The following is a 115343-nucleotide window of genomic DNA, read 5'->3' on the forward strand; positions in this document are numbered from 1 at the left end:
ATACCAAATTCTTCCTATATCGAGTAATGAAACTATATGCTTAAGAATTTATTCCCCCCAAGAATTCCACTTGATCCGAAACAAGACCTGTGGACTAAGCAAATAATTTTGTCAATCTAAACAAGAAAAAGTTAATATCTCCTACACCTCTAAATTGGGATCATGTGCAAAAGTTGTGGAGGACCTAAAAAAATTAATCAAATCGAAATTTTCAATAAGTACAAAACCAACAAACATTCTAGCAGAATTAAAAAAACCTACATCCTACAATACATAGTCTCTTCCGTTACTATTCAGTAATTTATAGCTGTTCCTAAATTAACATAGGCTGGAAAGCTATGTTGTACAAAAACCAAGGCAACAGATTAAGGATAAATTGGAATTTAAACCAAGCAGATTGGTTAATTCATCATTAATGTTTTACAAAAAATATTAATAAAATAATTAATTAACACTCAATAGGTTAAGTAAAATTAATTATAAAAACACAATATAATAATCCTTGGTTAATTAAATATTATATACTTTCGTAAGAATAGTTAAAATTAAAATATACAACACTTTTTTATGAAAAAAAATTATTTGAAACCTGTATCAGTACTGGCCGCCTCTGCTATTTTATTTACAAGTTGTGCGAGTACAACCTTAATTAACACGACCCCAGTTGGAGCGAAAGTTTATCTTGACGGTGAAATAGTAGGTACCACGCCATACACACACAAAGACACTAAAATAATCGGAACAACAACTACTATAAAATTAGAGAAGGAAGGTTACGAACCCTTTACCACCAATTTTACGCGAAGTGAAAAAGCAGATGTAGGAGCAATCATAGGTGGTGCTTTTTTTTCTATTTCCCTTTTTATGGACTATGAAATATAAACCATCACGTACTTATGAATTAATTCCACTTAAAACTGTTGAAGCTAACGAAACAAACTAACTCCGTTTAAAAATTTTAAAGGACAACTTATGAAAGTTGTCCTTTTTTATTTAAATGATAATGACCTTAAATTGTTTTCTAATTTACAGAAGTGATTCCTCTTACCTAAGCGATTAACGTACCTAATTGATTAAGCCAAAATATAAGCTGAACTTTACATTTAATATGTACAGTATGAAGGATTCCCAAGCATCCAAATTAAGTTCTTCAGAATTGTAATAATTTAAATAGAATAGAAAATATTTTTTAAATAATCCTTTTAGCAAAGGTAAAAATTGCTAATTTTATCTTTTAACCTATTTTCAAACATGAATTTAAATTATTTAAAGTTCGGAACTATTGGCTTATTCTGGATAGTTGGAACTATGGGGCTATACGCTCAACAGCTAACAGATAAATCGGAGCTTCAACTTAACGATCTCTCTGCTTTTAACAATCCTGGAAAATCTTGGAGTATTGCTGAGAAAGTCTTATCAGATCCTAAAAAAGTAAATCAACTCATTCTTAGTAAAGGGACTGGAGTCTTAGTAAATAGCACATCGAGTAAAGAAAAAGGTGCTGATCTCATTACAAAAGAACAGCATGGCAACATGATTTTAGAGTTGGATTACTTGATGGCCAATCATTCCAACTCAGGAATATATTTGCAAGGAAATTATGAAGTACAGTTACTCGATTCTTGGGGCGTACTTAATCCGACTTCAGGGGACAATGGTGGAATTTACGAACGTTGGGATGATTCAAAACCCGATGGCGTTGGCTATGCTCCTCGTCAAAACGCCAGCAAAGCACCTGGTTTATGGCAACATATGAAAATTGCTTTTCAAGCCCCACAGTTTGATGCTGCTGGAAATAAAACTGTAAATGCTCGAATATTATCCGTCGAACTAAATGGCGTACTGGTTCAAGAAAATGTAGAATTATTCGGCGCAACTGCTGGGTCAATGGATAAGGAAAAAGCATTGGGTCCTTTAAGACTTCAGGGTGATCATGGATCGGTCGCTTTTAAAAACATTAAAATTAGCAAACTTCCCAATGAGTTACTTAATGGTAGAAACAGGAATAATGCCGGCGAAGACCCAATTTATGTAGATGCGCAATCAAATACAAGCATACGTAGCTTTATCTATTATGGGCAAAATAAGATTGCAGTTCACGCCATTTCTGTTGGTAGCCCATTAAAAACACATTATGCCTATGATATGGATAATGGCATCATTCTCCATGCATGGCACGGCGATTTCTTAGATGCAACACCCATGTGGCATGGCCGAGGAAATGCAACCTCACGTGCCCGAGGAGTGGTTACCTCCTTTGTGAAGTCGGCAGTTCCTGCGATCGCTCAATTATCAAACACGGCACTTCCATGGCCTTCGGATACGAGCAACTCATCGTTCAAATCAAAAGGTTATATCCTAGATAAGGAAGATAAACCTCAATTCAAATATCAGACCTATGGCAGTGGAGTTACGGATATTATCCAAGTATCCAATGATGGAAAAAGTTTGAACAGATCACTCACTTTGGAAAAACCAGGAAATAATTTATATCATTTATTAGCAAATGCTAATACGATCGAGGAAATTTCTAAAGGTTTTTACCGGGTTGACGAATCCTATTACCTAGAACTTGAAAAAGGCGCTCCAAAACCAATTATTAGAGACGCAAAAGAGGGTAAAGAATTAATTATTCTTTTAGACAAACCAATAAATTATACCATTTCATTCTAATTGAGAATTATAGTTATTTTATGAAAAATACAATTAGCATGCTAGCAATGCTGGCATTATGCTTCAGCAATACCGTTTCAATCGCACAAGAATCTCCAAAAGAGGAAGATTTTTTCAAAATACATAAAGTGAGAATGCCCGAGGGTCCAGTTTTAGAAGTTGGAGGCTTGGTCACCTTACCGAATGGAAATTTAGGAATATCAACTCGTCGAGGAGATGTATTTATAGTAGAAAATCCGACAAGCAATAATCCGTATTTTAAAAAGTTTGCTTCTGGACTGCATGAGGTATTAGGAATTGCCTATAAAGACGGAGCAATATATGTAGCACAACGTGGAGAGTTGACAAAGCTTATCGATAAAAATAAAGATGGTAAAGCGGATGTATATGAAACCATTTATGCATGGCCTGTCAGTGGAAATTACCACGAATATAGCTATGGACCAAAAATAGCGGCCGATGGTTCATTTTTCATATCTGCGAATGTGGGGTTTGGTGGAGAAGAATGGTGGCGCGGAATTAGTCCAGTACCTATGCGCGGATGGTTTATGAATATAACGGAAGATGGAAAACTACAACCTTGGGCAGCCGGTGTTCGTTCACCAGCCGGGATTAATGTAATCGATGGTCAATTGTATTACACCGAAAACCAAGGTGATTGGATGGGTTCTGGAGGATTGTGGAAAGTAAATAAAGGCGATTTTTTGGGGCACCCTGCGGCATTAGATTGGACTAAAAGAAGTGATTCACCCGTAAAACTTCAACCTGAAACATTCAATTCCAAAATAGACCAACGTCGGGATAGAACACCTGAGGGTCGTTATATTAAGCCTGAAAATAGAGTCGATGAGCAATTCAAGACACTCTATGATGTGAAAAAAGAATTTCCTGAATTACGTTTGCCATCTGTTTGGTTACCTCATGGAATTTTAGGTATATCGAATTCTGAACCCATTAAAATTCCAAAAGGAACCTTTGGCCCATTTGAAGGTCAGCTTTTAGTAGGTGATCAAGGGATGAGTATAATTTCTCGTATATTCTTAGAAACAGTAAATGGAGAGGAACAAGGAGCTGCTTTTATGTTTAGAAGTGGATTTCGCTCTGGAGTCTTAAGAATGGCTTGGGCACAAGATGGGTCGTTATTTGTGGGTGAGACCAACCGTGGATGGGGATCTGCAGGTGATGCAAATGAGGGATTGGAACGATTAGTCTATAATAACAAAGTTCCATTTGAAATGAAAGCAGTACGAGCGATGCCTGACGGTTTTGAAATTGAATTTACACAAGCAGTAGATATAAATTCTGCACAGGATTTAGCCGCATATAGTATTGAAAGCTTTATTTATAAATATCATCCAGTTTATGGTTCCCCTCCTGTAAATAAGGAAACCTTAACCATAAAAGGTGTAAAAGTATCAAATGACGGTCTTAAGGCTAGATTAGTTGTTGATGGATTACGTAAATATTATATACATACAATTTCCATTGATGGTATTCGCGAAAAACAAAATCAACATGAACTATTGCATCCTGTAGCCTACTACACATTAAATTCCATTCCAACAGGTGAAAAGTTAGCTTTGAATACGTTAAGTACTAGAAATTCGAAACTTGAAGCCGCGGAAGCCGAAATAGCGAAAGAAAAAGCATTGGCAAAACTTGAGGAATCAAAATCGACTAAAGAAAAAAAGACCAGTGCTGCAAAAGCAAATGAAGTAAAAGCGACTCCAGCGAAAACGGTAGCTAAAGCGCCTACTTATGCGGAAGTAAAAGGAATTTTAACGAGCAATACTTGTTTAGCATGTCATAATGTTACTAAAAAACAAATAGGTCCATCATTTACAGAAATTGCAAAAAGAAAGTATTCAAATGAGAAGATTTTGCAGTTAATATACAATCCAAAACCAGAAAATTGGCCGGATTATGCGACGGAGATGCCACCTATGCCTCAGGTTTCAAAAGCTGATGGATTGAAAATTGCTGCGTATATCAACTCTTTAAAATAGATGAATTGTATTTTAAATCAGTCGATAAGTAATGGAATATGTTTAGGTTGATAACAAACCTAATGTCTTTCTAAATAAGTCTGCCCAATAGTTAAATGATCAACTTTAGGGCAGACTTATTTTTTTACCCCATAAGCTGCATTGTAAGCTTAAAAAGGCGATAAGTCAAAAGCGTAAAATAGTAAAAGTAGATTAAACCTGTTAAATAATCAGCCTAATGAATTGATTGATTGATTGATTGATTGATTGATGACTAAGCAAACAAATCAACGGTTAAAAGTTTAATTCGCTAACCATTTAATTTGAACTTTTTCGTCATGCTTCAATCGAAAAACACTCGGTCTAATACCAAATATTTTTAAAAAATCCCTTGAAAAATTGGATTGTACAGAATAACCAACCATATACGAAACCTGTGCAATACTAAACTTATTTTGTATTAATAAGTTAGCTGCTTTCTTAATCTTAAATTGTTTAATTAATGCATTTAAACTAAGGGATGTATGATCCTGAATTTTTCTATATAAGGTTGATCGACTCATATTCATTTTTTCAGCTAAGGTGTTAACGGTTATATTTTCATCAAATATTAAATCGTCTATTAAAGCATATAATTTATCCATGAATTGGATATGTTCAAACGACTGCTGTTTAAAAGCAGGAATATGATGTCTTTTTAATACGTAATCAATGACCTTAGTTCGATTATTCAGTAAACTATGCACCTGCATGTTCAGAAAATCTTTTTGCATAGGCAAATCAAAGAGAATATCTACCCCACAAGATAAACTACAAACTTTCAATGCTAGTTCATTTGATTCTACAAAACATACAATTGGGAGGTGACTAAAATCAGGATGAGATTTAACAAATTTGGAAATGATGTTTGATTCCGAATTGTTAAATTTAATATCGATCATGATTAAATGAATATCTAACTGAAATAAATAGTCTAATGCCTGAATAATGTCTTGAGTAAATAAGAGATCAAATTCTTTATCCAATTCATTTTCTAATACAGGTATCCAATCATAATCTATTCCAAACAAGAGAATAGAAGCTTTTACCCTAGTTTTAGCCCCTGTGTCCATCCATGATTTTGTATAGTTCAACAGATCGACACAGGAAATAAAATCCTTTTTTATAGATGAAACAATCATAAGTAAATAAGTTTTTGTTTAGTTGTTAGTTTATAAGGTTAATCCAATTTATGATTATTATTTAACAATAAAAAATATTAAATCAATTAAACTGTTTTCTTTTAAAAGGTCATAAGTTAATTTTTGAAACAGAATGATATAAAATTGAGACTATATGATTCATTAAAAAAATCATATTTAAAGATTTTTATATACCATTTTAAACATAAACTAAACAACATGAACCATTTGAACCCAATTGCTTTAAAGCCAATGGCTTACACTGTAAACCTGCAGTTGATTAAATTTTCTAAATTGCTAGAATTTTATCCTTTAGAATAGTTTCTAAAGCAGTCGTCTCTAAACAGCCTTAGGCTAAATCATCACTTATTTCACATCATTAATCCTTATAAAAATTAATTACATGAAAAGAATATTGATTTTTAAATATTTTCTAGTGCCTGTATTTACCCTTTTTACTATGCTTCTTTTTGCACAAGAAAGGACAGTCACTGGTACTGTTACCGATGATTCTGGGAGTCCATTAAGTGGCGCTACCGTTAAAATCAAAGGCACAAGTATTGCCAGTTTAACCGATATCAATGGCAAATTTTCAATTCAAGTAGGACCAAACTCAACCGTATTGGAGATAACCTACATAGGCTACCAAACGAAGGATGCACCTATAGATGGCACCAACTTAAACATCCAACTAAGTCCATCATCAGACCAAGGACTAGATGAAGTTGTTGTCATCGGTTACGGAACAGCCAGGAAAAAAGACCTCACTGGATCTTTAGTAACTATAGCTGCGAGAAACTTTAACAAAGGCATAGTTACCAGCCCTGATCAACTAATTCAAGGAAAAACACCTGGGGTTATGGTCATCAATAACACCGGACAACCTGGTGGATCGGCCACTGTACGTATTCGAGGTAATTCTTCCATTCGCGCGAGTAATAATCCTCTATTTGTACTAGATGGTGTTCCGATGTCTGGAAATTCACCTTTACCTGAAGGACGTGGAGGTTTTTCATCCGACCGAGGAAATCCATTAAGTTATTTAAACCCTAGTGATATTGCAAGTATGGATATTTTAAAGGATGCATCTGCTACAGCAATATATGGTTCTCGAGGTGCAAATGGGGTTATCATCATCAGTACAAAAAAAGGATCAACTGGAGCACCAATAGTTCAGGTAGGCGCTTCAGCAGGAATTTCAGGGATGCGAGCATATCCTCAAATATTAGATGCCAACCAATTTCGTGAAGCTTTAAACTATTACACTCCAAATGAAGCTTCAGATTCAGATTTTGGAAGTGATGTCAATGCTTTTAAAGAAATAACTCGCCAAGCAGTTACCCAAAATTATTATGCCGATGTTTCTGGTGGTGCTGATTATGGCAAGTATCGTCTTTCAGGTGGTTACTTAAATCAACATGGTATAATCACTGGATCACAACTTAAAAAATATACAGGAAATTTTACTGGAAACTTCAATTTTTTAGAAAATAAGCGCTTGGGCTTAGATTTCTCTCTATTTTTTACGCAATTGAATAATCAGTATGCGCCAATCAATGCGATGGTGGGTTCGGAGGGAAATGTCATTTCTCAAGCATTGTTATGGAATCCTACTAGGCCAATTCGGGATGATCAAGGAAACCCGACTTTTGTTAGTACGACCACTCGAAATCCACTGACCAGTATTGAAGCTTTTAAAGATCGAGCAACCACCAATACGATGGTCTTTAATATTTCACCTTACTATAAAATTACAGATGACTTAGAGTATCGATTCATTTACAGCGCCATGAGGCAATTAGGTAATCGGGAAGGAATGTATCGTTCAGGATTGATTGACCCATCTGCAATCAATAATGAGCAGGCTTTTATATCGAACAATGGGGAGACCAACCTGCAAATGACCCATACCCTATCTTACAATAAACAAGTAAATGAAGATTGGAGTGTGAACGCCTTAGCTGGATACGAATATTTGGATTATAATTATCAAAACAACATTACATTTGGTGGCGGTTTTAGGTATTTAGGTTTGGACTATTTCGACTATTTACAATATTCAACAGTTTCTACGCGTGATATTTCCTCCTATAAAAGCCCAACAAATCAATTACAATCCGTGTTTTTGAGGGCTGGATTCAACTATCAGAATAAATATTTATTGACTACAACCTTGAGAAGAGATGGTTCTACCAAATTTGGGTCGAATAATAAATATGCTACTTTTCCTTCTTTAGCATTAGCCTGGAATATACATGAAGAATCTTTTCTACATGGGAATGAGTTATTTGATCAATTAAAATTAAGATTAGGATGGGGTAAAACTGGAAATCAAGAATTTCCATCAGGAGCATCTTTAAATCGACTAGTATTTGGCTCTCAGAGTATAAGTCAAGCTAATTATGGAAATGATGATTTAAAATGGGAAACCTCTTCAACAATAAATCTAGGGTTAGATTTTGCCTTTTTACAAAACCGGATTTTTGGTTCAATTGATTACTTCAATAAGAAAACAACGGACGCCCTATTTGAACAAACCCTTGCACAACCCGCTCCTGCCGGACGAATCTGGGTTAATTTGGATGGAGAAATAGTGAATAAAGGCGTAGAAGTTTCATTAACGGGAGTTCTTGTCAACCAAAAAGACTGGAACTGGGATTTAACTGGAAATGTAACCCTCTTAAAAAATAGTGTAAGTGGTTTAGTTGGTTATTATGAAACCGGAGCCTTACGTGGACAGGGCTTTTCAGGAGTCTTAGGTCAGCGAATGGTTAATGGACAACCATTGAATGTTTGGTACTTAGCGCAATATGAAGGAATAGACCCACAAACTGGGATGAGCATGTATAAAGGATTGGATGGAAGTATCAGTAGTTCCAACGACCCTGCAATCAATAAATTTTACACCAATAGTCCCAACCCTACAACCCTATTAGGACTAAGCACTAATTTAAAATATAAAAATTACAGTTTAGGCGCAAATTTTAACGGTGCAATGGGGCATTATTTGTTCAATAATACTGCAGCAACAGTATTAGGTATTAGTAATTTGTCCTCAAGAAATATAGGCACACAATTTTTTGACAGCTCCGTTAAGGAATCAACTTCAAATTCGGCAGCGCCTTCCACACGGTATTTGGAAAAAGGTGATTATTTAAAACTAGCGAATTTAACATTAAGCTATTCATTGGGCAATATAGGACAAACATTGAAAAACTTCAATATCTCCTTAACTGGTCAAAACCTATTTATTTTCACAAAATATTCTGGATTTGACCCTGAAGTAAATACGGATGGTGCAACGAATGGGATACCTTCATTAGGTATTGAATATCTACCCTATCCTCCTTCTAGAAATATTTTATTAGGAATCAATTTTTCACTTTAGAATTCCAAAACAATGAATGCAAAACAGAATGATAATTTTTAATTGATAATCAGATGAAATTAAAATATATAATATATGCCTGCTGTATTAATAGTATTCTTTTAGTAGGTTCTTGTACTAAGTTGGAAGAAAATTTCAAAGGAGAATTGCAAGAAGGTACTTCGAATGTAGATCCTGCGGGATTATTAATTACAGCTTATAATTCCTTAAACACACCTTATCAGCAAGATCAGCGGTGGGTGATGCAAGAAATATCGACAGATGCTGCAATTGCCCCTACCAGAGGTGGAGATTGGGACGATAATGGTATGCATCGCGCCATACATTTACATTCTTGGAATGCAGATAACGGATATATGAATAATACCTTTGTTAGTTTAGGTACAGTGATATACAATGCCACTATAGTCTTAAATTACAATCCAAATGCACAACAAGCCGCAGAGGCACGATTTGTTCGTTCTTTAGCCATGTTTGATATGCTCGATTTATATGGAGTAGTTCCTCTTCGACAAGGGGAGTCATTGGCGGATTTTAGAATAGCCCCTGAAGTATTGAAGGCTCAAGAAGCTATAGACTATATTGTCAAGGAATTGAATGAAATAATAAATAGTCTACCAGACAATGGACCTGCTGAAGCCTATGTAGCTAATAAAAATGCGGCAAAAACTTTACTGATGAAAGTCTATTTAAATAAAGGAGCGTTCTTAAATAGACAAACGCCAACTTTTGCTGCCGAAGATATGAATCAGGTTATTCGATTGTCGAAGGAAATCAGCAGTTCCGGAAAATACAGTATATCTTCCCCAGGTAAATATTTCGACAACTTCGCTCCGGACAATGATACCAAATCCACTGAAAATATATATACCTTGTTTAATAAAAATGGGGAACGAGGTGGAAACGTAGATCGTACTTGGAATACCATAGCCCATTATAACTTAAATCCAGGTGGATGGAATGGATGGTGTACACTTTCTGATTATTACGACAAATTTAGTGCAAATGATGAACGAAAAGGGATATACTACAATTACGCTGCAGATACGACCTCGAATAAAAGTAAAAATTTCCGCAGGCAAAATGTAGGTTTTTTTGCTGGTCAACAATATAATTGGTCTACCAATAAACCTTTAATGGCAAGAAATCCGGCTACTGCTCCGCTATCTTTTTCTAGAGAAGTAACCATTCGAACTTCTGGAGCGACTTTAGAAACAGCAGGAATCAGACCGATGAAATATGCTTTTGATTATGCTGTAACAGGGCAAAGAAATAACGATTGGGTGGTATTTCGTTATGCAGATGTGTTATTAATGGAAGCAGAGGCAATTTTACGAGGTGGTACTGGAAGCCCTGCGGAAGCAACCGCATTGGTCAATTCCATCAGAACTAATCGTGGTGTTAGTCTATTTACCTCATTAACCTTAGACGAACTGCTCGATGAACGTGCTCGGGAATTATATTGGGAAGGTTGGAGAAGACAAGATTTAATTCGATTTGGGAAGTTTCTACTGGCTTGGCAAGAAAAACAAGCCGATCCAGATCCAAAGACCTTAGTTTATCCTATCCCTAGTCAACAGATAGCTGTAAATCCAAATCTCATCCAGCATAATGGATACTAACACTTAGTTTTAATACCGCAATATTCATGTATCCCCAAATAATTTGGGGATACATTTTACAAAATCTTCCATTGATTTTTTGAACAGCCAGATTGCGATTGGATTCCAAAGAGCTAAACAAGTTTATAATCCACATTTCAAACGTTTAGATCCTCATTTCTTAAAAATACTTTAGAAGGTTATATTCCATCCTGCTTTTCGTGCCATATGACCAACAACCCTCTTCGTATCGCTCCCTTAGATCTATGATAAGTAAATAATAATATAAATTTAATAATCGCAAATTATTTCCTAACAATTAAATAACAATAAAATATTTACTTTTACATTAAAATAAATTCAAAATATCTAATAACCCATGCAAGAACTTTCCCATTTTTATTGTCGAAATAGAATTTTCTTTATTTTCATATTATGTTGGGTTATTCTCACTAGCCCTATGCTCCTTTTCTTCCCTAAAGAGGTATCATTTAGCTTAACAAACAGTCATCACCACCCGATATTGGATTATTTTTTTACAATTATTACCTATTTTGGTGATGGTCTTTTTATTATTGCCTGTGGATTATACCTGTTTTTCTTTAAATCGAAAAAACTAGGAGCCGCAATTATTTTGACCTATATTGGTTCTGGAATATTATGTTCAGTATTAAAAAATCTCATTTGCAATCCAAGACCTGCATTTTCACTTATTGATAAACCCGATTTTCATACCGTCCCCTGGTTATCTACCGCATATTATAAAGCTTTTCCTTCTGGACATACCACTTCCGCTTTTGCATTTGCAACTTGTCTCTCCCTCTTTTGCGAAAATAAAAAAATAGGCTATTACTGCACATTAATAGCCTGTCTAACTGCATATTCACGAATTTATCTCGGTCAACACTATTGGGAGGATGTTTGGTTTGGATCTCTTCTTGGTGTATTGTTTTCAAGTATTTTTTACTTTGTAATAGTCCATTGTTATTCCAAAATATGGGATAAAAAAATTCCAACTTTCATTAGCAAATTAATTAATCCATAATTTGTTCAAACAACTAAAATATTAATTACTTTTACTAGCATATAAGTATGCTACCTTACAAGTCATTTCTTTGTTATCCGATTTATCATTTTTGCAAGAATTCGAATAGTACAGCATAAGGAAGAAGCTTTCTCATGTTTGGCTTTCCTAAAATTAAAGATCGTATGGCATTTCTAATTTTTAACATGAAAAGGACGCACAAAACTTTATCAATTAAGTCTTTTAGGCAGTTTTTGAAAAAACACAACGATTTACTGCATTGTAAAAGTCACTTTTATCTTACAATGCCATTAATTTGAAAAACATATAAGCAACAACACTCCAAAACACTAAATTTGCAGTTAATCACCTAAAAGATTTATATAATAAATTATTAAAGTAAAGTTGTTTAATAGATGCTAACAACATTTTACAAGCTAGATATACCATGAATGTTTTTTTTAAAATAGCATATATCCTAAAAAAATACTACTTAAAAATTAGAAATTTAGGCATTACGCAGGATGTAACATTCTTGGAGAAAAAAGAAATACAATTAACCAATAGCATTACGCTTGCCTGTATATTGAGTATTGGTATTTACGGTATATTCAATCGACTGAATTATCCCCAAATAGCCTTAATAAACTTCATAAGCTTAGGCTTATTTTTAATAGTTTTTTGGTTTAATTCTAAAATGAAACATCATGCTGCAAAATATACGCTTCTCTTAGCCTTATTCTTAATATTAGCTATCGTAAATTTTGGATCTCCAAATTCTACGGAGTATTATTTATTTTGCTTATTAACAATAAGTTTAATGATGTTTTCTGAAAGATGGATAGTCATCTTAATATCTATTTCCGTTTCATTAGCGATACTTATTCCCAAATTTTTCAGTATTAAAATCAGCTTTTTTGAATCTTTGAATCCGGAAAGGTTATTAATTAATTCCACATTGGGGATTTTAGGGCTGATAGGCTTAATCTTATACTTACAAAGTATTCAGCGGCAATATCAACGAGAAATTGAAAAACAAAATAATAGATTCAAATATTTAAATAATGATTTGAAACATCTTTTTGCAGTAATTGCGCATGATATTCATTCTCCATTAAAATCCTCCAGTTCCATGATGAATATGGTAATTAATGAGGAGATTTCTGATCAAGATAAAGATGCTTCCTTAAAATTAGTCAATAAACAACTCAATAGTCTTAAAGACAATTTAGATAATCTTTTAAATTGGAGTAGGCAGAATATGGAAGGATTGCTCGCTCAACCGGAATCTACCAGTATGAAAAAATTGGTCGATGAGGTATTGATTTCTATGGAAGATCGGTATGCTGAAAAAAAAATAAAAATTGACTATTCTATTCCTGACCACTTAATCTTGTACGTGGATCCTATTCAAATAACCATTATCATTAGAAATTTATTAGATAATGCGTTAAAATTTAGCAAACCCGATGGAATTGTTAAAATACAAGCGGAACAAGACCATAATCAAGCTATTCTTAACATTTCAGATAATGGAATAGGAATGCCCAATGAATTATTAAAGCGTATATTTAAAAGAATTCAGGTTCCATCTTTCGGTACATTAGGCGAACGTGGTACTGGATTAGGTTTGGTTTTGGTACAGAAATTAGTTAAAGCCAACCAAGGTAGTATAACAGTTTATAGTTTACAAAATTCAGGAAGTAAATTTGTTTTGAAATTTCCCATTGATAAAAGCGCAAAATTTAATCCTGTTTTATTCTCGAAATAAGGAATTCAGAAGCAGATTTTTATAATAACTTGTTCCTATCGTACTGTAATGCACAGCATCATACATATAGTGATGAGACATCCCATTGGCTGTTAAATGATTTAAGCTCTTTAATCGGATATATTTATTGGATCCCAACTCTTTTAATAAAAATTGATCAACTTTATCCTTATTAAACAAATTAAAATCATGATAATTTAATTGATATTCATTTACCATTGAAACTAAAACAGGGAACTCAATTTTATATTTTTCAGTCTGGCCTATATAAACATAAGGTAAATTATACTTTTTGAAATACGACTCATTACGGGTAATGAACTTCTTCAATTCACTTTTTGTATACCCAGAATAATTAGCAACCAAAATAACTTTATCTATTTGATGATGAAATTTGGGTAGGTATTCATCAAAAATAAAATCCATCAAACTTTTAGATCCCGGATATAGGGTTTGGACGTTTCCTGTTGGAAATACTTCGTCAGCAGTCGCTTGAATTAGATTCACCTGATGTTCATCTGCCAATTGCTTTAGTGTATAATAGAACATACCCGCATGGCAATCACCAATTAACAGATAATTTGCTTGGTCTTCACTAAAGTCTTTTAACGAATGAATATCAAAACTGGAAAAATGATTTTTCGACAACAGGTGATTTTTTCCGAATTGTTTTATAAAAGGCATTTCATAACGTGGATATGCATAAAAAAAATGAAAAATGGTCCCTCTCTCTTTACCAATAATCCATTTAACAAACCTTTCCCTAGAGCTTAAACCGCAGCATATTAAGGTAGACAGGAATAATGCTACTAAACTTTTCTTTTTCTTTAGAAAAGGATGAAATTCAACAAAAGTATAAGAAAGATAGGCTATTCCTATAGTCAACAGTAAGATGGCAAACTGGTACAAATAACTTGGATTTGGCACAAAATAAGTGGAGAGTACCAGGATAAACCAATGCCATAAATACCAAGAATAAGAAATATTAGCAAGTGTAAGGATTGGCTTATAGGCGTAAAAACTAAACTCCTGATGAACGAGTATACATATGGAAGAAAGACCTAGAACGATGATAATTAGCCATGGTGACCATTCCGTTTGAAGCATAAAATTGGATATAGGAAAAACAAGTACTAACCCTATTATGGAACATACAGCAATTGTAGAAAGGTTCTTTGTAGGAAATCTACGCGTGATAAAATCTCTTTGCTGATATATGAACGCCCCTAATAAAAATTCCCAAAATCTACAAAATGGCATATAAAAGGAATACGATTGGTTAAATTTGGAATAGTGCAGAAACAAGAGTAGCATGCTAATAATTAACAGGATTAAAACAATAGCATTGGCTATAGATTTTTTGGGAAGTAATCGTTCTTGAAGGTATAAAAGAATCGGAAATAGCATATAAAATTGCCATTCGATAGCTAAGGACCAGGTATGGGTTAAGAAATTTAGGTCAGATGAAGGACTGAAATATTCGATGGATTTATAATAATAGAAATTAGAAAGAAAGGCTTGACTAAGCAATGCGTTTTTACTAAAATCATACAATTTAACTCCTAACAATAGCCAAACAATACACCAAGAAATCAAAATGAAAACACTGAAAGCAGGAATTATTCGTCTGAACCTTTTCCAATAAAACAAAACTATGTGTTGAACATCGAATGGTTTTTGCTTGGATAACGTATCGGTCATCAGAAAACCGGAAAGTAGAAAAAATAGATCTACTCCTACATATCCATGCTTAAATCCTGCTACATCAAAATGAAATAAAACAACCGTAATAATTGCGATAGCCCTTAAAAAGGATAAGTCATTTCTAAATATTTTTGGTGTTCCACTACTCATAGGTAGAATCGCTTATATTAATTATGATAATTTTATGAGCCCCTATCATTTAGATATTTGCAATCCCCTTATCAGCAGTATCGCAAGTCAAAGCAGCTGCTCTTGCATCAACTAACCAAACTAAACTTTCCCTTAATTTTACGCTAGCAATCAACTAGCGTTGCATTGGGCTTTCAAATAAGCCAGATCTAAATGCTGCAAGAACAGGAACTAAACCATTGAGAAGTAATTACTCAAAATCGGAACAAGAGATAGGAAAAGTTTGAAGGGTTAATCCATGAAAATTGATTTTTCAATTCCATTTCATCGATGAACTTTTGAAATCACATGCATAATCGGAAATGAAATGGTTTCCAACGGGGCGATAGGAAGGTATTTTAAAAAACTTGAAAATAAACGTTCTACTCGATTAACACGTCCTTGGTAAACTTTTATATCCGGGTATTTAGGATTGTAGAATGAGAAATTCCCTCCTTTGAGGATGTCTTCCTTCATCCATTCCGTATTGCGACTTTTCACAATCTTAAAAGGTAATTTAGATTCCTCTAAACCTAACATTTCCACAAGAACTTGATGAATCAACTCTATCCATTTTAGTGCAGCAATTTTTTTATAAAAGTATTTTAAATAATCAGCATCCAATTCGGAATTTAAACAGTGATACAACCTAGCTGCATCACAGAATTGTTTAATGCCAACTCCATAGCCCACTTGATGACTGAGAATATGAACATTGATCATCAAAGAATTTATTATTGGAGCAGGAATGGTTACACTTTTTCCATTTATCAATATTTGAATATAACTTGGTGATACATCCTGGACAATTCTTTTAAATAATGGATAGATTAGAGGATTTCTTAATTGAATAAGTTTTTGATGATGTTCAACTTTAAAATTCTCGAATTCATAGTTACTGCTATACCCTGCTGTTAATTTAAAGCCCGGAACGGTATTTTCAATGATTCGGTTTGCAATATGATAATTCAACTTCGTTTCAAAACAAAAATCTATATCACCTACCGATCGCAATAAGGGTTGTTCATAATAATAAGCAATACCTTGGCCCTTTTGCAATATAGGTTCAATCTCAAAGGATCTAAATTTTGCGACTAAATGATTCAGGGTATTGTTCATATGATGATTTGTGTCGACATTTTGCTGAACTCGAACAATCCATGGATACAATATTTCCTTGGGAGGCAATAATGCTGCAGGCAAGCCTTGTATTACATTTCCAACGATGGCCTCAACTGTTTGATGAAAAGCTAATTGATAGATTTCAAACCACTCATTTTTCGTTAATCCATCATACAATGGATGATTGGGCTCTTTATTCCATAATCCAGCTACTAAAGCATCTAAAAATACTTTTGTTGTCTTCTTATTCCACATTAACTCCATCACATCAATTTTGCAATAAACCTTCTTTTCTAAATTGGTTTAATAGATGTTTTACATCTTCATGGACTAATTCATTGGATATTACATAATTATCCTGAAGAAATAATACAACGTCTGCTTCATTAAAATCAACCGCTGAAAATTCTTCCCATATCATAGCCGCAGACTCACTTAAGGTACAAACTTTAGTCATATTGACCATTTGCTGATCTGATGCTATTAGCATAAATTCATTGCCAATATATCTAATACTTAAATTCTCTTTTAATCTCATAATTGATTTTTTTAATAACATAAGCGATAGAATGATACTACCGCCTATGCTAAACTTAATATACTATGGATAGCTTAATTTCTTACACAGCGAACATTCCGGAATGGAGTTTCAACAACGTCGACACCTATAACTGACACATTTAACAATGTAGCATTCATAATATCTGTATGAACTGAACCCACTGAAGTACCCTTATAGTTATAGGCTCCAAATCCTATTAATCCTAAAATATTAGCTCCACTTGTAGAGGTCCATAAATCAACAGAACTACCATAAGTACTACCAAAATCCAATGACACCAATCCTCCTACCACTCCAAGATTAATACCGAATCCATTTTTATTAAATCGTAAATTTTTACTTGGATATGGACTTGCAGTTCCTGTAGTCTCTTGATACTCAAAATATCCTAAACCACTTTGGGTACCGGCCGTTAAAGATTTGGCATTTAAATAAAAAGGTGCAACACCAGTTAAGGTAATAAAATCAGCATAACTTGCTTGCCTCCAAATTCCATTTGGATAAACTGATGCACAGGGATCTCCATTAACTCCATAGGTTTGAGGAACTGTACCTTTAAAAGAAAAATAAGAATTAACATTATTACTATGGGCATAGGTATGATGGAATCTATAAGGTACATGGGTACCTCCATAGTAATACACATTCTGTCTAGCCCATCTAACACCTTCTAATGTTAAAGGCGATTCAATTAAATTAGCCAATGCCCGATGGGTATTCCCAATTTGTGGTGTAATATTATAAGTAAATACAGATGGAGTCGCTGTTAAAAGGGTATTAAACGATCGCGGATTGCCATCATCCAATGTCAAATCTAAGCCTCTTAAAGTAACTGTAAAGTTTCCTGTAGCAGTGGTACCTGCTGTATATACATAGGCAATTTTAGCATCTTGATATAATGGATCTACATCTACAAAATCCGAATAAGCAATAGTCGGCGTAACATTCGTTAGGGTTGTTCCCCAATTACCAGTCTCTAAATTTAACGATCCAGTTTTTAAGACTAAACCTGCAACTTCTACTGTAGCAGACGTCATATTGGCAAACATACCCATCGTATTGATTTCAATACCTATTCTTGCAACTTTATGATTAAATACGATACTCACTGGGACAGATACCTCCCCTGCACTTGTAGGCACTTCAAAAACATCAGTCGCATATAAAATATCTTTATTTCCAGGTAATGCAAGTTCTTTGACCGTAGGATTTCCTTGGTCTACATCGACAATATCGGTGGATTGATCATTATAGGATACAGCATACCAAGTATAGCTTTCTCCTTTTTCAACTTCAATGGCCGAAGCACCACCTACCGAAAAATTATACGTGTCTACATAAGTTCCATCCTCTTTATATAAGTAGAGATTATAGGTATTTCCAGGTGTCATGGCTGCTGCACGTAAAGCGTTGGAACCACTATTAGATCCTGCTTTACTTTTTACCATTATTTTTCTAGAATGGACCTTTAAATCATGATCCGTAATTACCTGTGCATCAAATCCATTGTAAGATATGACTTCAGCCTTATTCCCTCCATCAGAATGGCCAAAATTAGCAGCTGCTTTCTTTTCTTTAGCTCCTTCACTGATACTTTCATCAATTCCTGTTACGTTAAATGTAACTTTCGTTTTTTCAACTTTTTTAACCTCCATAGCTTCTTTTTTAGCACAGCTATTCAGTCCAAATACAGCGATTAAAATAATTACCCATGTATTTTTAGAGGTATGCGTATGAGTCTGTTTCATTTTCATCATTTTATTAGTATGAATTAGCAATTCTATAAATCATTATCATCGCTAGCACCCGTACCACCGTTCCAATCATTAACAGATGGGGAACCTACAGCCTCCGCTGAACCAGCTGCAATACCTTGTTCTAATTCAATATGCACTACCTCCATAGTTGGCTGTACATAACTCTTTTTTTGATTCTTTTTCATTTTTATATCCTATTTAGTTAATTGTTTTATAGTAATTATTTTATTGTTGTTTAAATTAAACGAATGCAAACAACAGAAACACCGATATCTATGCCTCAAAAGCTTTATTGATGCGTTATCTTATGCTTTTTCAAAACACCTTTAACAGCTTTTAAGACCACATTCTTGGAATTGATTTTCACTTCTTGATCCCCATAGCCATAACCGTAGCCATAGCCATAGCCGTATCCTAGATTAAAATCCACATCATTCAGTAACACAGCCATATTATGGAGCTTATTCTTTTCAAACATTTCCTTTGGTACAGTTAGCAATCGCTTGTCTAAGAAATTTGTACGTACAACATACACGGTGATATCCGCATATTTACTAATCAACTGAGTATCAACCACCAATCCTACAGGGGCTGTATCGACAATAATATAATCGTAATGCTCCTTGCCATACGCAATAATATCTTCAAAATGTCCATTAATTAATAACTCAGATGGGTTGGGCGCTACTTTACCAGAATATATTAAGTCAAAATTAAAATGCCCAGGATTTTTGATAATAATCTCACGCACACTCAAGTGTTTGTCTACCAAATATTCAGTTATTCCTGGATGAATATGTCTAAAATGGGAAACACCCAAATAACTTAAGATTTTTGGTGAACGAATATCAGCCCCTATCAACAAAACCTTTTTCCCAGACATAGCATAAACCTTTGCTAGATTAGTAGAAACAAATGATTTCCCTTCACCCGCTATGGTTGAAGTAACAAAAATGACTTCAGCGCCATGGTTTTTTCTTCCGACCATATAACTAATGTTCGTTCTTAATATCCGGATAGATTCTGCTAAAGAAGATCGATCATTCGCCTCATGAATGACATGGCTTGATCTTGGAACTTCTCCAAGAATCGGCACAGAAAACATTCGCTCAATATCATCACGATTTTTAACCTTGATATCGAAATAAAATTTGCCATATAAACATACAAATGGCACTAAAAATCCAATAAGCAATGAAAATCCATAAACATACATTCTTCTTGGAGCTATGGGGCGCCAAGTGGCATACGCCTCATCAATAATTTTTATATTAGCAGGTGTGGCCGATAAATTAATCTCATTTTCTTCTAATTTTTCTAAAAGAAACATATAAATCGATTCCACAATTTTTTGCTCCCTATGAATATTATTGAATTGCCTTTCATTATAGGGAAGGGAATTAAACTTATTTTTGAAACGAGAAACCTGATTTCTATAAACCATCGAACTTGCCAATACCCCTTCTTTCTGATTTTTAATAGATTTATGCAGATTGCTCTTTAATTCGGCCAATGTAACGTCAATCCCTTTAACTACGCCGCTTTCTTCCTGCGCTGATTTCAATAAATCTAACCGTTCCAAATACAAATTATTATAGGTTTCAATTTGCTTTTGAACACCCAAATCAGATAAGCCCAAGTTCGTTGGCAACAAACCTCCCCCTACATTCAACTCACTTTCCATCATATCCAATAATTGCAATTGCAGTTCATGTTCAATCGCTTTCTTTTCATTGATGGATACCGCTACATTATATTCATTAGCTTCCAATTTTACATCTAAGACTCCCTGCTGTTGCTTAAACTTTTCCATTTTGGAATCGGCAGTCTGCAAATTTTGCGCAATGATATCCAATCGGCTATCTATGAATTTATTAGTCGCCTTAAACACACTTATCTTATCCTCTATAGCATCTAAATTATACTGTTCAATCAGAGAATTTAACAGGAGTTTACCTTTCTCCTTGTTCGGATGTCTCATCGCAAAATCAACCACAAAAGATTGAACTTCCTGATTTGGTTGAATACTTATATAACTTCTTAATATGTCGACCGTAACCTCTCTAGGGATATATTGTATGATAAGATCGTTTGTTAATAATTGATTACTTTGCGGTAAAATCATAATTTCTCCCAATGGAGAATTAAATTTCTCCCCTAAACGAAAGGAGATGTGTTTACTTATTTTATCCGTATAACTATAACCAGATGGCCCATGAGAAATAATCATCTGATTACTTATTGAATCTAATTTGCTGCTATTTGGGTTTAATAAAATAAGTTTTAATGGACTATCTTTTTCTAACAGTTCTTTCATTCGTATTAACCCTTTGGAATGATAGGTGATAGTGAATTTATTCGCTTCGACCACTTTGCGCATAATTCTTCTTGATTGCAAAACTTGCATTTGATCATTCACATAGGCTGCAGAGGATGAAGATCTGCCCGCTAAATTTGCTAACTCTGCCAATCCTGCCATTTCACCATTTGCTCTTTTTTCATCTTGCAGTAATATTTTTGCATAAATAGCATATATCTGCTGAGCGTACCTTAAATAAACAAAGCCAACCAATAGCGCAATAGTTATAGACATCAAAAACCACTTCCAATAATGGAAATACTTTTCCAAATGTTGGATCAGCAACATATTTGATTCCTTTTTGGCGAATATGGTCATATCATTTATCATAACTTCTTGGCTAAAAATCAAGACATTAGCTAGCAAACGACCACACTAATGCCTTTTAAACCATTTACAATACACGTATTAACTCAAAAAAAACTTGTGGAACAGCAAAATATTAGTCAACAATGTTTTTCATATACTATTGCTTTTTAAGCAACTGCGGATTCGATTGATAATAATTTTAAATCTTATTCTGGTTAACGACCAACCATTGAGAAGCTTTAAAATTTAAGTAGATGTTTAACTAATTATAGTTTATTTAGTTTATAAAAATTGTTTTGGTTAACCTTCAAATAAAATTTGTACTTATTAAAATTAACATAAGCAACCAATAATCATTAAACAAATATATAAATAATTATTAATTCAATATACTAAAAGTTATATTTTATCTCATTAGGTATTTTAATAAATTATTTACAACATAATAAATACAAATTCTTTGCCAAAAAATAGATTTTATTTTATTAATTTAATAATTTAATATACATGGGTGTATTTTACCAATATTTCAGACACATTTATTTACTAAGAACAATTCAAGCTACAGGTTATAGAATTTAATTAACAATAAAATAACATAGCTTAACTTAAAAAGTTATTATTATTCATGAAACTTAATTTTGCAAGAGACTGCAATGCCATAATTGGCTTTAAGAATCCTGTGGCATTGCACCATTAAAACATCTTGATAATTTATTCGTTAATGATTTTGGAATCATCTATTCTTCTTACTACTCCATTAAAGCCAACAATAGAATCTGGCAATTGAGATATGGAAATCATTTCATGACTTATCGGCTTAAAACCTTGTATATCGGCATCGCGAACTTTTGTGCCAGCAGGAATATGAATCAACGCATACGCTTTTTGAGGCTCCAAGGTACTTCCAATAAATTTACGTGCTCCAGAACCCAAACAACCACTGTTCATCAAAACTACGTTTTCTTTATATGCAGGAAAATATGCATGCTGATGTCCGGAAACATACATATCTACCTTAAACTCATTAAAAATTTTAAGCATCCCATCAGCGCCATCTACCACTTCCCCTGGTTTGTTCTTTGCTTCAACTATGGCAAATAAAGGTAAATGCCCAAAAACTATTCTTCCCTTAGCTTTTCTTGCAACTTTAGACTTCAATTGCTTGCTCATCCAAGCCTTCACCTCCTCTGGTACTTTCGAGGAAGATGCGTCCCAGCTGATAAAAAATATTTTATTTTGAATAAAAGAAAAATAAAATGGATAATGAGCGGAGTCCACATAGGATATATTCAATTGATCTTTTTGGTGCATCCAAAATTCTTTAGATGCTTGCCTATCCAACAAAAAACTGGGGGAAGCATCATGATTTCCCATAGTAAAGGCAAATGGAATTTGCAATTTTTGTATAGGACTCAACACCGTCTCGTTAAAACTACTCCACATTTGTTGTAGATGATCCAAACTTAAAGATGCTTTTTGACCGGCCACCATATCCCCAGCACATAGAACTATGTCTGGTTGAATGTCTTTTATTTTAGACAGCACATCTTTCACATCCTCGTTGTATCCTATCGTACCGTAACTATCATTTAAATCAGAAATCAATAAAATTGATAAGCCTGATTTTATGGTCTTAACCTCCTGTTGTTGTCCAAATGCAGGAATAGAAAAAAGTACAAAAACGTACACACAAAACACCTTAAATACGTTTCCCAGAAAGCTCAACATGGAATAAATCATAGGTAAATTTACAAAAGAACAGAAGCTTTTTCAAATAACTTTCGAAACGCTTAGCTCCTTAAGCCTATCCTATATAAAACAAAGTGGTTGCATTTAAATGCAACCTCTTCTTACTTAATGAATAAACCGTTTAATTATTTTAAATTATACCTTAAAGTAATCCCATAGGTTCTAGGGTCGCCAATTACACCAGCATACTGCCCATAACTTCCAGGAGCAGCCAATAGTTGTTCATAATAATTTTTATCTGTTAAATTTCTACTCCAAACTAAAATCGACAGCCCATTATCCGCTTTGAATCCTACCCGAGCATTCAATAAAGCATACCCATCTATATTGAGGTATTGAGATGGCGAAGGACTCGATGAAAATTCAGACCGATAGAAAACATCGGTACCTAAGAAGTATTCACCTAATAACCCTAACAATTTACCCTGAGTATATAAATCTAACCCTAAACTTCCTGACCATTTACTTATACCTGGTAAGCGTCCACCTGAAATATCTTTAAATGCCTGAGGCCCTCCAACTTCTTCCAATGGAACAGGGGCATTTTCAAATTTCACATATCGCCCATCTGTATACGCTAACGCAGCATTCAATCTTAAAAATTGTTGGTGTCGATAACTTGCGTCCAATTCAACACCTTTAACACGAACTTGCTCCGCATTGGCAAGGTAGCCACGATTTACCCCTGGCTCTGGGGTTTGAACCAGTGTTTGATAATCTTTAATGTCCGTTTGATAAACTGTTAAATTTAAAATACTGTTTTTAATAGGACTTGATTTTACACCAATTTCCTTATGATTGACAGATTCTGGTTTAACTCTCGCCAATTCCAACAACACTTTACCATCGGCAGTCGGTAAACCACCAACATTTATCCCTACCGGCTTATAGCTTAATGCATAGGTAGCAAATGCATTAAAATTCCGATTTACTTTATACTGTAGCGATAGTTGTCCAGAAAAATTTCCAGCTGATGCATCTGTATCAAATGCTTGATCCGTGTAAACTGAATTTTTTAAAGCTATTAATGCAGGATCATTGGTTTCTAAACCACCATACCTTGTTCTTGCATAATTGGCTTCCTTCTTATCGTAATTATAGCGCAATCCAGGTAGTACATGAAGTTTATCGGTGATAGACCAGTCAAATTGAGTATAGGCCGCGAGGCTGGTTGTTTTAATACCGTATTTTGTTTTTATGCCATAATTATCAAATAACCCTGGAGTAGTCCATAAATTACTTGTAGAATTTTGAGCAAACCTCCACAAAGAAGACCCTGCTTCCTCTGTATGTACAGGATCTGTCCTCAAATCCTGATACAAACCTATGATTCCTGCCACAGCAGTAATCCGTTCCCCAATTTGACCCGTATACCTGAATTCTTGAGAATATTGATCATGCACGGAATTTCCTGCAGATATCGTAAATACAGGCAATCCAATATAATCTCGATCATTCAATGGCACCCATTTCCAATACCGCCAAGCAGTAGTAGACGTTAAGGTTCCATTTCCAATTTTGATGTCAGCATTTAAAGATATACCACCCAATTCATTATCCGCTTTAGACTGTGTATTTAAATCAACTTTACGCTCAAATGCATTGGCGTATGGAATCTCATAACCTAAATCTTTAATAATATTGTCAAATTGTCGATATTCTGCACGTTGAGTTTTTACCACACCGGCAATCCCCCATCCGTAACCATCCGGTCGTTGAATGCTCTTATCACCTGCCAAAATGATTTTAACTCGATCATTTGCGGTATACAATAACTGCCCTCGAAAACCTAAATTATTGGTATTATTAATCGATCTATTGCTAAATACATTGGTTAAGTTACCATTACGTTGTGTCCCTGAAAATGAAACCCTAGCCGCAAATTTATCGCTAATTGGACCTGCAATGGAAGCTTTTCCTTGTACAAAACCTAAATTACCATATGACACTTCAAAATTAGCTTCAGGTCTAAATGTTGGCACTTTAGAAGTTATGTTAAATGCCCCAGATGTGGTATTCATCCCAAATAAGGTTCCTTGAGGACCTCTCAACACTTCAACCTGCTCGATATCAATAAAATCCAACCAAGTAGCGGCAGGCCTAGCAATGTAAACACCGTCTAAGTAAAAACCGACCCCAGGATCAATACCATCATTTGTGAGGCCATAAGTTGATCCTAATCCCCGGATATTTAAAGTTGTATTACGTGCATTTGAGGAATACAATTGCACAGTAGGCAACATTTCTTTTATTTTATTTACAGTAAATGCTCCAGCATCTTCCATAGTTGTCGCATTGATACTTGTAATTGGTATAGGAACATCCTGCAATTGTTCTTTTCGTCGACGTGAAGTCACTAAAATTTGATCGATAAGTTCTGATTTTGGGGAAAGCAGGATCTTTGCTGGGGAACTTCCGATGGTTATTTGCTTTGTTTTATAACCAAGTCGACTAACAACCAGATTAAATGGTAGTTTTTGACCAGTCACAAAATGAAAAGCTCCTGCCTTATCCGTTTTTACTTGATGCGTCACCCCTTCCAGTTGTAAGGTTACTCCATCCAAAGGTTCTTGAGTGATGGAGTCTAGTACTACTCCACTTAATGTTGCATTGATTATAGCCTTAGGTTCTTCCTGTGCTTGAACTTGGGAAACAAGCAGAAAAGTTAAGGCAATAGTTATTCCGTATAACTGAATTAATCCGTTAATTTTCATGTAATTTAAATTAAATTGATTGCTATATTTTTTTATTTCGCCTTATCGGCTATATAAGGATTAATGGGAATCCATAGATCCCCATAATCCTATCTTGGGGGGATGAAAGATCTTGAGTCACATTCGCTCATCCAATTGCATACATTCGAATTGGATTTTGATTTTGTAATAAAGATTGAAAAATTGATTTTTCATGAACTAATTTTTAATATTTTACATTGAACATCACAAATGTAAAAACTTTTATTAATTAAATCTACTAAATCAATAGACTTTGTATTAATTACTATATATACCATTGATTATCAGTCAAATAAATTTAATTTCAGTAGTTGCTACCCCTGAAATAGCCTAGAACAACCTAGCACTTATGACTTCATCGTACATAACATCCATGCATAAAACAAAAATATGTGATCACTCCTACCCTAAATGGCCTGTTTTACACATTCCGCATGACAAGCAACGTTTCGTTCTAACAGTGGCAAATAAGTTATAATGATAGGATTTAAGCCATAGGCAATTTAAAATCATTAATGAAGAGAAAAAATATTTGCTAAATCGATTTTAACATTATTGATACAAATAATCCATTGAATCCCACTAAATCCCTATTTTCTAGTATTATGTATAAATTCATTACGTCAACTAAGCCAATAAATGCTTGCTATTGCCATCCTAAATGTATAAAAATTACAAATTTATACTGTATATTAGAACCAACCTAATTTTATATAAACAAAATCACAATTCAACAATTTAAACTTAGTTAAATAATCATGAAGAAATCTATTGCCATCGCTTGCTTAATAGCAGCCTCTTTTTCAGCTGGAAATGCCCAGACCTGGAAACCTGCCGGTGACAAAATTCTTACCCCTTGGGCAGAGCAAGTAACACCACAAAATGCACATCGTGAATATCCAAGACCAATTCTAGAAAGAAAAAATAATTGGCAAAATCTAAATGGGCTTTGGAAATACAAAATCACCACCAAAGACCAAAAAGATTTACCTACTTCCTGGGATGGCGATATCCTGGTTCCATTTGCAGTAGAATCTGCATTATCTGGAGTTGGAAAAAGCCTAACAAAAGATGATGCTCTTTGGTACAATACTCAAATTGTACTCGATAAAAAAATCAGTAAAGGAAAAATTTTGCTTCATTTTGGCGCAGTAGATTGGCAATGTGACGTTTATGTCAATGGTCAATTGGTAGGCTCACATGAAGGAGGCTTTGATTCCTTCAGTTTTGACATCAGTAAAGCACTTAAAAAAGGTAATAAACAAGAAATTGCATTACGTGTTTGGGATCCTACCAGTGATGGTCCTCAACCCCGTGGTAAACAAATCAATAATCCTCACGGCATTTGGTATACCCCTGTATCAGGTATTTGGCAAACCGTTTGGTTAGAAAGTGTTCCTGAAACATATATTGTAACCACCAAGCAAACTCCAAATGTTGATAATTCCACGTTAAACTTCAGCGCTCAAGTAGAAGGTGCTCAAGCAGGCGATGAAATACTTATTGAAGCGTATGACAAAGGAAATAAAGTTGCTGAAACAAAAACAGCCGTTGGTTCTGATGTTAATTTAGCCATTCAAAATGCAAAATTATGGAGTCCAAACAGCCCTAATCTATATGATTTACAAGTCAAAGTCCTACGCAAAGGAAAGGTAATTGACCAAGCAAAAAGTTATTTTGCTATGCGTAAAATCAGCATGAAAAAAGATGGTCAGGGCATTTATAGAATGTACCTAAACGATGAATTTGTATTCCATTACGGTCCATTGGATCAAGGTTGGTGGCCAGATGGTTTACATACCGCTCCTTCAGATGAAGCATTAAAATTTGATGTGGTAAAAACCAAAGAAATGGGTTTCAACATGATTAGAAAGCATATCAAAGTAGAACCTGCACGTTGGTACAGACACTGTGATAGCTTAGGTGTGTTGGTATGGCAAGATATGCCAAGTGGTGATTTAGGTGGTAACAGATGGGATATGCAACCAGGTAAAATTGGTCCAGGTAAATTAGATAAAGATCGTACTCCAGAATCAGAGGCCATTTTTAGAAAAGAATGGAAAGCCATCATGGCTCAATTGCATAACTACCCTAGTATAGTTATTTGGGTACCTTTCAATGAAGCTTGGGGACAATTCAAAAGTAAAGAAATTGTAGATTGGACAATCAAAAATGACCCTTCTCGTTTAGTAAATGGTGCTAGTGGTGGTAATTTTATGGCTCCAGGTCATATGTTAGATATTCACAACTATCCCGATGCGAATATGCCTAGTCCTGATATTTTTGGAGACAAATACGTATTGGCACTGGGTGAGTTTGGTGGTTTAGGTTTACCAGTTGCAGGTCATACATGGCAACAAAAAGACAACTGGGGTTACCAATCCTTTAAAAATGTAGAAGAATTAAAGAAAAGATATTCCGAAGTTGTAAACGACTTAAGCCGTTTAATTCCTCTTGGTCTATCTGCAGGCGTTTACACCCAAACAACGGATGTCGAAGTTGAAACTAATGGTTTAATGACATACGATAGAAAGGTGATTAAAATTCCAGCAAATGAATTAAATGATCTTCATAAAAAATTATATGATAAAAGTTTGGTGAAATAACCTACTCACCTATCCACAAAAAAGGGATGCACATGTGCATCCCTTTTTTGTTTCCGGATCTGTAGCAATTATTTCCAAATGCTATTCAATTCATAAAAAGACAATGAGTTTAAAACGGCTTGTCCAGCAACATGAATTTTGTACTGGGTATTAGTTGGCTCAAAATTATAATTATAAGGTATAAAAACCTCTCCCTGATTGGAAAACAATTCAATCCCAGTCCGATCTACATATATGATAAAATCTTGTTTATTATCCTTCACGGGTAAATGAATTCGCATATTTTCCAACACAATTTCCTGTTCCTTTACATGGTATTGAATAGACAATCCACGAATATTTAAGTATAAGATTTCGGTGTTTTTTGTATCCAGTTGAAATCGGATTTCCGCTGTTTCTGACTGCAAGGCTGCCAATGGATTTTGACTGGATTTGGATAAGGCAATAGATTTCAAATGCTGACCATTAGATCGAAGACCTTCCAGTTCAGTAACTGGAATACGCACTAAGCGAGCCCCCCTTGGCGTATTACGCAACTTCAATTCCATTGGTATACTCATCGATTGGTTAAACTTACTTCCCCCACCTCCAGTATGCGTTCTCCACCAACCAATTTCAATTCTTCTACCCTTTGGATCATGGTTAAAAGTTTGTGCGGCATAATAATCTCTTCCCATTTGACTGAAAATTCGTTCCTCATCAGCAATAAAGGTTTTACCATCAAAGCTTCCTATAGCATATTGACTGTTTCCTCCCGTTAAAACCCATTTTTTCTCATTGGCATTATCATCTACCGCTAACTCGAAAAATTCGGGGCATTCATACATATACCGATCGTTTTTTTTCCCACCCAAGAATTTACTCGTAAATTCCCATTGTTTTAAATCCTTAGAACGGTAAAAAAACATGCTATGTTGTTCCCCTTCTTCTTCTACATACAGCACCATTACCCAATGTTTACTTGCTTCATGCCATATAACTTTCGGATCTCGGTTTCCATTAGTCACTTTTTTAAGGATAGGGTCCTTTAATTTTTCAAATTGGCGTCCATCTAGGGAATAAGCCAAACCCTGAGTCCAGGTATTTTCTGCTGCTGTATAAAACAATAGCATAGCTGGATTTTTAGGGGTTCCAAACCCACTTTTCCCTAAATGATCTGTAATGGCAGATCCTGAAAACATTGTCCCTAATGAATCGGGATATAGGGCTTCTGGCAAATCTTTCCAATGAATTAAATCTTTAGAAACCGCATGCCCCCAATGCATATTACCCCATTGCACACCATAGGGATTATGCTGGTAAAACATATGGTATTCCCCATTGTAATAAATTAATCCGTTAGGATCATTATTCCAACCTCGTTTAGGAGAGAAATGAAATTTCCCGCGTTGAGTTTCTGTATATTGTTGGGCGTTGGTATCTTCATCCACCTGTTTTATTTTAGAAGTCAAATCTAATTGACGCTCGGTATCCATCAACTTAAATACTAAACGCTTTCCAATCCATTTCTTAACATCCAAATAGGCAAACCAATCCGTCTGGTTATCAGCAATCTCTACCGAGAAATAATGTAAAACATGTCCATTTTCTATAACATGGACCCGCTGCATCTGCCCTCCGTTTTTAACTGGTATTTGTAAATAGGGTTTTTGGATTAATAATTCAATGGAGGAGCTATTTTGCCCATAAATTGAAATATGAAACATCAACAGAAAAGATACTATTAATAGGTTTTTCATAATTGTCAACTGAAATAATTTTTTTGGTTAGTAAGTATTAGATCAAACAATTTAGCCATAATTATTCAATAAAACTTGGAAATCCTATAAATCAGCGGTTTCGCACTAAAATAACCTAGCAATAAACCAAAAAAGCCGCAAAATGCGGCTTTTCAGATTTTTTCATGATGATGCTATTATATCATATCGACACTGCGCTTAACAAATGCAGTCAATTCAGCACCCGTTAATAATCCACGAGATAATAATGCCAAATCAAATGCTTGCTTAGCAATGATATTTGCTTCAGCTTCATCCGCATCAATTAATTTTTTAACCAAAGGGTGATTGCCATTTACGGTAACTTTATAATTATCTGGCAAAGTACCATAGAATCCCATACCACCACCATTCTTAGCCATATCCTTCATTCTTCGCATAAATTCGTCCAACGTTACAGATACAGGTAGATCGTCCGAATGTAGGGCATCAACTTCCACTTTCATATCAGCTCTAGCAATTGCTTTTTCGAATACTTCCGAAACTTTTTTGCTTTCGTCTGCCGTTAATTGTAATTCAATTTGCTCGTCTTTTTGAATTAATTTATCAATAACATCTGAATCTATACGCTTTAACTGAACTTTCTCTCCGCCTTTTTGTTCTAAATAGCCAGTAAAGTGTGAATCTAATGGCCCATCTAGTTCCAATACATCGTATTCTTTTTGTTTAGCTCTGGCAATAAAACCATCTTGAAGAGCTTTATCAGACGTGTATAAGTAGATAATTTGTCCATTTTTATCAACTTGCAAATCTTTTACTTTCTCATAATACTCTTTAATAGTAAAATGATTTCCATCTACATTTCTTAGAAGGCAAAATTCATTTGCTTTTTCAGCAAACTTCTCATCGCTTAGCATACCGTACTTAATGAACAATCCGATATCTGTCCATTTCTCCTCAAATCCTTTACGATCAGATTTATAGATTTCTTGCAATTTATCCGCTACTTTTTTAGTAATGTAATTGTTGATTTTTTTCACATTACTATCTGCTTGCAAAAACGAGCGAGAAACATTCAATGGAATATCTGGAGAGTCAATAACTCCATGCAATAACATTAGAAATTCTGGAACAATATCCTTTACCTCATCGGTAATAAAAACCTGACGGGAATATAATTTAATTTTATTCCGTTGTAATTCTAATTCATTTTTAATCTTAGGAAAATAAAGTATACCCGTCAAATTAAATGGATAGTCAACATTTAAATGAATCCAAAACAGCGGTTCGTCCGTAGAATACGGATATAATTCATGATAGAAATCCAAATAATCCTGATCACTAAGCTCAGATGGCGATTTAGTCCAAGCAGGGTTGGTATTGTTGATAATATTATCTATTTCTACCGATTTATATTTTGGTTTACCTTCCTCGTCCTCTCCATCAGGTTCAGAGTTTGTCTTGGTTCCAAAACGAATAGCCACAGGTAAAAATTTCGCATATTTATTTAAGATGTCTTGAATCTTAGATTGACTAAGGAATTCGGAAGAATCTTCATTTATATGAAGAATGACATCCGTACCTCTTGTGCTGCGTACCCCAGATCCAATTTCGTAGGAGGTGCTACCATCACAGGTCCAATGCGCAGGCTCTGCGCCTTCTTGATAAGACAATGTGTCAATTTCCACCTGATCAGCAACCATGAATGCAGAATAAAATCCCAATCCAAATCGACCAATGATTTCATTGGCATCATTTGCTTCTTTGAATTTTTCCATAAATTCAGTAGCACCTGAAAAAGCGATTTGATTGATATATTTCTTTATTTCTTCCGCAGTCATACCAATACCATTATCGGAAATCGTAATGGTTTTTGCAGCCTCATCTAATTTTACATCTATTGTTAGATCTCCAACTTCGCCAGAATATTGGCCTAATGACGATAATCTTTTTAGTTTTTGCGATGCATCCACTGCATTCGAAACAAGCTCACGTAAAAAGATTTCATTATCAGAGTATAGAAATTTTTTAATAACCGGAAAGATATTCTCGGTATGAATTGAAATAGTACCTTTCTCTTCTTGCATATGTATATTTATTTTTAGCAGTTTTAAATTCACAAATTAAATAACAAGATACATTCCATAGTTGTTTTTAAGTCAAAATGACAGCCTTTTACTGAAGTTTTTACATAAAACCCTATTTTTGCGTCTAAAATAGGCAGTAAACATGAAAATTAGTAAACCCAATTTTTTTAAATCCCCATTAGAACATTATAAGGATGCCATTTCCAAACTAATGCAGCTAGAACCAGAAATATTAAGGGAAAAATCGGTAAAACCAAAATTACCCTTCGTTTATAATTTAGTGTATAAAGATGCTCAGAAACCTCATATTACGGCATTTACCTTTGGACTTTCCAGCCTAGACTTGCAGTCTACAGAAAAGAAGAAAGAAATTTGTATACAGATGAACTCTAGCAATTTGCAATGGGCTTTAGTTGCTGCCTATTTAGTCAATCAGCTCCGCGGGGACTGTAAATTCAATGAGGGCGAGATTATAAAATTTGGTCAGCAAATTGAAGCGGAATCAAATTTAAATGCTTTTGTGGTTATAAATTGTTTAATTCCCAATGCGCAACAATATCTTTTGGAGGGTAGAAAGACTTCAAATATTCAAATTATGCAATTAGTACCCATTTATGAGCAAGAAATCACAAGCATAGCACAGCTTGGATTGAATGCGTTTATTCAAAAACTTCAAGCAGAATTGCATAATCCCAAAAGAGATTTATTAAAATTTTAATACCCTTGTAGCATTCCTGTAAACATGCTCGTATTATTCACATCTTGGATCCAATAATTCAATACGAATACTGAAATAAAAAAAACAATCAAGATGAAAAACACGAACATATTAGTCCTATTTTTTGCAGGAATATTATCCTTAACAAGCTGTCTTAAAGACGATACAGACCCAACACCTGTTTCTGTTGTATCCATTGGAAATGCCTTGCCTATTGAAGGAGGGGTCTATTACCAAGAAGGTGGAAACAACATTGCCAGTTCCAATGGCGCTTATAAAGGGCTGACTGTTTTTTATACCATCGCGGGAAATAAAAATTTTAAAGTTTTAGAGCGAACCTCTAGCAAAACTTTAATCGATACCAATCTAAATTTTGTTGACACCATCAATTATGTTTCTTTTGTTTACGGTACTCCTACCAAACCACGCTTAATTCGCGGTATCAATGTCGGATTACAAAACCTGGGCACAAAAACAGGACTTCGTTTTTTTCATTTAGCGAACGGGGTTGAAAAAGCCAACTTATATATCGCTGAACAGAATATCAATGAATTTCTAAATAAGCAAGTAGAAAACAATGAAACCATGAAGGTTTCTCAAAACTTTACTGCTGCGACTGCTGGTACGTTCACCATTATCGCTAAGGATGAGAATGGAGCTACAGTGGCAACAAAAGAAAATGTTAATCTTAGAGAAGGTACTTACCAAGATATCTTATTAATTGGAGAAAAAGGAAATGCTAAATTCCCTTTAGAAATCGTCTCTAGTACCTATAATTAATCGGCAGCTTTACAATACAATCATAATTTAGGATGGCCCATGTTCGCATGGGCTTTTTTTTTATAAGATAAGTGCCAACCAACAGTAGATTAGGCACAAATTAATCCTCAGCATGCGTTTGGTACTACTGAACAGCTTAAAAATTGCAATTGAAGAGCCTATAGCTGTTTAAATAGCCTCAACTATCAATTCGTAAAACTGTTTATACCATTCCTTTGCTGTAGATCCGCTTATCTATTGCTACACACAAACTCCTATCCTATTGCTAAATTAGCTATAAGCAAGGCCAAATAAAACAAGGACTATTAATATTTCAATCGTTATTAAAATTCCTTATTTTCGCAGTCATTTCATTTTTTAAATTATATATATCGATGCAGTTAACGAAATTGGAAATTAAGGGTTTCAAGAGTTTTGGAGATAAAGTGTCTATTAATTTCAATGAAGGGGTTACCGCTATCGTAGGTCCAAATGGTTGTGGAAAATCGAATGTTGTGGATGCGATTCGATGGGTATTGGGAGAACAAAGCACCCGAACCCTACGTTCAGAAAAAATGGAAAATATCATCTTCAATGGTACAAAAAATCGAAAACCTTCCAACTTAGCCGAGGTTTCATTGACTTTTGATAACACGAAAAACATCTTACCTACAGAATTTACGACCGTTACGGTTACACGCAAATTATTTAGAACTGGAGAAAGCGAATACCGCCTTAATGATGTAAAATGTAGACTCAAAGACATTACCGATTTGTTTCTAGATACCGGAGTAGGCGCTGATTCTTATTCGATTATAGAATTAAAAATGATCGATGAAATTATTGCAAATAAAGATAATTCCAGAAGAAATCTTTTTGAAGAAGCATCAGGAATATCTAAATATAAGGTCAGAAAGAAACAAACTCTTTCTAAATTAAAGGAAACAGAAGCGGATTTATCCCGTGTAGATGATTTATTGTATGAAATCAATAAAAACTTAAAATCTTTAGAGAATCAAGCCAAGAAAGCAGAAAAGTATTTTATTCTTAAAGAAAAATATAAAGTAAGCAGCATCGGATTGGCCTATTATAAATTGGAAGGGTTTCACCAAGATTTGGAAAACATAACGGAACAAGAAACCAAACAACACGACGAGCAAGTAAAAAATCAAACCAAAATTTCTCAAAAGGAGTCAGATTTACAAGCTTTAAAAAAGGATATTCTTTCAAAAGAAAAAAATCTTGCGACCCAACAAAAAGTAACCAACGAGCATACCCATAAAATCAGAACCTACGAATCTGAGAAAAAAATCAAAAATGCTCAAATGAAACATCTCGAGGAGAAAGACATTCGATTAAACAATGATATCAACAGTGATAAACAACAGCTTAATCATGTTTTATATACGATTAAAAGACTAAACGAGGAATTGTTTGAGGCTCAAAACAAATTAGACAATATGCAAATCGACCTCAACAGGAATACGGTAGAAGTCGAAGAATTACGTGGGCAGCAACAATCGTCTAAAGGGAAACTTGACCAATTTATTAAAGCAAATACTGACCTTCAAAATGAAATTTACAAACTTGAAAAAGAAATTGCCGTTTTAGGAATTCAAAGAGATGCCCTTGAGCAAGAATCTTTACGGACTAGCAATGACACCCAGTCTAAAGAACTTGAATTGTCTCAATTTATTTCGGTAGTCGCTGAACTCGAAGAGCGTGTTCATATTCAACAAAGTCAATTTGATCACTCGGTCCAAACCGAAGAATCATTGCAGGATCAAATTAAATTAACTGGAGATCAGATTCAACACAGCACGATCGAACTGAATAAAGAAATTCGTATTGCTGATGCTAAACAAAATGAATATAATCTAACCAAATCTTTGGTCGATAACTTAGAGGGCTTTCCGGAATCCATCCGATTTTTAAGAAAAAATGCCGGTTGGAAAAAGCAATATCCCCTATTTTCAGATATTCTATTTTGTAAAGAAGATTACCGAATTGCCATAGAAAATTTCTTAGAGCCTATCATGAATCATTATGTAGTAGAAACAAAAGAAGAGGCAATTCAAGCCATTAAATTATTAAGTGAAGCTTCACGTGGTCGCGCCAATTTCTTTGTTTTAGAGGCTATTAATGATTTAACATCTCCGCTTGACCAAGTACAGGTGCAAGACGATCGATTATTGGGAGCTATGGAAATCATAGCTGTAGAAGATAAATATAAATCCCTTTGTCGGCTATTGCTCAAAGATGTTTACTTATTAAAATCTGAACAAGAAATTAACTTAGAGTCGCCGCTACCCACAGATAACTATACCATCTTACAAAAAGAAGGGAAATATAGTAAGAACAAATTAGGCTTAACGGGTGGCTCAGTCGGATTATTTGAAGGTAAACGTATAGGTAGAGCTAAAAATTTGGAAAATCTTGCCAAAGAAATCAAAACGCTAAATCAGCGTATTCTTGATTTTCAGCAACAAATAAAAATTGCGCAAGATCAATTACTAACGCTAAAAGGAAATTCTCAAAAAGAATTTATTGATGAGCAACGGATACAATTAAATAGATTAGCTAATGAATTAATTTCCGTAAAAACGAAACAAGAGCAATATCAAACGTTTATTTCCAATAGTCAAAATCGTAAACTAGATATTGAAAATAAGGTAAGTTTTATTGTTGCAGAATTGGAAAAATCTGAGCCTGCCCTGTTTTCGTTAAAGATTAAGGCCGAAAATAATCAAGAAGAACTTTTACGATTACAAGACTCATTTCAAGAAATATCTGAAATTTTAACCGATAAATCGACTTTATTTAATCAAGCAAACATCCAGTTCCATCAACAACAAAGCAAAGTTTCCACCATTCATAAGGATTTAGAATTCAGAGATCATCAAAAGGAAGATTTTGAGCAACGCATCCTTAAAAATTCTACAGAGCATGATAAGGTCAAGGAAGAGATGAAAGAAGCGCTGAAGTATGTAGACCATAACGATGTTGATTTATTGGCGATGTATGAACAAAAGGAAGCTTTTGAAAAAGGTTTACAAGAAATTGAAGAAGATTTTTATAGCGCTAGAAAGCGGATAAATGATGTGGATGAGGAAATTTCTCAGCATCGTAAAAGCAAAGATATCGCTGATACCTTATTGGCAGAACTAAAAGACAAAAAAACAAGTTTACAAATTGAACTTAATGCCCTAAAGGAACGATTAGCTGTCGAATTCAATATTGATTTACAAGATTTATTAGAACAGGAAATTCCAGAGGATCGATTAACTTTTAAGGAACTTGAACTTCAATGTTCCAAACTTAAAAAGGAATTGGATGAATATGGCAGTATCAATTCTATGGCTAAAGAAGCTTATGATGAAATGAGCCAAAGACATACCTTCATTATCAAGGAAAAAACGGATCTGCTAGACGCTAAGGCCTCCCTGATGGCAACTATTGAAGAAATTGATCAAACGGCAAATAATAAATTTATGTTTGCATTTAATACTGTTAGAGCCAATTTTATTCAGGTGTTTCGCTCCTTATTTAATGAAGAAGATTCCTGCGACATTATTCTAAGTGATCCAAATCATCCTTTAGAATCCGAAATAGACATCATTGCACGACCTAAAGGTAAAAGGCCACTATCCATCAATCAACTTTCAGGTGGTGAGAAAACATTGACCTCTACGGCCCTGTTATTTTCGCTGTACTTACTTAAACCAGCACCATTCTGTATTTTTGATGAGGTCGATGCGCCTTTAGATGATACCAACATTGATAAATTTAATAATATTATTCGCGAGTTCTCTAATCAGTCGCAGTTTATTGTGGTTTCGCATAACAAACGAACCATTGCCAGTACCGATATTATCTATGGAGTGACCATGGTGGAACAAGGCGTTTCTAGAGTAGTTGCTGTCGACTTAAGGGATGTTGCTTAAATTAAGTGGAGTCTTTGGGCTTAAGCTTCCCAGAACAGGAGATTTATGAATGCTTGAGTAAGTAAATTAGCGTAGCCCACTAATTTAGCGACGATTTCACTGTTTTAAAGGCTCATCTGCATTCAAAACTTAGGAAAGCTCATATATTATCAGCTATAAAAAAAAGCGTTGAGAACTCCTCTCAACGCTTTTTTTGTTATTCAATTACCCGTATTACAATTTTTTCACACGGATATTGCGTAGAAACACTTCGGTACCATGACCTAAGAATCCGATATGACCAGATTTATTAAATAAGCCAGGATGATCTTTTTTATCTACCGAACCAGATTTAGTGGCTGCAGCAAGATCCCCGTCTACAATAACTTTTCCATTCACGGTAATTTTGATTTTATTTCCTTGAACACGAATTTCTTCAGTATTCCATTCTCCAACAGGATTTAATGAACCACGTTTAGCAGCAATAATCCCATATACTGAACCATGGTACTGGTATGGTTGCAAGTCTTTATAAACATCTGCTCCATCGTCCAATATTTGTATCTCCATGCCGTTATAAGCTGCATCTACACCCATTGGCGTACGAATTCCTACACCATTATTAGCTCCAGGAGTTAATTTGAATTCAAACCTATACACGAAATCTGTATATTGTTCTTTGGTATAAAGATTAGTGCCATGCTCTGTATCCGGATTAGAACGGATTGAACCATCATTCGTGATATCATAAGCGGCTGTCTCTGTCCATTTGTCTAAGTTTGTACCGTCAAACAACATTTCAAAACCTTCTTTTTTCTCTTGTTCACTAAGGGTAAAGATTTCTTTCTTAGGTATTTCTTTTATTAAGATATCTCTATACCAAACACGTGAACCGTGCGCTTGCAATTCAATTTGTTCTTTCGGGAAAATAGACTGATTACGATCCCAATAGTTTTCTAAAGGAACATTATCCACCACCAATTCTCCATTTAACCAAACCCATACATTATCACCAATCATACGGATTTTAAAGTTATTCCATTCTCCTAATGCATTGTCAGCAACCTTAATAGGATCTTTCGCATGTTTAGTGTTATTATACAAACCACCAGATCCTACTTGAGCACCCACATTTGTACGAGAGATATCCCATATTTGAATTTGAGGAGTACCACGTAAATAAATTCCGGCATCAGGCTCATGTCCTTTAGGATCTAATTTCCAATCCACTAACATTTCAAAATCGCCATATTGTTTTACCGAAGCAATGTTATCTCCATGTCCACTGAATACCATATCGCCATCAATAGCAGACCAATTATCACGCATTTTTTTATCGGCCTCCACTTGTTTTTTAGCTAACTCCTCTTTCGACATTTTAGCTCTAGCAATTGGATTTTCTACTAAACCTTTCCAACCAGACAGGTCCTTACCATTGAACATATATACAAAACCGGCTTCTTTAGGCATTTCTGCTAAATGACGGATTACTGCTTCTTTTAAATACGAACTTTCACTTCCGCTCAATCGTTCAGCAGCAGCATTTAATACGCGTTCTACATCTGCTCCTACATAAGCTTTATTATCCATCGCAATATTCATTGCTACATTGGTTGCCGTACCACCTAATTGCGCATCATCTAAAAATTTACTAGCAAATGCGAAAGCATGATAAGTACCAGTGCTTTGTAAATTGCTTAATACTGATTTTTTCTGATCCACAGTTTGTGCAATACTAAAAGCATCTTTTAACAAAAGTGTTTTTTGCTCAGGTTTAAACCCACCAGCATTTAATTGCTTGATTAAGCCCGTGAATATATTATTGAATAAGGCCGGGTCTTTCTCTGTTCTGGATAATTTGATTAAAGCAGGCAATGATTCGGCATTTGCCCAATTGGCTAATGCTTGAATGGCTTGACCTTTTAAACCAGCATTAGCAACGTAGTTCTCCACCGCTTTTAGTGCATCAGCACCGCCAACACCAGCAAAAATAGGGAAATATTTCCCTGCCGAAGGTGCAGCAGATCTGGAAATATTAGCTGCCAATTTTTGTATTTTAGCTTCTTTATCTGCACTAGCGTTCAATGAAATGATGGCTGCACGTTGTACTGATGCTAATTCATCGGCACTAGCAGAACCTAATAGTTCTGATACGGCATCAAAATCTTTCCCATCTACAACATTGGCTAAAGCTTTATAAGCCGCTAAACGAACGCCAGCATCAGTTGATTTACTTAATCCTAATACACTTGCTGAAGAATTTGCATTGGTTCTATTGCTTAATACATCTAACAATGCCAATTGAGTTTTCGAATCAGCACTTGTTAAGGCATTGTTCACGACATCAATTGTTCCTTTATCCTTTGCCGACAGTAACAAATTTTTGATGGTTTTCAGTTCATTATCTGAAGCGGAAGGTATTTGTTGAATTAAGAATGCGGCATTTGATCCTTTCGTTAATACCGAAAGCGAATTCAGTGCTGCAATTTTTGCTTCTTCATCTTTTAAAGAAGCATAACTCTTCTCAATGCTACTGATAGATGCCGTAGCATCTTTGCTTGCTAAGAAATTAAAAACACTCTCTTGTGCATCTGGACTTAGTTTCTTCACTGAGGAAGCTAATTTAGCTAAATCAGAGGCAGAAGCTTTATCAGCTAATAACCCTAAAGCTACATTACGTAATACCGCGTCATCACTAGACACTAATTTCAGTAATTGCTTCTTTTGTTTAGCAGGTTCTATCGATGTTAAGACGGTTAAGGCTGCTGCCTGTATGCCCGAAGCTTTTGCCTTACCCGCATTTTTGAATAAGGTACTGGCAAATTTATGAGCTGCTGCAGAAGCATTCTTTTTCACTAAGTTTTCCGCATAATCTACCGCTAAACTAGAAACATTGCTGCGATCAAACTGGTAATTTTTCTCCTGAGCTTTCTTTAAAAATAAAGCACTGGATTGTGCACCAGCAATTTTACTTAAAGCAGTTAATGCATTATGTTGAAAATTATCAGTTGGATACTTATCCAATAATTCAATGATTTTTGTTTCCGCTTCCGGAGATTCCAAATCGCCTAATGCAGCAATAATTAAAGTTGCTGTTTTTTCAGAGTTGGCAGATGCTAAAGCTGTGTTTAATGCTGCTGCTGCTTCAGGGGTACGGATTGCATTTAATACTAATGCCGCCTTATCCGCTAATTCTTCATCTGCAAGGTAAGGGACAACTTTGCTGATCGCATCATTTTTAGCACATTTTTTCAGGATTTCTAAGATAAAACCCTTATTATTTTTATCATTTACTTTATCCAATGCATCTAAAAGTCCGGCAACATAGGTTGCACGCTGACTTTCAAATCCTGGCTGAAGCACGTAGTAACTGTAGGAATTGGCAGCATATTCTAAAGCCGCATTTTTTCCACCCTGAGGTTTCAAACCGGCTAATAATGCAGAAATGTCGGCTGTACTGAAACCTTCTAACTCTTTCATTGCGGAAAGGTATTTGGTTTGCTCTTCCGCCGGTTGCTGAGCAAGAACATCAGCGATTTTTGTCGCTGTGGTACGACCTGCAGGTTGCTGAGCAAAAGCGGCAACTTGAAGGAATAATAATGCAGATATGGTATTAAATACTTTTTTCATGTTTTGTTTAGGATTAGAATGTCCAAGGACCTCTCATTGGTTGATTAATTAAACGATTTGCAGCTTCATCATTTACAAATTCTTGTTTCGCAGAATCGTATGTTAAAGTTCTATTTAATCGTAATGCTGCCAGACCTAAATTCACTAATGTACAAGAGTAATATCCATTCTGTTCATTCAATGCAAATTTTTGCCTTGTTCTAACTGCTTCCACGAAATCGGTGATTTGTGGTGCCGGATCAGGGTACTGTGCAAGTTTACGATCCAAATCTGGAATATCAGATACAAATCCTTTATATAATTTACCTGATGGCCCTTCTATATAGGCCTTACCTACTTCTGTGCCATCCCCATCGAGAATAATCTGACAGCCATCGGCATAGGTATAGGTAATTTTACGCCAAGTTCCTACAGCATCCGAGTGTTGCTGAGGGGCATCAACTTCAATCTTAACCGGGCTTTCATTGTCTTTACCTAGGAAATATTGTACTGGATCCAAATAATGTTGACCCATATCTCCTAAACCACCACCATCGTAATCCCAATATCCTCTAAAAGTAGTATGTGTACGGTGTTCACTATATGGCTTATGTGGCGCAGGTCCTAACCATAGATCGTAATCTAATTCTTTTGGAACTTGTTGCACTGGCAAATCTTCTTTTCCAATCCAAAAGAATTTCCAATCAAATCCAGTATGTTTACTTATTGTTACTTTCAAAGGCCATCCCAACATCCCTGTGTCGACCAATTTCTTAACTCTTTTTACAGGCGTATTCAGTCCATAAAAATTATCATCAAAACGGAACCAAGTGTTCAATCTAAAAATATTTCCATGCTGTTCTACAGCCTCTTTAACCTTCTTACCTTCACCTATAGTTCTAGTCATTGGTTTCTCACACCAAATATCTTTCCCCGCACGGGCCGCTTCTACAGCCATCAAACCATGCCAATGTGGTGGGGTTGCAATATGAACAATATCCACTTCCGGATTTTGTATCAAATCTCTAAAATCATGATGTTCTTTGATCCCTCCACCTAAGGCATTTTGCGCTAAGGCTAAATGTCTACTATCTACATCACAAATAGCTACTGTCTTTGTACCTGCATAGGCAAAATGCCCTCGGCCCATAGATCCAGTACCTATCACACCTTTAGTTAAATGATCACTAGGTGCTAAATATCCTTTCCCCAAAACAAATCGAGGAACAATGGTAAATGCCGCAGCACCAATTAACGATTTTTTAATAAAATCGCGCCTAGAAGAATTTTTTATTTCGTTCATAATATTTTTGGTTCCGAAGGTTATAACAATAGCAATGAACTATTAAAATTTAGGCTTTCAGATGAGCTTGCTAAATTCATAGGTCTATGTAGTTATATCATCGATAAAATTTACTATAGATTTAGATTTACAATTGTAAAAAAACTTTTTAGTTATGTATTATCTATTTAAGCCATTTCCATATTATTTTTAGCCAATAAAAAGGCTATAACCATTTAGCATTATTAAACAACCGATTGCGTAAATTAATTGTTACAATATTCTAAACGAAAGCCTGTTTTTGATGACAAAATCACATTTTTTGACCTCAAAATATCCCAAATCCACAACAATACTCCCTAAGGATTAAACCTATTATCAAATCTTGCACTAAATAAAGTTATCCTCCCTCCTCTTATCAAGCTAATTTTTCTTACAATACAATCCAATTTAACAAAAAATCAGGTTCATTCCATAAAAATTTGCGAACAGATTTTTTTGCCTTCCCCTTAAATTTCATTCGGATCTCCTTCGGACATTAATCGGATATTAGACGAAAAAATCCGAACAAGATCCGCAGTAGATCCACGGTAGATCCATTCCAATTGCTTAGCTCCTAAACCATCAGTTTACCACAACCGATTATGTTATAATTTTTATTGGGATAATATCAGAGCAAAATTTAATTATATATTATATTTATATTAGGTAAATGACAGATAAGTAAATTATTCTTACATTTAGATAAATCAAGACTATACAATCCGTGTTATCAAGAGAAGACCAACTTAAACAATTAAAGGAAGATACCATTTGGGACATAACCATTATTGGTGGTGGAGCGACTGGTTTAGGGGCTGCAGTTGATGCTGCTAGCCGTGGGTATAAGGTCCTTTTATTAGAGAAATATGATTTCGCAAAAGGCACCTCCAGTAAAAGCACCAAACTCGTTCATGGTGGCGTAAGGTATCTTGCAAATGGCGACATCAAGTTAGTGATTGCTGCATTACGTGAGCGCGGATTGTTGTTTAAGAACGCGCCTCATGTTTCATCTGTTCAATCCTTCATCATCCCTGTGTATTCCCTTTTTAGTAAAGTAAAGTATTTAGCAGGCTTGAAAATTTACGATTGGCTGGCTGGAAGTTTGCGTATAGGAGCATCAAAATTGCTATCCAAAGCCGATGTTTTAGCTAGACTGCCTCATATTAAATCGGAAGGATTGCAAGGGGGCATTATTTATTATGACGGTCAATTTGACGATGCCAGATTAGCAATCAACTTAGCGCAAACGGCCATTGAACAACAAGCAACTGTCTTAAATTATGTGGAAGCGGTACAAATTACCAAAGACAGTCTGGGTAAAATAACCGGATTAATAAGTAGAGATACGGTAACTGGAACCACCTATACGATTCAATCTAAATCAGTTATCAATGCCACGGGTATTTTTGTCGATGATATTTTAAAACTGGATCAGGAGAATCATAAGAACCTTGTTAGACCTAGCCAAGGATCACATATTGTAATCGATCAAAAATTTCTAGCTGGAAATGATGCCTTAATGATCCCGGAAACCAGTGATGGCCGGGTTCTTTTTGGAGTTCCATGGCATGGTAAAGTGTTGTTAGGCACAACGGATATCCCCATAGATCAACATAGCATCGAGCCTAAACCTATGGCCGAGGAAATTCAATTCATATTAGATACCGCGGCAGCGTATTTAAATCCTGCGCCACAGCGAAAAGACATTTTGAGCATCTATGCAGGATTGAGACCCCTAGCTGCTCCTACAGGTCCAAATTCGAGCAGCACAAAAGAAATCTCGCGCGATCATAAACTTATAAAAAGCGAATCAAATTTAATCACGATCACTGGCGGCAAATGGACAACTTATCGAAAGATGGCCGAAGAATGTATTGATTTAGCGATTAAAGTCGCTAATTTAAGCGTAAAAGCCTGTGTCACTAAAGATCTTCCTATACATGGCTACTCAAAAAATCCAAATTTAGTCGCCTGGAATTCCTATGGAAAAGATTATGAATCGATCATTCAACTCCAACAAGCACATCCAGAATGGAAGCAACCATTAATCGAAGGTTATCCTTATACCCTTGCTGAGGTTGTATGGGCCTGTCGGAATGAATATATCGTTAAGGTGGAAGATTTCCTAGCAAGAAGAACCAGGCTATTATTACTTGATGCGAAGGCCTCTAGAATTGCCTCCTTACAAGTCGCAGAAATTATGGCGCAAGAGCTAGGCAAATCAGCCGAATGGATCAATCAAGAAGTTAAAGAATACAAAGAGCTGACAGATAATTATATACTATAAACTAACTACTTATAAATTATATAAATGAAAGAATACATCATTTCCTTAGACCAGGGTACTACGAGTTCGAGAGCTATACTATTCAATAAAAAAGGAGAAATTGTCAATATTTCACAGAAAGAATTTCAACAAATTTATCCTAAATCTGGTTGGGTAGAACATGACCCGCAAGAGATTTGGTCCAGCCAACTGGCGGTTTTAACCGAAGTTTTAGCAAAATCCAAAGCTAAGCTGGAATCGATAAAGGGCATTGGCATAACCAATCAAAGAGAAACCACGATTGTATGGAATAAACGCACAGGTTCGGCTATTTATAATGCCATAGTTTGGCAAGATCGTCGTACTGCAGACTATTGTAGTCAATTGGTTAAGGATGGTCATTTGGAAACGGTGCAAGAGAAAACAGGTTTATTAATTGATTCTTATTTTTCAGCAACAAAGATAAAATGGATTTTAGATCATGTAAAAGGTGCTCGAAAATTGGCTGAGAAGAATGAATTAGCATTTGGCACTGTAGATAGTTGGTTAATTTGGAATTTGACCAATGGAGCCTCCCATGTAACGGATGTTTCCAATGCCTCAAGAACCATGTTATACAACATCAATGACCTTTGTTGGGATAAAGAGCTACTCGCTTTATTTGACATCCCAGAATCCATGTTACCAGAGGTCAAAAGTTCTTCGGAAATATATGGGCATACCTCAACTGAATTAGGGAGCAAGTCTATTCCTATTGCCGGCATCGCTGGAGATCAACAAGCCGCATTATTTGGTCAAATGTGTTTAAAAAAGGGAATGGCCAAAAACACCTATGGAACCGGCTGTTTTTTACTGATGAACGTTGGTAATAAACCGGTGAAATCGGAAAATAAACTCGTTACGACCATCGCTTGGAAAATTGGAAAAGAAGTGGTCTATGCGTTAGAAGGAAGTATATTTATTGGAGGTGCCGTAGTGCAGTGGTTAAGGGATGAATTAAAAATCATTAAGAAATCCAGTGATGTGGAAGCCCTGGCCGGCAGTGTTTCCGATACCGATGGCGTCTATGTAGTGCCAGCCTTTGCAGGATTAGGCGCACCACATTGGGATTCTAATGCCAGAGGAACGATATTCGGTATATCTCGAGGGACTTCGGATGCCCATATTGCACGTGCTGCTATAGAAAGCATTGCTTATCAAACCCATGATATTTTACGGGCCATGGAAGCAGATTCTAAAACAAAAATCAAAGAATTGCGGGTAGATGGCGGTGCCACACAAAATGAATTTTTACTGAAATTTCAAGCAGATATATTAAATACCACCGTAGTACGACCTGAAATTACCGAAACAACCGCTATGGGGGCTGCATTTCTCGCCGGATTAGCAGTAGGGTTTTGGAATAGCGTAGCAGAAATTGAAAATATATGGCAAGAAAATAAAAGGATTAAAGGCAAGAAAACCAAAAAATTAGAAGAAAATTTAGTTTCTTGGGATCGTGCCGTTAATGCCGTTAAATACTGGTCTACAAATACATAATATAACCTATACATTTACCTTATAACAAATAAATTATGACTCCATTTATTGCTGAATTAATAGGCACTGCTATCTTAATCCTTTTAGGAGGTGGGGTGGTTGCAAATGTCGTTTTAAATAAAACAATTGGAAATAATAGTGGTTGGATAGTGATTACTACAGCCTGGGCATTGGCGGTATTTGTAGGGGTTAATATTGCTAGTCCATACAGCGGTGCACATCTCAATTGTGCCGTTACTATTGCCAATTTTGCCATGGGAAAATTGGATTTAATGACTACATTAAGTTACCTATTGGCGCAATTTTTAGGTGCTATGATTGGCTCGGGAACCGTATGGCTAATGTATAAAAGCCATTTCGATGCAACTGATGATCCAGCAAGCAAACAAGCGGTATTTTGTACTGCACCTGCCATTAAAAATTACCCTTTAAATTTACTTTCTGAAACCGTAGGTACTTTCGTACTCATATTTACCATATTGCATTTTCAAGATGCTAAAATAGCGGAAGACGAAGTCATTGGTTTGGGTTCTATCGGAGCAATACCCGTTGCATTTTTGGTCTGGGCCATTGGCCTCTCTTTAGGAGGTACTACCGGATATGCCATTAATCCTGCACGTGATTTGGGCCCTCGAATAATGCACGCGATTTTACCTATCAAAAATAAAGCACCATTTAACGCATCCTATGCTTGGGTGCCTGTCGTTGGTCCAATTATTGGAGCGCTACTGGCTGTAGGGCTTAATTATTGCATACATTAAATTGAAAATATGAAAAAGGGATTTTTTAAACTATTGAATAAGGTAAATCAATCGATATTGCCCAAGTATAGTCAATTAGATCCTTCTAAACTAAGTAAGCTACAACAGGCTGTTGTAGCTTACCGCTATTATGTCTTAATTCAATCCTTAGATTGATGAATGCGTCTATTAAAATCCTTAGTTGTTAAGGATTTTAATTGCATTTGTAGGGAAATTAATCGCTTTATTATCCAATTCATCTTTAATCCTTTCTGCTAATTCATTTTTAGTGGCCCAATAAACTTCTCGATTGGTCCAAGCGCGAATCGTGATGGTAATACCAGATTCTTTTAAATCACCAACAAATAATTCTGCTTTTGGCTTTTGCAAAACACGTTGATCCTCATTCAGCACGGCTAATATCGTTTCTCTAGCCAATTTAATATTGGTATCGTAAGCAATTAGGAATGAAAACTGCATTCTACGAGCGGATATTTTCGTAAAGTTTTTAATCACAGAATTGGCTAAAGTACCATTTGGACTAAATACCCGGATTCCATCATCGTCAATTAATGTTGTGTATAATAAATCAATTTTTTCGACTGTTCCAGAAGATCCATTCGCACTTGAAATATAATCACCTACATCAAATGGTCTGAAAATTAGGATCAATACCCCTCCTGCAAAATTGGACAAACTGCCTTGCAATGCCATACCTACCGCTAAACCAAAGGCAGACAAGGCCGCAATAAAGGAAGTCGTCTGAAACCCCATCGTTGTTGCCGCAGTCAATAACAAAAAGGCATATAAGGTAAATTTGATTAAACTTTTGACAAAGGATCGGATAGAGATATCAAAATTTCGCTTTTCAAATCGTTTATCAATAATTTTAAGTAAAAATCCGATAACATATCGACCAATTACCATAATGGCTAATCCAATTAAAACACTTGGAATTTGATCAATGATATTGTTAAGCAATCTTTCTAAAGTAGCTTCGACATTAATGAATTTCATTTTAGTATGATTTTAGTGCGCAAAATTAAAAAATTCAAGTAGATAAGCCTACTATTCCTTAGAATTTAAATAACTTTAACAAATGGGATTTATATATCTTGATAATAATGCAACGACACGCGTGGATAACCAAGTGTTAGAAAGCATGCTCCCTTATTTGCAGGATCAATACGGAAATGCATCCAGTGTGCAACATCGCTTAGGAAGACAAGCAAATCAAGCGATAGAAGTAGCAAGAAACCAAGTAGCAAGCTACTTGAACGTGCATCCAAAAGAAATATTCTTCAATAGCGGTGCTAGCGAGGCAATTCATACGGTTATAAAAGGTGTATTTAAAGCGTATGCCCGAAAAGGAAATCATATTATTACCTGTAAAACAGAACATAAAGCGGTATTATCGACCTGTGAAGCTATAGAAAGAGAAGGTGCACAAGTAACTTACCTAGCTGTGGACCAAGCGGGTCAAATCGATTTAAATGATTTAAAAAACAGCATTCGGGAAGATACCATTTTAGTTTCACTCATGGCGGCAAACAATGAAACAGGGGTCATATTCCCTATTCAGGAAATTGCGAATATCTGTGTAGCGCATAATGTCTTATTTTTCTGTGATTCGACCCAATGGATTGGTAAATTACCCTTAAATCTAAAGGAAGTCCCTATTGATATATTGTGTTTCAGTGCCCATAAATTTCATGGACCAAAGGGAATTGGGGGATTATTTATTCGACGTAAAACTAAACCTATACAAATTCCAGCTTTAATCAGTGGTGGCAACCAAGAGCAAGGTTTTCGTGCAGGTACTTATGCAACCCATGAGATCGTTGGATTGGGGAAAGCGATAAGTTTAGCGTTAAACAACGAAAAAATTGAAGCCTTAAGAAACTACTTTGAAATGCAGGCGAAGCTTCATTGGGAAGAAATATCGATTCATAGCGAGTCTTCCCTCCGCATCCCTAACACGAGCAATATCCACATTAAGTATGTTCGAGCGAATGAGTTAATGACCCAAGTATCCAACATGGCATTGGCTTCAGGTTCCGCATGCGTAACTGGGAGTCGAGATCCATCGCATGTCCTAAAAGCAATGAAGCTTTCGGATGAAGAAGCCTTTTGTTCCATCAGATTCAGTTTTAGCAAATATAATACCTTGTCGGAAATCGATGAGGTCATCCTTCAAATTAAAGAAGCCATCACTTCCATACGGCAAAAATCGCCCATTTGGGAACTGTATAAAGAGGGCTTAATTTGACAATAGTCAGATGATTTTTAACGATAATCCCTTTATTTATTAGTAATTTTGTAAGCATATTTTATTTAGAATACACGATGGTTACCATAACAGATAAAGCAAAAGAGCGTATTTTAGCAATCATGACTGCCGAAAATTACAATGAGCATTTTTTTGTTCGTGTAGCAGTAGAAAGTGGAGGTTGCTCTGGTCTTTCGTACAAATTAGACTTCGACAATGAAGAAAAAAAAGGAGATCAGTTTTTTGAAGATAAAGGCATAAAGATCTGCTTGGACATTAAATCTTATTTGTATTTAGCGGGTACAGAACTCGATTATTCTGACGGAATAAACGGTAAAGGTTTTGAATTCCATAATCCAAATGCTTCGAGAACCTGTGCCTGTGGCGAAAGTTTCTCGGTTTAAAATGATCAATTGACTGATTGATTATTGTTTTTCACTTCATAAGCAATAATCAATCGGCTTACCATTCCATACCTTGCCATCCCTTCTGCCTGATTATTATGTTTAAGGTATTGATCGTAAAACAAAGAAGATAAGCTGGTTAACCAACCGGTATAATTTTTCCAATACTTTTGCTCTTCCTTCAAATCGGAAAGCACTTGCTCCGAAAGCAAAGACTTCATTTTTTCAAATTCATGCTGATCTACTAAATATAACGATCTCAACAGGTAATTTACACTTTCATAATACGCTGCATAGGCTAACTTAGGATTTTCTTGCTGATGGAGTTTGACATAAGCAATGAAATTACATTCGTCCTCAAAACCAATACCCATTTGATGTGCCAACTCATGTGCCACCATAAAAGGATAGGAAGCTTTTGGCATTTGGGTATTCGCATGAGCTTCGTGCGTAAACGGATTAAAATAACCCGATACGCCAAAATACGATGCTAAAGTATTATTGATCGGAGATTTAATTTGTATTTGCGTTTTTGACAACATGGGAAAAACTAGATCTTCCTGCATAATTCGCATCACTTCTTCATTAATTGCAGAAAGCGGATATTTTTCGAAACTCAGTTTTTCCCTTAAAATATTTACTTGTTCGATGTGCTTAGTTAAAATCTGAATGTGATCGTTTAATAATACGGTATCTAAATCTAATTTCATTTCTTTAGCAATGGCTGTTCGGTTATAATTAATACCCCAAGATATATTGAAATATAAATAAATACTTAATACAGCTGCGACGAAAGCCAATAATCGTTGGAATGCGAGCTTAACATTTCTCTTAACTAACTCGCGGATTACTTGGAATAAGTAACACAATAAAAAAATAAAAAGGCAAGCATAGACTATATCACCTACACTCCAAGGAAACCAACCCACTAGAAACTTTGGTATTTCACTAAATATCGGATAGAATAGACGGCTGTAATACTGCTCTACAGCAGCTTGATCTTGTATACTCCAATTCAATAGAAATAAGAGTACGACAAGTATTGCTAACCTAAAGTAAAGTGCATATTGCCGAAGTTTATGCATGGGTTCTAGTCTTCTTTATCAAAATAAAGTTTATAATAATTCATTCCTTTTTCTTCATCATACCCTCGCTCCAAATATTCCTTTTTTCCATGAATGTAAACATGAAAGTTTTTATCCAATTTTAAAATAGATTTGTAAGTACTGGCCATCTTTTTCACAGCAGGAGCGGCAATATCAAAATTGGACTGAAAAGGAGTTTCAAATTCATCTTCAAAAGATTGTTTGTAATCTTTAAATAACGAAATGGCCTCTGGATTACCAATAACATCTTCATTAAACTCCTCTTCAATAAAGGTTTCTTTGGTTTTAAAATAATTCATAGATCGATTGAGCAAATCAATTTTATCAGCTTTATCCATCTCAAAAACATCCTCTATCTTTTCATTAATAAAGTTCTTGTAAACTTTCATTAAATTTCCCGTTTGTTGGAAATTATCATTTCTAGTTTTAAGCTTTAGAAAATCGTCTTTCCAATACACTGCTTCAGACCCATTCGTTTGATCGATACATAACACTTTATAGCCTTCCTCCGCCTCTGAATTTACGATGACCACACCTTTATCCAATTTATTGATATTAATGGCTTGTTCTTCATAATCTACGCCTAAACCGGCCGATTGTGTGAATACTTTGAGGTAAGCTTCTTTATTTTCCGATTTAAATATCCCAATGGCTTGGTGCTCCTCTCCTTCTAATTGAATCTGATCTAAAGCAACGACATAAATTTCTCCAGATTTAATCTTAGGATGCTCAGTCACTTCAAATAAAAAACGCGCAATAGCTTTCGAATAATCCTTAAAATTCATCTTCTCTTCAAAATACTGTTTTGAAAAGTGATATACTTCATTGAGATCTAATTTATCATTGGGATGAAAGAAACGAAATACTTCATTGGCCTTGGCAAAAGGCTTCATAAAATACTGCATTAATAAGCTGCTTAATAATTCATCAGCTTGTACATCTATTTCTTCTTCTGATAAAGTAAAGTATTCATCCTGGCTTTTATTGCCTACATGATGTATTATTAAATGCTTAAAACTTGCGTCTTGGTGAAAAAACATATTATTTTATTTTATAAATCAAATATATCGATTGCTGCTGAATACGTATTGACATGGGCATTGACAATAGTTTTAATATCCTTAGAATAGCCCCCACCCATACTAACTTGTACGGGTATATTGTTAGACTTACAAAGTTGAAATACGAGCCTATCCCGTTGCATACATCCAGCTAAACTTAGGTTAAATTTTCCCAATTGATCTGTAGCCAACACATCTACACCTGCTTGGTAAAATACAAAATCAGGTTGATAGCTGTTGATACAGGAGCTTAAAGCCTGTTCCAGAACGCTTAAATATTCTTCATCTTCAATTCCGTCACTTAAAGCGATATCAATAGTTGATTGTTCTTTTTTAAAGGGAAAGTTTCTAGCTGCATGAATCGAAAAAGTAACTATAGCTTCATGTCCTTCAAAAATATGAGCTGTACCATTGCCCTGATGTACATCTAAATCAACAATTAATACTTTTTTTACTAATTGCTGTTGAATAAGGTAAGCGGCGGCTATTGCTTGATCATTTAACAAACAGAAACCTTCGCCAAAATTTTTACCGGCATGATGTGTACCTCCTGCCGTATTAAAGGAAACTTGATGCTTCATTGCATATAAAGCGGATTGAATAGTACCATCTATTAAATACAATTCACGATCAACAAGCGCTTGACTCATTGGAAAACCAATTCGACGAATCATTGCAGGGTCAAGTGTTAAGGATAACAATTGATCCACATAAGACCAATCATGTGCTAATGCAATAATGTCAGGGCTTGATTTTTCAGGACTAAAAAAATGCTCCTTACCTACTAATCCCATGTGCAATAACTGCGCTGGTATTAGTTCGTATTTCAACATCGGAAAACGATGCCCAGCTGGAATGGGATGTATATAAGCCGTATGATGAGCAATTTTTAGCAAAATGAACAATTTGTAGCGAAGATATCGAATACATCCTGTTTTTATCCTATTTAAATAAGAAAAATGAAACTTAGAATATCATAATTATTTAGTATATTTAGCTAATTCACTGGCAACCAACAACCAGCAAGAACAGATAACCAAGGTGTAAACAATAAGTAAGGAGGAGATAAGATGTTTCATAAAAAAAAATCTAATAACTCAGCGGATCAAGTACATTCGCAGCATGCCCATCCGTTTATTAAAAACAAATTTTTTCAATCGGCAAAGCCTTATAAATACCTGAGTTTGCAACAAATTTTAGATGACCTGAGTCAGAAAAACTATAAATTCAGTAATAATTAAAATTTCAAAAACGATTTTATCTTTTTGTTGTTACATGGGTATAAACATTTATTTGATTTGGTTATGGCTATTGATATTTCATCCATTTTAGGTGCAGAAATCATTAAAACGGAAGAGGATTCTAAAACGCAGAGTCTCCTGGTAACGCTTTTGATTGACCAAGATCCAAATCAATTAGCAACGGAGAAAAAAATCAGGTTTGATCATGTCACTCACTATTCGAGATCGGATATACCCCATGAAGGCTATCCTGTTATTTTAGACATTACGGAAGTAGTGCCGGATATTGATAAATCTTTTGACGTCGATCAAAACAGAAAACGTTTTAAAATAGATACCAGTACGGGAATCCTGATTTTAGAATTTGGTGCCTACGAAATGTTGGATTAAATCTTACCTTTAGTTTTAATTTACTAAAACGTGTTTATAGATATTCATAGTCATAGCTTTGGCAGTACTCCTGCCAATGAATTACGTGTATCGAATGTTATCGTCTCCAAAGATTATTTGAATTCTTCTCCTGTTAGCGCAGGTATTCACCCATGGTATATGGATGAAGATCAAAAAAGGCAATTGGAGGTACTCGAACAATACCTTAAAAAAGAGGAGGTCATTGCAGTTGGTGAATGTGGGCTCGATAAACTATTTAATAGTCCATGGGATACTCAAATCCAGGTATTCGAACAGCAAATAAAATTAGCAAACAACTACCAAAAGCCATTAATTATTCATTGTGTTCGAGCCTACAGTGAAGTTTGCACCTCACTGATGAGAATGAAAGTTCAAGTTCCAGTCATATTTCATGGTTTTCATAAAAATTGGGCGCTTGCGGAAACATTAATTAACCAAGGCTATTATATTTCTTTAGGTCATGCGAGTTTACAAGGCAATATGAATGAGCTGATTCAACACATTCCACTAGATCGAATATTCTTTGAAACAGATGATAAGTCTATAAAAATCTCCAATATTTATGCTTATTTTTGTCGCGTTCGAAAAAACATGCCTCTAGAGGTATTGCAACAACAACTAAGACAAAATTTTATTCAAGTTTTTAATTATTCGTTATAAATGATGGATTTATCATGGCTTTCTAGAACGGAAGCTTTAGTGGGCAGAACTGCGTTAGAAAAATTAGCAGAATCCCATGTTATGATTTTAGGATTAGGAGGCGTAGGCTCCTTTGCTGCTGAGTTTATTTGCCGTTCAGGTGTGGGAAAAATGACAATCATCGATGGTGATACGGTTGACCCCAGTAATAGAAACCGCCAATTGCCTGCTTTAGCAACGAATCATGGTGTAGCTAAAGCGGAGATTATGAAAGAAAGGTTATTAGCGATTAATCCTGAGTTGGAGTTAAATGTTGTTCAAAAATTTATTCTTCCGGAAAGTATCCCAGATTTATTGGCATTGAAACCTGATTACTGCGTTGAGGCTATAGACAGTATTACGCCTAAATTGTTTTTTATCCGCTTAGCAATAGATGCAGGCATCCCATTCGTAAGTTCCATGGGAGCAGGAGGAAAACTCGATCCTACAAAGATTACTATATCGGATATCGGAAATACCTACAATTGCAAATTAGCGCAGCATATACGAAAGAAATTGAAAAAACATGGAATAAAAAAAGGTGTTAAAGTTGTTTTTTCTACCGAATTACCGGATAAAGATTCATTATTGTATACAGATGGTAGCAACTTTAAAAAATCAGCCTACGGTACCATGTCCTATTTACCTGCAGCATTTGGTGGTGCTTTAGCCTCTGTAGCCATTCAAGACTTAATGGATTAAGGCATATATTATTTAAAAAAAGAAAGACGAGGTTTGTTACTTAACAAACCTCGTCTTTCTTTTTTAGTATGGGATCTTAAATTTTATTACCGACAACAATCTTTAACATTTCATCAAAATGGTAATACTGCTGCGCAATTTCCTGAATCTGATTGGCATTTATATCTTTAAGTACGTTCGTATAATAATCGTAATAGTCTAAATCTAAACCAGAAAAATAAACAGATTTAAATTTGTCAGCATGGGAAAAGATAGATTCCAAACTACCTAACATCCCCCCTAACAAATAATTCCTTACTAATTCTATTTCATCTGCCGTGCTGCGTTCTTGTTTTAATCGGTTCATCTCGATTTCAATTTGTTTCAGCGTGTCTTCCGTATATTCATTGCCTACTTCTGTCCCTATGGATATAAAACCGGCATGGTTTAAATTGGCAACTACAGATCCAATATTGTAGGTATAGCCTTTTTCTTCCCGGATATTACTCATTAATCGTGATCCGAAATAACCGCCGAACAAGGTATTGACAAACTGTAAGGCCGGGTAATCTGGATGCGGACGCTGAATCGCCTGGCGACCTATACGAATGGAAGATTGTAGGGCATTTGGCTTAGAAACCCATTGTACATCATCGAGATAAGATTTTTTTGCCGTAAAATTAATCGGTAGCAATGGTTCCCGATTATCCCACTCTTTTTCAAAATAATTTCGAAATAGCGTTAATATCTCATCGGTGATATTCCCCGATAAAAATAAGGTGGCATTTTGGGGTTGTATTTGCTGTTTATACAGCGATAACAAATCCTCTTGGCTTAATCCGTCAAGTAATTTATCACTTACGGCTAGACCATACCTAGATGCCCCAAATAACTGCTCGTAAAACATACGACGAGCTAGAAAATCTGACTTTTCTAAAGATATCTGTAAATTTTGTTTGTTGTTTCTTTTATAAGTCTGTAATTCATGATCTGGAATGATGGCATCGGTTAGCACATCAAATACAATGGGTAATACAGCAGAAACATGTTTGTTTAAGGAATATAAAGTAAGGGCGTTATGGTCAAAGCTGAACTCAGGCACTAAATAAGCTCCAAAAAAATCAATCTTTTCTGCAATCTGCGCACTAGTTAATCGAGTTGTACCCTCTTTTAACATCGCACTTAAAGCAGAATTTCTTACAGGATTTTCTACCTGTTCAAAAACATTATTAAATACAAACTCTGCCTTCAATAACTCTTGGGAGGCTGCCCTAAATATAAAAACTTGAAGACCATTACTGAATTTTACCAATTCTGGTTTAATTAAATTCACATCTTCTATACGATGCACTTCTGGTGCATCTATTCTATTCTGCATATTCACCTGTTTTTTGAGCATGATATATTAAGGTAGAAGAATTTGCTAAAGTAAAAGTCTCATTGGCTACCCGCATAATATCTGCTGCAGTAATTTGTTCATATTTAACTACTTCCTGATTGTATAAATCGGCGTCTCCTAATAGTTCATAAAACGATAAATTCATCGCTTTATCCAATATGGATAGCTCTGCAAATACCATGGTAGATTCTATTTTGTTTTTCACCTTCGTCAATTCTTCTTCTGAAACAAAGGCAGATTTCATGGTATTAAGCTCTTCCCATATAGCTTCCTCAGCTTCCTCCAGACTAACCGATTCCAATGGTTTACCTTCCACAACCACTAAATTGTGATCAATACTCCCTAGCACATAGGCATTAATCTCTGAGAACATGGGTTTACTTTTAACCAACCTTCGGTATAAACGAGAGGAAGTTCCTCTGGCAAGAATATCAGAAAGCAAATCTATTGTTTGGTAGTCTTCATGTAGACGATCTACGGAATGGAAAGCCATGTAAATACTGTTCACAGGAACTTCTGCAAAAACTTCTTCTCTTCGGGGTTCCAATTGTTTTGGTTCTGTAGGGATATTTCGAAGATTAACTTGTTGCGCTGGAATATCTGCGAACCATTTTTCGGCTAAAGCCTTGACCTCCGCTAGCGTTACATTTCCCGTGATGGCCATAATCGCATTATTCGGCGTATAGAACTTCTTGAAAAAGGCTTTTACATCCTCCATTCGCGCATCTTCGATATGCTTTATTTCCTTGCCAATAGTAGCCCATTTATAAGGATGAACCTTATAAGCTAAGTTTCTCAATTTCAACCATACATCTCCATAGGGTTGATTTAGATAGCGTTGTTTGAATTCCTCAATGACGACATTGCGTTGAACTTCTAAACCTTGATCATTGAAGGCTAAACCTAGCATACGATCAGATTCAAGCCAAAAAGCAGTTTCTAAATTTTTGGAAGGTAGAGTAATGTAGTAATTCGTGATATCGTTGGAAGTAAAGGCATTGTTCTCCCCACCTACACGCTGTAAAGGCTGATCGTAATTGGGAATATTAACAGATCCACTAAACATGAGATGTTCAAATAAATGAGCAAACCCTGTCTTATCTTCTTGTTCATCCCTAGCCCCTACATCATACAATATGTTCATACATGCCATAGGGCTATTCGGGTCCTCATGTACTAAAACCCGTAATCCATTTTCTAAAATGAATTTTTTAAATGCTATCATGATTTATGCTAAACGTGAAATTATACCCACTGTACCCCTTTTTTCAAAAGAGAAAGTGTTTTTTCCTCTAAAGAATCTGACTTAGGAATAAAATTATAAAACCAATTGGCCTGTTCTGGTAGGCTCATTAAAATGGATTCAATCCGTCCATTGGTTTCTAATCCAAACTTGGTTCCTGAATCATATACTAAATTAAACTCCACATACCTGCCTCGACGCAGTAGTTGCCATTGTTTTTCCTCTTCGGTATATTCTTTAGCTCTATTTCGATTGACCAACTCGGCATATATTTTTGGAAAAGCTCTTCCTAAAGCACATGAAAAGTCAAAAATCGCTTCATTGGATATACCGGCTTTAGATGGAGTTAATTTATCGTAAAATATTCCACCTATACCCCGGGTTTCATTCCGATGTTTAATAAAAAAATACTGATCTGCCCAGTCTTTAAATTCTTGATAAAAAGAATCCTTAAATTGATCGCAAACCTTCTTTAATTCTTGATGAAAATATTGTGCATCTTCTTCTATCACATAGTGAGGTGTAAGATCTATACCTCCACCAAACCAACGTAATTCTTCGTTTAACTCAAAATAACGAATATTCATATGGATAATTGGAACCCATGGGTTATTGGGATGGATCACAATTGATACCCCAGTAGCGAAGAAATCATCTTCTTCTACAGCGAATGCTTTTTTAATTGCCTCTGGTAACTTGCCATAGACTGCTGAAAAATTTACGCCTCCCTTTTCTAATATATCTCCATGCTGAATGATCCGAGTACGGCCACCTCCACCACCCTCTCTTTCCCATATTTCTTCTTGAAACTTGGCTTTTCCATCCAACGATTCTAATGCAGCGGATATTTCATCCTGAATCAGTTTATACTGATCAGCTATTTGGTCTTTATTGATCATTATGTCAATTTATCGGATAATAATTTAACAGAATTGGCTGCTGAATGATTTTTATAAAGTATGGAATAGACCATATTACAAATCGGCATGTCCAACTGATGATTTAATATAATTTCTTGTATGCAGTCGGATGCGAAAAAACCTTCTGCTACCATATTCATTTCCAATTGTGCTGATTTCACACTATAGCCTTTACCAATCATATTGCCAAAGGTACGGTTACGACTGTATTGAGAATAAGAAGTCACTAGCAAGTCGCCTAAATATGCAGATTGATTAATTTCACGAGGTTTTGGATCTATGCAATTGACAAAATACTCCATTTCACGTATCGCATTGGAGATCAATACAGCTTGAAAGTTATCGCCATAGCCTAGTCCATGACAAATACCGCAAGCGAGTGCGTAGATGTTTTTTAATACAGCACCATATTCAACGCCCAAAAGGTCATTGGATACTACAGTCTTAATATAATGCGTTTGAAAAAATTGTGCAACAATAGCAGCATTAGCCGTATTTTGAGCTGCAAATGTTAAGTAAGATAACTTTTCTAAGGATACCTCTTCTGCATGACAGGGACCTCCAACAACAACAACATTTGATAAATCAACTCCAAATGTTTTGGAAAGGTATTCTCCTATGATTAATTTACTGGATGGAATAATTCCTTTGATGGCAGAAACAATTAATTTATCCTTAAAATTTACAGCACTTAATCCTACCAATGCATCTTCTAAATAAGCCGCTGGCGTATTTAATATGATTACATCGGATTCCTGAATGACATCAATAGCCCGGTCTGTCATCCGGATGTGATCTAATTTAATCTCTACAGCACTTAAATATGTTGGATTATGATGATATTGTTGAATATATGCTATATCCTCCTCTTTTCTTACCCACCAATTAATTTCTTTTTCTTGTTGATTGTCCGTCAACATTTTTATCATTGCTGTGGCCCAGCTACCACTTCCTATTACACCAATTTTAACCAAACCTAATCTCCTATAATGTTAAATAAGACCACAAAGATACCGAATAGATATGACTATCGTCAAGCCTTATCTTACATTTGAAAAGCTTGCTAGAACTAGAAATACCTGCTCCCTAATAAAAAAACCCTAAGGTGGGGTACCTTAGGGTTCTATCAAACCAATTATTAACCTAAATTATGAAATTATTTACTCTTTTGCTCTTTCTACAGTATTAACGTGCGACTTTAAGACTTTGGTATTTTAAGCCTTGTATATTAACATATTTTAACAATAAAGCGCGTTTTTAGGAAACCTAAGCACTTTATAATTCTGTTGTAGACTTAATTCAGGTTTGCTAATTCATAAAATTAAAAAGAGCTCTTCCATTGGAAAAGCTCTTTCTTATAAACAAGTTTATTTATTCTTGATTCTATTCATCAGTACCTTGTGAAAGGTAACGTGATATTTGATTATTTTCTACAAGTGATGTACGATTAAACAGACATCAATTTAATCACTTGAACGTGTGATTTAAAAGCATCGGTCATCGTTCTGAACTCGTTGTAAGTAATATTGAATTCCTTACACGTTTCTTTAACAATCTTATTAATTTCTGGGTAGTGAACATGACTGATTTTAGGGAATAAATGATGTTCTACTTGAAAATTCAATCCTCCTAATAACCAAGTAAGCACTTTACTCTTCGTTGCAAAATTTGCAGTTGACTGAAGCTGATGAATCATCCATTCTTCCTCAACGGTATGGTCTTCGATAGTCTTAAATTCTGTGCCAGTAACCACATGAGCCAATTGGAATACAACAGCCAAACAAACTCCGCAAGTCAAACCAGCAATTAATAAGCCGATTAAGGTATAGCTCCATCCTACTACGAGTACAGGAATAACAATAAATATACTGAAGTGAACCGCTTTACTAATCCAAAAAATGACTCTTTCACGCATTGGAAATTTAATATTTGGAGAGTCTTTACTTAGTCTTTGGCGAAAGTACTTTTCATAGTCTTGATAGAATATCCATGCTAAATAAGATATAGAATACAACAAGATAAAGTAAATATGCTGAAAACGATGATATGCTTTAACCGGCTGATCTTTATGAATACGCATAAATTTCACTTCAATATCATGATCGTTCCCATCTATATTGGTATACGTATGGTGAGCAATATTATGCTTCAACTTCCATAAGTATATATTACCACCTAATAAATTAAGCGAATAGGAAAGGATAGAATTCGATTTTTTATTCTCGCAAAAACTATCATGACCTGCATCGTGCATAATGTTAAATCCAATTGCAGCAAAGTTTACACCCAAAATAATGCATAAGGGAATACTAACGTACCATGCAGGATTTAAAAAAAGTAAAATAAGATATATTATGAGCAAAGAGCTTAGTAAAATTCCTCCTTTAAGAAAGAGTTTTCTATTGCCTGATTTAGATTGAGCATTTTGATTAAAAAAATTGTTAATTCTTTTTTTTAATGACTGGGAAAACAATGAATTTACATTGTTAAACTTGATTGTGGATACCATTTATTACTGTAATTGTTTTTATTTTTTGGCTGTAGCACCCTTTTTTTTAACTACAGTTTATTTTTCGTTAATACTTAGATTTAGGACATTTCATCTTTAGGTCTAGGGTATTTACTGTCCTAAGCAAACTTTAAAAACTAAAATAATGCTTAAATATAAAAAGAAAAGTTATCTATATCAAGATATTTAAATACTTAACACATCTTTAACTATCAAACCTATTTATTTTAATAATAAACTTAGGTTTTTAAAAAATATAAAAGATTGTAATACGTTTATTTGTAAGTATTGTACAGAAGAAAAATTTGGATATCCTGCATGTTCTAATATCCGCTGAAAATAAAAAAAGTCACCCTGAAAGGGTGACTTTTCATATGCTTTAAACAATTTACTTAAGCAATATCTTGCTGTAAAGTTTGTTTGTAAATAGCTTTCTTAACTTGGGTACGACGAGTAATAGATTTTTTCTCGTAAGCTTGACGTGAACGCAATTCTCTCAATACACCTGTTTTCTCGAATTTCTTCTTGAAACGTTTTAACGCTCTATCTAGAGATTCTCCTTCTTTTACATTAACAATAATCATAGCTTTTATATACCTCCTTCCGTTGTAATTTTCTTGGTGAGCAAAGGTAAGTAAACATAAGCATATATTCAACTGTTATTTTAAAGTAATTTAAAGTTATCAACTATTGCTTCTAAAGGATGTTCTAAGCTGCATAAAGCGGTATGTATTCCCATTTTGCTCGCAGTTTCTAAATGTTGTGGGCTATCATCAACAAACAGGGTTTCTTCCGGATTTAATCCATGTGCTGATAATACCATTTGAAATATGGCTTCATCTGGCTTCCTCAAACCTACTAAATGTGAATAGTATGTTTTTTCAAAAAACTCTTCATTACTCGGTATTCCATAAACTTCTTGTAAATGATTCATGCAATAGGCGTAATGTATTTCATTGTTATTACTTAACAAAAACATCCTATAACGACTATGCAACTCTTCTAATAACTCATGCTTTCCTGGTGGAACACCTATTAATAAAGAATTCCATGCATCGTCAATTTCCTGATCGGTTAAATCGTGTTTTTTAGTCTTGTTACGTACCGAATCTCGAAATTCCTTAGCCGTAATCTCCCCCCGATCAAATGAATCGAACAGTGAATCTTGTCCTCGGTGGCCAAAATAGTCATCAACTTGCTCAACACCCAATTCTATAAAGGATTTTCTTACCTTCTGAAAATCAATCATAAAGATCACATTCCCGTAATCAAGAATAATATTTTTAATTTTTTGCATATAAAAATTTTGTTTTCTCGTCTCAAATATCGATAATTGCATCGTCAAAACAGGGTAAACACTCAGAAATTTTGATAAAAATTAACCGCGCCTATAGCTCAGTCGGTTAGAGTAGAAGACTCATAATCTTTTGGTCCCTGGTTCGAGCCCAGGTGGGCGCACGGAAACAACACTAAAACCGCCTTTACGTTATCATAAAGGCGGTTTTTTAGTTTAAAATCACTTCCCGAGTAATAATTTTACTTCCCGAATTGATTTTTAACTAACATATTGGATACCAAACGAATATCCCTGCGATACGTTTTTCATACTGCAACTCACCGAACGTATTTTCCTATCGAATTGTCATATTTTAAACAAAAACTTCGCACTTCCCGGTATGAAATTGTCAAATGAAATACGTTTTTATGTTGTACAAGACAGCAGACAAAAGAATGATTTATTGGTAAAAATTTATATTAGATTTTTTTATGGAAAAGTTAAGAAAGACTTTTTTACAAATATTCGATGGCCCAAAGACCGATTTGATAAAATTAATGAATTATTGTTACCCAGATACCCATATGATCCCGATGTAAAGTTTTCTAAAGAACGAAAATTAGAAATCTCATTTGTTCTTCGCAAAAAATTAGTAAATAATTAAAAACTAAAAAATATAGTTATCAAGTGGGCGCAGTAAAAAAGCCTCTTTTCTATACAGGAAAGTGGCTTTTTTTATTATGCACCAAATTGAAGGATGATAACAGATTCGATCAAATTCAAAATTTAGTTCATTTCATTATTTAAAATAAAATTTAAAAACCGAGTTTCAAAATTCGTTTACTAAGGGGATAATGTCTTTTTACAATTAATAGGTTTAATTTTGGAAATTCTATTAATTTTGTTTTTTATTATTTCCAGATATTCTAAATTACTGAATATGAAGATTAAGAAGCTAAACTTAGCCTTATATTTTTTTCGGAATTAGTGATTGAGTTATAGAAAAAGATGAATAAACTTATTCAATTTTTGATTAGTAAAATTATTTATTTCTAGCAAAGAGTGAATAATATAATTACCAAAACCAATTACAGCAAATGAATAAAATAACTTGTATTGTCCTGCTCTACACTATAATTTTAATTTCTTGTCAAGAAAAATCGATAGAATCGAGGTTAGAAGCTAGAGTTGGTGAATTGGAATCACAATTAGATACATTAAAAAAATCAACCAACAAAACTTTTGATTCGATAAGAAATTTTCAAATTTCCTCAAATAAAAAAAATTTTGAATTCAATAAAAAAACTGAAATACTAAAAAAATTGAATTTAAGTTACGATGACAAAACTGAAACAACCAGTTATGATCAAAATCTTTTTATTCATTATAACAATCTAAATAGATCATCAATTTCATTACATAAAAAATCTGGCCAATCTCCTACAATCAGTTTAAAAATGACCTATGCAGGTGATGATTGGATACAATTCGAAAATGCTTATTTTATATATGATTCAAATGTTAGGGAAATAAAATTTAATTTGGAACATGATAAATTAGGTCAAAACGCTGGTGGTCAAATGTGGGAATGGATAGACATATCATTGGGGGATAATGATATTGATGTTCTTTATAAGGTGGCTAATTCTTCAAATTCTCAAATGAAATTATCTGGTAAAAAGGAGTTAACAAGAAATTTATTCGACAGGGAAAAAGAAGCAATATTACACATCTTGAATGCCTACCAATATTTTAAAGAAAATCCAAACGAAAATTTATAAAACAGAATATCTATTATGGAAGAATTTGAAAAAAATCCGAACAAGAAGCCTTTCAACATACGGTATTTATGGCTTTAGCAGATATTTATAATCGCTTAAATCCTAATGTAGAAATTGGAGAATATTTGCTCCAATTACAGAGAAATAAACAAGAAGAAAAAAACAGAATAATAAATAGTTTTCTAAAGAATGAAATCTAGAAATCCCATTTTAATTTCGCAAAAATTTAGTAAATAATTAAAAACTAGGAGAATATAGTTATCAGGTGGGCACACAAATCTAAAAGTCGTTTCTTACACTAAACCGAATCCATTAATCTTTTAAACAAATTTCACAAACATAATCGAATTGGATGGTCCCAATATTGAACAACCAATTAATCCAATCCCTTAAGTCTCTCCCACCAGCATCAATAAATCGATAATTTCTAATAATCTCGTATAATTAAAATTATTTGGTGATAATAATTACCAAACTCTCCAACATCAAACTAAGTCGGAGCACCAAGATATAAAACAACTATACACAGCAAGATGAAGAATTTTTAAAAATTTAACCCTAAAAATTAACTGAAAATAACCTATTTGCTTCCCCGTCTTATGCAATAAATATAGACTGAGGAAATAAAAATTCGATGGGGAGTCATAAAAAAAGTCTGTAAGCAAATAACTTACAGACTTTTTTCATGAATAAAACTATTGGAGAAAATTTAAAACTTAACCAACCTTTAACTGAAAGCCAATAAGTTTCTGAATCTTGAGCAGCAATGGTTTTTCCTCCGTACTACAAAAAGACAGTGCTTTTCCCACTTTACCCGCACGTCCAGTTCGTCCAATACGGTGAACATACGTTTCTGAATCCTCCGGTAAATCAAAGTTTATTACACGAGGCAGTTCAGAAATATCAATTCCACGCGCAGCTATATCAGTTGCCAATAAAACATCAACTTCTCTATTTTTGAAAGAATTTAAAGCACGTTGACGTGCATTTTGAGATTTGTTACCATGAATACATAGCACCTGTAATCCTTTTTTAGAAAGATCCTTTGCTAGTTTATCTGCACCATGCTTAGTCCTCATAAAAATTAATGTCTGTAAGTCCTTTTCTAGGTTTAGAAATTTAGTTAATAAAGCAACTTTCTCTTTTTTCTCTACGAAATATACCGTCTGACTTATTTTATCAACAGTCGATGAAACAGGTGATACATTTATCTCGACAGGACTTTTCATTATTTCATTTGCCAACTTGCGTATCTGCGTAGGCATAGTCGCCGAAAACATCAAACTCTGACGTCCTGATGGAATTGCTTTCAATAATTTTCGTATATCATGCACAAAACCCATATCTAGCATATTATCAGCTTCATCCAAAACAAGTTTATTAATTTTTTTTAAATTAACATGTCCCTGTCTATAAAGATCCAATAACCTTCCAGGAGTAGCTATGATCACATCAACTCCTTTTCTTAATACCTCTACTTGTTTTTGTTGGGATACTCCACCATAAATAACTAATTGACGAATCGACAACACATCACTGAAGTCCTTTAATGCTTCGCCAATTTGTATAGCCAATTCGCGCGTAGGAACTAGGATTAGCGCCCTAGGCTCTATCTGGCGAACTCCTTCCAAACCTAATAATTGAAGAAGTGGTATACCAAAGGCGGCAGTTTTGCCGGTTCCAGTTTGAGCACATCCAATTAGGTCATTACCTTTCAAAATAATCGGAATTGAACGCATTTGAATGTCGGTACATTCTTCATACCCTTTTTTATGTATAGCTTTTAATAAAGGTGCTATAATACCCATATCTTTAAATAGCATTATTTTTAATTTTTGTTTAAATAATAGACCCCAAATGGATCAAATTCGCAGCAAAATCATATCGTAATGGTTTAGCATACCGCATATGGACTTTTACTGCCTTAAGTCCTACTTATTCTCTTTCTAATTAGTTTACCCGATCATTTATTGCCTCAACCATTAAAATGGCAATAAATAGGATCCAGCAGCTTCAATAGTGATTAATTTCAATCCATTAAATGGATAATAATTTTACCATTTCATCTGTCATTTAGTTTAACTAATAACCACAATATTAACAGACTACAAGTCAATCCGATTAGACATTATAGTATAATTAATCAGTATGCAATCAAAAAATTGAAGGAAATATTTGAAAAATGAGGAATAAATTTCGAAAAGTTCTGTATCAAATCGATGAAAACAAATGTAGTAACTGTAAATACGAAACTAAAAAGAATTAGTAAATTAATCTGCTTCGGAAATGCACCTACATAACCTGCTTAGCTGGCAAATATATTGATTTTGTTTCATACTCACACGAATTATATTATTTATTACCAGTTCAACCCTAGCGAAATTTTAAAGAACTTGGAGAAGTAGTTTATAAAAAACACAGCCCAATCCAGTAAAAGATTGGGTTATATTGTTCATTTATTACCTATATTAAGCATCAAATGACTAAACAAAGATAAAAGGAAAGCATCACAAAAAGCATTGATCCAGCCGTCAACCAGCTATATTTACGCTTTTCCTTCTTTGACCACTTCTCATACTTATCAAAGTATTCTATATATTTATCCTGCCTGAAAACAAATATATAACATATTGCACCCGCTCCAACAGCACAACTAACTATAAGCAACGTTGATATCGCCACTTGAAGCATCATCAAAACAGAAAAAAAGAAGAGGCTCAAGCCGCCCCATAGAAAGCCACCGGCCCACACTATACCAAGACCAAACCGCTTATCTCCCCATGCCTTATTAATTTCCTGATGGATATCAATCCCTAACTCCTCGTATCGCCTCTTCTGGAAAGGCAATTTATGTATAAGATTAACAGGATTCATTCGCTCAGTAAACAAATGCACGCTATAAAAAGCTCTGTAAAAACAAAAGTGTATAATATTAAAATATGTCTCCAAAACTACCTCCCATGATAATAATCAACCGACTGCTCTCCTGCAGTGCCGCCCAAATAGCCCCAGAAATATAATAGTATTTTCCATTTATACCAAGCCACTTGTTACCGGGAGCTACCGATCCTCTAGATACGCCAAAGAATGTACCCTCAAAGCGAAAATTTGATTTGAAACAGATCTGGTATTCCGTATTAGACCAACAGCATCAATAACTCGACATAAGGGGAATACGAAGAAAAATATCCGCCAGCAGATCCACCACATTCCACCTTCCGATGTCTTAAACTAATAAAAACCTCCTTATACCAGTCCCGAAAAAAACCGCTACTTCTTTTTCAATTTCAGCAACCGGTCATTTACGGTTGGTATAACATCATCCACCTCCGTATAATTAGCTAAAACACTTTCTAAGGTACTTTTCGCTTGCACAACATCTCCTTTACGTGCATAAGTATCCGCTAGTAAAATAAAACTTTTAGCTACCCAATAATCGTGATCATCCATATTTTCAATCACATCAAACGCAGACTTTTGCGCTTTATCATACTCTTTGTTTTCATACTGGATTAAACCTACCTGATACCTAGCCTCTGCACTTGCAGCCGATTTACTTTTCAGAGCAGCCAAGTTAAGTTCCCTTAGTGCAGATTCCTTATTTCCTTTTTGTAATAGTGCCTTAGCACTATACATATGGGCTGTAGCTATTTCTTCTTCGGTCGATCTTTCGTAGTTTTTAATCAAATCAACATAGTTGTTCATCTGCTCATAATCCGCAATTTCAAAATAACATTTCATCAAGTTGCTGATTGCATAACCGTAGTTATCCTTGTAATTGGAATTGAGTTCAAGCTTTTTCAGATGGACGATTGCTTCATTATATTCCTTCAATTTCAGGTATAAAGCAGCAACTGTCATTAACGTTCTTTCGGTATACTCACTAGTCCAGGTGTTCAAAATAATATTTAAATCATGAAGTGCCTCTTGCGGACGATCAACATGATACAAGCTCACACCTCGAATAAATCGAGCATGTTTTTCTTGCTTAGGTTTAGGAAATTGATCAAAATAAGCATTGATTGCCTCCACAGCTGGACCATATTGTCCCCGAGCAAACAAAGTTTTACAAGCTTGAAACACTAAATTATCCTGTTCGGCAGGACTTAACTCACCAATATTATTGCTAGTAGCATATTGAATATAACCTGTAGCATCTCCCTGATCCAAATAAATATTTTCTATAGACAGCATCGCCTGAGCGGCTTCACTCGTTTTAGGATATTCACCCACTACTTTTTGGAAAGTAGCCAATGCAGATTCGCTATCATTTTTGTTATATTGAACCAGTCCTATGGTCATCAATGCTCGCGGCACATAACTACTGCGTGGATAACGTTGTATCATCTCTTGTAATCCAGCTATGGCCACATCGTAATCTCCTGTTGTAAACGAAATATAGGGAATTTCAAAAGCTACATCATCCGCATAATTCGAGCCCGGAAATTTTTCCACTACCGCTTTTAAGGTGGCTAATTTCGACTCATGGTCACCCTGTAAACCTTGAATAATTCCCTGTTGGAATAAGGCATAATCCTGATTTGGAGCCTTACTGCTAATCAATTGATTGTAATATTCTTTAGCTCGTTCATAGTTTCGAATAGAAAGGTACGAATCCCCTAATCGAGCCATGACATCATATCGAATATTTTTGTCCAAAGCACCCTCATTTGAACCTAAAAAACGTTCAAAATAATTGGCAGCCATCGTGTATTTGTTGATTCGAAACGCTGCGTAAGCCAAGGCATAATTTGCATAATGGTAAACATTCGTATTTTTGGCTATCGGCAACTCTAGAAACCTGGAGAAATTATCCACCGCTTCACTGAACTTACGAACTTCATACATAGCCTCCGCTTTCCAATATGTCGCTAAAGCTGCCATTTCTGGGTTAAAATCATACTTTTCAGATCGCATAAACATCGATATACTGTTTTCGAAAGCACGTTCATTGTAAAATTCCAGACCTCGGTAGTAGGTAATCTTCTGATAAACTACTTCTTCCTGTTGCTGCCTATTTTTAAATGACTCCAATAAATATACACCGACTTCAAAGTTGGTACTACCCAATAAGATCTTGGTCATCCTTGATTCAGTAGTCTCTGGTATATTCGTATCTGTATCGTTTACTTTATAATTGAAGGCAATATATTCCTGTAAAGGCTTTAATGATACATTTACAGAATCCAATTCGTATAGTATTTTCGCATAATTGAATAGTGCATCCGACCTCAATTCCTGATCATAGTTCAAGGTGGAGGCTTTTGAAAAGGCATTTCTAGCGCTATTTTTATCTCCATTAGCTAATGAAATATGACCTAATGCAATTAATGAACTTTGGTAAAAAGCGTCTTTAGGTTCTACTTTTTCCAAAATCGATACCGCCCTATCGTATTGACCTGCACGATAGGCCAAAATCCCAATCCTATTATTATCAATATTGTTGCGTAAAGCGTTGGGATATTTTTCATTCAATGGACTGTGATAAGCATCTTTATACGGATTTTTAGATAGATAGAGTCCTGCAGCTGTCTCCCTCAATTCAACTTCGAGGGCTTTTCGATCAATATTCATATCTGGGCTACGCCGCACCTTCACAGCATCCGCTAACATGGGCCGATAATCTCGCACCACTTCAATCGAATCTACAACAGATGACTCTTTTTTATCTTCCTGCGCAAACACATCAAGCATTAAAACTGATAAAAAACCAACCAGTAAATAGTTCAAGAATTTACTATTCATCTTATTTTTTAATATCATTATTCTTAAAATTTTTCATGACTCATTCAATATCCATTCAATTGACTTTGAACAAAATATTGATAATCAATTTAAATAACCAACAACCAAAATAAACAAAATCAAATACATCTTTCGGAATAGCCAAACTTAAAGTTGTAACAATTCACAAGCTATAAAGAATCAAATATGTTGCCATTATGCTATAAACATACTATAATTCTAATCATAATAATTATCCTATGCTTTTCTTAATACTAACAAATTAGAATAAGTAAAAATTGATGTTAATCCATTATTCTTACATTAGAATCCATAATATAAATCATGAAAGACGTTTGCTGCTCTAATAAATTGTAACAATAAAAAGAGTCATCTTTATAAAAGACAACTCTTTTGGTTTAATCTTTAGAAATAAATAGTTTATGCGAATAGGGAATTCTGATATCTAATAAAATCAAAGTAGTATACTGAACAGCATTATATCGTAGAGAAAGCTTTATGTGCTAAAGATCTTAATCATTTCACTGACCAAATTCATAGCCTACTCCAATAGAACTAACTCGATTAAGATACTTTGCTTGTCTTTTATTGGATATATTGACCAATCCGCCTGAATTGGATAATCTTGCTGTAAAACCATTTTTGAACCTATACCCCATAAGAATACCTAAACCTGCATCTATTGGGTTTAATTGATCATATCCATTTCCCCACTCTAAAACAACAGACTTTCTACCCGATGAGACCCTGGCATCAATTCCGTAAGAGAAATAGGGTCCAGCTCCAATAAACAAATCGCCCGATCGTGTTGGAGCCCTAGCAATAAAGTTTATTGGTAATTCAAAATAAATTAATTTGTCTGTAAAAGTATTTCCCTCGATTTTAGATACTCCCCCTTTACCTTCAATGGATATTCCTGGCTGTATGGAAAAATTTCGCGAAATAAATAAATCATAATAGCCTGATAAATGGAAACTAGTTGCGATGTGTGTTTTTGCTCTTTGGTTGTCTAGACTGATAAATTCATTAACGAGATTTAATCCAGCTCGAACACCAATTCTATTTTGAGCATTTGTTCCAGCGAGGAAAACAAGAATAAGAATTAGAATTAAGTAAATTTTTTTCATAAAAGGTTACTAGTTGTATAATTTCATAAGTAAATCCAGGTTTTGGAATGCCTCCTAATATTATCAATATTCAGTCTTTAAAAATAATAAAATCACTAATTAAATATTAAGCTAATAAAACCTGTTAGCCTAAAACTATATGGGAATTTTATCAGTTTTTTTAATTTATGATTTTTCAAAATCAACCAATGCCAATGGCCATCTTTATTTCCTCCTGTTGACCCCAACCGGGCAAACCTCATCCATAAGTCTTTCTAATAAAGAAATAATATTAAATTTCAGCTTACATTACTTCATTTTCAATAGCCCTAGGAACACATCTTAGCTGGATTTCATTCCGATCTTCTTCGCAAATTTTCAAACTTGATCCGGCTTAATTCCGATGGAGATCCGAAGAAGATCCATCGCTGTAAAAAAATTGGCTATTAAAAACCTGAAAGAATATGGATTCTTTCAGGTTTCCCTTAGCTACAGGTACGAGCTAATTAGGCTAAAAATCCCACTGGACTTCATTAAAAAGGTGCAGGACTAACGGAGGTCCAACCGCCATCGACAACTATAGTTTGTCCAGTAATGTGTTTTGCTTCATCACTCACCAAAAACAAGGCTGCATTAGCAATATCAGGTGTTTTAGCAGGGGCGCCAATGGGTGTAATTTTGGACCATGCACTTACATATTCCGGATCCTCTAAGGTTCTTTCAGTCAATGTTGCTCCAGGAGCAACGGCATTGACATTTATACCGTAAGGAGATAGTTCTAATACCAAGTGCTTCGCTAACATTTCTACTGCTACTTTAGTCATACCATAGGCTGCAAGATCCTTATGTGCTTGGTGACCAATAACCGATGAAGTAAATAAAATAGAACCTCGTTTATTATTGGCAATGAAATATTTACCAGCAACTTGAGCCAAGAAAAATGCGCCACCCATGTTTACGTGCAGTACTCTAAAAAAATCCTCTGGTTTATAGTCTAAGAAACTACCAAATAAGGTAATTCCAGCATTTGCCATAATGATATCCAAAGAATTCGTTTGAGCAATGGCAAATTCAACCATATCCTTATTGAAATTTGGGTCTGCCACATCTCCTGCGAATGGTAGACATACGCCAAATTGACTAATTTCCTTAGCGGCCTTTTCACTCAATGCTAAATCCACATCATTTAGGATCACAGATGCTCCTTCCAATACGAGGCTTTTAGCCATTTCGTATCCTATTCCTTGACCAGCTCCAGTAACTATCGCTGTTTTATTCGTAAATCTTTTTCTTTCCATAACTGTTTAATTTTTAATGGGAATCCCGCAACACTTCACTTCCTGAACCACCTTTCAAAAAGTCTAAGTCAGCTCCTAAATGAGACTGTTCAACATGATCTACATAAAGTTTACAATATCCCCTACGGTGTTTATTTAAGTTTAAGGTTAAATTTTCTCTACGAATATGCAATTCCTCCTCATTCACCAATAGATTCAACTGACGTGCTTCCACATCTAATTCAATTTGATCACCATTTTGAACATAAGCCAATAAGCCTCCAACTGCCGATTCTGGAGAAATATGAAGCACAACAGTACCAAAACCAGTACCACTCATGCGTCCATCTGAAATTCTGACCATATCCAACACCCCTTTATTGAGCAATTTTTTCGGGATTCCCATATTCCCCACTTCAGGCATCCCAGGATATCCTTTAGGTCCGACATTCTTTAATACAAGAACACTGGTTTCATCAACATCTAAATTAGGATCGTCAATTTTCGCTTTATAATCTTCAATATCTTCAAATACTACCGCTTTTCCTGTATGTTTCATTAATGCAGGGCTAGCTGCTGAAGGTTTAATCACTGCACCATTCGTACATAAATTACCTTTCAACACCACAATTCCGGACAAGGGATTAAATGGATTTTCCATGCTAGATATTACAGACTCATTCAGACTAACAGTATTTCCGCAGTTTTCACCGACCGTCTTTCCATTCACGGTGAGCGCTTCCGTATTCATCACGCTTTGGATACTATGCATTACGGCAGGAATACCACCTGCATAATATAAGTCTTCCATAAAATATTTTCCTGAAGGCTGCAGGTTTGCTACCAAAGGAACACCTTTGGAATACTTATCAAAATCTTCCAGCTGTAAATCAACCCCTATGCGACCAGCAATGGCCATAAGATGAATGGCAAAATTGGTAGATCCTCCAATCGCTGCATTTACGCGAATAGCATTTTCAAAGGCCTCTCTCTTCAGAATTTTAGACATCGTCAATTCTTCTTTGATCATTTCAACGATTCTTCTTCCAGACATTCTAGCTAATCGTTTCCGATTCGCATCAACAGCAGGAATTGCGGCATTACCTGGCAAAGTAAGTCCCAGAGCCTCCACCATGCTGGCCATGGATGATGCGGTTCCCATTACTGCACAATGGCCTGCACTTCTACACATGCCTGCCTCCGCAAGATTCATTTCCTCTTCCGTAATTGTTCCTTGTTTGGAAGCATTCGCAAAACGCCACAAATCACTCGTCCCAACATCCTTACCTTGAAATTTACCAGTCAGCATTGCTCCACCAGAGACTACTAAAGTGGGTAGATCTACACTACAAGCTCCCATCACCAAAGATGGTGTAGTTTTGTCGCATCCACATAATAACACGACACCATCTATTGGATTTGCCCGTATAGATTCTTCCACATCCATACTCGCGAGATTTCGAAACAGCATGGCCGTAGGCTTCATTAATGTTTCTCCTAGCGACATTACTGGAAACTCTACTGGAAATCCTCCAGATTCTAATACTCCTTTTTTGACCTCTTCTGCAAGTTCTCTAAAATGACCATTGCATGGCGTCAATTCCGACCAGGTATTGCAAATGCCCACTACCGGCTTTCCATCAAACATATCGGCTGGAACCCCTTGGTTTTTCATCCATGCTCGATAAATAAATCCGTCCTTTCCTTCCCTCCCAAACCAATCTCTACTTCTTAATTTCATAAAATAAGCTTATTTAAAATTTCTTGTTAAATGCATTTACAGGGACACCAGAGGTATCCATATTGACTAAAAACACTTCCCCGCTTTGAGGATATTTCTCCAGGTCTTCTTTTGATAAATCTTTACGAGAAGTTGTAATGATGAGTTGATCTAACTTAGCACCTACAAAAGCGCATGAGGATACATGTGGCGCTGGTAAATCAATTTGATATTTTAACCGACCATCCCTCGTATCAAATCCAGCAACAGCAAATCCGCCCCAGATAGCCACCCAAAGGACATCATTCGTATCTAATGCCATTCCATCTGGATAACCAAAACCCGCTTCGATAACTATGCGATTTGCAGCTTCCTGAAGATTCAAATCATCCTGTATATAACTTTTTATAATCCGTGTTCCACTATCGGTATGAAACATTAAACGACCATCCATTGTCCAACATGGGCCATTGGAAATACTAACGCGATTTAACATAAGATCAATAGATCCGGCAGCATTTAGTCGATATAAATCACCTTCCCCATCTACATGATCCATATGCGTGGTACTAAACCAAATATTCCCATCCGGATCTACTGCTCCATCATTACCTCGATGATGATCCCAGGAAATCCCTAAATTAGAGATGATAGTATAGCTTTTGTTTTTAAGATTATAAATCGCTATTCCTCCTTGAACAATAGCAATTAATTGATCAGGATCATCTTTAATTTCAAAAATCGCAGAAACTAATTTTGCATTCGGATATTGGATAAGTTCTTTAGATTCTAAATGATATTCGAAAAATGAATCTGACAGTATATCAACCCAAAACACAGTTTGTCTTCCATGATGCCAAATAGGACCTTCTCCATGTAAAGTTAAAGGAGAATTGACAATGTTATTTGCTATTGAAGAATGCATAGGTCGGTTTATATGGTTATTTAAACACTTAATTTATGGATTATTTTTGAATCCTAATAATCATATATGAGATTCCTAAAAAGATTTAGTGCGGTTAAATAAGTATGGACAGAATATTTATCAGATTTCTATCCTAAATAGGACTAGAATATACGTTTAATAGATTTTAATCCGCTAATTGTTTAATCACCTTATTTTCGTAAGAAGATTATATTTTTAAGTTAAAACTCAAAATCATAAATCCAGAAGATCATTTACGCAAGTTTAGGGTAAGATTTCCATAAAAATAGAAATCCTAAAAATAGAGATCATAACTAAAAATATTGGCTGACTTGAAATATCAATTACAACATGGTTCACTTAGTGCCATACTGAGAATGTTACAAAAATAGAAAAGCCTTTAATGATGAAGGACGTGATATATGCATTCCTTTTCTAAAAAATCTATATACCATTCTCAACTATCTAAAACAATAATACAGAAGGATGATTGGAAACTGGATTATTCTTTAAATAGTACCTTCTCGAAAAATCAAAATTACAGTAAGATTAACGAAGAGGAGAATTTAGGAACTCAACAATCGATTTCATTTACAAATAATATTAACCTAGGTTTTAAACAGAGGTTTATAATTACTCCATTATATCAATTCAATCTATACAATTTTGATTATAAATTTCCTTCTGAAAATTTTAAAAACATCAATAATTACGCCCATTCCGTAGGTGCTGCAGTTTTGATAGACCATATAAAAAAAGTCAAAATCGAATCTAGGTATAATCTAGTTAATCAGGTAGCAGACCTAAATAACAACCGTAAAAATATACACCTCATTAATGTATCTTGTTTTTATCCTGTCATGAAAAAAGGAGAATTAAAATTATCCGTCTACGATTTACTCAATCAAAGCATTAATAACACGTACAGATCCTTTGAAAATAACATCACCTTTAACCAAAGTTTAATGCTAAGGCAGTATTTTATGCGGAGTATGGTCTACAAATTTTTGGATACCGGCAAAAAGTAATAATGGTTGTATTCCGACTTACTTACATAATCCTTAACAAAATTTCAATTACAAAAAACACCTTTCTCAAACGTTTCCGTAATTAAATCAAACGATTGCATTATTTCTCTATTATTAAAATATAGAATTAGTCCCTACTATTATTGCTGAAATAGCCAATAAACTGCTAACAATTGATTTTTTAATTAAATGAGGAAACAACATTACTTTAAAAAAGTGAGTTGGAAGAAATTAGTTATGATTTTAACTATTCCTTCTACCCTACCTTTCCTTAGTCCATATACGTATGGCTACGAGGTAAATTCGAATATTAATACGAATATTTCATTGTTATTTGACATCCATCAGCTGCAACAGGAGGTCTCAGGAATAGTTCGTTCAAAAAATGGAGAGCCATTGGCTGGTGTAACTGTATCGGTAAAGCGAGAAGGAAAATCTACATCTACGGATAAGGATGGAAAATTTAGCCTTCTTGTTTCCAACGAATCGGCCCTATTAACCTTCTCTTTTTTAGGATTCAAACCCATTGAGCTGCTGGCTAGTCAAGCTAAAAACGTCGAAATGGAACGTAGTGAAGATGAAATTGATGAGATAATCGTAGTAGGTTATGGTAACCAAAAGAAAACAAACTTAACGAGTGCAGTGTCTCAAATAGATGCCAAAGTTTTGCAGAATAGGCCATCCCCAACCATTGCTAATATGCTACAAGGAGCAGCTCCAGGCTTAGTCGTTACCAGAAACTCCGGTAGACCAGGGGCGCAAGGGTTAAACATTACAGTACGTGGAGAAACTTCGGCCAATGGCTCTGTCGGACCATTAATCGTAATAGATGGAGTTATTAGTTCAGAAGAGACTTTTGTTGCGTTAAATCCAAGTGATATTGAAAATATGAGTATCCTCAAGGATGGCGGCGCAACCGCTATTTATGGAGCACAATCTGCGGGAGGAGTTATACTTGTGACGACAAAAAGAGGGAAATCTGGAGTTGGGCAGATAAGCTTTTCAAGCAATTTAGGAATTCAAAGACCAGGAGCCATGCCTGATCGATTATCCCTAATCGATGAAATGAATTATGTAAACCTTGCTCGAAAAAATGCAGGAATTGCTGAGGAATATTCTGAAGAGGATTTGAACTATGCCGTAGCAGGACCAACCTTTGTATTGGGCGCTAATGGACAATGGAGAACTTATAATCAAGAAAACATCTTAGATCAAGTTATCCAGAAAAAATATAATATCTACAATAACAATTTACAGTTCTCAGGCGGCTCTGAAAAAATTACGTATATGGCTTCCATAGGAAATATGACCCAAAATGGCATGTTTAAAGTAGGTAATGACAAGTTTTCTAGAATAAATGCACGTGCAAATGTTTCTGCTCAAGTAACGAATTATCTGAAATTAGACATTGGGAATGCTTTTATAAATCAGCAAACGGATAATCCCCAAGATGCAGGATACTCCATAGATGCGGGCGGAAATTCTATTTTAAGGCAGTTTTACTCTTCGAGATTGAGGTTCCCAATATTTAATGAGGATGGATCGTATTACAGAAGTGGAACTTCCTCTGCTTTTGGTTATGCCTTAATGAAGGATGGTGGATTCAATAAAGACCTCAAAAGAACATACTTTAACAACGTCACGGCGACAATAAATAAGTTGGCTAAAGGACTTGAAATCAAATTGATGTACAGTCGAGAAAATATTGATTTACAAAATAGAAACTTCAGAAGGACAGTTGATTATTACTCAGGCCCTACGCCAAATACCAAGTCACAGTTAAATAATCCGAACAACTATAGTATCAGTAATTTTAAGACCTTAAAGCAAAACATGCAAGCTGTTGTGGATTATAATTTAACCCTAGCTGAAAATCACAACTTTCATTTGATGGGTGGTTACCAATTTTACGACCACGATTATCAATACATATCTTCCTCGACTAAAAACTTGTATGTCAATGATAATCCAAGTTTAAATTTTACATCCGACCCGCTGAATAAATCGCACAATCAATATACCGAACGTGAAAAAATGCAATCTTATTTCGGACGTTTCAATTATAATTATAAAGAGAAATACCTATTTGAAGCTACCGTAAGAAGTGATGAAAGTTCTAGACTCTCTCCACATTTGAGAGTTAAAGTATTTCCTTCTTTCTCCTTAGGTTGGAATATGACCAAGGAAGAATGGTTTCAGCCAGCTGCGCATATCGTTAATGAACTTAAGCCTAGATTATCATGGGGAAAAGTGGGTTCAAAGGTGGGTATAGGCTTTTATGATTATATAGCACTTTTGGGCTCTGGAACGAATGTCTTATTAAACGATATTAAACAAACTTACATCACTCAAGGGGCACTGCCAGCAACGGATATATCCTGGGAAACCATAGAAACCAAAAATTTAGGACTTGATTTCAGCTTTTTAGATCGAAAGCTATTTGGATCTTTCGATTATTTTCAAAAATTTAATAATAATATGCTGGTTAGCATCAGCATGCCTGCAACTTTAGGCGTTTCGGTTCCTAAAACAAATCAAGGAAAACTAAAAACTTGGGGTTGGGAAACTACCTTGGGCTATAGAGACCATATTGGCGAACATGTAAATTATAATTTTTCGCTCAGTTTAGCTGATAATAAAAATAAGCTTGTAAAATACGGAGGTGCAAATAATATAGTCAATTCTGGCACAAACAGATTGGTCGAAGGTTACGCATTAAATTCAATTTGGGCTTATAAAACGGATGGCTATTTTCAAAATGCTGCTGATTTAGAAAATGCACCTAGCTACGAAAGGTTTATCAATAAAACAGGTGTTCCAGGTATTGGGGATGTACGGTATCTCGATTTGGATAATGATGGGATTATTAGCCCAGGGGAAAATACTGTTGGAAATACAGGCGATATGGTGTATTTAGGAGATACAAATCCTAGGTATCAATATGGAATTAATGGATTTATTAGCTATAAAAAGTTCGATTTTTCGTTCTTTATCCAAGGGATTGGAAAACGTCATTTAAAACCTAGTAATGAATTAATTCAACCTCAATTATATTCATGGTATTTGCCTATGGATTTTCAAATGGACTATTGGACTGAACAAAACACAGATGCTGCATTTCCGAGGCCTTATTTAGAAGGTGGTCATAATTTTCAAAACTCAGATAAATGGTATTTAAGTGGCGCATACGCCAGATTAAAAAATGTACAATTGGGTTATAGCATTTCGAAAGAACAGTTTAATAAACTCCCGTTCAGTAGAATCAGATTGTATGCTTCTGCAGAAGATATTCTTACCATTTCAAAACTAGGCGTATTTAAAGGGGCAATAGACCCTGAAATAAGACCTGAAGACAATAAAGTATCTCCATATCCTTTTGCAACGACTATTTCCTTTGGATTGAATATCGATTTATAAAATTACTCCCATGAAACATAGATTTATATATATAATAACTGGCTTGTTGACTTTCGCTTTTCAAACGGCCTGCGAGGTAGAACAACTCCCTGAAACATCCATGAATGATGTAAATTATTGGAATACAGTGAATGATTTGAAAATGGCTGCAAACTATTTTTACACGACACTTCCAAGTCTAAATACTGGAGATGTTGCGGAAGATGTTTGGTCAAGTTATGGTTATTCAAATAGCGGAGCTGGTACTGGAATAAGTGATGGATCTAGACCTACACCTACCACCAGTGCTGACTACAATTATTACTCCATTTTTCAAGCAAATAAACTCATAGAAAATGGGCCAAAAGTACTCGAGAAGGGAGCCGTAGAAAAAGAAGTAAACTGGTATATTGCCGAAGCGCGATTCTTTCGGGCTATGTATTATTTTGAAATGTTTAAGCGCTTTGGTGGCGTTCCAAAGATAATTAAAACACTGAAGATGGATGATCCGGAGGTGTTTGCTCCTCGAGCTACCAGGACAGAAATCCTAGAATTAATATTTGAAGACTTGGATTTTGCAGCCACGCATTTAAGAGGACAGGATGAATTAATATCTGCTAAAGAATTTGGAAGGATTTCAAAAACCGCAGCTCTTGCATTCAAAGCTAGGGTAGCCTTGTTTGAAGGAACTCGGGAAAAATATCACCAATATGGGCAGGCCACTTTACACTTAAAATTGGCCAAAGAGGCGGCTAAACAAGTTATAGATTCTAAACAATATAGCCTATTCTCTCAGGCGAGATTGGGAACAAATGGAGAGCAATTGAATGATGCTTATTTCAATTTATTTCAATTAGCCGGTGAAGGTAGTTCCAATAAAGAACATATTATCGTGAGGCAATATGGGGTAAACAGAGAGAATAGCGTAAGTAGTACGCCAGTGCAACGCTATTATGAAGGTAGCAACGTTTTGCCTACCCAGAATTTTGTAGACAACTATTTGATGGCTGATGGTTTACCAATGGAAAAATCAACAGTATACGTTGAACCTAATGATCTCATGAGCTATGCAGAATATTTCAACAAAAAAGATCCGCGAATGGGTTTTACCTTGTTCAAAACAGGAGATGAATTTATTTCTAGTAGTAACTATACCATTCCTAACCCCAGACAACATCGTAGTGGATACGGCATCCGTAAATACGCAAATAAAGAATTCTGGAACCTACAAGCATCTTATATAGACAAACCAGTGTTTAGGTATGCCGAGCTATTATTAATTTATGCGGAAGCAAGTTTTGAGCTGGATGGGCGTATTTCTAATGAGGATTTGGAAATCACAATTAACCAGATTCGAGCGAGATTGCCTCAAATAAATATAGGTACAAAGGATCAAGTAAACTATGTAAGTCTGCCTAAACTGACCAATGAATTTGTTCAGTTAAATGGACTTAACATGCGAGATGAAATCCGTAGGGAGCGATTAGTAGAATTGGCATTTGAAGGTTTCGCGTATTGGGATATTATTCGTTGGAAAACGGCAGAAATAGAAATGGTAAAACCATTGATAGGTAGTTACCTTTTTAAAGAATTTTTGACAACTACGGGGGAAAAATGGGCTGCTAATACCCCAGTTAATGATAAAAAACATATTATTCTGCAAGAAGCAAGTTTAAGGAAGTTTGATCCTAAAAAAGATTACTTATGGCCAATACCTAGCAATGAAATTGCTATCAATAATAAAATAGAACAAAATCCAAATTGGTAGCTTCTTTTTTATAAGCAATAAAGCCTTAAAACGTTCCTGTTTTAAGGCTTTATCTTATAGCTATATCGAAGGAAACGCTATGGATAAAAATTCAGCTAGTTAACCAAATTAATAATATCTTGAACAAATGGCTTCGCTTGATAGGAACGGTCGAACCATAAGGGATAATTCGTTCTTCCTTGGATAGGAAAATTATTTAGCCACGAATCCCGATCACTTAGTCCCCAAAAGGTTACCCTGGATATTTTATCAGCATGTTTAAGATATATTTCAAATAAATCAGTATATCTTTTTGCTAGTCTTTCTTGGATCTCTATCGGTAATCCTTCTTTGTAGGGATTTAATTCGTTCTTATAGGTATCGGTATTAGAGATCTCTGCAGATTGATTGGCTCTAGCATGTGGCAACACAGAAATATCCAATTCTGTTACCATTACGTTAAGGCCAAGGCTACTAAACTGTATAATAGTTCCCTCAATATCGTTCAAAGAAGGAAAATCAAGTCCATGATGCTCTTGCATCCCTAATCCATCTACCCTTACACCAGCCTCTAAAAGCTCCTTAATTTTGTAAGCTATACCCATTCTTTTACTAGGTATAGCGGTATTATAATCATTGTAATACAATTCTGCTTCAGGATCGGCTTCAGCCGCAAATTGAAAGGCTAATTTCATAAAATCTGGCCCTATGATTTCATAAAATTTGCTTGTTCTCCAGTCTCCATTATCGAAGACTGCTTCGTTTACCACATCCCAGCCTTTTATTCTTCCTTTGTATCTTGAAACAACGGTATGTATATGTTTTTTCATTCGATCTATCAAAACAGTTCGAGACACGTCATTTCCTCGCTCATCTACAAAGAACCATGAGGGTGCTTGGGAATGCCAAATCAAGGTATGCCCCACAATGTGCATTCCGTGTCGTTCTCCGAACTCCACAAATTGATCGGCTTCAGAAAAATTAAATTTGCCTTCCTTGGGTTGCAAATACATGCTCTTCATCGCATTTTCAGCTACTATGGAATTGAAATGTGTTTTTAGGATTTCTTGTTCCTTTGGATTTGCTTGAACGACTTGTCGCATATTCAAGGCTGTTCCTATAAGGAACTTTTCTTTAAATACATTTTTTAATGGATCTATTTCTTGCGCATTGAGCTTAATAGTTAATAAAAACAATATGGCTATAAGTAAATAGTTGTTCGTTTTTAAATGGCACATTTTTCTTGTCGTAGGTAAATCAATAGAAATGTATGAAATAAATCGTTCGGGTACAAATAAGTATCCTATTCTTAGGAAACACTGGTTTATTTACAACTTCTTTATGTACAACAAACGCTAGGAAATGTATTAAAAAATGGGGTACCTAATGGTACCCCATAACAAATCAATTTTAATGAAAGGATATTATAATTACTCTACATCCCAAAAAATCCTACTTTTTTGAGGATCTATCTCGCCTTCTGCAACTACATTGGTATTGTTGTAATTGTATTCTGTTTGCGGATACATCAATCTCAATGGAACCTTGTTTCCATTCAGGTTTGGAATTTTAGACAAGGGTACATCTTTAGGAAAACCTAATCTTCTGTAATCTACATAAGCTTCGAAATTATTGATGCTTGGTAAAGAAAGATACTTTTGATTAATGATCAGTTCCAATTTATTTGATGCAACATTCCAATTGGCATAACCAGCCAAAACTTGATTAGCTTCGGTTTCAGCTGCTGGAATTTCTAACCATTTGAAGGATTCTTTTACCGCATTCTCATAAGCTAATTTAGCGTCCCCTTCTAGCCAGCCCCGTTGAATCGCCTCTGCTTGTAAAAATAAACTCTCCATAGAGGTAAATAACCATAGAGGCTCTGCCCCATCTTTTAATATTCCTGTCCCTACTACTACCGATTGTCTAGAAGATTGAAGATCGGAATTTGGAGGTGCTCCAAAGTCTGCTCCCATCCATGGTTTTGAAGGATCGAATGGATTTAAGGCTGGTAGAAACAAATATTGATATCGGATATCATTATTGTCTATATACCTATTCAATAAATAATTACTAACCCTCGTGAACCCATCTGTTGCTATGCCACTTTGATTAGCTACATATTCAAAGTATACGGGATTGACTTGGTCTACATTATTTGAAAAGGGAATACTTAAGGTCGCAGAATTACCTGCAGTTATAAATCCACTACCGTCTGCAGTTATTTTCGCTAAATCTGCACTAGGATTATTGACCACTTCAGATTGGTGGATCAATAATTTCAAAGATTGGGTGTTTGCAAGTTTTCTCCATTTTACCAAATCTCCCTGAAATAAAACATCCGCAGCAGCAGCAGAAACAGATACTTCTTGGATTGTTTTAAAGATAGCACGTGCTTCTTCCAATTCGATTAATAAACCTTTGTATACATCCGGTCCTTTATCATAAGCAGGTGCCATCGAAGAATTGACATTCAAAGCTTCAGAATAAGGCACATTATTATACATATCCACCAGGTACATAAAACCAATGGATCTCATTACTTTGGCCACAGCTACGTAAAATGGTTCTTGACTTTCTTCGCCCAATGAGGCCATCAAGGTAGCATCGTTTAAAACATCAAACCAGGTACTTGAATTTGCAAAATTAGCCCATTGCGTCAATTGAAATGAGGTTGTTATTTGATAATTTTCAAGTGGTAAGCTGTTACCAAAATCAGCACCTCGGCCATAATATCCAGTCCAAAAACCTGCCCAAGAATATTGGGTGCCCATTCGGTAAGCCGTTTGTTTTATTACCATTGGCAATAAATACTGCGGTAATACTGCTGGTTTTGTAGGACGATTAGGGTTTGTATTTATATCGAAAAAACTATCCGAACAACTTGACAACGTTAAGGTTACCGCTAATATTGCCAAAACTATTTTATGTTTCATAATACTTAAAAATTTAATGATTAAAACTTGGCATTAAGTGTAAATCCAAAATTCCGAATTGGAGGATTAGAGGTTGAATTGATATTACCGTAGGCATTTGGATACTCATCATCAGTAAAACTGTTAAAATCAGGATCCATAAACTCATTCTCTTTCGGTAACCACAATGCTAAATTTCTACCAATCAATGAAATACTCAACCCTTTGATTGCATTTTGTTTCATCATTAACCATTTACTTGGCACTTCATAACTTAAAGCCAATTCTCTTAACCTCCAATGATTTGCACTCACTATAAAATTGGAGGATGCACCACTAAACTCTCCAGTATAATAGTAATAGATTGGTTCGTTTTCCCCAATCTTTGCTGTTTTGTTTTCTATATACGTTCCTGGATTTGCAGGATCTTCAATTACTGAGTTTGGTAAGATAAAGGGCTCTCTGTTATTATAAGCTGTAGCTTGAGACACACCTGTCCATGCCATATCCGTACCCAAAGCAAAGAAAGAAGCAACGTGCCCTCCCTTATACTCAAATAATGCTGATAAATTGAAGTTCTTGTAATTCACAGAAGGATTCAAGCCAATAATCCATTTTGGAAGTGTTCTTCCCAAATTAACATATCCAGAAGATAAAGATGGGCGACCATTTGAAGCATTTACAATAATACGACCTTGATCGTCGCGAATGTAGTCTGTACCTCTCATCACAAATGCTGGTTGCCCTTCTATGGCATAATTACCTGCAGCCACATATCCTCCAATGGAAAGTTCTTTTAATCGCTCACCGCCTGGTTGATTATAAATCTCGGTGACTTCAGAATCATTCCATAAAAAATTACCTCTAAAATTCACAGATCCATCATTAAACTTAACTATAGGCGATAAGTTTATATCAAAATCTACTCCACGGCTGTCGAAAGAAGCTGCATTTCTAAAGCTTCTTGCATAACCTGAAGCTTCCGAAATATTCATACTAATAATTTGATTTGTATTGTTAGAAGAAAAATAAGTAGCTTCTAATGTCAATCGGTTATCCCATAATCCTAATTCAAAACCTGCCTCGGTAGTATTTATTCGTTCAGGTTTTAAGTTAAAATCATAGGTGGTATTATCGGCTGTTAAACCAGGGATACCGCCTAATGGAAAGCCATTTCTTTGTGAGAATGTAGCTTCTAGGAAATATGGATCTATATCAGAGTTTGCAGTTTTCGTCCAAGCACCTCTAATTTTTAAATAATTAAAGAAATTTGATTGGATATCCAAGGCATCAGTTAATACAACTGCGGCATTAATACCTGGGTAAAAATAAGAATTGATGTCTGGAGCCAAGGTAGATGATTTATCCCATCGGCCTGTTACTTCCACATTGGCCCAATTCTTATAATTTAATCCTGCGCTACCATAAATCGAAAACAACCTCGATTGATACCCATCGGAACTACCGAATAAATTTCCTACCCGATTACTTAAATTATAAAGTCCTGGTATACCTAAATTATCAGCACCAACACGAGTAATTCTATATTCGTTTTGTCTAACATACGTTCCAAGAACAGCATTTAATTTCAAAGGCTCTGATAATTGCTTCACCACATTCGCAAATAAATCGGATGTCAGTACAGTTTGATTATAATTGTATTCCTCCAAAGCTGGAGTAACTGTGCTCTTTCCACGGTTTAAACCCCAGTCAGAAGTTTTAACTCCTTCACTGGTATTTCTATCTGCCGTTGATGTCGCATTAATACTTGCTCTATAATTGATATCTAACCATTCAAAAGGCTTTAATCCTAAGTCTATGTTAGCAATAACATCTTGCTTTTTACCTTTCCTTCTCCAATTGCCAATACTGAAATAAGGATTGATCCCGAAATCCGTAAACCAATTTTCGTACATGGCATACTTATCATTTTTATAATCCTTATACTGCGATAGTATTACATGGGCAGGGGTATTGATTAATTGATTAAATAAACCGTCATTACCTCCTGTACTTTGATTTCTAAAATAAGTTTGTTGACTTTCCTGATCATAAACAGAATAATTTTGTTGTATATAGTTTACATTTGCACCCGCCCTAAAAATGCCTATTTCCTTCCTGGCATTTAAACGCAAACCATTTCTTCTATTTTTATCACCAGGAACTATACCCTTTATATCTGCGTTTTCAAGACTCATAAAAAAATCTTTCGCATTGATAGATACATTCGTTTGATTCGTATTTCCTGTGTCGTAAAATTGTTCGCGTTCATCAGTTCCTTGATAAACCACCGTTTGCTGAGAACCATCCGGCAGTTCAGGACCAATATTTACTACAGATCCGTCGTAAGCAGGTCCCCAACTCCAGTTTTCACGAGGTATTATTTCCCCATCAGCACCTTGACCGAATTGCTTTTGCAGTTTAGGAAAGAAAGAGATGGTTTGCCATTGTGTAGAGTGACTTAAGTTAATATCCACCCCATCTTGGCCTCTTTTAGTAGACACCAAAATTACCCCATTTCGTGCATCAGGACCATAAATAGCTGCTGATGCGCCACCCTTCAATACCGATACATTATCTACATCATTGGGATTAATAGACGATAAATATTTGATATCCATGGGAACACCATCCAACACCAGTAAAGGATTATTATTACCTGTTAACGAACGAATACCACGTAAACTAAGTTTAACTTCTTCAAATACTCCAGAATTAACAGTATTAATATTCAATCCTGATACCTTACCTTGCAGGCCATTTGCAACGTTTACGGCATTCGCTCTATTTAAGGTTTTACTATCCACCTGATCAGCAGCATAGCCTAACTCCCGCTTTTCCCTTTTCACCCCCAATGCCGTGACTATAACCTCTTCCAATTCACTGACAGAATTGCTCATGACCACTTCAATAGTCGTTTGCTTATTAATTGAAATACGCTGGGAGGCATATCCCACATAAGAAAAGATTAAAACTGTCCTTCCTGTAGGAATAGCAATAGTAAACCGACCATTTGCATCAGTTTGCGTAGCAATTCCTGAGTTCTCCACTCGTACGGAAACTTCGGACAAAGGTCCTCCGGCTGCAGATTGCACTGTACCAGATAGCTGTCGTTCTTGGGCATGAGCCGCTCCAATGAACATCATGATGAGTATAAAAACTCCAAGTAACCTGTGTTTCATAAAATTTAAATTTGTTGTTAGTAAATATTAAATGGTTAAGAATTCAGAAATAAGATCCTCTTCTTGGATATTAGAAGGATATTTTGTCTTAAAACAGGTATTTCTGAAATTGTACTTTCTTTAGGATTAAAGATTTTTATTCAAAATCTTTTTAGAATCAGACTGGCTTAGATTTACATTTGCAAAAAACCAAACTACTGGAGTCTGCCTGGCGAGGTTTCATGAATAGAAATAAAAGATCAATAAACAGTTTCATAAAATAAATCTTAGGTAAATAGCAAAATAATCGTTCACTTGTATATCAAATGTAATCTAGAATTTTACTAAAAGCGGTAACATTTAAATAATAAGAAAGGTATATTTCGTAATATAATTATTACAATAGTTTAACAAAGTAAATTTATCAAGGTGTATTTATACGTCAAATAGATTAATTAATATTTAAAAATAAGGATCGCTATTTAACTTAAAAGCGCTGTTTTGAGTAGGTATAGATAAAATAAGACAACTGAAAAGCCGCTCAGCGATGAGCAACTAATTTGTTGGATGAAACATAGAATAGGTTTAAACAAAACCAACAATAACTAAACATCTATTTAATATTATTAAATATTAGAACGAAAGAAAATAAGCAAGAGCACTTACTCCGCGCCTACTTTCTTAACTTGATTTAAAATAAATTGAATCGCACTGATAATTCGCTCAGGTTCTAAGTCCGCTCTTATTCCATTGATTGGTACCTCATGCATAAAGCTATAAGCTGAAAGGTAATTTATACTAGAAAACAATATTGTATATATAGCTTGAACATCAACATTGCTATTCTTTAATTCTTCTTTTTCCAGAAAAAGCTGTTGAAGAATCTCTTCTCTTTTTTTTAAGTTATCATATATCGACCTGTTTTGAGAAGATAACTCCCATGCGACTAATCCAGAACTAACAGGGGATGAAAGCAAATAGCGCAACATATCAGCAAAATGGTTTGAATCCTGTTGTTGTCCTAACACTTTTTCTTCAGCTAATTTCTCTTCCAAAATAGCGCTAAAATCATTTTCTTCCATTAATTGGCTCAAAAGATTATTGAGATTGCCAAAATATCGGTACAACAAACTTTTACTTATACCTGCTTTATATGAAACAGCATTGACAGTAAGATCCGAAAATGCCCTTTCCTTAAATATTTTCTTTATTGTTTCTTTAAATCGCTTCTTTTTTATTTCGACATTTCGTATTGGTCCTTGATAGAGTCCTCGTTTTTTGCCCATGAATATTGATTCTGAGTTTATGCATTACTAATTCCACGTCATTTAGTTTATAGTATTAATAAACGAAAATCAATGCTGCGATATTACAATTTACAACATATCATTTACTTAATAATTATATTTTTGTAAACTTTTAACTATAAATTATAAGTAATCAGTTATTAAATCATTTAAATCCAAAGAATTAACACCCAAAGCAGAACCATTCATTTCCATCTTTAAAATTCCATTTATCAATAAACAATAAAAAAACATTTTAAAACAACAAGTGATAAAATTTGTTGATATTGTAATTCAATGAAGAATTTATTCACAAACATTTTTTTATCACACGCTATTAAAAAAGAACTATGGAATGGTTAAGTGATCCGCAGATTTGGATATCCTTTTTAACCTTAACAATTTTAGAAATTGTTTTAGGTATAGACAACATCGTATTTATATCGATTCAAAGTGCCAAACTTCCGGTACATCAGCAAAAAAAAGCTAGACAGATTGGATTACTTTTAGCTTTAGTCATGCGAGTAGGCTTATTATTTTCCATTAAATGGATTATGGGTTTAACGCAGCCATTCTTGCATTTAGGAGATATGTTATCCATTGAAGATCCCAATTGGCATCGATACCTTACGCTTTCAGGTAGAGACTTAATTTTATTTATAGGAGGTTTATTTCTTATTTATAAAGCGACCACGGAAATCCATCATAAAGTGGAGGGTCATATCGACACCGCTTCCCTCAAAAAGAAAGTTGTTACTTTTACTAGTATTATAATTCAGATTATCATTTTAGATTTGGTATTCTCCCTAGATTCTGTAATTACGGCTGTTGGTATGGTGGATCAAATTGGCGTGATGATCGCTGCTGTCATCGTGGCGGTAGTTATTATGTTATTATCTGCGGAAAGTATTTCCAGTTTTGTTAATGATTATCCATCTGTAAAAATGCTAGCTCTAGCCTTTTTATTATTGATTGGAGTTTCCTTAACCGCTGAGGCATTTGATCAACATATTCCTAAGGGATACATCTATTTTGCTATGGCATTTTCCGTATTGGTCGAATTCTTAAATATCCGTTCAGAGAAAAAAGCATTAAAGATGATGAACGATCAAAAAATAGAAGTAAACAACGAATAATTAACAGTTAAGAAGACAATGTAATTGGGCTATGTTATGAAATCATAACATAGCCTTTTTTCTTTACCTAAAATAGAATAAAAATATAAGAAGAGTTAATACTTTTGAAGCAAATCCAGCAACTTCTTGTCCAGTTGATGCCCATGAAAATTCTCATATTTCACATCTTTTCTTCCCGAGTCTAACAAGCCAAAAGTTCCTCTAAAATTCCAAAGTCCCCAACCAATACCGTGACCAGTTAAAATATCCAATTGATCATTGAACCAACTCAAAAATACCGCATGTGGTGTTTCATTATAACAGCCACATTCCCCACAATGTACCCCTACTCCACTTTTTACCAATTCGACCCAAGGCTTATAAGCATCTTCTAAAGATTTTCTACTAAAGTCTTGTCCATCAATCTTACCAGGCCATACCGGCATAGGAGCATCATCGGGATTCTTCCATACCCAACTTGCGCGATAATGAGAAACATAATGAGGATAATAGCCTCTACAGCTTTGTGCGATAGGTAAATCAACGAGTTCTGGAATCACCAATGCGCCTACATGATTACCATCCGCAATGACCAATCGATCTGGATTATGCTTCTTAATCACTGCCAGACAGCCTTTAGCCACTTGACGATAAATTGCACCGGGAATCGGTTTATTAGGCGAAAACTGGTCATTCATATCTTCTTTAAAACAGGGTTCATTGACTAAATCAAAACTTAATTGTTTTCCTGAAAATCTTTTCAGTCGTTTAGACCACATTTCCCAATGGTAATAAAAAGCTTCCTGAGCTTCCGAATCTTTCCATAAATTGAATGGTTCATGAAAGCCGGCATTAATACAAAAACCTGGAGCTCTATGCAAAGTAAGACTTACATGAAGACCAAAACTAACGGCCTTTTCGACCAACCACTCTATAGCCGAAACGGCCTCTTCTCGAAACTTGATCGTTTCATCCTTTCGAATTGGTATTCCAGATTTGATATCATATTGGAGATAGCATGGATATGAAATAGGAATTCTCACGAAATCAAATCCCCAATCAGAAATCCATTGGAAGTCTTGGGTAATCATCTTTTTATTTTCTGGTGTCAAATGGTACTGTTCAGGTCTAAAGAACTCCAAAATATTAAATCCTCTCCAACGAGGAATCACATTATGATTCGTATTTGGAGAAGCAATTGCTCTCGAGCCAATAACACTTGCTGCTAAGACTGAACCGGTATAGATAAAATCCCTTCGATTTATTGATTTCATTGTTTCTCATTTAGATTTTAAGAAGATATTGGTAAACCAAAGCTAGTCTATTCAAAACAAAAATTCGTATGGATATTAAAAATAAATAATCTTTGCATGAAAACATACAAGGATACTTATATAAGGATTGATTTGGTCAGATTAACATCGAAATGCACTACAAAGTTATCCGATTGAACCCTAATGAAAAATACCTAAAAAGAGGTATTTTTACTGATGATGCAAGAATATTCCACGAGTATAAATATTTACAATTAGTGCATACTCCATTCCCTAAAAGTGTGTTTTATTTTTTTATCTTTATAATTATATAAAATAACCTTTACATAATACATGAAATCTTTATTTTTTCTAATCCTATTTTGCTTAAGTATCCCTGTTTTGGCTCAGGAAAAAACAACCGTTCCAATTGTGGCCTATTGGTCTAAAGGAGATACCCTAAATTTTAAAATATTTAAAAAAATAGAGAAGATAAACGACGGTAAGGAGAGTCAAGATTCAACCACCTATTACAGCCAGTTTATCATCTTAGATTCCACAGAAACTAGTTACCAAATTTTATGGAAAAACGATTTCAAACAGCAAATATCGTCCTTACCTTTCAATTTATCCGACCCAATTCAGTCTTTACAAGATATAAACTATATATACAGCACAAATGAATTGGGACAATTTCAATCCTTAGACAATTGGCAGGAAATTGCAACTAATTTAAAAAACTACCTATCCCTCATCCTTCAAAAGCTGCCAACTAGTGATTCAGTAGAAAATTCAGCTTTCAAAAATAGTATGAATCAATTTTTAGAAATTTACACCAGCAAAGAAGGGTTAGAATCTTTAGTTATGCGTGAAATAAGACTATTACATTCTACTTTTGGCGCTGAGTACCTATTAGGTGATACGATTCGTTATGAAGAACAAGTTAACAATGCGATTGATAATTCGCCCATGAACATAAATAACGAGATATTCCTTTCTGAAATAGATGAGGAGAACTACAATTGCATCATTGTTCAAAATTCTTTTGTATCGGAAGAAGAAATGAAAAGTATGATTACTAGTTTTGCAGAAAAATTAAAACTACCCTTCGATGAAGCGTCTAAGGATTTTCAAATTGATAATAACGAAAAAAGAGTTTTTTCTATAGATTATAATTATGGAATTCCTAACTATATCTATAATAAAAAAACCAATAAAGTAAAAGTCAAAGAACAAACAGGCTATCGAATCGATACCATTGAGATCGAATTATTATAAATCTACATTTACCATATATTCCATTCAACGTATTCGTCTCCATCATTTTTAATCAAAAAATATAAGCATTAAAGTTATACTGATTCCAATAACTACAAAACCTTAGTTTTTCCATTATTTCGCCCTATAGGATTTCAATAAATTTAATATAATTAAAAATATATTTAATTTTTTATTGAATTTGATTAGTTTTAGGTAAATTTACCATTAATTAACGACGAACTTACCCTACTAATTGCGTAAATCCTAGATCATTAAAATTTCAAAGAATGACAACCATTTTTTCTATTTTATTAGTTCTATTTGTCATAACGATCTTACTTAAATCCTTCGACAAGAATCGTCGTGAAAAAAAAGTACAAGTTTATCACGAATCAGAATTAGAAAAAAAAGCAAACGATAAGGTCATATTAGTTAAGGGTCCCTCTTTTAACGATTTAAAAGATGCATGCGAAACTTTTTGTAAACTATTTAATAAGCAACAACTTTTAATCATCATTAATTTAAACAAAGTTGGTTCTAGAACTTACATCCTAACTTTTCCATACGACATTAATTTTAAGCATTACTGTTTTATGATCAACTATTTAAAATTCTCCAATATTTTAGGCCCATATAACCAAATAAAAGGTTGGCTTACCACTGATGAGGAAGGAGTATTCATGAATGAGTATATTGCGGATAAAAAGGCCATGATTTATTTGCCTGATTATGAAAATCCTTCAGGAATAGTCTTCCTAACTACCATAGATGGGTTTACATTTCAATTGGATTTAGGCTTATCCAAGAGCATCCTCCAAATGGAAGACATCCATGAGGGTTATCAACCCTATCAAATTGCAGCAGAAAAAAATCAGTTGCAAGATGGAATATTAATTGCCTAGCAAAGCATACAGTCAAATTGTCAATTTGACAGTTATCCACATTGCTAATGGAAATTTTGTCTAATTAATTGAAAAAACTCAGCAATTTATTCCGACAACCTGTTGATCATTCGAATTAGCAAGCCCTAAAAAATCTCTTTTACAGCTAGTTTCATTAAAGAAACCAGTAACCAATACGTAACTCCTACGCTAATATCATTCTATTGGTCTAGCATTTGTAATGCTATAGACAAAAAGAAAGGTAAATCATGAAAATTAAAAATATTAGTTCCGTAAAAGGAACACTAGCTATTCGAGATCCATTTATTTTAGCAGCTTATCATTTCGATCAATATCCTGAAGGCAATGGCCAAATGGGACCGAATGCTTCCTTAAATGACCGAAACATAGGTAATGATTTTGATTCAGCGAAGCCTTGGCGTATGTACCATGGCGAAACCATTCCAGGCTTTCCACACCATCCCCATCGTGGATTTGAAGTGATCACTGTTGTACCAGAAGGTTATGTCGATCACTTCGATTCAAAAGGTTCAAAAGGAAGGTATGGACAAGGAGATGTGCAATTGATGAATGTAGGATCAGGGGTCTTACATTCCGAAATGTTTCCATTAATTCATGATGATCAACCCAATCCATTAAGGTTGTTTCAAATTTGGCTTAATTTGCCTGGAAAAGACAAACTGCATGAGCCAGATTACAAAATGTTATGGCATGAAGATATTCCAATCAAAACCATTCCATCCAAGCACGATGGAGAAGTGAAAATCAAGGTTATATTAGGAGCATACCAAGGCGTAAAATCCATAGACCCATTACCAAATTCATGGGCATCAAATCCACAAAACCATGTTGGTTTGGCTTTAATAGAAATGGACCCACATACGGAATTTACCTTAGAAGCTGTTTCTCCTACCCTAAATCGTTTCGTGTTTTTTTATGAAGGAAATAACAGCATCCAATTGGAATCTCAAGAACTAAGAAAAGGGCAATTGGCTGATGTGGATGGAAATGAAGAAATACGAATTGTCAACAACGATCAAAAAGCGTTTATACTGATTTTAGAAGGAGAACCGATCAACGAGCCAGTCGCTGCTTATGGTCCATTTGTAATGAATACAGAACGAGAATTGCAAGATGCATTTCAAGAGTACAGAAGCACTCAATTTGGAGGATGGCCATGGGGAGACCAAGAGCAGGATTTAGTCAATGCGAAAGAGGAAAGTCGATTCGCAAGTTATCATTTCGGTGAAAGAATTGATAGACCAAATGTTAAATAATAGGTTTTTTCAACAAATTATTAAGCATAAATGTTAAGTTTTGTTAAAAAATATATTTAATAAAAAAATTGGCACATATCTTGAAATATAGTATTCAAATTTCATAATTTAGGTTAATAATTGGTTAGTAAACTCCTAAGACTCCCCGTCTTAGGAGTTTCTTGTTTACAGTAAATCCGAAAAAATAATTATTCAATTCGTTGAAAGTTTAATTAATTAACGCAGGTAATTTAAGATTAAAATCGACTAGGAATTTTTTTTTAGCATGCTCCCATGCACCTACTTTTATGGATAAATTTGGATGCTAAAAAATGCTTAGGAAAAAAAATATAAGTCAAAAAAACACATATTTATTGACTGACAATAAAGAAGTGTTAATAAATGTTAAAATAACATTTAATATAAAGCAATGGCATAGAGCTTGAATATACTATTCTAAATTTCATAATTTAGGTTAATAATTGGTTAGTTAAGACTCCTGCAGCTCCCCGCTTCAGGAGTCTTCTTTTTTATGTGTACTTTTCACCCTTTATAAAAAGCATAAGATCGCAAAAACTCCAACAGAATGATTAGTTTTATAGGAAGATAACTCCATGCACAAATCCTGTATTGGTAGAAGAGTAAAACTTACTTTAGAAAATCAAGTGAATCACATGAAAGCTAACCTTATCGAAGACATCATTGAGCAATTGAAAAATGCTGCTGACCCAAAAGTCTATCAAATATATCAAAAACAAGGAGCACAAGGAACTCAATTTGGCGTTAAAATGGGAGATATTCGTAAAATTGCGAAGCAATTAAAAAACAACCATGAGCTTGCGCTAAACCTATGGGATACGAAAATCTTGGAAGCCCAATTTATGGCCATATTAAATTTTAAAGCCTCCTCTTTTTCTACCCAAGAATTAACAGAATTAAGCCAATCAGCCAATTTTCCACACCTGTTGGATTGGTTATTTTCGTATGTGATCAAATTACATCCTGAAAAAGATCAACTGAGGTTAGCCTGGTTAAACTCAAAAGAACCGAGCCTTCGCAGACTCGCATGGCAGCTTACGGCATCAAGTATTTCTAAGAATGAAGGCAAATTGGAGTTAAAACAGCTTTTAAAGACGATTGAAGAAACGATGTTAAGTGAACACTATTTAGTACAATGGACCATGAATTCTACTTTAGCTAGCATAGGAATTTGTAATGAAGAGCTTCGTGAGCAGGCGATCCACATAGGAAACAAATTAGCTTTGTACCAGGATTATCCGGTTAGTAAAGGTTGTGTTTCCCCCTTTGCACCAATATGGATTGAAGAAATGGCCAAAAGAGCCAACAAAAACTAATTTACACTCGCTTAGCAGGTATGAATACCGTAACAATTATTGGGTAATTAAATCCACCATTCCTACAGCGTATAGCAATGGAATCCAAGGTTCGTTTCTCCGAATATGGTTCTTCAATTATTATTCTTTTTGAAAATGATTTATCGAAATGGGCATAAATCACTCGCTTAGCATTCCCTTCCCCCCTCTGGTTTAGCTTCTGCGTACTATCTTCATATTTGACATGATGAAAGGTATATTCAACTGCATGAGAAGCTAAAATAAAATTAAGCCCCAACAATATAAAAGTCAAGACATTCCCTAAAATAAAAAAATTATACACTAGGAATTCGAATGCACCTATCCATTTAGCATGTATCAAAGACTTAATGATAAAAGATAATGCAAAAGCGATTAAAAAACATCCAGCAAGATCATATAAGGGTACAATGGTCAATTGGATCAATCTAACATTTATCGCGGTTAAACCAATCGATGCAAAAAATAATAAATCTAATAAACCACTAGGATTCAAAACACAGCTTTTCATCACTTAAACTACCTAAATAAATAATAAACTTTTATTGAACGACCACTCCAATAGCAAGGCAAATATAATACAATAAATGTTTATATTTTACTTAAAAATAGACATTATTACTTAATAAATTATTTAAACAGCCTTATTGTTAATTTTACTTATGCAAATCATTGCTAACTTTTAATAGAGCTTCGTCATCTTTCCAGATTCATTTCAGATTGTGTATATAGAATTGTAATTTTAATTCACATGAAAATATTAATAGTTGAAGACGAAATAGAGATTGCAAGAAACATTCAAGAATATTTAGAGTCTGAAAACTTTAAAGTAGAATCTGCAAACAATTATCATTCTGCGTATCACAAACTTCTTCAATACCAGTACGACTGTGTTATTTTAGATTTAATGTTGCCGGGTGGTAGCGGTTTGGAACTGATCAAAACGATACGCAAGGAAAACAAAATTCAACCTATATTAATACTATCTGCGAAGGACTCCGTCGAAGATAAAGTGAAAGGCTTGGAACTTGGTGCTGAAGATTATCTATCAAAACCTTTTCATTTAGCCGAATTATTAGCCCGAGTTAAAGCCATTATACGTAGAAAATCATCAGCAGCAGATTTTATATTACGCTATAAAAGTTTAAGTTTAGATTTAGAAAATCGTTCCGTATATGTGGATCAGCATAACTTAATTCTAAACAGAAAAGAATTTGATATTCTATATTATTTAATGCTAAGACCAAATAGGTTATTAGAAAAGACTACATTAATTGAATCAGTCTGGGGCGATCATGCCGATCAGGTGGATAACCTTGATTTCATATACTCCCAGATCAAAAATATCAGAAAAAAATTGAAAGAGGTAAATGCAGATGTGGATCTACAATCGGTTTATGGTGTAGGATATAAATTAATCTAATGGCAATTTCAGTAAAATCGTATACCAACAGGCACCTAATGATTGCCATCTTGTTAATTATGGCCATATGGGCAGGCTTATTCTATGCTGTTTTAATGGATGAAGTCTATGATAATATCGATGATGGATTAAAAAACCAAAAAATAGAAATTATAAGGGAAGCCTATAACAATTCGGCGATTATAGATCAAAATAAAGTGTTTGGTATAAACCAATTTAGAATACTCCCTACCCAAGATCACAAGGATCTGGATAAAAATGTTTTTTCCCGCGAATTTATTTATATGCCTTATGATGAAGAGGAAGAACCTTATCGTATCCTAAAGACAGGATTCTATAGTCAAGATGGACTACCGTATTTATTAGAAATACGAACTTCCACGGTAGAGGAAGACGATTTTCTGATCAATCTAGCAATTTCATTAAGCATATTATACCTTGTAATTATCATTAGTATCATCATTATAAATCAAGTGGTGCTTACACGTATCTGGAAACCTTTCAAGGAAATATTAAGAAATCTAAGTGCATACCGATTTGCAGAGTCTAGTCCATACACCTACAAAAACACCCAAGTGATGGAATTTGATGAGTTGAACTTCAGAATCGAAGAAATGCTTCATAAAAACCAACTGGTATTCTTGAGCCAGAAGAAATTCATTGAAAATGCATCCCATGAATTGCAAACACCTTTAGCTATTACCATCGGAAAATTAGACCTTTTACTGCAAGATCCAACGTTACAAGAATCACAAATAAACAAATTAGCAGAAGCTAAACAAGGACTTCATCGAATGGTGAAGTTGAACAAATCCTTATTAATGTTATCTCGAATTGAAAACGACCAATATAAGGAAATTGAAAAGGTGAATTTTAATCAACTACTTCAACAACTAGTGGTTGATTTTGAAGATATTTTACAATTCAAAAATATTCAATTAAGCTTGAAAGAAGATGACACATTTGTAGTTGATTTTAACCATGACTTGGCTTTAATATTAATCTCAAATCTATTACGAAATGCCATTAGGTATAACAAAGATCCTGGAGAAATTGATATTCATATAAGTAAAAATGAAATAATTATCGCAAATCAAAGTTCTTCAGAAGCATTAAATCCAGATTATATTTTTGAAAGATTTTACAAAGGAAATCAAGATCCACAGGCTAATGGATTGGGATTATCCATTGTTCAATCGATTTTATTAAAATACCCAAACCTAAACTTAGATTATTCCTATGTAGCTGGCAAACATTATTTTCGAATAAAAAACACTTAAATACGATACGAAAGAGGAAATTCCCAATTCTTTCCAGCTTTATGCCTGAACTTTGTTTTATAATCAAGTACAAGCACATGAAAAATAAACTAACATTATCCTTGGTATTCGCTATTTCCTTATCCATTGGATTAAGCAAGGCTCAAGAAAAATTGATAGCCTATCAGCAGCTGCCACAGCCTGCGAAGAATTTTATTGAAAAGCAATTTAGCGATCTAAAGGTTTCTGTAATAAGCCTAGAAAAGGAATTATTACAAGGAAATACCTTTAACGTCTTATTTACCAACGGAACATCCTTAGAATTTGATAAAAAAGGAAATTGGACCGAATTGGATGGTAAAATGAATCCAATACCTGCGCAATTAATCCCCCCTACCATTGTGTCACATATTCAAAAAAGTTTCCCTAACAATCATATTGTTCAAATTAAAAAAGAAAAAACGGGTTATGAGGTGGAATTAACCAATGGAATTGACTTGAAATACAACCGAAAAGGAGAATTTATAAAAATTGATGACTAAATAAATTATTTTAACGATGAAAAAGTATATTTTAATTTTAAGCGCCCTAACTAGCATTTTATTATTCAGTATCGCCTGTGATAAAGAAACCATTATTCAGGAAGATCAATTACCTAAAAATGCTTCTGAATTTATTCAAATACATTTTGAAGGAACAACGATTGCACAAGTAGAAAAAGAAAAAGAAGGACTATCCTCCCATACCTATAATGTGATCTTAAAAAATGGAACAAAAATAAAATTTGATAAAAACGGAAATTGGTTAGAAGTCGATGCATTGGACGGTCAATCCATCGCTACGGACTTTATTCATACCGCAATTAAAACTTATTTAAACAGCAATTATAAGGATATAGCTGTACAAAGTATTGAAAAAGACAACAATAGATTTGAAGTAGAATTAGTGAATGGGTTAGATTTATTGTTCAATTTAGATGGCAATTTCATCCGCATTGACAACTAATAGGTAAATGTTAACTAGTTCTGAAAAGACAGCATCTATCTTTCTCAGAACTAGTTTTATTTACATACTATCTCCATGTGAATATTCGATTAATACAAATCCCTTAACCGCATTTTTACACCATTGCAAATGGATACCCTAAAATATTAACGCATTAGCTTGATAAATAAACCAAATAAGCAAGAAATTCATCAAGCGATCACTCCCTTTCCAAACGCATTAGTTAAGCTATTCATCCCGATTTAAAGTTTTCAACCTTTAGAAATCCTCCAGAAAACGACTGCCCTCTTCTTCTAAAAACTTCAGCCCCAAACCTGTCGATTTTGGTACTAAATCCAACGACCTGTTGATGTAAATAGACTAGTAAAGATATACTCTAAATGAAACAATGATAAACTTAATTATTTCCTAATAAATAATATTATTAAATACAATAACATTATATTATATTTGAGGCATGAAATTTTTACTACAGTTTGTAGCCATTCTAATCCATTAAAAAATTTATTAGAAATAGGTTCATAAACTGTGAACTAATGAGTTAACGTAATAGATTATTAACAAATCTTCAATAATGATATAAATTATTTACTCTTTATGCCATTCATATTATTTATATTATCCCTATTTACTTTCTTACCACTTACTGCATTTTTATTATACAACTGGTATTTAACAGAAGATTTAACCTGTGCAAAACACCTGATGCTGATTTGGATTTCCTTAATTATTTTTATTATCTTCCTAACCGTTTTAATTCGAGTGACTGGTAATAGTAATATCCTATTTCAAGACATCCCTGAGCAACTGATAAATATAGACTACTAAAAATTTTCTAACCGCCTATTTTTAAGGTATCTAAAGTTACATTCGGTAATTGACTCTAGCCATTTAGTAATTCCAATGTAATTTTAGTCGTTTATAATGGATCCCATTTTGAAACATAATAGTATAAGTATCCTTGTAAATTTTCTTAAATCACTTACACCTATCCGAATTCAAAACAAGAAAGTAAAATAAGCAATAACATTATTTTTCCATTTACTTTACACCTAGTGAATAGCCCATATTTACAGGTATTTATATAGTAGAATTCTATTTAGGAGCCTGCTGTTACCCGTAAAGATTCTAGCTTCCTACGATGGGGAACATTTCACATCGCAGACTTAAAAAAACGTTGGTACCATTTACCTTTCCTAATTAAATTCATCATTGCATTAGGCTTTAGTTAGTACATTCAATTGGTTCTTATTCTCCCTAAACTTGGACTATTTCGAATGTCCAAAGCAACTCCTTTGGACATTCCTCGGATTTTATCAAAGAAGATCCAAGGAATGTCCGATGAAGATCCGAAAGAGATCCATCGGAGATAAACATAAAATCTTCATTTGCTCAGATCCTCGGTGTACAAATGATATTTTATCTAAAAATGTAGTTACAACAGATTATTCGACTAAGAGTTCAAGACCGGAATCGTAAAGTAAAAGGTGCTTCCCAATCCTAATTCACTTTCAACACCAATCTTACCGTGTTGATTTTCAATAAATTCCTTAGAGATAGATAAACCTAAACCGGTACCTGCACGATGACTTCCAGGTATCTGAAAATAGCGGTCAAAAACTCGTTCTTTATAATGTTGATCAATGCCTTTACCATGATCCTGAACAATGAATTTCACTCCTTGAGGAAGTTTTTTCACCTGTACTGATATTTCAGAATTGATGGGTGAATATCGAATAGCATTGGTTATAAAATTGGTAAGTACCCAAGCTGTTTTTTCTTCATCCACATAAATTTTAGGCAATTCATCTTCTATCTCCGTAAGAATGTGAATTTGTTTTTGTTCCGCTTGCATACGTGTCGCATTGATCGCATAATTCACGATAGGCAATGGATCTACAAACTGAGAATACAATTTGATATTTCCAGTTTCCAACTGCGATATATTCAGCAATTCGCTGGTTATTTTCAATAGCCGAAGACTATCTTCCTGAATACCATCGATGAGGTTTTTTTGTTCGTCTGTTAAATCCCCTGTTCGATGATGTTTCAACACTTCTGCGCTCATTTGAATGGAGGCTATGGGTGTTTTTAATTCGTGGGATACCGTAGCAATAAAATTCGTTTTTGCCACATCCAATTCTTTAAAGCTCGTTACATTTTTCAGAACGATAACCGAACCGACAGATTGTGGTGCTAATTCAGCGGTAGGAATAATTTCCATAGGAATAACTTCTTTTTCAAAGTAACATTCCCGATTGTTAACGACTATCTTTAAACTTTGATTCCCAATCTCTTTTTTATAAATAATATCATGTATTAAATCATTCGTGGAAACTATTTCCTGCAGTGAAAGCTGTTTCATATCCACTCTTTTTAATCCGGCAATTTCCAAGGCTTCATTGTTTATAAAAACCAACTTGTTATGCTCATCTAATCCTAATACGGGGTTATGTATTGTATTTAACAGGGTCTCTACCCTTTTTTTCTCTTCTAGTATCAAGTCTAATTTACTGTTTGCATACTCTTCTAATTTTTCCGTCATGCTGTTAAAAGAATTTGCAAGTTCTTTAAACTCACTAGTTTCTTGAAAATGCAATCGTTGATTATAATTATGCTGCGCAACTTGTTTTATACTAGCTGTCAATTCTTTGATTGGATTAGCAATATTGGAAGGCATATTAACCAAAAGAACAAAAGCAATTAAAAAACACAAAGCACCAGTAATGGAAATCCAAACAAAAGCATCCTGAGCCGTTTCTTTAGCATGTTCACTTTTTTGAACTATAGCATCCATATTCACAGTCATAAGTTCAACCAGAACATTACGGAATGAAGCTTGCAACTCTTGATCGTTTGGAGTCTTTTTAAGGTTAAGGTAAATGGCCTCCAGTTTCTCGGTAACTGCCGATTCTCCAATTTCAGTTACATTTTGTTTTTGTTTTTTTAGGTTCGTTGCTAATCGCTGAATGGCGGTAGGATCCGAATCCAATTTCTCCGTAGCATCCAGTAAATTACGGCTATAAGCTAAAGAGTTATAGTTTGCTTTTAGCAGATGATCTGTATCATTTTTCAACACACTTACATATAAGGTACTGACTGCAGCAAGAAAGAATATCATGAAGCATAATAAACCTATGCCGAGGTACAATTTTGTTTTGATTTTCATGACAGAATAATTAAATCCACTTGAATTTTTTCTAATTTTTTAAGTAATCTTCTAAATATCCCCATCGAGAACAACATTCTAAAGAAAGGAAGGTACGGGCTCCCGATACATACGGTAGTAATATTCCTTAAAATAACCTGTTCAACAATATGAGCAGGGATATCTTTACCTTGAACCTGCAAAACCTCGGCCCCTAATTCTGTAGCCAATTTAAAATTATTTATTAAATATCGTTGTTTATCCAAGGCAATTTTATTTGCTGATTCCTTTGGGGTTTGTATGTATAAAACGAACCAATTAGCTTGATAATAACTAGCCAATCTAGCTGTCCTACGTATTAAATTTTTCGCTTTTTTTTCATTCGATCCTATGCAGACCATAAAACGTTCTGCTCGATATTTACGTTCCGAACCATTTTCACGTTCATGTTTTTTAGTGGCATGACCTGCCAATTCCTTCAATGCCAATTCTCTTAGCAGTAACAATTGATCAGATTTAAAGAAATTTTTTAAAGCACGTTCAATCTTGTCACTTTTATAAATTTTCCCTTCTTTCAATCGTTGAATTAAATCCTCTACACTGATATCGACAAAGATTAATTCATCTGCAATATGAAGAATCCGATCAGGAATTCGCTCTTGAACTTCTACAGATAACAAATCTCCAATTTCCGCCTGCAACCCTTCAACATGTTGAATGTTTACAGCCGAGATCACATTGATATTTGCATCCAATAATTCAAGTACATCTTGCCAACGTTTTTCATTTTTACTCCCTGGCACATTTGTATGTGCCAATTCATCGACAATAACTACATCTGGATGGAGTTGAATCACTTTGTCAACATCCATTTCTTCCAAGGCATTCCCTTTATAAAAAATAGTTTTACGAGGAATCACAGGCAAATCAGCAAGCATTCCAACAGTATCAATACGATCATGCGTTTCTATATAAGCTATTTGAACATCAATGCCATTGCGAATGAGGTTATGTGCTTCTTGCAGCATACGGTAGGTTTTACCTACTCCAGCACACATGCCTAAGTAAACCTTGAATTTACCTCTACGCGACTGCTTGATAAGTTCCAAAAAATGACCTGCCGATTTACGCTGTTCTTCCATCGATTCTTAAAATTTAAATCCTAACGAAGTTGTCAAATGATTGGATTGCTTTGTATTCGTGGCATCCAATTTCTCAAACACGGCTTGGTCTGCTTTTAAATAGCGGTATTCCGTTCGCCAAAATAATCCCGAATAGATCTGATAATCCAATCCTATGGATGCTCCCCATACATCCTGCATATTTTGAACAGCAGATCCAAAAATAACCGCATCCGTATCATTGAAATATTCTCCACGCAGATTGATTTTTAATTGATCTAAAATTGCATATCGCAGTTGTATCCCAGCATTCCACCAGGTATAATTTTTATCAAGTGCTGGTTGTTTCTGAAGACCATAATCCCAATTCAACACAGCTTCCAAGCTTGAACTTAAATTAAGCTGTGCATAGAAATCATGAAAGAATCGCAAGCTATCCTTACCCTCGTCTCCTACGTATATACTGCTGTTTAAAGTAATTCCTGCTGTAGGTTTGTATTGTATTTGTTGCCCATAAGCCAATCCCCGACTAGTATTTGGCAGTTGTATCCGTTGCCATCCATTTAAAGCCATCATTGCCAAGTACCAATTATTATTTGGACTCGAATAGGATAAACGTGCTCCAGTTTCAAAATATGGTGAATTTTCTGCTGATAAACTGCGAGTTAGACTGATATTATCTACAGAAACCGCACTTTCAGGGCCAATATGTGAGGGCAACACCCCCATATCCAGCCAGATTTGTTTCGTTTTTGATAATTTGAAACCTATGTTTGCCTCGTAGATATTTTTAAAAACTCCAGGTTCAGCAGCATAATTTGCATTCATGTAAGTCCCCACGCCTAGGCCTAAATTACTACGGATTTGATTATGTTCATAACTTGCCTTTATCAAGCCAAGATTAATTGCAATTTCATTACTGCGATTATGGCTATAGATGAAGCCTGGTTTAGCATGAGAAGATGGTCTATTGGGGTCGAAACTATAGTAACTTTCCAAATATCCTGTTATTTTGATTGGATTTTCTTTCGTTGAATCCAATTCTTGAGCTGTAGCTCCAAAACTGCAACCTACAAGTGTTGCTATCACTAACATATGAGTTTTCATCACTATTATTTTAAAGGTTTTAATTCATCTAAAGCAAGATTAAGTTCCAAAACATGAACTTTTTCAGGACCTAAGAATCCAAACAAAGGTTTTTCAATATGGGAATGAATCAGTTCGACAACTTGTTCGGCGTTCAAATTTCTTAACTTTGCAATTCGAGGAACTTGTACTTCCAATGCTGCCACGGATAAATGTGGATCCAGTCCACTTCCACTTGCTGTAATCAATTCTACCGGAATTTCAGACTGATTAACCGTAGGATTACGTTTTAGAAAATCCTGAATACGCTCTTCAATTTCTTTGATGTAATCTGGATTTGACACCGCTTTGTTACTAGCCCCTGAACCGGCCGCATTATAATTGACAGCAGATGGCCTAGACCAGAAATAATGATCGCTCGTAAAAGATTGTCCAATATGTTTGTAGTATGCTTTTCCATTCGCATTTAGCATTTGAGACTCCCCTTTATTAGGAGATAATTGTGCTATGGCGAATAACATGATGGGGTAAATACCCATTAATAGGATCAAACTTAATAGAGTAAGCTTGATAGCAGGGAGAAAATTCTTTTTCATGATTTAAAAAATTATAAAATCGCAGATAAGCATAAGTCTATGAGTTTGATTCCTATAAAAGGAACAATAAGTCCTCCTAGACCATAAATAAGTAAATTACGCCTTAATAAGCTAGATGCCCCCAATGGTTTATAGGCGACTCCTTTTAATGCTAATGGAATTAAAAGCGGAATGAGTAATGCATTAAAAATAATTGCGGAGAGAATAGCCGAGGTTGGACTATTTAAACCCATGATATTTAGAGGTGCTAAACTAGGAATAGTCAGCATGAATAAGGCTGGAATTATTGCAAAATACTTAGCTACATCATTAGCGATACTAAAAGTCGTTAGCGTTCCACGAGTCATCAGCAATTGCTTCCCTATTTCCACAATTTCAATCAATTTGGTTGGATCGTTATCTAAATCAACCATATTTCCAGCCTCTTTTGCGGCTTGAGTTCCACTATTCATCGCCACACCAACATCCGCTTGCGCCAGTGCTGGGGCATCATTTGTACCATCCCCCATCATAGCAACTAATTTTCCTTCCGCCTGTTCTTTACGGATATAGTTCATTTTATCTTCAGGCTTGGCTTCGGCAATAAAATCATCAACACCTGCGTTTTTTGCGATATAAGCAGCCGTTAATGGATTATCCCCAGTAACCATCACTGTTTTTATCCCCATTCTTCTCAATCGTGAAAAACGTTCTTGAATACCCGGTTTGATAATATCTTGCAATTCAACCACCCCAAGGATCACCTTATTTTCAGCAACAACCAATGGGGTACCCCCATTTTCTGATATGCTTTTTACTATGGTTAACACATCAACAGGAAATTCCTTACCCGCAGATTCCAACATTTTTTGTATTGCATCGGTAGCTCCTTTTCGAATTTGTCGATCCGGAAGGTCTAGGCCTGAAGATCTTGTTTCAGCGGAGAATTTCACTAATTTAGCTTGATCAAAAAAGGAGGGATTCCAAGTGATATTCGCTAATTCAACGATGGATTTTCCTTCTGGAGTTTCGTCATGCCAAGAACTTAAGGAGGCAACTTGTATAAAATGATCTACATCTTGTCCTTTTGCTACATGGAAGTGAGTAGCCTTGCGATTTCCAATGGTTATAGTTCCAGTTTTATCCAGTAATAAGACATCTATATCACCTGCAGTTTCAACGGCACGACCTGATTTGGTTAATACATTAGCCCTTAATGCTCTATCCATTCCTGCAATACCAATAGCAGATAGTAAACCACCAATCGTGGTGGGTACTAAACAAACAAATAGGGAGACAAAAGCAGCAATGCTAATACTAACTTGCGCATAATCTGCAAATGGTTTTAAACAAACGGTAACTAGAATAAACACCAAAGTAAATCCTGCCAACAAAATCGTTAAGGCAATCTCGTTTGGAGTTTTTTGTCTTTTCGCACCTTCCACTAAAGCGATCATCTTATCTAAAAAGCTTTCACCTGGACTGGTGGTTACTTTGACGATGATTTCATCGGAGAGTACTTTTGTTCCGCCAGTGACAGAACTGCGATCACCACCTGCTTCCCGAATTACGGGAGCCGATTCTCCAGTAATTGCACTTTCATCGATTGTGGCCAAACCTTTAATGATTTCCCCATCGGTAGGAATAATATCGCCTGTTTGGCAAATAAACTCATCCCCTTTCTTCAATTGTGATGAAGAGATAACAGATCCATTTACAAGCTTTGCGGGAGTTTCTTCCCTTGTTCTACGTAAACTATCCGCCTGAGATTTTCCCCTTGCCTCGGCTATTGCTTCAGCAAAATTTCCAAATAACAGTGTTAAAAGTAAAATAATAAAGACAATAAAATTATAGGCAAAGGAACCTTGCGATTGATCACCTAATAAAATGCTTACACAAACCCCTAACATTATAAAAGTGGTTATTTCTACAGTAAACATGACGGGATTACGAAGCATAATTTTAGGATTAAGCTTGACAAATGCTTGCATCAATGCAACCCTAAATAAACCTGCGTCGATCATAGAATTTTTAGATTTCATGTTCTTCAACAATTAACGTAAAGAAAAATATTCAGCAACTGGACCTAAGGTCAGTGCTGGAAAAAATGATAAGGCTGCGATAATAATAATAACCGCAAGAACCATCATACCAAAAGTCATGGTATCCGTTTTAAGGGTACCTGCACTTTCTGGGATATAGCGTTTAGCGCCTAAAATACCCGCAATAGCAACAGGACCAATAATTGGGATAAAACGGCCAAATAATAACACAATGCCTGTACTGATGTTCCAGAATACAGTATTATCTCCTAGCCCTTCAAACCCAGACCCATTATTGGCAGACGCTGAAGTAAATTCATACAGCAACTCTGAAAAACCATGAAATCCTGGATCATTAGTCGTAGCAGCTCCAAATGCAGGGAATGCTGCAGCTATAGCAGTGCCCACTAAGATGAGGAATGGATGGATTAAAGCCACCAACATAGCAATCTTCATTTCACGAGCTTCCACTTTCTTTCCTAAAAACTCAGGGGTTCTTCCGACCATCAAACCGCTAATAAAAACCGCTAGAATGATGAAAATAAAATAGTTTAATATACCGACACCACATCCGCCATAAAATGCATTAATCATCATGGCTAATAATTCATTCATCCCCGATAGAGGCATGGTACTATCGTGCATTGCATTTATGGAACCCGTAGAAATTACGGTAGTAACAATAGACCAAAAACCTGAAGCAGCAGCCCCAATACGGATTTCCTTACCTTCCATGGCACCAAGGTTATCTTGAACACCTAATGCGGCTAGCGTAGGACTACCTTTCACCTCCATCATGATATTGGGTATAGCTAAACATAAAAACCCAAGGGTCATGACCGTAAAAATGATCCAAGCCAACTTTTTGCGACGAATGAAATAGCCAAAAGCAAAAATCATCGCCAATGGAATTACTAGTTGGCCAATCATTTCCACCATATTAGTTAAGTAAGTAGGATTTTCTAAAGGATGTGCGGAATTCGTTCCAAAAAAACCACCGCCATTGGTACCTACATGCTTAATGGCAATAAACGCTGCAGCAGGTCCTCTGGAAACGGCCACTGTATCACCTTCTAACGTAATCATATTTCCCTTTCCTTCCATGGTCATGGGAGTGCCTTGAAAAATAAGAATACTCGCCACAATTAGGCATATGGGTAATAAAATTCGAGTGCAGGATTTTAATAAATAGGTGTAAAAATTACCCAATTGGTCGGTAGATTTGTCTCTAAAAGCACGAAATAGAACAACTGCAGCAGCCATTCCTGTAGCGGCTGACACAAATTGCAAATACATGAGAACCATTTGAGATAAATAAGAAACACCCGTTTCACCCGAATAATGCTGAAGATTGCAATTGACAACGAATGATATTGCGGTATTAAACGCCAAATCCGCACTCATGTTGGGATTTAAATCGGGATTGAAGGGTAAATGAATCTGAAACATTAACACCAGCATGGTGCCTACGAGCCAGATTAGATTAATACATAACAAAGCTTTCAAATGTTCCTTCCAGTTCATCTCGCGATGAGCATCGATGCCAGCCAGTTTAAAAATCAGGCGTTCTAAAGGAGCTAAGACAGGATCTAAAAACGTTTTATCACCAGCATAGACTTTAGCAATATATTTTCCTAAAGGAATAGCAATCCCAATGGCTAATAGAAACATCCAAACGATGCCCCATAATTCTGAATTTATCATCTTTTAATTATTAAAATTTTTCAGGATAAACAATCACATAACAGGTATATGCAAATACCAAAATGGCCAATACAAGCAGAACGATCATCATAATTAATTTTCTAAAATTGTTTTTATATACACTGGAGCTAATTCTTTGGGGAAGGAAGCTAGGTGCTTTCGAAGACTAGCTGGCGATTCACTAGCCGCCAAATGTTCCAAGAATTCATTTTCTATCGCATTTTTGGTGTGCAAAGAACCATTATAGTACAATAAGCCAATCACTTGCAAAGCTTCTTTAGCCAATTGCTGTTCCGCCTCATCGCCTTCAAAATGAAGCAAGCAATACGAAGCTACTTGCTTTAGAACATGATATTCGGACTGCTCCTCTTGTCCAGAATAACATTGTGGTATCCAAGCCTTCACCGTATTTAATATTTTACTTTCCATAGTCTATATTTGGTCAAAAAAGTCTATAGTTTTGAAAAATAAGGCAAAGCAAACGATGCCCAAGAAAAAGAGTAGTATGCTTAACATAACCAATTATTTAATGTGTTGAACGATATATACCTTCCTTAAGTTCCAAGGAAGTTGATTAATAATACTGTTCCATTGGTTTATGGAACAAAGGTGATCCATCCTTGCTAGGCAATGCATGAATAAGTATTCAATATTTTGTTTAATGAGTAGATCTCCTTTTTCATAGAGGTTACTCACACAAACTAATAGTCGTTTGACATAGCGAAAGTTTTTACGTAAACATAATTCGCGCATGTAGCTAACTATCACCTGCAAAATTGCGGGTACTTCACTTGTTGATTTTAATTGCTTCAATTGAGGGGATAATTTTCGAATATGTTTTCGGACATATTTCGCCATTTCAGAAGCTGTTATATTTTCCATATTTAAAATAAGTTTGGTTGGGGATGCCAAAACGTATTCCATAAGGACAAATTCATTCGTAAAAACCTGTTTAACAGCTTGTTATGTCAAATAAGCAAACTGTAGTTAAAAAAAAAAGCCTATCATTTTGATAGGCTCATTTTCATTTTGATAGGGTTGCTATAATTTATACTCTTCGATTTTTCGGTACAAAGTTGCGACTCCAATTCCTAACAATCGAGCCGCTTCCGCTTTATTACCATGCGTATACGCTAATACTTTAGTAATATGATTTCTCTCCATCTCATGCAAAGCATATACCTTTCCTGACGACACTATACTAACCGCTTGTTCTGGTTCAAAGGGAAGTGCTGTAGAATCTAAAGTTTGATTGTCCATGACAATTAAACTACGCTCAATAACATTTTTCAGTTCCCGAATATTCCCTTTCCATGGTCGATTCGTTAATTCTTCCAAGTATTCCTGATCAACCGCAGGTTTTTTGAGATTCATCCTAGCCGCCAATAATTCTACAAAATGTTCAATTAACAAAGGAATATCCGTAACTCGATCTCTTAAAGGAGGTAAATTGATACTGAAAACTGAAAGTCGATAATATAAATCTGCACGAAATAATCCTTCCTCCGACTCTTGTAAAAGATTTCTATTGGTTGCTGCTAGGATACGGACATTAATTTTACTCGCTTTGCTATCACCTACTTTATAAAATTCACCAGTTTCCAATACCCGAAGTAGCTTCGCTTGAAGCGCTATGGGCATTTCACCAATTTCATCTAAAAATAAAGTTCCTCCATTAGCTTCTTCGAATAGGCCTTTTTTATCTTTCAACGCACTTGTGAAAGCTCCTGCCAAATGGCCAAAAAGCTCGGATTCTAATAAATCTTTACTGATTGCCGCACAGTTCAAGGCCACAAAACTTTTATGCTTTCTCGGACTACTGTAATGGATAGCTTGAGCAAAAACTTCTTTTCCTGTACCAGTCTCCCCTAATAATAAAACAGTGGTATCGGTTTGAGCAACTTTTCTTCCGAGCTGAATAGCATCCATTATAGGTTTGGACTTGCCAATGATTTGATCAAATGAATACTGTTTGTTGACTTGGTTTTCTAAGGAATATAATCTTTTAGCCAAGTTCACCTTATCAAAAGCTTTATGAAGTAAAGGAATTATTTTGTGGTTATCATCCCCTTTGGTAATGTAATCATACGCACCATTTTTTATGGCTTGTACACCATCTGCAATCTGCCCATAGGCCGTCATTAATAGTACTTCGGAAAGTGGTTGTAACTCTTTTATTTTAAGCACAAAATCAACTCCATTCCCATCAGGTAATTTAACATCGCAAATAATTACATCAAAATCTTTCTGTTTTAATAATTGTAAAGCAGCTTTAAGTTCAGGAGCTTGACTAATAGCTAAGTTTTCCCATTCCAATTGAATGATACGTGCTATTAATTGCCTGAGTTTATCTTCATCATCGATTATCAATAATTTCATAGAAGAGTTTTCTTATTCATTTATTAAACGAATTTAGGAATAGTATGATGAGTTCAAAGAAATTTATCACCTAAACAAAAAATAGGCCACCCAAGGGTAGCCTATTCGTATATTCTAAAATTAAGATTAGCTCAAATTATAAGCCAACCGCATTTGCCTCTGTCGTATCCGATTCAGGTGCTTGATCGATAAGCTCCATAAATTGATCTAATTTAGGGGTAATAATAATCTGTGTTCTTCTATTTCTAGCTTTTCCATCTGGACTGCTGTTATTGGTGATTGGGTTATACTCTCCACGTCCACCAGCAGTAAGACGTTTAGGATCTACAGCATAGGTGTTTTGTAAAGCTTGTACTACCGAAGATGCTCTTAAGGTACTTAAGTCCCAATTATTACGAATATTTGGTTTAGAAATTGGATCTGAATCCGTATTACCTTCTATCAAGACATCGTAATCTTTATAATCTTGAATAATCTTCGCAATCTTAGACAGCGTCTCTCCTGCTTTTTCAGATATTTCATAACTACCCGACTTGTATAGCATATTATCCGATAAAGAGATATATACAACACCTTTTAACACTTTAACGTCGACATCTTTCAATTCTTCTCTACTTAATGAGCGTGTAAGGTTATTGGTTAACACGACATTCAATGAATCGCTTTTAGCTTTTGTATTCACTAAGTGTTGGATATATTTATTGGATGCATTTATTTCATCAACCAATTTAGAAATATTGGCATTTCCTTGGGAATTTTGGCTAATACTATTATCCAAAGTACCTTGCAGTTTTGCCAATGCTTCACGTAAGTTTTGATTGTTTTTACGTTCCTGTTCTAACTGATCTTCCAAACTCTTCACTCGAGCTCTGCTCTCCGCCAAATCAACCTGTCCTTTTTGATATAGCGTTCCTAAATCTTTATATTGGGTTTCTAAAGCTAAATACGTCTTCTTACTTACACCACATGCAGAGACAAAAATAAGCGATAGGAGCATCATTGGAATATTTATTCTTTTTACCATAAAACCTGTTTTTTAAATTGTTCAATTAAATACAAAGTTATATAAAAGCAATTCCAAAAGCTGTTAAGAAATATTAAAAAAATCAGGGAATAATTCGATAATTAGGAAAAAAAAGAAGGCTTGAGATTGGGGAAATCTCAAGCCTTAACTAACCAATTATTAACCTAAATTATGAATACTATCTAATAATCAAATGCTATACCAACTTTGTAAAAAACAAGTTTTGATTAACAATATTTAACAATCACTAGCAATAACTCATCAATTAATGATACTTTTGACCCATGGATCAAATTAAAAAGTATATAGACAATTTAGGAATCTCTTCTTTAAATGCTATGCAAGAAGAAGTTAATGCGCAATTTGACAGTGCTAGAGATTTTATTTTATTGTCTCCAACAGGATCAGGGAAAACGTTAGCCTTTTCAATACTCTTATTGAAACTGTTAAAAAATTATCCCAAAACTATTGGTTCTGCATTAATTTTAGTTCCAACAAGGGAGCTGGCCTTGCAAATCGAATCAGTGATTAAAAAAATGGACAATACCATTTCTATGGTTTGTTTATATGGTGGTAACAACAGTAAATTAGAGAAAAACAAAATAAAAGAGGGTCCACAAGTAATCGTGGCAACTCCAGGAAGACTAATATATCACTTAGAACGGGAGCCTGGTTTATTACAGCATACCCATACCTTGGTTTTGGATGAGTTTGACAAATCCCTGGAATTGGGTTTCTATGATCAGATTTCTTATATCATTCACGCTTGTAGAGATATTAAACATAAAATATTAACTTCAGCAACCGATGTTACCGATAAACCGGAATTTGTAAAACTAAATAACCCTATTAAATTAGATTTTTTAGAAAAAACGGCTTTAATCCCTAACCTTAATTATTTTAGAGTAAATAGCAGTACAAAATTAAAATTAGAGCAGCTATTTAAACTAATCTGTAAAATTGGGGCCGAACGAATATTGGTGTTTTGCAATCACCGCGAAGCTACCGAACACGTTTCCAGCCTATTAGAATCGAAAGGAATTGATAGTATACCATATCATGGAGGTTTAGATCAGTATTTTAGAGAATTAGCCATTACTAAAATAAAAAATGGATCTCAGTTAATTTTAATTACCACAGATTTAGCGTCCCGTGGTTTGGATATTCCCGACATGAACCATGTTATCCATTATCAATTTCCATATAAACAAGAGGATTTTATTCATCGTAATGGCCGATCTGGAAGAAATCAGCAGGAGGGTAATGTTTATTCCGTAATCGCTGAAGGAGATCGTTGTCCTGAATATTATGAACATGTAGAAGAATTGGAATTGGATGAGTTCTATCCCTTACCTCCTCTACCGGCTTATCAAACGATCCGATTTACAGCGGGTAAGAAACAAAAAATCAACAAGATAGACATCGTTGGATTTATCTTTTCATTAGGTACTTATCAAAAATCAGATGTGGGTATGGTTGAAGTAAAAGCCTTTGACAGCTATGTTGCTGTAAACAGAAGTATAGCGAGAGAAATCGTAAAATTGGGTAATAATGCAAAAATTAAAGGCCAAAAAGTGAGACTTAGTCTGATTTAAGGTCTTTAATATATTTCAAAATTATGGGGGGCACAAGGGTGGAAATATCGCCATTATTTTTCCATATATCGCGAACAATGGTCGAAGATATGTGGGCGATTCCGCTCCTGCTCATCAAAAAATAACTTTCCACTTGTGCTGCAAGAATCAAATTGTTTTGTGCAATAATACTCTCGTAGTCCAAATCGGTCCCGTTCCGCAATCCTCTTAAAATAACCTGAGCTTGAACCTTAGCACAAAAGTCAACGGTTAAACCTTGATAGGCTTGGACTTCGATTTTTGAATTCTCCGCAAATAATGCAGCTATGGATTTCAATTTGGTATCCACATCAAATAAACCCACCTTAGCACTGTTTATCCCTATTGCTATGTATATTTTATCAAATAATGGTAGTGCTCTTTCAATTAAATCTAAGTGAGCAATAGTGAATGGATCGAATGACCCAGGAAATACAGCTACTTTCATATTTTATTTATTGGAATATATACTAAACGATGAATTTCCGTAGACCCTACACTCTAAAAACTGAGGATGGTCCATCATTTTTCTGCTGGATGGGTGTTCTACGATTAACAAACCACCCAAAGTAAGTAAATTATTGTTAAAAATGAATTGAGGTAATTGAGGCAATTGCCCAATGTCATATGGTGGATCAGCGAAAATTAAATCATAAGGTGCTTTTACGGAATTTATGAATTTAAATACATCAGCTTTTCTAGTTTTTATTTGATCAAGATTAAGCTTTTTGGCTGTTTCACTAATGTATTGAACACATTTGCCATGTAAATCAATGCTATCGACCGATTTAGCTCCTCTTGATGCTAACTCAAAAGAAATATTACCTGTTCCAGCAAATAGATCTAAACAGGTTAATCCATCAAAATCAATTCGATTATTCAGAATATTAAATAAAGCTTCTTTAGCGATATCCGTTGTTGGTCTTACGGGTAAATTTTGTGGTGGATTTAAACGTAAACCGGCTGCTTTTCCTCCTATGATGCGCATGTAGGTAGATCTAAGATATAGCTGGTCGTAACATTTTTTGACAGTTCTGCAATATCCGGTATGGATTGATTGGATTGAATAAAGATTAATTCATGAGCAAAACTAGCGAGTTGTGTTGCGAAGTCCTTTTGATGATTTGCATTCGCATATAA

86 protein-coding genes and 1 tRNA gene (1 of these 87 running past the window's edge) are annotated in these 115343 nt (G+C 34.9%); 37 read left to right on the forward strand and 50 right to left on the reverse strand.

Features of this window, described 5'->3' with window-relative positions:
• The first annotated feature begins 567 nt into the window (after positions 1-567).
• The 3 genes from ACFRAE_RS03840 to ACFRAE_RS03850 all read left to right on the forward strand — a co-directional run bounded on the left by ACFRAE_RS03840 (position 568) and on the right by ACFRAE_RS03850 (position 4679).
• Positions 568-882, forward strand: a complete 315-nt coding sequence (locus tag ACFRAE_RS03840) for a PEGA domain-containing protein (RefSeq protein WP_422795799.1) — start codon at positions 568-570, stop codon at positions 880-882.
• Between the two features lie 369 nt (positions 883-1251).
• Complete coding sequence (locus tag ACFRAE_RS03845) at positions 1252-2673, forward strand: 3-keto-disaccharide hydrolase (protein ID WP_422795800.1); 1422 nt, start codon at positions 1252-1254, stop codon at positions 2671-2673.
• Positions 2674-2693: 20 nt separating this feature from the next.
• The gene (locus tag ACFRAE_RS03850) at positions 2694-4679 is read left to right on the forward strand and encodes a c-type cytochrome (RefSeq protein WP_422795801.1); all 1986 of its coding nucleotides are present in this window, start codon (positions 2694-2696) and stop codon (positions 4677-4679) included.
• A gap of 281 nt (positions 4680-4960) precedes the next feature.
• Here ACFRAE_RS03850 and ACFRAE_RS03855 read toward each other — a convergent pair whose 3' ends face one another.
• Positions 4961-5839 (reverse strand): helix-turn-helix domain-containing protein, encoded by an 879-nt coding sequence (locus ACFRAE_RS03855; RefSeq protein WP_422795802.1) that lies wholly within the window; start codon positions 5837-5839, stop codon positions 4961-4963.
• 403 nt (positions 5840-6242) lie between these two features.
• Between ACFRAE_RS03855 and ACFRAE_RS03860 the strand changes: the two genes are divergently transcribed.
• The 4 genes from ACFRAE_RS03860 (at position 6243) to ACFRAE_RS03875 (ending at position 13623) form a co-directional block, all read left to right on the forward strand.
• Entirely contained in the window at positions 6243-9227 is a 2985-nt protein-coding gene (locus tag ACFRAE_RS03860) for a SusC/RagA family TonB-linked outer membrane protein (protein WP_422795803.1), read from the forward strand.
• A 53-nt stretch (positions 9228-9280) separates the two neighbouring features.
• The gene (locus ACFRAE_RS03865) at positions 9281-10849 is read left to right on the forward strand and encodes a RagB/SusD family nutrient uptake outer membrane protein (RefSeq protein WP_422795804.1); all 1569 of its coding nucleotides are present in this window, start codon (positions 9281-9283) and stop codon (positions 10847-10849) included.
• Positions 10850-11288: 439 nt separating this feature from the next.
• Complete coding sequence (locus tag ACFRAE_RS03870; RefSeq protein ID WP_422795805.1) at positions 11289-11873, forward strand: phosphatase PAP2 family protein; 585 nt, start codon at positions 11289-11291, stop codon at positions 11871-11873.
• A gap of 427 nt (positions 11874-12300) precedes the next feature.
• Positions 12301-13623 carry a sensor histidine kinase gene (locus tag ACFRAE_RS03875; RefSeq protein ID WP_422795806.1) on the forward strand — a complete coding sequence of 441 codons (1323 nt, stop codon included), beginning with the start codon at positions 12301-12303 and terminating at the stop codon, positions 13621-13623.
• Here the strand turns inward: ACFRAE_RS03875 and ACFRAE_RS03880 are convergent.
• The 8 genes from ACFRAE_RS03880 to ACFRAE_RS03915 all read right to left on the reverse strand — a co-directional run bounded on the left by ACFRAE_RS03880 (position 13609) and on the right by ACFRAE_RS03915 (position 26070).
• Positions 13609-15477, reverse strand: coding sequence for an acyltransferase family protein (locus ACFRAE_RS03880; protein ID WP_422795807.1), 1869 nt, complete (start codon positions 15475-15477; stop codon positions 13609-13611). The two genes, ACFRAE_RS03875 and ACFRAE_RS03880, sit on opposite strands and share 15 nt — an antisense overlap.
• 303 nt (positions 15478-15780) lie before the next feature.
• Complete coding sequence (locus ACFRAE_RS03885) at positions 15781-16881, reverse strand: nucleotidyltransferase family protein (RefSeq protein WP_422795808.1); 1101 nt, start codon at positions 16879-16881, stop codon at positions 15781-15783.
• A gap of 4 nt (positions 16882-16885) precedes the next feature.
• Complete coding sequence (locus tag ACFRAE_RS03890; protein WP_422795809.1) at positions 16886-17155, reverse strand: PqqD family protein; 270 nt, start codon at positions 17153-17155, stop codon at positions 16886-16888.
• A 74-nt stretch (positions 17156-17229) separates the two neighbouring features.
• Entirely contained in the window at positions 17230-18927 is a 1698-nt protein-coding gene (locus ACFRAE_RS03895; RefSeq protein ID WP_422795810.1) for a hypothetical protein, read from the reverse strand.
• Positions 18928-18959: 32 nt separating this feature from the next.
• A complete protein-coding gene (locus ACFRAE_RS03900; protein WP_422795811.1) occupies positions 18960-19121 on the reverse strand; it encodes a hypothetical protein in 162 nt (53 codons plus the stop codon).
• Between the two features lie 104 nt (positions 19122-19225).
• A complete protein-coding gene (locus tag ACFRAE_RS03905) occupies positions 19226-21625 on the reverse strand; it encodes a GumC family protein (protein ID WP_422795812.1) in 2400 nt (799 codons plus the stop codon).
• Positions 21626-22318: 693 nt separating this feature from the next.
• The gene (locus ACFRAE_RS03910) at positions 22319-23347 is read right to left on the reverse strand and encodes a metallophosphoesterase family protein (RefSeq protein ID WP_422795813.1); all 1029 of its coding nucleotides are present in this window, start codon (positions 23345-23347) and stop codon (positions 22319-22321) included.
• A 134-nt stretch (positions 23348-23481) separates the two neighbouring features.
• Positions 23482-26070, reverse strand: coding sequence for a TonB-dependent receptor (locus tag ACFRAE_RS03915; RefSeq protein ID WP_422795814.1), 2589 nt, complete (start codon positions 26068-26070; stop codon positions 23482-23484).
• A 779-nt stretch (positions 26071-26849) separates the two neighbouring features.
• On the opposite strand from ACFRAE_RS03915, the gene ACFRAE_RS03920 reads away from it, so the two are divergent.
• Positions 26850-28697, forward strand: coding sequence for a glycoside hydrolase family 2 protein (locus ACFRAE_RS03920; RefSeq protein WP_422795815.1), 1848 nt, complete (start codon positions 26850-26852; stop codon positions 28695-28697).
• 68 nt (positions 28698-28765) lie between these two features.
• On the opposite strand, the gene ACFRAE_RS03925 is transcribed toward ACFRAE_RS03920, so the two are convergent.
• Both ACFRAE_RS03925 and htpG read right to left on the reverse strand, forming a co-directional pair.
• Positions 28766-30436: a glycoside hydrolase family 32 protein gene (locus ACFRAE_RS03925; RefSeq protein WP_422795816.1), complete on the reverse strand. Its 1671-nt coding sequence runs from the start codon at positions 30434-30436 to the stop codon at positions 28766-28768.
• A gap of 176 nt (positions 30437-30612) precedes the next feature.
• Positions 30613-32502, reverse strand: a complete 1890-nt coding sequence (gene htpG / locus ACFRAE_RS03930) for a molecular chaperone HtpG (protein ID WP_422795817.1) — start codon at positions 32500-32502, stop codon at positions 30613-30615.
• A gap of 142 nt (positions 32503-32644) precedes the next feature.
• Here htpG and ACFRAE_RS03935 point away from each other — a divergent pair, with 142 nt between their 5' ends.
• The 3 genes from ACFRAE_RS03935 to smc all read left to right on the forward strand — a co-directional run bounded on the left by ACFRAE_RS03935 (position 32645) and on the right by smc (position 37923).
• Positions 32645-33220, forward strand: a complete 576-nt coding sequence (locus ACFRAE_RS03935; RefSeq protein ID WP_422795818.1) for a suppressor of fused domain protein — start codon at positions 32645-32647, stop codon at positions 33218-33220.
• Between the two features lie 93 nt (positions 33221-33313).
• Positions 33314-34000, forward strand: coding sequence for a hypothetical protein (locus tag ACFRAE_RS03940; RefSeq protein WP_422795819.1), 687 nt, complete (start codon positions 33314-33316; stop codon positions 33998-34000).
• A gap of 374 nt (positions 34001-34374) precedes the next feature.
• Positions 34375-37923, forward strand: a complete 3549-nt coding sequence (gene smc / locus ACFRAE_RS03945) for a chromosome segregation protein SMC (RefSeq protein ID WP_422795820.1) — start codon at positions 34375-34377, stop codon at positions 37921-37923.
• A 213-nt stretch (positions 37924-38136) separates the two neighbouring features.
• Here smc and ACFRAE_RS03950 read toward each other — a convergent pair whose 3' ends face one another.
• Positions 38137-41532 (reverse strand): family 16 glycoside hydrolase, encoded by a 3396-nt coding sequence (locus tag ACFRAE_RS03950; RefSeq protein ID WP_422795821.1) that lies wholly within the window; start codon positions 41530-41532, stop codon positions 38137-38139.
• A gap of 13 nt (positions 41533-41545) precedes the next feature.
• Entirely contained in the window at positions 41546-42814 is a 1269-nt protein-coding gene (locus tag ACFRAE_RS03955; RefSeq protein WP_422795822.1) for a Gfo/Idh/MocA family oxidoreductase, read from the reverse strand.
• Between the two features lie 745 nt (positions 42815-43559).
• Between ACFRAE_RS03955 and ACFRAE_RS03960 the strand changes: the two genes are divergently transcribed.
• Genes ACFRAE_RS03960 through ACFRAE_RS03975 form a run of 4 tightly spaced genes read left to right on the forward strand, consistent with a single transcriptional unit; the run spans position 43560 to position 47557 of the window.
• On the forward strand, positions 43560-45122 hold the full coding sequence (locus ACFRAE_RS03960; RefSeq protein WP_422795823.1) for a glycerol-3-phosphate dehydrogenase/oxidase: 1563 nt from the start codon (positions 43560-43562) through the stop codon (positions 45120-45122).
• A 24-nt stretch (positions 45123-45146) separates the two neighbouring features.
• Positions 45147-46640 (forward strand): glycerol kinase GlpK, encoded by a 1494-nt coding sequence (gene glpK, locus ACFRAE_RS03965; protein ID WP_422795824.1) that lies wholly within the window; start codon positions 45147-45149, stop codon positions 46638-46640.
• Between the two features lie 35 nt (positions 46641-46675).
• Complete coding sequence (locus tag ACFRAE_RS03970; RefSeq protein ID WP_422795825.1) at positions 46676-47401, forward strand: MIP/aquaporin family protein; 726 nt, start codon at positions 46676-46678, stop codon at positions 47399-47401.
• Positions 47402-47410: 9 nt separating this feature from the next.
• Positions 47411-47557: a hypothetical protein gene (locus tag ACFRAE_RS03975; RefSeq protein ID WP_422795826.1), complete on the forward strand. Its 147-nt coding sequence runs from the start codon at positions 47411-47413 to the stop codon at positions 47555-47557.
• Between the two features lie 21 nt (positions 47558-47578).
• On the opposite strand, the gene ACFRAE_RS03980 is transcribed toward ACFRAE_RS03975, so the two are convergent.
• Positions 47579-48397, reverse strand: a complete 819-nt coding sequence (locus ACFRAE_RS03980; RefSeq protein ID WP_422795827.1) for a mechanosensitive ion channel family protein — start codon at positions 48395-48397, stop codon at positions 47579-47581.
• An 82-nt stretch (positions 48398-48479) separates the two neighbouring features.
• Between ACFRAE_RS03980 and ACFRAE_RS03985 the strand changes: the two genes are divergently transcribed.
• Together ACFRAE_RS03985 and ACFRAE_RS03990 are read left to right on the forward strand one after the other, a co-directional pair.
• Complete coding sequence (locus ACFRAE_RS03985) at positions 48480-49649, forward strand: cysteine desulfurase family protein (protein WP_422795828.1); 1170 nt, start codon at positions 48480-48482, stop codon at positions 49647-49649.
• A 77-nt stretch (positions 49650-49726) separates the two neighbouring features.
• Positions 49727-50053, forward strand: a complete 327-nt coding sequence (locus ACFRAE_RS03990) for a HesB/IscA family protein (RefSeq protein WP_422795829.1) — start codon at positions 49727-49729, stop codon at positions 50051-50053.
• Positions 50054-50058: 5 nt separating this feature from the next.
• Here the strand turns inward: ACFRAE_RS03990 and ACFRAE_RS03995 are convergent, their stop codons facing one another.
• Genes ACFRAE_RS03995 through ACFRAE_RS04005 form a run of 3 tightly spaced genes read right to left on the reverse strand, consistent with a single transcriptional unit; the run spans position 50059 to position 53116 of the window.
• Positions 50059-51138, reverse strand: a complete 1080-nt coding sequence (locus ACFRAE_RS03995) for a DUF3810 domain-containing protein (RefSeq protein ID WP_422795830.1) — start codon at positions 51136-51138, stop codon at positions 50059-50061.
• Between the two features lie 5 nt (positions 51139-51143).
• Complete coding sequence (locus ACFRAE_RS04000; RefSeq protein WP_422795831.1) at positions 51144-52199, reverse strand: nucleoid-associated protein; 1056 nt, start codon at positions 52197-52199, stop codon at positions 51144-51146.
• Positions 52200-52210: 11 nt separating this feature from the next.
• Positions 52211-53116: a histone deacetylase gene (locus ACFRAE_RS04005; RefSeq protein WP_422795832.1), complete on the reverse strand. Its 906-nt coding sequence runs from the start codon at positions 53114-53116 to the stop codon at positions 52211-52213.
• A 174-nt stretch (positions 53117-53290) separates the two neighbouring features.
• Between ACFRAE_RS04005 and ACFRAE_RS04010 the strand changes: the two genes are divergently transcribed.
• From ACFRAE_RS04010 to ACFRAE_RS04025, 4 genes are all read left to right on the forward strand, one after another.
• Positions 53291-53461: a hypothetical protein gene (locus ACFRAE_RS04010; RefSeq protein WP_422795833.1), complete on the forward strand. Its 171-nt coding sequence runs from the start codon at positions 53291-53293 to the stop codon at positions 53459-53461.
• Positions 53462-53524: 63 nt separating this feature from the next.
• Positions 53525-53851, forward strand: a complete 327-nt coding sequence (locus tag ACFRAE_RS04015) for a hypothetical protein (RefSeq protein WP_422795834.1) — start codon at positions 53525-53527, stop codon at positions 53849-53851.
• Between the two features lie 30 nt (positions 53852-53881).
• On the forward strand, positions 53882-54532 hold the full coding sequence (locus ACFRAE_RS04020; protein ID WP_422795835.1) for a TatD family hydrolase: 651 nt from the start codon (positions 53882-53884) through the stop codon (positions 54530-54532).
• A complete protein-coding gene (locus tag ACFRAE_RS04025; protein ID WP_422795836.1) occupies positions 54533-55252 on the forward strand; it encodes a tRNA threonylcarbamoyladenosine dehydratase in 720 nt (239 codons plus the stop codon).
• Between the two features lie 76 nt (positions 55253-55328).
• On the opposite strand, the gene ACFRAE_RS04030 is transcribed toward ACFRAE_RS04025, so the two are convergent.
• The 7 genes from ACFRAE_RS04030 to ACFRAE_RS04060 form a co-directional block, all read right to left on the reverse strand.
• Positions 55329-56609: a M16 family metallopeptidase gene (locus ACFRAE_RS04030; protein WP_422795837.1), complete on the reverse strand. Its 1281-nt coding sequence runs from the start codon at positions 56607-56609 to the stop codon at positions 55329-55331.
• Positions 56599-57855: a M16 family metallopeptidase gene (locus tag ACFRAE_RS04035; RefSeq protein WP_422795838.1), complete on the reverse strand. Its 1257-nt coding sequence runs from the start codon at positions 57853-57855 to the stop codon at positions 56599-56601. The genes ACFRAE_RS04030 and ACFRAE_RS04035 overlap by 11 nt, the downstream gene beginning before the upstream one ends.
• Before the next feature lie 20 nt (positions 57856-57875).
• Complete coding sequence (gene hemF, locus ACFRAE_RS04040; protein WP_422795839.1) at positions 57876-58772, reverse strand: oxygen-dependent coproporphyrinogen oxidase; 897 nt, start codon at positions 58770-58772, stop codon at positions 57876-57878.
• Positions 58772-59767, reverse strand: a complete 996-nt coding sequence (locus ACFRAE_RS04045) for an NAD(P)H-dependent glycerol-3-phosphate dehydrogenase (protein ID WP_422795840.1) — start codon at positions 59765-59767, stop codon at positions 58772-58774. The genes hemF and ACFRAE_RS04045 overlap by 1 nt, the downstream gene beginning before the upstream one ends.
• A gap of 473 nt (positions 59768-60240) precedes the next feature.
• Positions 60241-61302 carry a fatty acid desaturase family protein gene (locus ACFRAE_RS04050; RefSeq protein WP_422795841.1) on the reverse strand — a complete coding sequence of 354 codons (1062 nt, stop codon included), beginning with the start codon at positions 61300-61302 and terminating at the stop codon, positions 60241-60243.
• A gap of 392 nt (positions 61303-61694) precedes the next feature.
• On the reverse strand, positions 61695-61886 hold the full coding sequence (gene rpsU / locus ACFRAE_RS04055; RefSeq protein ID WP_422795842.1) for a 30S ribosomal protein S21: 192 nt from the start codon (positions 61884-61886) through the stop codon (positions 61695-61697).
• A gap of 80 nt (positions 61887-61966) precedes the next feature.
• On the reverse strand, positions 61967-62599 hold the full coding sequence (locus ACFRAE_RS04060; RefSeq protein WP_422795843.1) for an HAD family hydrolase: 633 nt from the start codon (positions 62597-62599) through the stop codon (positions 61967-61969).
• Between the two features lie 87 nt (positions 62600-62686).
• Between ACFRAE_RS04060 and ACFRAE_RS04065 the strand changes: the two genes are divergently transcribed.
• Positions 62687-62760 (forward strand) — tRNA-Ile (locus tag ACFRAE_RS04065).
• A 915-nt stretch (positions 62761-63675) separates the two neighbouring features.
• Entirely contained in the window at positions 63676-64359 is a 684-nt protein-coding gene (locus ACFRAE_RS04070; protein ID WP_422795844.1) for a hypothetical protein, read from the forward strand.
• 716 nt (positions 64360-65075) lie between these two features.
• Here the strand turns inward: ACFRAE_RS04070 and ACFRAE_RS04075 are convergent.
• From ACFRAE_RS04075 to ACFRAE_RS04105, 7 genes are all read right to left on the reverse strand, one after another.
• Entirely contained in the window at positions 65076-66182 is a 1107-nt protein-coding gene (locus ACFRAE_RS04075; protein ID WP_422795845.1) for a DEAD/DEAH box helicase, read from the reverse strand.
• Between the two features lie 652 nt (positions 66183-66834).
• Complete coding sequence (locus ACFRAE_RS04080) at positions 66835-67233, reverse strand: hypothetical protein (RefSeq protein WP_422795846.1); 399 nt, start codon at positions 67231-67233, stop codon at positions 66835-66837.
• Between the two features lie 396 nt (positions 67234-67629).
• Entirely contained in the window at positions 67630-70104 is a 2475-nt protein-coding gene (locus tag ACFRAE_RS04085; RefSeq protein ID WP_422795847.1) for a tetratricopeptide repeat protein, read from the reverse strand.
• A gap of 521 nt (positions 70105-70625) precedes the next feature.
• Positions 70626-71231 carry a porin family protein gene (locus ACFRAE_RS04090; protein WP_422795848.1) on the reverse strand — a complete coding sequence of 202 codons (606 nt, stop codon included), beginning with the start codon at positions 71229-71231 and terminating at the stop codon, positions 70626-70628.
• 512 nt (positions 71232-71743) lie between these two features.
• A complete protein-coding gene (locus tag ACFRAE_RS04095; RefSeq protein WP_422795849.1) occupies positions 71744-72508 on the reverse strand; it encodes an SDR family NAD(P)-dependent oxidoreductase in 765 nt (254 codons plus the stop codon).
• A 13-nt stretch (positions 72509-72521) separates the two neighbouring features.
• On the reverse strand, positions 72522-74228 hold the full coding sequence (locus ACFRAE_RS04100) for an IlvD/Edd family dehydratase (protein WP_422795850.1): 1707 nt from the start codon (positions 74226-74228) through the stop codon (positions 72522-72524).
• A 13-nt stretch (positions 74229-74241) separates the two neighbouring features.
• Complete coding sequence (locus tag ACFRAE_RS04105; protein WP_422795851.1) at positions 74242-75132, reverse strand: SMP-30/gluconolactonase/LRE family protein; 891 nt, start codon at positions 75130-75132, stop codon at positions 74242-74244.
• Between the two features lie 422 nt (positions 75133-75554).
• Between ACFRAE_RS04105 and ACFRAE_RS04110 the strand changes: the two genes are divergently transcribed.
• The 3 genes from ACFRAE_RS04110 (at position 75555) to ACFRAE_RS04120 (ending at position 81324) form a co-directional block, all read left to right on the forward strand.
• Positions 75555-76160, forward strand: coding sequence for a hypothetical protein (locus ACFRAE_RS04110; protein WP_422795852.1), 606 nt, complete (start codon positions 75555-75557; stop codon positions 76158-76160).
• A 189-nt stretch (positions 76161-76349) separates the two neighbouring features.
• On the forward strand, positions 76350-79577 hold the full coding sequence (locus tag ACFRAE_RS04115) for a SusC/RagA family TonB-linked outer membrane protein (RefSeq protein ID WP_422795853.1): 3228 nt from the start codon (positions 76350-76352) through the stop codon (positions 79575-79577).
• A gap of 10 nt (positions 79578-79587) precedes the next feature.
• Complete coding sequence (locus ACFRAE_RS04120; protein ID WP_422795854.1) at positions 79588-81324, forward strand: RagB/SusD family nutrient uptake outer membrane protein; 1737 nt, start codon at positions 79588-79590, stop codon at positions 81322-81324.
• Positions 81325-81419: 95 nt separating this feature from the next.
• On the opposite strand, the gene ACFRAE_RS04125 is transcribed toward ACFRAE_RS04120, so the two are convergent.
• The 4 genes from ACFRAE_RS04125 to ACFRAE_RS04140 form a co-directional block, all read right to left on the reverse strand.
• A complete protein-coding gene (locus tag ACFRAE_RS04125; protein WP_422795855.1) occupies positions 81420-82541 on the reverse strand; it encodes an endo-1,4-beta-xylanase in 1122 nt (373 codons plus the stop codon).
• 192 nt (positions 82542-82733) lie between these two features.
• Positions 82734-84239, reverse strand: a complete 1506-nt coding sequence (locus ACFRAE_RS04130) for a SusD/RagB family nutrient-binding outer membrane lipoprotein (RefSeq protein WP_422795856.1) — start codon at positions 84237-84239, stop codon at positions 82734-82736.
• 20 nt (positions 84240-84259) lie between these two features.
• Complete coding sequence (locus ACFRAE_RS04135; RefSeq protein ID WP_422795857.1) at positions 84260-87400, reverse strand: SusC/RagA family TonB-linked outer membrane protein; 3141 nt, start codon at positions 87398-87400, stop codon at positions 84260-84262.
• A gap of 641 nt (positions 87401-88041) precedes the next feature.
• A complete protein-coding gene (locus tag ACFRAE_RS04140) occupies positions 88042-88665 on the reverse strand; it encodes a TetR/AcrR family transcriptional regulator (protein ID WP_422795858.1) in 624 nt (207 codons plus the stop codon).
• 350 nt (positions 88666-89015) lie between these two features.
• On the opposite strand from ACFRAE_RS04140, the gene ACFRAE_RS04145 reads away from it, so the two are divergent.
• Positions 89016-89801 carry a TerC family protein gene (locus tag ACFRAE_RS04145; RefSeq protein WP_422795859.1) on the forward strand — a complete coding sequence of 262 codons (786 nt, stop codon included), beginning with the start codon at positions 89016-89018 and terminating at the stop codon, positions 89799-89801.
• A gap of 95 nt (positions 89802-89896) precedes the next feature.
• On the opposite strand, the gene ACFRAE_RS04150 is transcribed toward ACFRAE_RS04145, so the two are convergent.
• On the reverse strand, positions 89897-91054 hold the full coding sequence (locus ACFRAE_RS04150) for a glycoside hydrolase family 5 protein (protein WP_422795860.1): 1158 nt from the start codon (positions 91052-91054) through the stop codon (positions 89897-89899).
• Positions 91055-91387: 333 nt separating this feature from the next.
• Here ACFRAE_RS04150 and ACFRAE_RS04155 point away from each other — a divergent pair, with 333 nt between their 5' ends.
• The 4 genes from ACFRAE_RS04155 to ACFRAE_RS04170 all read left to right on the forward strand — a co-directional run bounded on the left by ACFRAE_RS04155 (position 91388) and on the right by ACFRAE_RS04170 (position 95806).
• On the forward strand, positions 91388-92311 hold the full coding sequence (locus ACFRAE_RS04155) for a hypothetical protein (protein WP_422795861.1): 924 nt from the start codon (positions 91388-91390) through the stop codon (positions 92309-92311).
• Between the two features lie 269 nt (positions 92312-92580).
• The gene (locus ACFRAE_RS04160) at positions 92581-93195 is read left to right on the forward strand and encodes a hypothetical protein (protein ID WP_422795862.1); all 615 of its coding nucleotides are present in this window, start codon (positions 92581-92583) and stop codon (positions 93193-93195) included.
• A 248-nt stretch (positions 93196-93443) separates the two neighbouring features.
• Entirely contained in the window at positions 93444-94472 is a 1029-nt protein-coding gene (locus ACFRAE_RS04165) for a pirin family protein (RefSeq protein WP_422795863.1), read from the forward strand.
• A gap of 653 nt (positions 94473-95125) precedes the next feature.
• On the forward strand, positions 95126-95806 hold the full coding sequence (locus ACFRAE_RS04170; RefSeq protein ID WP_422795864.1) for a DNA alkylation repair protein: 681 nt from the start codon (positions 95126-95128) through the stop codon (positions 95804-95806).
• Position 95807: 1 nt separating this feature from the next.
• Here ACFRAE_RS04170 and ACFRAE_RS04175 read toward each other — a convergent pair whose 3' ends face one another.
• Complete coding sequence (locus tag ACFRAE_RS04175) at positions 95808-96335, reverse strand: hypothetical protein (RefSeq protein ID WP_422795865.1); 528 nt, start codon at positions 96333-96335, stop codon at positions 95808-95810.
• A gap of 240 nt (positions 96336-96575) precedes the next feature.
• Between ACFRAE_RS04175 and ACFRAE_RS04180 the strand changes: the two genes are divergently transcribed.
• The 5 genes from ACFRAE_RS04180 to ACFRAE_RS04200 all read left to right on the forward strand — a co-directional run bounded on the left by ACFRAE_RS04180 (position 96576) and on the right by ACFRAE_RS04200 (position 100339).
• On the forward strand, positions 96576-97247 hold the full coding sequence (locus ACFRAE_RS04180; protein WP_422795866.1) for a response regulator transcription factor: 672 nt from the start codon (positions 96576-96578) through the stop codon (positions 97245-97247).
• Positions 97247-98527 carry a sensor histidine kinase gene (locus tag ACFRAE_RS04185; protein ID WP_422795867.1) on the forward strand — a complete coding sequence of 427 codons (1281 nt, stop codon included), beginning with the start codon at positions 97247-97249 and terminating at the stop codon, positions 98525-98527. Before ACFRAE_RS04180 ends, ACFRAE_RS04185 begins: the two co-directional genes overlap by 1 nt.
• A 77-nt stretch (positions 98528-98604) precedes the next feature.
• Positions 98605-99048: a PepSY-like domain-containing protein gene (locus ACFRAE_RS04190; RefSeq protein WP_422795868.1), complete on the forward strand. Its 444-nt coding sequence runs from the start codon at positions 98605-98607 to the stop codon at positions 99046-99048.
• Between the two features lie 16 nt (positions 99049-99064).
• On the forward strand, positions 99065-99511 hold the full coding sequence (locus tag ACFRAE_RS04195) for a PepSY-like domain-containing protein (RefSeq protein ID WP_422795869.1): 447 nt from the start codon (positions 99065-99067) through the stop codon (positions 99509-99511).
• A 597-nt stretch (positions 99512-100108) separates the two neighbouring features.
• Positions 100109-100339: a hypothetical protein gene (locus tag ACFRAE_RS04200; RefSeq protein WP_422795870.1), complete on the forward strand. Its 231-nt coding sequence runs from the start codon at positions 100109-100111 to the stop codon at positions 100337-100339.
• 625 nt (positions 100340-100964) lie between these two features.
• On the opposite strand, the gene ACFRAE_RS04205 is transcribed toward ACFRAE_RS04200, so the two are convergent.
• The 10 genes from ACFRAE_RS04205 to ACFRAE_RS04250 all read right to left on the reverse strand — a co-directional run bounded on the left by ACFRAE_RS04205 (position 100965) and on the right by ACFRAE_RS04250 (position 112590).
• Complete coding sequence (locus ACFRAE_RS04205) at positions 100965-102680, reverse strand: HAMP domain-containing sensor histidine kinase (RefSeq protein ID WP_422795871.1); 1716 nt, start codon at positions 102678-102680, stop codon at positions 100965-100967.
• Positions 102677-103801 (reverse strand): sensor protein KdpD, encoded by a 1125-nt coding sequence (locus ACFRAE_RS04210; protein WP_422795872.1) that lies wholly within the window; start codon positions 103799-103801, stop codon positions 102677-102679. The genes ACFRAE_RS04205 and ACFRAE_RS04210 overlap by 4 nt, the downstream gene beginning before the upstream one ends.
• Positions 103802-103807: 6 nt before the next feature.
• Positions 103808-104887, reverse strand: coding sequence for a porin (locus tag ACFRAE_RS04215; RefSeq protein ID WP_422795873.1), 1080 nt, complete (start codon positions 104885-104887; stop codon positions 103808-103810).
• Between the two features lie 5 nt (positions 104888-104892).
• Positions 104893-105462, reverse strand: coding sequence for a potassium-transporting ATPase subunit KdpC (gene kdpC / locus ACFRAE_RS04220; protein WP_422795874.1), 570 nt, complete (start codon positions 105460-105462; stop codon positions 104893-104895).
• Between the two features lie 11 nt (positions 105463-105473).
• A complete protein-coding gene (gene kdpB, locus ACFRAE_RS04225; RefSeq protein WP_422795875.1) occupies positions 105474-107483 on the reverse strand; it encodes a potassium-transporting ATPase subunit KdpB in 2010 nt (669 codons plus the stop codon).
• Between the two features lie 12 nt (positions 107484-107495).
• A complete protein-coding gene (gene kdpA / locus ACFRAE_RS04230) occupies positions 107496-109184 on the reverse strand; it encodes a potassium-transporting ATPase subunit KdpA (RefSeq protein ID WP_422796002.1) in 1689 nt (562 codons plus the stop codon).
• 96 nt (positions 109185-109280) lie between these two features.
• On the reverse strand, positions 109281-109616 hold the full coding sequence (locus tag ACFRAE_RS04235) for a DUF7674 family protein (protein ID WP_422795876.1): 336 nt from the start codon (positions 109614-109616) through the stop codon (positions 109281-109283).
• Positions 109617-109709: 93 nt separating this feature from the next.
• The gene (locus tag ACFRAE_RS04240) at positions 109710-110069 is read right to left on the reverse strand and encodes a DUF7674 family protein (protein WP_422795877.1); all 360 of its coding nucleotides are present in this window, start codon (positions 110067-110069) and stop codon (positions 109710-109712) included.
• A 159-nt stretch (positions 110070-110228) separates the two neighbouring features.
• Positions 110229-111566 (reverse strand): sigma-54-dependent transcriptional regulator, encoded by a 1338-nt coding sequence (locus ACFRAE_RS04245; protein WP_422795878.1) that lies wholly within the window; start codon positions 111564-111566, stop codon positions 110229-110231.
• 136 nt (positions 111567-111702) lie between these two features.
• Positions 111703-112590, reverse strand: a complete 888-nt coding sequence (locus ACFRAE_RS04250; RefSeq protein ID WP_422795879.1) for an OmpA family protein — start codon at positions 112588-112590, stop codon at positions 111703-111705.
• A 284-nt stretch (positions 112591-112874) separates the two neighbouring features.
• On the opposite strand from ACFRAE_RS04250, the gene ACFRAE_RS04255 reads away from it, so the two are divergent.
• Entirely contained in the window at positions 112875-114185 is a 1311-nt protein-coding gene (locus ACFRAE_RS04255; protein WP_422795880.1) for a DEAD/DEAH box helicase, read from the forward strand.
• Here ACFRAE_RS04255 and coaD read toward each other — a convergent pair.
• The 3 genes in view from coaD to ACFRAE_RS04270 are tightly spaced (at most 3 nt apart) and all read right to left on the reverse strand, a layout consistent with a single transcriptional unit that may run on beyond the window.
• Positions 114172-114651, reverse strand: coding sequence for a pantetheine-phosphate adenylyltransferase (gene coaD / locus ACFRAE_RS04260; protein ID WP_422795881.1), 480 nt, complete (start codon positions 114649-114651; stop codon positions 114172-114174). The two genes, ACFRAE_RS04255 and coaD, sit on opposite strands and share 14 nt — an antisense overlap.
• Positions 114652-114654: 3 nt before the next feature.
• Positions 114655-115191, reverse strand: coding sequence for an RsmD family RNA methyltransferase (locus ACFRAE_RS04265; protein WP_422795882.1), 537 nt, complete (start codon positions 115189-115191; stop codon positions 114655-114657).
• A protein-coding gene (locus tag ACFRAE_RS04270) for a DUF3822 family protein (protein ID WP_422795883.1) crosses the window boundary here: on the reverse strand, positions 115179-115343 show its end. It continues 624 nt past the right edge of the window; the window shows 165 of its 789 coding nt (coding positions 625-789); its start codon lies off the right edge, out of view — the gene reads right to left on this strand; the stop codon is at positions 115179-115181. The genes ACFRAE_RS04265 and ACFRAE_RS04270 overlap by 13 nt, the downstream gene beginning before the upstream one ends.

The sequence above is a fragment of the Sphingobacterium sp. HJSM2_6 genome, assembly GCF_049316305.1.
Classification (GTDB): Bacteria; Bacteroidota; Bacteroidia; order Sphingobacteriales; family Sphingobacteriaceae; genus Sphingobacterium.

Bases quoted from the DNA above. Each gene is read 5' to 3' on its own strand.
- ACFRAE_RS04140 (WP_422795858.1), bottom strand. From the start codon at position 88,665: ATGGGCAAAAAACGAGGACTCTATCAAGGACCAATACGAAATGTCGAA.
- ACFRAE_RS03995 (WP_422795830.1), bottom strand. From the start codon at position 51,138: ATGCATAAACTTCGGCAATATGCACTTTACTTTAGGTTAGCAATACTT.
- ACFRAE_RS04205 (WP_422795871.1), bottom strand. From the start codon at position 102,680: ATGAAAATCAAAACAAAATTGTACCTCGGCATAGGTTTATTATGCTTC.
- ACFRAE_RS03990 (WP_422795829.1), top strand. From the start codon at position 49,727: ATGGTTACCATAACAGATAAAGCAAAAGAGCGTATTTTAGCAATCATG.
- ACFRAE_RS03845 (WP_422795800.1), top strand. From the start codon at position 1,252: ATGAATTTAAATTATTTAAAGTTCGGAACTATTGGCTTATTCTGGATA.
- ACFRAE_RS03980 (WP_422795827.1), bottom strand. From the start codon at position 48,397: ATGAAATTCATTAATGTCGAAGCTACTTTAGAAAGATTGCTTAACAAT.
- ACFRAE_RS04190 (WP_422795868.1), top strand. From the start codon at position 98,605: ATGAAAAATAAACTAACATTATCCTTGGTATTCGCTATTTCCTTATCC.
- ACFRAE_RS03900 (WP_422795811.1), bottom strand. From the start codon at position 19,121: ATGAAAAAGAATCAAAAAAAGAGTTATGTACAGCCAACTATGGAGGTA.
- ACFRAE_RS03890 (WP_422795809.1), bottom strand. From the start codon at position 17,155: ATGAGATTAAAAGAGAATTTAAGTATTAGATATATTGGCAATGAATTT.
- ACFRAE_RS04090 (WP_422795848.1), bottom strand. From the start codon at position 71,231: ATGAAAAAAATTTACTTAATTCTAATTCTTATTCTTGTTTTCCTCGCT.
- ACFRAE_RS04165 (WP_422795863.1), top strand. From the start codon at position 93,444: ATGAAAATTAAAAATATTAGTTCCGTAAAAGGAACACTAGCTATTCGA.
- ACFRAE_RS04110 (WP_422795852.1), top strand. From the start codon at position 75,555: ATGCATTCCTTTTCTAAAAAATCTATATACCATTCTCAACTATCTAAA.
- ACFRAE_RS04070 (WP_422795844.1), top strand. From the start codon at position 63,676: ATGAATAAAATAACTTGTATTGTCCTGCTCTACACTATAATTTTAATT.
- ACFRAE_RS03875 (WP_422795806.1), top strand. From the start codon at position 12,301: ATGAATGTTTTTTTTAAAATAGCATATATCCTAAAAAAATACTACTTA.
- ACFRAE_RS04000 (WP_422795831.1), bottom strand. From the start codon at position 52,199: ATGTTTTTTCACCAAGACGCAAGTTTTAAGCATTTAATAATACATCAT.
- ACFRAE_RS04010 (WP_422795833.1), top strand. From the start codon at position 53,291: ATGTTTCATAAAAAAAAATCTAATAACTCAGCGGATCAAGTACATTCG.
- ACFRAE_RS03920 (WP_422795815.1), top strand. From the start codon at position 26,850: ATGAAGAAATCTATTGCCATCGCTTGCTTAATAGCAGCCTCTTTTTCA.
- ACFRAE_RS04175 (WP_422795865.1), bottom strand. From the start codon at position 96,335: ATGAAAAGCTGTGTTTTGAATCCTAGTGGTTTATTAGATTTATTATTT.
- kdpC (WP_422795874.1), bottom strand. From the start codon at position 105,462: ATGAAAAAGAATTTTCTCCCTGCTATCAAGCTTACTCTATTAAGTTTG.
- ACFRAE_RS03865 (WP_422795804.1), top strand. From the start codon at position 9,281: ATGAAATTAAAATATATAATATATGCCTGCTGTATTAATAGTATTCTT.
- ACFRAE_RS03855 (WP_422795802.1), bottom strand. From the start codon at position 5,839: ATGATTGTTTCATCTATAAAAAAGGATTTTATTTCCTGTGTCGATCTG.
- ACFRAE_RS04015 (WP_422795834.1), top strand. From the start codon at position 53,525: ATGGCTATTGATATTTCATCCATTTTAGGTGCAGAAATCATTAAAACG.
- ACFRAE_RS04160 (WP_422795862.1), top strand. From the start codon at position 92,581: ATGACAACCATTTTTTCTATTTTATTAGTTCTATTTGTCATAACGATC.
- ACFRAE_RS04155 (WP_422795861.1), top strand. From the start codon at position 91,388: ATGAAATCTTTATTTTTTCTAATCCTATTTTGCTTAAGTATCCCTGTT.
- ACFRAE_RS03935 (WP_422795818.1), top strand. From the start codon at position 32,645: ATGAAAATTAGTAAACCCAATTTTTTTAAATCCCCATTAGAACATTAT.
- ACFRAE_RS04210 (WP_422795872.1), bottom strand. From the start codon at position 103,801: ATGGAAGAACAGCGTAAATCGGCAGGTCATTTTTTGGAACTTATCAAG.
- ACFRAE_RS03870 (WP_422795805.1), top strand. From the start codon at position 11,289: ATGCTCCTTTTCTTCCCTAAAGAGGTATCATTTAGCTTAACAAACAGT.
- ACFRAE_RS04240 (WP_422795877.1), bottom strand. From the start codon at position 110,069: ATGGAAAATATAACAGCTTCTGAAATGGCGAAATATGTCCGAAAACAT.
- ACFRAE_RS04170 (WP_422795864.1), top strand. From the start codon at position 95,126: ATGAAAGCTAACCTTATCGAAGACATCATTGAGCAATTGAAAAATGCT.
- glpK (WP_422795824.1), top strand. From the start codon at position 45,147: ATGAAAGAATACATCATTTCCTTAGACCAGGGTACTACGAGTTCGAGA.
- ACFRAE_RS04035 (WP_422795838.1), bottom strand. From the start codon at position 57,855: ATGATAGCATTTAAAAAATTCATTTTAGAAAATGGATTACGGGTTTTA.
- ACFRAE_RS03885 (WP_422795808.1), bottom strand. From the start codon at position 16,881: ATGGAGTTAATGTGGAATAAGAAGACAACAAAAGTATTTTTAGATGCT.
- ACFRAE_RS03925 (WP_422795816.1), bottom strand. From the start codon at position 30,436: ATGAAAAACCTATTAATAGTATCTTTTCTGTTGATGTTTCATATTTCA.
- ACFRAE_RS03895 (WP_422795810.1), bottom strand. From the start codon at position 18,927: ATGAAACAGACTCATACGCATACCTCTAAAAATACATGGGTAATTATT.
- ACFRAE_RS03915 (WP_422795814.1), bottom strand. From the start codon at position 26,070: ATGAAAATTAACGGATTAATTCAGTTATACGGAATAACTATTGCCTTA.
- ACFRAE_RS03840 (WP_422795799.1), top strand. From the start codon at position 568: ATGAAAAAAAATTATTTGAAACCTGTATCAGTACTGGCCGCCTCTGCT.
- ACFRAE_RS03940 (WP_422795819.1), top strand. From the start codon at position 33,314: ATGAAAAACACGAACATATTAGTCCTATTTTTTGCAGGAATATTATCC.
- ACFRAE_RS04150 (WP_422795860.1), bottom strand. From the start codon at position 91,054: ATGAAATCAATAAATCGAAGGGATTTTATCTATACCGGTTCAGTCTTA.
- ACFRAE_RS04050 (WP_422795841.1), bottom strand. From the start codon at position 61,302: ATGGTATCCACAATCAAGTTTAACAATGTAAATTCATTGTTTTCCCAG.
- smc (WP_422795820.1), top strand. From the start codon at position 34,375: ATGCAGTTAACGAAATTGGAAATTAAGGGTTTCAAGAGTTTTGGAGAT.
- ACFRAE_RS04135 (WP_422795857.1), bottom strand. From the start codon at position 87,400: ATGAAACACAGGTTACTTGGAGTTTTTATACTCATCATGATGTTCATT.
- kdpB (WP_422795875.1), bottom strand. From the start codon at position 107,483: ATGAAATCTAAAAATTCTATGATCGACGCAGGTTTATTTAGGGTTGCA.
- rpsU (WP_422795842.1), bottom strand. From the start codon at position 61,886: ATGATTATTGTTAATGTAAAAGAAGGAGAATCTCTAGATAGAGCGTTA.
- ACFRAE_RS04115 (WP_422795853.1), top strand. From the start codon at position 76,350: ATGAGGAAACAACATTACTTTAAAAAAGTGAGTTGGAAGAAATTAGTT.
- ACFRAE_RS03910 (WP_422795813.1), bottom strand. From the start codon at position 23,347: ATGATTTATTCCATGTTGAGCTTTCTGGGAAACGTATTTAAGGTGTTT.
- ACFRAE_RS04185 (WP_422795867.1), top strand. From the start codon at position 97,247: ATGGCAATTTCAGTAAAATCGTATACCAACAGGCACCTAATGATTGCC.
- ACFRAE_RS04195 (WP_422795869.1), top strand. From the start codon at position 99,065: ATGAAAAAGTATATTTTAATTTTAAGCGCCCTAACTAGCATTTTATTA.
- ACFRAE_RS04080 (WP_422795846.1), bottom strand. From the start codon at position 67,233: ATGAATCCTGTTAATCTTATACATAAATTGCCTTTCCAGAAGAGGCGA.
- htpG (WP_422795817.1), bottom strand. From the start codon at position 32,502: ATGCAAGAAGAGAAAGGTACTATTTCAATTCATACCGAGAATATCTTT.
- ACFRAE_RS03860 (WP_422795803.1), top strand. From the start codon at position 6,243: ATGAAAAGAATATTGATTTTTAAATATTTTCTAGTGCCTGTATTTACC.
- ACFRAE_RS03905 (WP_422795812.1), bottom strand. From the start codon at position 21,625: ATGATAAATGATATGACCATATTCGCCAAAAAGGAATCAAATATGTTG.
- ACFRAE_RS04085 (WP_422795847.1), bottom strand. From the start codon at position 70,104: ATGAATAGTAAATTCTTGAACTATTTACTGGTTGGTTTTTTATCAGTT.
- ACFRAE_RS04105 (WP_422795851.1), bottom strand. From the start codon at position 75,132: ATGCATTCTTCAATAGCAAATAACATTGTCAATTCTCCTTTAACTTTA.
- ACFRAE_RS04120 (WP_422795854.1), top strand. From the start codon at position 79,588: ATGAAACATAGATTTATATATATAATAACTGGCTTGTTGACTTTCGCT.
- ACFRAE_RS04030 (WP_422795837.1), bottom strand. From the start codon at position 56,609: ATGCAGAATAGAATAGATGCACCAGAAGTGCATCGTATAGAAGATGTG.
- ACFRAE_RS04245 (WP_422795878.1), bottom strand. From the start codon at position 111,566: ATGAAATTATTGATAATCGATGATGAAGATAAACTCAGGCAATTAATA.
- ACFRAE_RS04075 (WP_422795845.1), bottom strand. From the start codon at position 66,182: ATGCTATTTAAAGATATGGGTATTATAGCACCTTTATTAAAAGCTATA.
- coaD (WP_422795881.1), bottom strand. From the start codon at position 114,651: ATGAAAGTAGCTGTATTTCCTGGGTCATTCGATCCATTCACTATTGCT.
- ACFRAE_RS04200 (WP_422795870.1), top strand. From the start codon at position 100,109: ATGCCATTCATATTATTTATATTATCCCTATTTACTTTCTTACCACTT.
- ACFRAE_RS03850 (WP_422795801.1), top strand. From the start codon at position 2,694: ATGAAAAATACAATTAGCATGCTAGCAATGCTGGCATTATGCTTCAGC.
- ACFRAE_RS04235 (WP_422795876.1), bottom strand. From the start codon at position 109,616: ATGGAAAGTAAAATATTAAATACGGTGAAGGCTTGGATACCACAATGT.
- ACFRAE_RS04125 (WP_422795855.1), bottom strand. From the start codon at position 82,541: ATGTGCCATTTAAAAACGAACAACTATTTACTTATAGCCATATTGTTT.
- hemF (WP_422795839.1), bottom strand. From the start codon at position 58,772: ATGATCAATAAAGACCAAATAGCTGATCAGTATAAACTGATTCAGGAT.
- ACFRAE_RS03975 (WP_422795826.1), top strand. From the start codon at position 47,411: ATGAAAAAGGGATTTTTTAAACTATTGAATAAGGTAAATCAATCGATA.
- ACFRAE_RS03970 (WP_422795825.1), top strand. From the start codon at position 46,676: ATGACTCCATTTATTGCTGAATTAATAGGCACTGCTATCTTAATCCTT.
- ACFRAE_RS04095 (WP_422795849.1), bottom strand. From the start codon at position 72,508: ATGGAAAGAAAAAGATTTACGAATAAAACAGCGATAGTTACTGGAGCT.
- ACFRAE_RS03985 (WP_422795828.1), top strand. From the start codon at position 48,480: ATGGGATTTATATATCTTGATAATAATGCAACGACACGCGTGGATAAC.
- ACFRAE_RS04180 (WP_422795866.1), top strand. From the start codon at position 96,576: ATGAAAATATTAATAGTTGAAGACGAAATAGAGATTGCAAGAAACATT.
- ACFRAE_RS03950 (WP_422795821.1), bottom strand. From the start codon at position 41,532: ATGAAAAAAGTATTTAATACCATATCTGCATTATTATTCCTTCAAGTT.
- ACFRAE_RS03955 (WP_422795822.1), bottom strand. From the start codon at position 42,814: ATGAACGAAATAAAAAATTCTTCTAGGCGCGATTTTATTAAAAAATCG.
- ACFRAE_RS04215 (WP_422795873.1), bottom strand. From the start codon at position 104,887: ATGAAAACTCATATGTTAGTGATAGCAACACTTGTAGGTTGCAGTTTT.
- ACFRAE_RS04250 (WP_422795879.1), bottom strand. From the start codon at position 112,590: ATGGTAAAAAGAATAAATATTCCAATGATGCTCCTATCGCTTATTTTT.
- ACFRAE_RS04255 (WP_422795880.1), top strand. From the start codon at position 112,875: ATGGATCAAATTAAAAAGTATATAGACAATTTAGGAATCTCTTCTTTA.
- ACFRAE_RS04025 (WP_422795836.1), top strand. From the start codon at position 54,533: ATGATGGATTTATCATGGCTTTCTAGAACGGAAGCTTTAGTGGGCAGA.
- ACFRAE_RS03880 (WP_422795807.1), bottom strand. From the start codon at position 15,477: ATGAGTAGTGGAACACCAAAAATATTTAGAAATGACTTATCCTTTTTA.
- ACFRAE_RS04265 (WP_422795882.1), bottom strand. From the start codon at position 115,191: ATGCGCATCATAGGAGGAAAAGCAGCCGGTTTACGTTTAAATCCACCA.
- ACFRAE_RS04100 (WP_422795850.1), bottom strand. From the start codon at position 74,228: ATGAAATTAAGAAGTAGAGATTGGTTTGGGAGGGAAGGAAAGGACGGA.
- ACFRAE_RS04130 (WP_422795856.1), bottom strand. From the start codon at position 84,239: ATGAAACATAAAATAGTTTTGGCAATATTAGCGGTAACCTTAACGTTG.
- ACFRAE_RS04145 (WP_422795859.1), top strand. From the start codon at position 89,016: ATGGAATGGTTAAGTGATCCGCAGATTTGGATATCCTTTTTAACCTTA.
- ACFRAE_RS04060 (WP_422795843.1), bottom strand. From the start codon at position 62,599: ATGCAAAAAATTAAAAATATTATTCTTGATTACGGGAATGTGATCTTT.